This is a genomic window from Marinimicrobium sp. C6131 (assembly GCF_026153455.1).
In the GTDB taxonomy this organism is placed as follows: Bacteria; Pseudomonadota; Gammaproteobacteria; order Pseudomonadales; family Cellvibrionaceae; genus Marinimicrobium.
Genome location: NZ_CP110629.1, coordinates 3,054,922 through 3,170,264 on the forward strand (window position 1 = coordinate 3,054,922; position 115,343 = coordinate 3,170,264).

At 57.8% G+C, this 115,343-nt stretch carries 90 protein-coding genes (2 of these 90 only partly in view); 28 read left to right on the forward strand and 62 right to left on the reverse strand.

From position 1 onward, the window contains the following. Both OOT55_RS13145 and OOT55_RS13150 read right to left on the reverse strand, forming a co-directional pair. Positions 1 to 1,288, reverse strand: the 5' portion of a protein-coding gene (locus OOT55_RS13145) for an N-acyl-D-amino-acid deacylase family protein (protein ID WP_265366308.1). Its footprint begins 149 nt before the window's first position; the window shows 1,288 of its 1,437 coding nt (coding positions 1-1,288); it begins with the start codon at positions 1,286 to 1,288; the stop codon falls past the left edge of the window. 28 nt (positions 1,289 to 1,316) lie between these two features. Continuing rightward, on the reverse strand, positions 1,317 to 2,183 hold the full coding sequence (locus OOT55_RS13150; RefSeq protein ID WP_265366309.1) for a MurR/RpiR family transcriptional regulator: 867 nt from the start codon (positions 2,181 to 2,183) through the stop codon (positions 1,317 to 1,319). Between the two features lie 250 nt (positions 2,184 to 2,433). Between OOT55_RS13150 and OOT55_RS13155 the strand changes: the two genes are divergently transcribed. Next, a complete protein-coding gene (locus OOT55_RS13155) occupies positions 2,434 to 3,621 on the forward strand; it encodes an amino acid deaminase (protein ID WP_265366310.1) in 1,188 nt (395 codons plus the stop codon). 25 nt (positions 3,622 to 3,646) lie between these two features. After that, positions 3,647 to 7,492 carry a family 20 glycosylhydrolase gene (locus OOT55_RS13160; RefSeq protein WP_265366311.1) on the forward strand — a complete coding sequence of 1,282 codons (3,846 nt, stop codon included), beginning with the start codon at positions 3,647 to 3,649 and terminating at the stop codon, positions 7,490 to 7,492. On the opposite strand, the gene OOT55_RS13165 is transcribed toward OOT55_RS13160, so the two are convergent. From OOT55_RS13165 to OOT55_RS13180, 4 genes are all read right to left on the reverse strand, one after another. Then, positions 7,489 to 9,015, reverse strand: a complete 1,527-nt coding sequence (locus tag OOT55_RS13165) for a tryptophan halogenase family protein (RefSeq protein ID WP_265366312.1) — start codon at positions 9,013 to 9,015, stop codon at positions 7,489 to 7,491. The two genes, OOT55_RS13160 and OOT55_RS13165, sit on opposite strands and share 4 nt — an antisense overlap. 44 nt (positions 9,016 to 9,059) lie before the next feature. Further along, the gene (locus tag OOT55_RS13170) at positions 9,060 to 10,076 is read right to left on the reverse strand and encodes a cupin-like domain-containing protein (RefSeq protein ID WP_265366313.1); all 1,017 of its coding nucleotides are present in this window, start codon (positions 10,074 to 10,076) and stop codon (positions 9,060 to 9,062) included. A gap of 1 nt (position 10,077) precedes the next feature. Next, complete coding sequence (locus OOT55_RS13175) at positions 10,078 to 11,610, reverse strand: tryptophan halogenase family protein (protein ID WP_265368831.1); 1,533 nt, start codon at positions 11,608 to 11,610, stop codon at positions 10,078 to 10,080. Between the two features lie 66 nt (positions 11,611 to 11,676). Continuing rightward, positions 11,677 to 14,955: a TonB-dependent receptor gene (locus tag OOT55_RS13180; protein WP_265366314.1), complete on the reverse strand. Its 3,279-nt coding sequence runs from the start codon at positions 14,953 to 14,955 to the stop codon at positions 11,677 to 11,679. Between the two features lie 414 nt (positions 14,956 to 15,369). Here OOT55_RS13180 and napE point away from each other — a divergent pair, with 414 nt between their 5' ends. Genes napE through OOT55_RS13210 form a run of 6 tightly spaced genes read left to right on the forward strand, consistent with a single transcriptional unit; the run spans position 15,370 to position 19,837 of the window. Continuing rightward, the gene (gene napE / locus OOT55_RS13185) at positions 15,370 to 15,549 is read left to right on the forward strand and encodes a periplasmic nitrate reductase, NapE protein (RefSeq protein ID WP_265366315.1); all 180 of its coding nucleotides are present in this window, start codon (positions 15,370 to 15,372) and stop codon (positions 15,547 to 15,549) included. Positions 15,550 to 15,603: 54 nt separating this feature from the next. Beyond that, positions 15,604 to 15,942, forward strand: coding sequence for a chaperone NapD (locus OOT55_RS13190; RefSeq protein WP_265366316.1), 339 nt, complete (start codon positions 15,604 to 15,606; stop codon positions 15,940 to 15,942). Then, positions 15,939 to 18,443: a nitrate reductase catalytic subunit NapA gene (gene napA, locus OOT55_RS13195; RefSeq protein WP_265366317.1), complete on the forward strand. Its 2,505-nt coding sequence runs from the start codon at positions 15,939 to 15,941 to the stop codon at positions 18,441 to 18,443. Before OOT55_RS13190 ends, napA begins: the two co-directional genes overlap by 4 nt. A 13-nt stretch (positions 18,444 to 18,456) precedes the next feature. Beyond that, positions 18,457 to 18,936 carry a nitrate reductase cytochrome c-type subunit gene (locus OOT55_RS13200; RefSeq protein WP_265366318.1) on the forward strand — a complete coding sequence of 160 codons (480 nt, stop codon included), beginning with the start codon at positions 18,457 to 18,459 and terminating at the stop codon, positions 18,934 to 18,936. Positions 18,937 to 18,948: 12 nt separating this feature from the next. Beyond that, positions 18,949 to 19,608, forward strand: coding sequence for a cytochrome c3 family protein (locus tag OOT55_RS13205; RefSeq protein ID WP_265366319.1), 660 nt, complete (start codon positions 18,949 to 18,951; stop codon positions 19,606 to 19,608). Positions 19,609 to 19,648: 40 nt separating this feature from the next. Next, positions 19,649 to 19,837, forward strand: coding sequence for a hypothetical protein (locus OOT55_RS13210; protein ID WP_265366320.1), 189 nt, complete (start codon positions 19,649 to 19,651; stop codon positions 19,835 to 19,837). 2 nt (positions 19,838 to 19,839) lie between these two features. On the opposite strand, the gene OOT55_RS13215 is transcribed toward OOT55_RS13210, so the two are convergent. The 3 genes from OOT55_RS13215 to OOT55_RS13225 form a co-directional block, all read right to left on the reverse strand. Next, positions 19,840 to 20,550, reverse strand: coding sequence for a DUF6445 family protein (locus OOT55_RS13215; protein WP_265366321.1), 711 nt, complete (start codon positions 20,548 to 20,550; stop codon positions 19,840 to 19,842). Beyond that, positions 20,540 to 22,021, reverse strand: a complete 1,482-nt coding sequence (locus OOT55_RS13220; RefSeq protein WP_265366322.1) for a tryptophan halogenase family protein — start codon at positions 22,019 to 22,021, stop codon at positions 20,540 to 20,542. Before OOT55_RS13220 ends, OOT55_RS13215 begins: the two co-directional genes overlap by 11 nt. 149 nt (positions 22,022 to 22,170) lie before the next feature. Next, positions 22,171 to 25,170 (reverse strand): TonB-dependent receptor, encoded by a 3,000-nt coding sequence (locus OOT55_RS13225; RefSeq protein ID WP_265366323.1) that lies wholly within the window; start codon positions 25,168 to 25,170, stop codon positions 22,171 to 22,173. Positions 25,171 to 26,160: 990 nt separating this feature from the next. On the opposite strand from OOT55_RS13225, the gene OOT55_RS13230 reads away from it, so the two are divergent. The 4 genes from OOT55_RS13230 (at position 26,161) to OOT55_RS13245 (ending at position 30,747) form a co-directional block, all read left to right on the forward strand. Further along, positions 26,161 to 27,582 carry a CmpA/NrtA family ABC transporter substrate-binding protein gene (locus tag OOT55_RS13230; protein ID WP_265366324.1) on the forward strand — a complete coding sequence of 474 codons (1,422 nt, stop codon included), beginning with the start codon at positions 26,161 to 26,163 and terminating at the stop codon, positions 27,580 to 27,582. Positions 27,583 to 27,642: 60 nt separating this feature from the next. Then, a complete protein-coding gene (locus tag OOT55_RS13235; RefSeq protein ID WP_265366325.1) occupies positions 27,643 to 28,629 on the forward strand; it encodes an ABC transporter permease in 987 nt (328 codons plus the stop codon). Positions 28,630 to 28,643: 14 nt separating this feature from the next. After that, positions 28,644 to 29,495: an ABC transporter ATP-binding protein gene (locus OOT55_RS13240; RefSeq protein ID WP_265366326.1), complete on the forward strand. Its 852-nt coding sequence runs from the start codon at positions 28,644 to 28,646 to the stop codon at positions 29,493 to 29,495. A 67-nt stretch (positions 29,496 to 29,562) separates the two neighbouring features. Beyond that, the gene (locus OOT55_RS13245; protein WP_265366327.1) at positions 29,563 to 30,747 is read left to right on the forward strand and encodes an alginate export family protein; all 1,185 of its coding nucleotides are present in this window, start codon (positions 29,563 to 29,565) and stop codon (positions 30,745 to 30,747) included. Between the two features lie 12 nt (positions 30,748 to 30,759). On the opposite strand, the gene OOT55_RS13250 is transcribed toward OOT55_RS13245, so the two are convergent. Then, positions 30,760 to 30,975 carry a hypothetical protein gene (locus tag OOT55_RS13250; RefSeq protein ID WP_265366328.1) on the reverse strand — a complete coding sequence of 72 codons (216 nt, stop codon included), beginning with the start codon at positions 30,973 to 30,975 and terminating at the stop codon, positions 30,760 to 30,762. 158 nt (positions 30,976 to 31,133) lie between these two features. Here OOT55_RS13250 and gmk point away from each other — a divergent pair, with 158 nt between their 5' ends. The 3 genes from gmk (at position 31,134) to spoT (ending at position 34,315) form a co-directional block, all read left to right on the forward strand. Continuing rightward, positions 31,134 to 31,751 carry a guanylate kinase gene (gene gmk / locus OOT55_RS13255; protein ID WP_265366329.1) on the forward strand — a complete coding sequence of 206 codons (618 nt, stop codon included), beginning with the start codon at positions 31,134 to 31,136 and terminating at the stop codon, positions 31,749 to 31,751. A 122-nt stretch (positions 31,752 to 31,873) separates the two neighbouring features. Beyond that, positions 31,874 to 32,149, forward strand: a complete 276-nt coding sequence (rpoZ, locus tag OOT55_RS13260) for a DNA-directed RNA polymerase subunit omega (protein WP_265366330.1) — start codon at positions 31,874 to 31,876, stop codon at positions 32,147 to 32,149. 57 nt (positions 32,150 to 32,206) lie between these two features. After that, on the forward strand, positions 32,207 to 34,315 hold the full coding sequence (gene spoT / locus OOT55_RS13265) for a bifunctional GTP diphosphokinase/guanosine-3',5'-bis pyrophosphate 3'-pyrophosphohydrolase (protein ID WP_265366331.1): 2,109 nt from the start codon (positions 32,207 to 32,209) through the stop codon (positions 34,313 to 34,315). Positions 34,316 to 34,366: 51 nt separating this feature from the next. On the opposite strand, the gene OOT55_RS13270 is transcribed toward spoT, so the two are convergent. The 9 genes from OOT55_RS13270 to galE form a co-directional block, all read right to left on the reverse strand. Beyond that, positions 34,367 to 36,229, reverse strand: a complete 1,863-nt coding sequence (locus OOT55_RS13270; protein ID WP_265366332.1) for a glycoside hydrolase family 2 protein — start codon at positions 36,227 to 36,229, stop codon at positions 34,367 to 34,369. Positions 36,230 to 36,254: 25 nt separating this feature from the next. Then, positions 36,255 to 37,313: a glycoside hydrolase family 43 protein gene (locus OOT55_RS13275; RefSeq protein WP_265366333.1), complete on the reverse strand. Its 1,059-nt coding sequence runs from the start codon at positions 37,311 to 37,313 to the stop codon at positions 36,255 to 36,257. Between the two features lie 49 nt (positions 37,314 to 37,362). Beyond that, a complete protein-coding gene (locus tag OOT55_RS13280) occupies positions 37,363 to 39,360 on the reverse strand; it encodes a hypothetical protein (protein WP_265366334.1) in 1,998 nt (665 codons plus the stop codon). Positions 39,361 to 39,421: 61 nt separating this feature from the next. Continuing rightward, a complete protein-coding gene (locus tag OOT55_RS13285) occupies positions 39,422 to 42,061 on the reverse strand; it encodes a TonB-dependent receptor (RefSeq protein WP_265366335.1) in 2,640 nt (879 codons plus the stop codon). Between the two features lie 310 nt (positions 42,062 to 42,371). Next, positions 42,372 to 43,934 (reverse strand): sodium/sugar symporter, encoded by a 1,563-nt coding sequence (locus OOT55_RS13290; RefSeq protein WP_265366336.1) that lies wholly within the window; start codon positions 43,932 to 43,934, stop codon positions 42,372 to 42,374. Between the two features lie 45 nt (positions 43,935 to 43,979). Next, the gene (galK, locus tag OOT55_RS13295; protein WP_265366337.1) at positions 43,980 to 45,128 is read right to left on the reverse strand and encodes a galactokinase; all 1,149 of its coding nucleotides are present in this window, start codon (positions 45,126 to 45,128) and stop codon (positions 43,980 to 43,982) included. Next, entirely contained in the window at positions 45,121 to 46,173 is a 1,053-nt protein-coding gene (locus OOT55_RS13300) for a UDP-glucose--hexose-1-phosphate uridylyltransferase (protein ID WP_265366338.1), read from the reverse strand. The genes galK and OOT55_RS13300 overlap by 8 nt, the downstream gene beginning before the upstream one ends. 40 nt (positions 46,174 to 46,213) lie before the next feature. Then, the gene (locus OOT55_RS13305; protein ID WP_265366339.1) at positions 46,214 to 47,272 is read right to left on the reverse strand and encodes an aldose epimerase family protein; all 1,059 of its coding nucleotides are present in this window, start codon (positions 47,270 to 47,272) and stop codon (positions 46,214 to 46,216) included. A gap of 149 nt (positions 47,273 to 47,421) precedes the next feature. After that, entirely contained in the window at positions 47,422 to 48,432 is a 1,011-nt protein-coding gene (gene galE, locus OOT55_RS13310; protein ID WP_265366340.1) for a UDP-glucose 4-epimerase GalE, read from the reverse strand. 366 nt (positions 48,433 to 48,798) lie between these two features. Here galE and OOT55_RS13315 point away from each other — a divergent pair, with 366 nt between their 5' ends. Continuing rightward, positions 48,799 to 49,800, forward strand: a complete 1,002-nt coding sequence (locus tag OOT55_RS13315; RefSeq protein WP_265366341.1) for a LacI family DNA-binding transcriptional regulator — start codon at positions 48,799 to 48,801, stop codon at positions 49,798 to 49,800. Here OOT55_RS13315 and OOT55_RS13320 read toward each other — a convergent pair. Next, the gene (locus tag OOT55_RS13320; RefSeq protein WP_265366342.1) at positions 49,797 to 50,990 is read right to left on the reverse strand and encodes an MFS transporter; all 1,194 of its coding nucleotides are present in this window, start codon (positions 50,988 to 50,990) and stop codon (positions 49,797 to 49,799) included. The two genes, OOT55_RS13315 and OOT55_RS13320, sit on opposite strands and share 4 nt — an antisense overlap. Before the next feature lie 243 nt (positions 50,991 to 51,233). On the opposite strand from OOT55_RS13320, the gene OOT55_RS13325 reads away from it, so the two are divergent. Continuing rightward, on the forward strand, positions 51,234 to 51,617 hold the full coding sequence (locus OOT55_RS13325) for a RidA family protein (RefSeq protein ID WP_265366343.1): 384 nt from the start codon (positions 51,234 to 51,236) through the stop codon (positions 51,615 to 51,617). On the opposite strand, the gene OOT55_RS13330 is transcribed toward OOT55_RS13325, so the two are convergent. From OOT55_RS13330 to OOT55_RS13350, 5 genes are all read right to left on the reverse strand, one after another. Next, positions 51,614 to 52,507 carry a chemotaxis protein gene (locus OOT55_RS13330; RefSeq protein ID WP_265366344.1) on the reverse strand — a complete coding sequence of 298 codons (894 nt, stop codon included), beginning with the start codon at positions 52,505 to 52,507 and terminating at the stop codon, positions 51,614 to 51,616. The genes OOT55_RS13325 and OOT55_RS13330 overlap by 4 nt on opposite strands. A gap of 82 nt (positions 52,508 to 52,589) precedes the next feature. Beyond that, a complete protein-coding gene (locus OOT55_RS13335) occupies positions 52,590 to 53,582 on the reverse strand; it encodes an alpha-L-glutamate ligase-like protein (protein WP_265366345.1) in 993 nt (330 codons plus the stop codon). Next, complete coding sequence (locus tag OOT55_RS13340) at positions 53,579 to 55,153, reverse strand: inactive transglutaminase family protein (RefSeq protein ID WP_265366346.1); 1,575 nt, start codon at positions 55,151 to 55,153, stop codon at positions 53,579 to 53,581. Before OOT55_RS13340 ends, OOT55_RS13335 begins: the two co-directional genes overlap by 4 nt. After that, positions 55,150 to 55,941 carry an ATP-dependent zinc protease gene (locus tag OOT55_RS13345; protein ID WP_265366347.1) on the reverse strand — a complete coding sequence of 264 codons (792 nt, stop codon included), beginning with the start codon at positions 55,939 to 55,941 and terminating at the stop codon, positions 55,150 to 55,152. Before OOT55_RS13345 ends, OOT55_RS13340 begins: the two co-directional genes overlap by 4 nt. Positions 55,942 to 56,039: 98 nt before the next feature. After that, complete coding sequence (locus OOT55_RS13350; protein WP_265366348.1) at positions 56,040 to 56,915, reverse strand: lysophospholipid acyltransferase family protein; 876 nt, start codon at positions 56,913 to 56,915, stop codon at positions 56,040 to 56,042. Between the two features lie 193 nt (positions 56,916 to 57,108). Here OOT55_RS13350 and glyQ point away from each other — a divergent pair, with 193 nt between their 5' ends. The 4 genes from glyQ to OOT55_RS13370 are packed head-to-tail and all read left to right on the forward strand — an operon-like array spanning position 57,109 to position 61,543. Then, complete coding sequence (gene glyQ / locus OOT55_RS13355) at positions 57,109 to 58,080, forward strand: glycine--tRNA ligase subunit alpha (protein ID WP_024461667.1); 972 nt, start codon at positions 57,109 to 57,111, stop codon at positions 58,078 to 58,080. Next, entirely contained in the window at positions 58,077 to 60,155 is a 2,079-nt protein-coding gene (gene glyS, locus OOT55_RS13360) for a glycine--tRNA ligase subunit beta (RefSeq protein WP_265366349.1), read from the forward strand. Before glyQ ends, glyS begins: the two co-directional genes overlap by 4 nt. 3 nt (positions 60,156 to 60,158) lie before the next feature. Further along, positions 60,159 to 60,767, forward strand: a complete 609-nt coding sequence (gene gmhB, locus OOT55_RS13365; protein WP_265366350.1) for a D-glycero-beta-D-manno-heptose 1,7-bisphosphate 7-phosphatase — start codon at positions 60,159 to 60,161, stop codon at positions 60,765 to 60,767. A 2-nt stretch (positions 60,768 to 60,769) separates the two neighbouring features. Further along, positions 60,770 to 61,543, forward strand: coding sequence for a lysophospholipid acyltransferase family protein (locus tag OOT55_RS13370; protein WP_265366351.1), 774 nt, complete (start codon positions 60,770 to 60,772; stop codon positions 61,541 to 61,543). 402 nt (positions 61,544 to 61,945) lie between these two features. Here OOT55_RS13370 and ltrA read toward each other — a convergent pair whose 3' ends face one another. The 14 genes from ltrA to OOT55_RS13440 form a co-directional block, all read right to left on the reverse strand. Next, the gene (ltrA, locus tag OOT55_RS13375; RefSeq protein WP_265368832.1) at positions 61,946 to 63,307 is read right to left on the reverse strand and encodes a group II intron reverse transcriptase/maturase; all 1,362 of its coding nucleotides are present in this window, start codon (positions 63,305 to 63,307) and stop codon (positions 61,946 to 61,948) included. A gap of 453 nt (positions 63,308 to 63,760) precedes the next feature. Then, complete coding sequence (locus OOT55_RS13380; RefSeq protein WP_265366352.1) at positions 63,761 to 67,462, reverse strand: hypothetical protein; 3,702 nt, start codon at positions 67,460 to 67,462, stop codon at positions 63,761 to 63,763. A gap of 257 nt (positions 67,463 to 67,719) precedes the next feature. Then, the gene (locus OOT55_RS13385) at positions 67,720 to 69,678 is read right to left on the reverse strand and encodes a carbohydrate-binding protein (RefSeq protein WP_265366353.1); all 1,959 of its coding nucleotides are present in this window, start codon (positions 69,676 to 69,678) and stop codon (positions 67,720 to 67,722) included. Between the two features lie 258 nt (positions 69,679 to 69,936). Then, positions 69,937 to 70,974 carry a sensor domain-containing diguanylate cyclase gene (locus OOT55_RS13390; RefSeq protein WP_265366354.1) on the reverse strand — a complete coding sequence of 346 codons (1,038 nt, stop codon included), beginning with the start codon at positions 70,972 to 70,974 and terminating at the stop codon, positions 69,937 to 69,939. A gap of 455 nt (positions 70,975 to 71,429) precedes the next feature. After that, positions 71,430 to 72,695 carry an IS110 family transposase gene (locus OOT55_RS13395; protein WP_265365638.1) on the reverse strand — a complete coding sequence of 422 codons (1,266 nt, stop codon included), beginning with the start codon at positions 72,693 to 72,695 and terminating at the stop codon, positions 71,430 to 71,432. Between the two features lie 170 nt (positions 72,696 to 72,865). Beyond that, a complete protein-coding gene (locus tag OOT55_RS13400) occupies positions 72,866 to 74,173 on the reverse strand; it encodes a glycosyltransferase (protein ID WP_265366355.1) in 1,308 nt (435 codons plus the stop codon). Between the two features lie 8 nt (positions 74,174 to 74,181). Beyond that, complete coding sequence (locus OOT55_RS13405; RefSeq protein WP_265366356.1) at positions 74,182 to 75,165, reverse strand: lipid A deacylase LpxR family protein; 984 nt, start codon at positions 75,163 to 75,165, stop codon at positions 74,182 to 74,184. Positions 75,166 to 75,328: 163 nt separating this feature from the next. Then, positions 75,329 to 75,643: a DUF3144 domain-containing protein gene (locus OOT55_RS13410; RefSeq protein WP_265366357.1), complete on the reverse strand. Its 315-nt coding sequence runs from the start codon at positions 75,641 to 75,643 to the stop codon at positions 75,329 to 75,331. Beyond that, positions 75,624 to 78,776 (reverse strand): efflux RND transporter permease subunit, encoded by a 3,153-nt coding sequence (locus OOT55_RS13415; RefSeq protein WP_265366358.1) that lies wholly within the window; start codon positions 78,774 to 78,776, stop codon positions 75,624 to 75,626. Before OOT55_RS13415 ends, OOT55_RS13410 begins: the two co-directional genes overlap by 20 nt. Continuing rightward, the gene (locus OOT55_RS13420; protein WP_265366359.1) at positions 78,773 to 80,005 is read right to left on the reverse strand and encodes an efflux RND transporter periplasmic adaptor subunit; all 1,233 of its coding nucleotides are present in this window, start codon (positions 80,003 to 80,005) and stop codon (positions 78,773 to 78,775) included. Before OOT55_RS13420 ends, OOT55_RS13415 begins: the two co-directional genes overlap by 4 nt. Positions 80,006 to 80,083: 78 nt before the next feature. Further along, positions 80,084 to 80,302: a hypothetical protein gene (locus OOT55_RS13425; protein WP_265366360.1), complete on the reverse strand. Its 219-nt coding sequence runs from the start codon at positions 80,300 to 80,302 to the stop codon at positions 80,084 to 80,086. A gap of 59 nt (positions 80,303 to 80,361) precedes the next feature. After that, positions 80,362 to 81,306, reverse strand: coding sequence for a hypothetical protein (locus tag OOT55_RS13430; RefSeq protein ID WP_265366361.1), 945 nt, complete (start codon positions 81,304 to 81,306; stop codon positions 80,362 to 80,364). After that, positions 81,306 to 82,175 (reverse strand): ABC transporter ATP-binding protein, encoded by an 870-nt coding sequence (locus OOT55_RS13435; RefSeq protein ID WP_265366362.1) that lies wholly within the window; start codon positions 82,173 to 82,175, stop codon positions 81,306 to 81,308. Before OOT55_RS13435 ends, OOT55_RS13430 begins: the two co-directional genes overlap by 1 nt. Beyond that, positions 82,172 to 82,549 carry a GntR family transcriptional regulator gene (locus OOT55_RS13440; RefSeq protein ID WP_265366363.1) on the reverse strand — a complete coding sequence of 126 codons (378 nt, stop codon included), beginning with the start codon at positions 82,547 to 82,549 and terminating at the stop codon, positions 82,172 to 82,174. The genes OOT55_RS13435 and OOT55_RS13440 overlap by 4 nt, the downstream gene beginning before the upstream one ends. 509 nt (positions 82,550 to 83,058) lie before the next feature. Between OOT55_RS13440 and OOT55_RS13445 the strand changes: the two genes are divergently transcribed. Further along, positions 83,059 to 85,392, forward strand: a complete 2,334-nt coding sequence (locus OOT55_RS13445; RefSeq protein ID WP_265366364.1) for a Tex family protein — start codon at positions 83,059 to 83,061, stop codon at positions 85,390 to 85,392. 126 nt (positions 85,393 to 85,518) lie between these two features. On the opposite strand, the gene OOT55_RS13450 is transcribed toward OOT55_RS13445, so the two are convergent. The 11 genes from OOT55_RS13450 to OOT55_RS13500 form a co-directional block, all read right to left on the reverse strand. Beyond that, positions 85,519 to 85,863, reverse strand: coding sequence for an HlyD family efflux transporter periplasmic adaptor subunit (locus OOT55_RS13450; RefSeq protein ID WP_322113841.1), 345 nt, complete (start codon positions 85,861 to 85,863; stop codon positions 85,519 to 85,521). A 7-nt stretch (positions 85,864 to 85,870) separates the two neighbouring features. Next, a complete protein-coding gene (locus tag OOT55_RS13455; RefSeq protein WP_265366365.1) occupies positions 85,871 to 86,206 on the reverse strand; it encodes a hypothetical protein in 336 nt (111 codons plus the stop codon). Positions 86,207 to 86,218: 12 nt separating this feature from the next. Then, positions 86,219 to 87,037: a hypothetical protein gene (locus OOT55_RS13460; protein WP_265366366.1), complete on the reverse strand. Its 819-nt coding sequence runs from the start codon at positions 87,035 to 87,037 to the stop codon at positions 86,219 to 86,221. 68 nt (positions 87,038 to 87,105) lie between these two features. Further along, a complete protein-coding gene (locus tag OOT55_RS13465) occupies positions 87,106 to 88,266 on the reverse strand; it encodes a hypothetical protein (protein ID WP_265366367.1) in 1,161 nt (386 codons plus the stop codon). 4 nt (positions 88,267 to 88,270) lie between these two features. Continuing rightward, on the reverse strand, positions 88,271 to 89,062 hold the full coding sequence (locus OOT55_RS13470; RefSeq protein WP_265366368.1) for a hypothetical protein: 792 nt from the start codon (positions 89,060 to 89,062) through the stop codon (positions 88,271 to 88,273). Continuing rightward, positions 89,059 to 90,915 carry a peptidase domain-containing ABC transporter gene (locus tag OOT55_RS13475; protein ID WP_265366369.1) on the reverse strand — a complete coding sequence of 619 codons (1,857 nt, stop codon included), beginning with the start codon at positions 90,913 to 90,915 and terminating at the stop codon, positions 89,059 to 89,061. Before OOT55_RS13475 ends, OOT55_RS13470 begins: the two co-directional genes overlap by 4 nt. Positions 90,916 to 91,241: 326 nt before the next feature. Continuing rightward, entirely contained in the window at positions 91,242 to 93,530 is a 2,289-nt protein-coding gene (locus OOT55_RS13480) for a PQQ-dependent sugar dehydrogenase (protein WP_265366370.1), read from the reverse strand. A 254-nt stretch (positions 93,531 to 93,784) separates the two neighbouring features. Then, on the reverse strand, positions 93,785 to 94,762 hold the full coding sequence (locus OOT55_RS13485; protein ID WP_265366371.1) for a YheT family hydrolase: 978 nt from the start codon (positions 94,760 to 94,762) through the stop codon (positions 93,785 to 93,787). 11 nt (positions 94,763 to 94,773) lie between these two features. Beyond that, the gene (locus OOT55_RS13490; RefSeq protein ID WP_265366372.1) at positions 94,774 to 95,661 is read right to left on the reverse strand and encodes a fatty acid desaturase; all 888 of its coding nucleotides are present in this window, start codon (positions 95,659 to 95,661) and stop codon (positions 94,774 to 94,776) included. 204 nt (positions 95,662 to 95,865) lie between these two features. After that, positions 95,866 to 97,236, reverse strand: a complete 1,371-nt coding sequence (locus tag OOT55_RS13495) for an MATE family efflux transporter (RefSeq protein WP_265366373.1) — start codon at positions 97,234 to 97,236, stop codon at positions 95,866 to 95,868. After that, positions 97,237 to 97,698 (reverse strand): YaiI/YqxD family protein, encoded by a 462-nt coding sequence (locus OOT55_RS13500; protein ID WP_265366374.1) that lies wholly within the window; start codon positions 97,696 to 97,698, stop codon positions 97,237 to 97,239. It lies immediately after the preceding gene. Positions 97,699 to 97,873: 175 nt separating this feature from the next. Here OOT55_RS13500 and OOT55_RS13505 point away from each other — a divergent pair, with 175 nt between their 5' ends. Together OOT55_RS13505 and OOT55_RS13510 are read left to right on the forward strand one after the other, a co-directional pair. Further along, on the forward strand, positions 97,874 to 98,758 hold the full coding sequence (locus OOT55_RS13505) for a TraB/GumN family protein (RefSeq protein WP_265366375.1): 885 nt from the start codon (positions 97,874 to 97,876) through the stop codon (positions 98,756 to 98,758). Between the two features lie 212 nt (positions 98,759 to 98,970). Then, the gene (locus tag OOT55_RS13510) at positions 98,971 to 99,513 is read left to right on the forward strand and encodes a PEP-CTERM sorting domain-containing protein (RefSeq protein ID WP_265366376.1); all 543 of its coding nucleotides are present in this window, start codon (positions 98,971 to 98,973) and stop codon (positions 99,511 to 99,513) included. A gap of 115 nt (positions 99,514 to 99,628) precedes the next feature. Here OOT55_RS13510 and OOT55_RS13515 read toward each other — a convergent pair whose 3' ends face one another. The 3 genes from OOT55_RS13515 to OOT55_RS13525 form a co-directional block, all read right to left on the reverse strand. After that, positions 99,629 to 99,982, reverse strand: coding sequence for a DsrE family protein (locus tag OOT55_RS13515; protein WP_265366377.1), 354 nt, complete (start codon positions 99,980 to 99,982; stop codon positions 99,629 to 99,631). Between the two features lie 99 nt (positions 99,983 to 100,081). After that, positions 100,082 to 103,294: an efflux RND transporter permease subunit gene (locus OOT55_RS13520; protein ID WP_265366378.1), complete on the reverse strand. Its 3,213-nt coding sequence runs from the start codon at positions 103,292 to 103,294 to the stop codon at positions 100,082 to 100,084. Beyond that, positions 103,291 to 104,355 carry an efflux RND transporter periplasmic adaptor subunit gene (locus tag OOT55_RS13525; protein WP_265366379.1) on the reverse strand — a complete coding sequence of 355 codons (1,065 nt, stop codon included), beginning with the start codon at positions 104,353 to 104,355 and terminating at the stop codon, positions 103,291 to 103,293. Before OOT55_RS13525 ends, OOT55_RS13520 begins: the two co-directional genes overlap by 4 nt. A 221-nt stretch (positions 104,356 to 104,576) precedes the next feature. On the opposite strand from OOT55_RS13525, the gene OOT55_RS13530 reads away from it, so the two are divergent. From OOT55_RS13530 to OOT55_RS13545, 4 genes are all read left to right on the forward strand, one after another. Further along, positions 104,577 to 105,851, forward strand: coding sequence for an NAD(P)/FAD-dependent oxidoreductase (locus OOT55_RS13530; RefSeq protein ID WP_265366380.1), 1,275 nt, complete (start codon positions 104,577 to 104,579; stop codon positions 105,849 to 105,851). A 30-nt stretch (positions 105,852 to 105,881) separates the two neighbouring features. Then, a complete protein-coding gene (trxC, locus tag OOT55_RS13535; RefSeq protein ID WP_265366381.1) occupies positions 105,882 to 106,307 on the forward strand; it encodes a thioredoxin TrxC in 426 nt (141 codons plus the stop codon). Positions 106,308 to 106,392: 85 nt separating this feature from the next. Continuing rightward, entirely contained in the window at positions 106,393 to 106,992 is a 600-nt protein-coding gene (locus OOT55_RS13540) for an exopolysaccharide biosynthesis protein (protein WP_265366382.1), read from the forward strand. A 65-nt stretch (positions 106,993 to 107,057) separates the two neighbouring features. Then, positions 107,058 to 107,522, forward strand: a complete 465-nt coding sequence (locus OOT55_RS13545; RefSeq protein WP_265366383.1) for an NADAR family protein — start codon at positions 107,058 to 107,060, stop codon at positions 107,520 to 107,522. Positions 107,523 to 107,533: 11 nt separating this feature from the next. On the opposite strand, the gene OOT55_RS13550 is transcribed toward OOT55_RS13545, so the two are convergent. From OOT55_RS13550 to lysA, 9 genes are all read right to left on the reverse strand, one after another. After that, positions 107,534 to 107,686, reverse strand: coding sequence for a hypothetical protein (locus OOT55_RS13550; RefSeq protein WP_265366384.1), 153 nt, complete (start codon positions 107,684 to 107,686; stop codon positions 107,534 to 107,536). A 249-nt stretch (positions 107,687 to 107,935) separates the two neighbouring features. Next, positions 107,936 to 108,391, reverse strand: a complete 456-nt coding sequence (locus tag OOT55_RS13555; protein WP_265366385.1) for a hypothetical protein — start codon at positions 108,389 to 108,391, stop codon at positions 107,936 to 107,938. A 17-nt stretch (positions 108,392 to 108,408) separates the two neighbouring features. Next, positions 108,409 to 110,286 carry an RHS repeat domain-containing protein gene (locus OOT55_RS13560; protein ID WP_265366386.1) on the reverse strand — a complete coding sequence of 626 codons (1,878 nt, stop codon included), beginning with the start codon at positions 110,284 to 110,286 and terminating at the stop codon, positions 108,409 to 108,411. A gap of 348 nt (positions 110,287 to 110,634) precedes the next feature. Beyond that, complete coding sequence (locus OOT55_RS13565; protein WP_265366387.1) at positions 110,635 to 111,546, reverse strand: hypothetical protein; 912 nt, start codon at positions 111,544 to 111,546, stop codon at positions 110,635 to 110,637. Next, a complete protein-coding gene (locus OOT55_RS13570; RefSeq protein ID WP_265366388.1) occupies positions 111,543 to 112,268 on the reverse strand; it encodes a hypothetical protein in 726 nt (241 codons plus the stop codon). The genes OOT55_RS13565 and OOT55_RS13570 overlap by 4 nt, the downstream gene beginning before the upstream one ends. A gap of 306 nt (positions 112,269 to 112,574) precedes the next feature. Then, entirely contained in the window at positions 112,575 to 113,474 is a 900-nt protein-coding gene (xerC, locus tag OOT55_RS13575) for a tyrosine recombinase XerC (RefSeq protein ID WP_265366389.1), read from the reverse strand. 90 nt (positions 113,475 to 113,564) lie between these two features. Then, positions 113,565 to 114,254: a DUF484 family protein gene (locus OOT55_RS13580; RefSeq protein WP_265366390.1), complete on the reverse strand. Its 690-nt coding sequence runs from the start codon at positions 114,252 to 114,254 to the stop codon at positions 113,565 to 113,567. A 7-nt stretch (positions 114,255 to 114,261) separates the two neighbouring features. Then, positions 114,262 to 115,092, reverse strand: a complete 831-nt coding sequence (gene dapF, locus OOT55_RS13585) for a diaminopimelate epimerase (protein WP_265366391.1) — start codon at positions 115,090 to 115,092, stop codon at positions 114,262 to 114,264. A gap of 9 nt (positions 115,093 to 115,101) precedes the next feature. Then, positions 115,102 to 115,343 carry the end of a diaminopimelate decarboxylase gene (gene lysA, locus OOT55_RS13590; RefSeq protein ID WP_265366392.1) on the reverse strand. The gene runs 1,012 nt beyond the window's last position, so only the last 242 of its 1,254 coding nucleotides appear in the window; its start codon lies off the right edge, out of view; its stop codon occupies positions 115,102 to 115,104.

A 115,343-nucleotide genomic window follows, 5' to 3' on the forward strand; every position in this document is an offset into this window, starting at 1 on the left:
AATCAAACAGCACCAGATCCGCAAAGGCGCCTTCACGAATAAGACCGCGATCGCGCAGGCCAAACTCCGCCGCTGAACGGCCGGTCATTTTGTGAATCGCCGTTGGCAGGTCAAAGAGTTGTCGCTCGCGACAGTAGTGGGCCAGCACCCGGGGGAAGGCCCCCCACAGGCGCGGGTGCGGATGCGGATCTTTGGGCAGGCCATCGGAGCCGATCATGGTCAGCGGGTGACTCAGAATATTCTCGACATCCTCGACCGCCATACAGTGGTACACCGCACCGGCCGGTTGCAGTCGCTCGGCCGCTTCCATCAGTGAGAGCTTCCACTCTTCGGCAATGGCCGCCAGCGTGCGTCCGCCCTGCTCGGGAAACGCCCGGGACCAGGTAATGAATACGTCGCTATCCGGCGTGACCTGGGACAGATCCAGAGTGCTGGAACTGGCGGTATAGGGGTAGCAGTCGCAGGCGACTTTCTGGTGAGCGGCGGCGCTCTGAAGATGCGATAACACTTCGGTGCTGCGCCCCCAGTTGCCTTTGCCCGCGCACTTCAGGTGAGACACGATCAGCGGCACCCGCCCTTCCCGGGCCGTGTCCAGCGCTTCGTCCATGGCGTCGATAATCTGGTCAAACTCGGTCCGCAGATGGGTGGTGTAGATCGCTCCGAACGCGGTCAACTCTTTGACCAAGGCCAACACTTCCGTCGTGTCGGACTGCTTGGCATTGCGATAGGCCAGCCCGGAGCTCATGCCCAGAGCGCCTTGCTGCAGCGCCTCGCGCAACTCGATGCGCATCGACGCCAACTCCTGTTCGGTTGCGGTACGTTGCAATTCCGCCATGTGGCCAATCCGCAGCGCCGTGTGTCCGACCAGCGCTCCAACGTTGACCGCCGGACGGGCGGACTGCACCGCACGGGCGTAGTCTGCAAAGGTGGGGTATTGAAAGTCTGCCCGTTCGCCCAGCAGGTTCAGCGGGTCAGGCGGCTCGCGGTTGAGTTGTACCGGACTGGCGCTGATGCCACAGTTGCCGACAATCACACTGGTGACGCCCTGGCTGAGTTTGGGCGTCATCTCGGGCTGATGGATCACCGCCAGGTCGTCATGGGTATGCACATCGATAAAGCCCGGTGCCAACACCAGGCCATCAGCGTCGACCATGGTATCGGCGGCGGCGTCAATCTGCTCGGCAATACGCGCCACACGCTGGTTCTCAATCGCCACATCGGCCCGGTATGCGTCGGCGCCGCTGCCATCCACTACCAGCGCGCCGCGAATCAGCGTGTGATATCCCATAACTAGCCCACTGTGATCGTGCGCTGGTTCAGTCCCCCAGAGGCAGGCGATCCTGTCCGCGCTTGTGGGTGTCCAGCGTATGTTTTATCCGACGCAGGGCCTCGCGGCTTCTGCGCTTGTGTTTGGCGGCCAACTCCGTGGCCAGCACATCAATCGCCGCGAGCATCACATAGCGGGATGCACTCGGCTTGAAAATATAATCCGTCTCAAGTGGCTGCATCGGGATCAACTGATCCACGAGTTTTCCGAGCGGCGAATCCGCCACGGTAATGCCGATGGTGCGCGCGCCATACTCTTTGGCAATCTCTGCGGCCTCCTGCACATCGGGGCTGTAACCGCCCAGCGACAAGCACAACACCACATCGTTACTGTCGATGGCCGAGGCGGCCATACGCATCAACATCGGATCCGAGTAGGCCGTGGCCGCAAAACCCAATCGGAAAAACCGGTGCTGACACTCCTGGGCCATCACGGTGGAGCCTCCGCCGACCCCGAAAATCAGTATCTGGCGCGATTTGGACAGCCACTCCACTGCCGGGCGAATGACCGCCTCGGTCACCAACTGGGCGTTGTGGTCCAGCGTGGTCTTGATGGTTTCATAGACACTGTAAATGCCGCCGGGCTCGGGGCGCACATCGGTGTAAAACCGCTGCCCGACCGCTTCGGCTTGGGCCAGGCGCATTTTCAGGTCGCGCACATTTTTGCATTCAATGGCTTTGGCAAACCGGGTGATGGTGGCTTCACTCACCCCGGCGCGCTCGGCCAGCTCGCTGATGCTGGCCTGAGCGGCGAAGCTCATGTCGTCGAGCACCAGTCGGGCAATTTTCTGTTCCGCATCGCGCAGGTGGCTGTACAGTGTATTGATGCGCGAGATGATGTCTGGTTCGTGGCTCACGGCGGTGTCCTGTATCTGGTTATAAGACCGATCCGTCCCCGACCTCGGGCCAGGGAACCCCTGAGCCGATCATACGAAACTTGAGGCCAGTATAGATACCGTGTTTGTTATTTTCAATACTTGACTTTATGTTTTGGTAATTTCTATCATTGGCCTGATGATAGCGGCACTGCGTCGTTGAGTGCTGCGCCTGGGTGTACCCGTTACCGCCCGGACGCCACGCTGCCTGAACAATTCACAAAGGTGTTTTATGAACAGGCCGAACCTTCTGGAAGAAGACCTGCCGCTGCCGGCGGCGGTGGTGTACCAGTCCCGACTCGAGAACAACCTGCACTGGATGCAACGGTTTGCCGAACAGAACGGTGTTCTTCTCTGCCCTCACGGCAAAACCACCATGACCCCCGACTTTTTCCGTCGCCAACTGGACGCCGGTGCCTGGGGCATTACCCTGGCTACCGTTCCCCAGGTGCAGGCCGCGGCCGAGGCGGGGGTGCCCCGGGTGCTGATGGCCAACCAGCTCGTCGGCAAAGCCAACATGGTTTCGATCAGCCAGCTATTGAGCGGCGGCCTTGACTACTACTGCCTGGTGGACTCACCGGACAACGTACGCGCCCTCAATGATTTTTTTGCGCCGCAGGGGCAGACCCTCAAGGTATTACTGGAGATCGGCGTGGCCGGTGGGCGCTGTGGTTGTCGCACGGCCGAGCAGATCGATGCGGTATTGGACGAACTGGCAGAGGCGCCGGCATTGCAGTTGGCCGGAGTGGAAACCTATGAAGGCGTGATCCACGGTGGCGACCCGGACGCGCTGGTGCGAGAGCACCTATTGAAGGTGCGAGACATTTGTCTGTCGCTGTATCAGCAGGGGCGGTTTGCGACCAACACCGTGATTCTCACCGGCGCCGGATCGGCCTGGTACGATATGGTGATGGAAGTGTTCGGCCCGGTCCGCGAAACGGCGGGTAAACAACGCATTCTGCCAGTCCTGCGCCCGGGCTGTTACCTGATTCACGACATGGGCATTTACTGGGACGCCCAGAGCCGGATCATGGCGCGTCTGCCCCGTGACTGTCAGCCCGGAGGCGACCTGCAATCGAGTCTGGAGGTCTGGGCCTATGTGCAATCGGTGCCCGAGCCGGGCGTGGCCATCCTGACCCTCGGGAAACGGGAGGTGGCCTTCGATGCGGGGCTACCGCAACCGGTGCTGCATTATCGCCCCGGCGATGCGGCTCCTCGACGTGCCCCGGCGCTCTGGCAGGTCGACCACATCATGGACCACCACAGCCGGCTGAGGCTGCCCGAAGACGCCGATGTGCGCGTTGGGGATATCATTGCCCTGGCCACCTCTCACCCGTGTCTGACCTTTGACAAGTGGCGTCAGTTACTGGTCATTGACGATGATTATCAGCTACTTCGCCGAGTGGAGACCCGCTTTTGATTCGCCCACGTTCAACGAGCCCGCTATGTTCAAGAATAATAAATGCTCCATCGCTCTGACGGTTCTACTCTGTTTAAGCCCGCTAACGCTCGGCGCCGAGCCGGACGAGCTGCCCCTGATGCCCTACCCGGCTTCGGTGGAATATGCAGACGGTGCGCTTTCCCTGACGCCGCGCCTGACGCTTCGTCTGATGGGGGCCACCGAGTCGTTACCCGAAGGTACGCTCAAACGCTTCGCCCAGCGCCTGAAGCAGCAGACCGGCCGAACGCTGGACAACTCGGGGGAAACCGGCACTGCGCTGAAGATTCATATCGATCAGCCGGCCCATCGTCTGCGCTCCTCCGAGCAACTGGACCCGAACCTGGAAGGCTATCAACTGCACATCATGGACAGCGGCATTCATCTGCATGCCACCACCCATCTGGGTGTGCAACACGGGCTGGAAACCCTTCTGCAATTATTGGCCGACAACCCGGACCGCCTGCCGGCCATGTGCATCGATGATCAACCCCGATTTGGTTGGCGCGGGCTGATGTTGGACTCGGTGCGGCATTTCTTTTCGGTGGAAACCATCAAACGTCAGCTCGACGGCATGGCCGCGGCCAAGCTCAATATTTTTCACTGGCACCTGACCGACGATCAGGGCTGGCGACTGGAGTCCCGCGCTTACCCCAAGCTTCACCAGGAGGCCTCCAACGGACAGTATTACACTCGCGAACAGGTACAGGAAATCGTCGCCTACGCCGCCGAGCGGGGCATTCAGGTGATGCCGGAAATCGATATGCCCGGGCACAGCAGCGCCATCGCAGTCGCCTACCCGGAACTGATGTCCGCGCCCGGCCCCTATAAACCGGAAGATCGCTGGGGCGTGCACAAGCCCTTACTCAATCCCGCCAACGAGGCGGTGTACGAATTTGCCGAAACCATTCTGCGCGAAGTGGCCGAGCTGTTTCCGTTCGATTATATCCACGTCGGCGGCGATGAGGTCGATCCCGAGCACTGGTTGAACAACCCGGACATTCGTGCCTTTATGGACAATGAAGGTCTGGAGAATGCCGAGGCGCTGCACGCCCATTTCAATCAACGACTGTCCAACATTCTGACCCGACTGGATCGCAAAATGATGGGCTGGGATGAAGTGCTGCATCCGGATCTGCCTCAGCACACTGCCGTGCAATCCTGGCGCGGTGTCGACTCGCTGGGGCAGGCGGCACAGGCGGGGCATCCCGCGGTATTGTCCACCGGTTTCTATCTGGATCAACCTCAAACTGCCGGCTATCACTACCGGGTCCGCTTTGAACCCGAACCCCTGACGATAGAGACTCAACCCACTGAATCGGAAATTCACCAAAGCTGGGCCTTTGAAATGCCACGCAAACGCGGCTCCGCAATCACCGGGTATGTCACCGTCATTCAAAGACCGGGTAACCAACGCCGAGGCTATATCGACTTCACTGGGAAATCCCGAAAAACACTGCACAACCTGATCCTTGACGGCGACCAACTCCGATTCGATGTCGACACCTGGATGGGCCCGGTGCGCGCTCGGCTGGTAAGCCGGGGCGATGCGATCAAGGGCGATATGGTGGTAGGCAACGCCGCTTATGCGGTCTCTGGCCAGCGCGTCGAACAGTCCCCAGAGCCTCTGACCAAACCCGTATTATCCGACAGTGACAAAACTAACATTCTTGGTGGCGAAATTGCCCTCTGGGCTGAATTGATCGACGAGCAGAGCATCGACCTTCGCCTGTGGCCTCGCGCTTTCGTGGTTGCCGAGCGGCTATGGTCTCCCGCTCAAAGGCGGGATGAAACATCATTGTATCGCCGGCTGCCGCTGATCTCGGACTGGGCCGCCAAATCCGTGGCGCTGAAACACAAAGCGCAAGCCCGACAGGCGCTCGAGCGACTGGTGGGTTCTGACTCTATGGTCGACGCAGAAATGCTCATCGAAGCCTTGGAACCGGCCCAGTACTATCATCGACACCACGAAAAATCCCAACTTGAAAGCTACTCCCGACGCGATTCGCTGGACCGGTTTGTGGACAGTCTCCCCGCCGAGAGTCAGGCGGCACGTTCACTGAAACAAGACATTGAACAGCTCCTGGCAACCCCCGGTAATGACGCTTTAGCCAGCTCCATTGAATCCCGTCTGACCCGCTGGCAACAAAGCGCTCAAGCGTTGATCTCCAGGCTCGATGCCACTGGCGCCACGTCAGAAGTTTACCGGCAAGCAGAGCGCGTCGTAACCGTCACCCAATGGGGCCTCACACTGCTGCCCCTGTGGCGGGAACATACCGCGTTGTCGCCATCGGTTCGCGCATCGGCGCGGGACAGCTTGCGTCGCGCCCAGGGTATAGAGCATGAAATCGTGGTGGCCGCCGCCTACGCCATCGAAATGCTGCTTGATGCGATTCCGGAGCCACCGGCCACCGTCGACTGGATGCCCGACGACAGCTTTCCCACCGGCATAGAGGGTCCGGTCGTCGGACCGGAGGGTTCACTCTACGCCGTCAACTTCGAACGCCAGGGCAGTATCGGTAGAGTGAGGGAACAGAATCAGGGCGAGCGCTGGGTGGATCTACCCGAGGGCAGCATCGCCAACAGTCTTCGCTTTGATACCGCAGGCCAACTCTGGGCGGCGGATTACACCGGGCACAACCTGATTCGACTGAACCCGCGCACCAGCGACATCATTGCCACTTATCATGAACCGCGCATGCACCAGCCCAACGACATCGCCCTCACCCGTTGGGGCGCTATCTTTGCCACCGATCCTGACTGGGCCAACAACAGCGGCCAGCTCTGGCGCATGGACCCGGGTGGCGAGTTTACGTTGCTGGAAACCGGAATGGGCACGACCAACGGCATAGAGCTGAGCCCGGATGAACGTCGACTGTACGTGAATGAAAGTGTCCAGCGGCGGGTGTGGGTCTATCGGGTATCGGCCACGGGAGAGCTGAGTGACAAGCGTCTGTTCTATCAGTTCGATGACTACGGTCTGGACGGTATGGCCACGGACCCGGAAGGCAATCTGTATATCGCCCGCTATGGTGCGGGTACCGTTGCAGTTCTGTCACCCCACGGGGAGCTGATTGAAGAGATTTCGCTGAAAGGGCGGTATCCAACCAACATCGCCCTGGACCTGCGCCAACAACCCCGCGCCTTTGTCACCCTGCAGCAACGCGGGGCTATCGAAATGTTTGAGTTGGCTCCCCGTCTTCATCAGGAACACAGACCCGCGGCGGAACAGACGCCTGTCGCCGAACTATTATCCCGCAAGCAGTTCAACAGCCTGTTTCCCGAACGCAATCCTTTTTACGATTACGACGGCCTGCTCGCCGCCAGTCGACAATTCCCCGCTTTCGCCGGCGTGGGCGATCGGGATACCCGCCTACGGGAGCTGGCCGCCGCACTGGCCAACTTCGCCCACGAAACCGGCGATCTGGTCTATATCGAAGAAATCCACAAAGACGATTACTGCTCCAGCACCGACACCCTGTGTGGTGTCTGCGCCCCGGGGAAACGGTACTTCGGTCGGGGCCCGATTCAACTGAGCTGGAACGGTAACTACTGCGCCGCGGGGCTGGCGATGGGTGTCGATCTCTGGGCCGAACCGGAGCGGGTCGCGCTGGATTCCGCCATCGCCTGGCAATCCGCGCTCTGGTACTGGCTGACCCGGCTGGGCCCGGGCACCATGACCGCCCACCGGGCCATGGTGGACGGACACGGCTTTGGAGAAACCATTCGCACCATCAATGGCCGCCTGGAATGTAACGGCGGCCGGCCAGAACAGGTCCAGAGTCGTATAGAACGGTACCGGGTCTATACCCGGATTCTGGGGGTAACCCCGGGCGATAACCTGGACTGTTAAACCACCGCTTGTTCAGCGACAGCGGGCGCCAGCAGCTCGTTGTGAGGACGGAAGTTCAAGGCGCAGCGGCGAATGAAGTCCGCCAACTGATCCTGCTCCTGCGATGCCTCAGCCGTTGGGCTGCCGGTGGAAGAGCGCAGCGGGGGAAACACCCCATAGCCAGCCAGAAGGCAGGCCCAGGACTTGGGCTGGTAGCTGCCACCGAGGTGATTGGCCTGCATTTCCTGCGCGAAGTTCTCACTGTGTTGCCACAGATACAGAATCCGACTCAGATGCTCCGATAGTTTGGTGTTCGCCGCATTGTCCCGCCAGTAGGCGGTATCCCGGCGCTGATTGACTTTGTAATGACAGACGATGTAATCCCGAATGCCTTCAAATTTGGTATTGATCTCGCGATTGAAATCATCCGCACCCTGGTTGGTGAAACCGCCCCGCTCAAAGTGCAACATGAATCGCCGGACAGTCTCGAAGGATAGCGCAATGGCGGTTGCTTCGAGCGGCTCGATAAAACCCTGAGATAACCCGACCGCCAGACAGTTTTTGGTCCAGTGAGAGGCCACCCGGCCGACTTTCATGTTCAGATGCCTCGCCGGAGTATCGCTCTCGAGCAGCCCCAGGTTCTGTCGCAACTCGGTTTCTGCCCGATCCGCGTCGATATGACTGGAGCTGTACACATAGCCGTTTCCATACCGATTGGTTAACGGAATTTTCCATGCCCAGCCATTAGACAATGCCGTCGATCGGGTTTCCGGCGGGATGGTGGTTGAGATCTCACTGGGCAGCACCACCGCCGCATCATTGAACAGGTTATCTTCAAAACCCAAAAACCGCGTTTTCAGGGCACCCTGCATCAACAGCGATCGGAAGCCGGAACAGTCGACAAAGAAATCCGCCTCCAGGGTGTCATTGCCCGCAAGCCTGACGGAAGAAATTGCCCCATCGGTGCTCAGCAACACTTCCGTCACCGTACCGATAATGCGCTTTACCCCTCGCGCAACCGCTTTTTCTGACAGAAATTCCCCCAAAAGCTTTGAATCAAAGTGATAGCCATAGGCGGCGCCGAATGGAAAACATTCGTCGGCCAGGGGGCCCAGGTTATTCTGGGCAAGGTAGGTTTCCAGAAAATAGGAATCCGGATGCGCATGGGCATAGTCACCGCGCAGACGGGCCTGAACGTTACGCAAAAACAGGGGCACGGTCAGCAGGTCATCGGTCTGCGCGGGAAACGGATGAAAGTAGAATTCAAACCCCGGAATCGAGGACCAGCCGTGAAACGAGATACCGTTTTTATAGGTCGCGTTGCACTTGGGCATCCACTCGGATTCTTCGATACCGACGGCGTCGAAAAATACTTTCAGGTGCGGCGTGGACCCTTCCCCAACACCGACAATGCCAATATCGCGGGACTCGAGTACGCACACCTCAATATCCGGCCAGCGTGAGATCAGCAGGCAGGCGGTCATCCAGCCCGCCGTGCCGCCACCGACGATCAGAATTTTTTCGGGCTTTCCTGTTGTGGTCATTCTGGTCATTCCACCAATAGTTCTCTGATCCGATTCCGTACGCCTTACCGCTTCAACTTTTCGACAAAGTGATCCTTGATCGCTCGGGCATAATCGGGGGAAATCGGCCCCAACACATGCTGCTGATGCTCGGGAATATAGGACGCCGGATCAACGCCCTGCTTGAACAGATAGTGATCAAACAGATGACGCCAAGCGTTGCGCTGGGTCTGGGACAGGTCGCGCATGGCCAGCAGCGCAATATTCAGGCTGTCGATCGGGCTGGGAGGTGTGGCACCTTTCGCTGACGATCCGTTCCACCAATAATTCATCAGGGCATTCACCTTTTCCAGTGACTCCACATGGTGCCACCAGAGCATGGGAATAAAGATCGCATCGCCCGGCCCCAATTCCGCCGAATAGGCGTTGGCCAGGGCGGTTTCAAAGCGGGGGTAGCGCTCAAAATCCGGGTGGTTCAGGTCCACCAGGGAAGTAGGCGCTCCGGCTGGGGTGAAGTTGAGCGGGCCGGGGTAGAGGTTGCCGGTCTGCGCCGGAGGAAAGAGCACAAAGCGTCGGCGGCCGGCGACCACGCAGGCCATATTGTCCGCACCGTCGTAGTGGGCGCTGACAATACCCTCGTTACCGACCCAGAGCCTTGGTGTCACATCCGGGAAAAACGGCGTTGGATTATCCTCCACCAGACCGGGTAACAGATTTTCCGGCGCGCCATTCTGCAAAGAGATGGCGGGATAGACCGACCGGTCCATCAGTTCCAGTAACCGTCCCAGAAACAGGTCCACGCGCTCGTCACCGGCCAGATAGTTCACGCCGGTCATATCGCCGTTGTAGTAAAAGCGTTTGTTGGCCTCGGGTGGGGCCAGGAGAATTCTGGCTTTTTGCCCCTGGTAGAACTGCAGCAGATAACGCACCCAGTCTTCGGGGGACTGCTGGGCGGCCGTCACCAGCGGCCAGTGCCGAGCGAAACCCCGGATCACCACCGGCTTCTGTTCGGGCGCGATCTGATCAAAGAACTGGCCGACAGAGAGATCATTAAACTCCGGAATCTGCCGATAGTCCGCCATCTCAGGAAACCTCCCCCGAGGTCCGGACCCGGCTCTCAACGCCGCAGTGCTGCCGAATATAATCGCCATGACTGGGCATCTTCATTACGGTAGTGCGGATATGGTCCGCCTGTTGCCGCAACTGCGCCGCCAGACGCTGACTGTCAAAGGCGTCCATCAACGGGTGGTATTTTCTGGGCCGGATGTTCATGCCTTCAAAGATGGAACACCAACTGTCCCGGCTGAAGAAATCTCCGCTGTTCGATTCCAGTTCGCCGCGCTCTCGAAACCGACGGATTTTTTCCCGCAGAGAGTCCGGCACCGGAAGATTCTGGCAATTCTGCCAGAAAGGGGTATCCCGTCGCCCCGCGGTACAGTAATGCAGAATAATGAAATCGCGGACTTCGCGATAGTCGGTATTGATCTTACGGTTGAACGCCTGTTCGATACCAGGATCGAAATCCCGATCCGGAAAATGACGGATAAAATGGATCAGGGTTTTGTACACCAGGTGAATGGCTGTGGACTCCAGAGGCTCCAGAAAACCGGAGGCCAGCCCCAGCGCCAGGCAGTTGTGGTGCCAGATTTTCTCGCGCCGCCCGGTCACAAAGGGAATCACTCTCGGCTCGTTCAGCACTTCGCCTTTCACCGTCGTCAGCAACGTCTGTATTGCCTGATCATCGCAGCAGTGCCGACTGGAGAATACATAGCCATTCCCGGTGCGATGCTGCAAGGGAATCCGCCAGCTCCAGCCCGCGGCCCGCGCGGTCGCCTGGGTATAGGGCACCGGGCCTTCGGTGTTCCGGGTTTGCACCACCACCGCCCGGTCACAGGGCAAGTAATCCGACCAGTCCCGATAACCCACATTCAATGCCCGGTCGATCAACCGGCCCCGAAATCCAGTGCAGTCGATGTAAAAATCGCTGGTTACTCTGGTACCGTCATCCAGACTCACGGAGCGAATGAACTGCCTGTCATCAACGGCAACGTCGTTAACGGTGGCTTCAATTCTGGCCACACCTCGCGCAAGGCACAGGTCACGCAGATAGCGGGCAACCAGAACCGCGTCCAGATGCAGGGCGTAGCTGTAATTTCGAAGCGCCCAATCGTTCGATCTCGGCGGGCGCAGCATGAAGCGCGAGTGTTCCGCCATGATGGCGCCGGGTGACTGGTCCAGCCAACGGGTTGCCTGACCCTCACTAAGCGTTTTCAGCCAGGCCTGATAAAACTCAAAACCATTGATATCCTGCCCGACACGGCCAAAGGGGTGAAAGTAGTGCTCGCCAACTTCCCGCCAGTCATCAAAACGGATCCCCAGTTTGAAGCTGGCCGATGTGGCTCTGATAAAGGCGTTCAGGTCGATCCGGCAGGCCCGGAGAAAATCCAGGATGGAGGGCACGGTGGATTCGCCGACGCCCACGCTAGCAATATCCGGCGATTCGATCACGGTGATCTTGATACCGCTGCCCTGAAGCGCCGACGATAGCACACTGGCGGCCATCCAGCCGGCCGTGCCACCGCCCACGATACACAGTGAATTCAGGCTGTTCTGCATAAGCACGAAAAAGGCGCTCCGCACAGCGGCGACGCGCCTTCCCTATTACCTCCAGTCAGTCACCGGTCAGAATACCGCGCGTACGCTCAGTGCGTATCGGCGGTCGGTGGTGAAGCTCAACGCGTCAGTTCGGTCACCGGCCTGGTTCAGCTGATACTGGGTTTTGGTCTCTTCATCCAGCAGGTTGCTGGCTTCCAGACCGACACTCCAGATATCGCTGATGTCATAGTACAGGCTGGCATCCATCATGCCTTGCGCTTTGGCGTACGTCGGTACGAACTCCTCGGATTCCCGCATCGTCAACAGATACTCCGAGCGCCAGGTGTAGGCCAGGCGGAACCGGATATCCTCGTACTCATACATACCGACGATATTGGCATTCTGATCCGAGTAGCCCACCAGCGGCAGACCGGTGAACCGACGGAAGGAGTTGCGGTTGTCGGTAATCGGTGTGCCATCACCACTATAGCGTATTCCCTCGGATGGATTGCTGTTGGGGTCTTCCAGGCCATCCTGATCGATATAGGTGAAGTTCAACTGCATACCCAGGCCGCTCCAGGCTCCCGGTAACATATCGTAGAACTGGGAGTATGAAAATTCGACCCCGCGGATCGTGCCGGATCCGGTGTTGGCCGGACCGTCGGCGGACACCGGATAGGTATAACCCGCGTGCTCAACCTCGGTGTCAAACTGGCGGTTGCGGATGATGTTATCCAGGTCCTTGTGGAACAGACCAACCGTCAGAGAACCCACCGGGGCAAAGTACCACTCGGCACTCAAGTCCAGGTTAATGGACTCTTCCGGTTCCAGGTAGGGATTGCGCGCATTGGCGCTGATCTCGATATCCGTCAGATCGACTACCGGGTTGGTCTCTTCGTCTTTCCCCTCGCTCGGATCCTGCAGTACCTCGGTGTAATCCAGACTCACCACCATGCTGTTGCGGGCGTCGGTCAGGGTTGGGTAATACAGTCCCTTGGAGGCGCCAAAGCGCAATACCACATCTTCGGTGAGGCCGAAGCTCAGGTTCAGGCTGGGCAGAACGGTGTCGTAGTCGGTGCCCTGAACGGTACTGAGCATGGAGTCTCCGGAGGCGAGTGCGAAGATTTCCGGATAGTCGTCTCTCATCACCTGATACAGTGATTCATCTTCGCTGGTACCGCGCCGAGCGGTGGGCGGCAGAGTCACATTGCCCGTAGACGCCAGTTGATAGTTCACATAACGCAGACCGACATTACCGGTCAGAGGAACCGCCCAATCGTCAAACTCGAAGTTCCCGCGAACATAGAATTCACTGCGCTCTTCGTTGGTCGAGCTGATATGACGCGGCGCGAAGTGGCTGTACAGACGATCGTCCAGGTCTTCATAGGGTAGGGCACACTCGCCGCTGCCGTCCATGGCGTTACCCAGTGCACTCCAGGAGCCACAACCGTCGCGCAGGGTCTGAATATAATTTTCGGACAGATCCATTCGGGGAAACAGGAAGCTGTTGTTCGGCCCCTGCACTACTTTTCCGTCGTACTGATCGGCAAAGCTGACCCGCTCAAACAGCTCCGGCGCCACTTGCGGCGAAGCGTTGTAGGAGCCTTCAGCGGACCAGGGCGTACCCAGCGCCTGCCAACCCTCATACTCGGTATCGGCAATGGCCAGGTCTTTTTCCGAGTAGTAGGCACCCGCTTGGATGGAGGTGAAAGCGCCGTCGAAATCGTACTGGAAATCCACCTGGAAGCTGTCCGATTCGGCGCTGGCATCCACTTCCTGCTGCATGCCATTGCTCAGCCGCAGTATCGGGTTGGTGTAGGTGCCGTCCACCGGCCCATCAACTTCGGGCGGGTTGGAGGTGTTCGAGTTCAGATACTCAAAGGTCGGCGTATCGCCTCGCAAGTCCATAAAAAAGGGCGCGTGCTCAAAGGTCTGGTTGCCGTTGATGCGCGAGGTCAGGTTGTAGTTGTGGACCACCTGCGTCGACTCCACCCGCTGATAGTCCAGCGACAGGGTCATGCGATCAGAGGGGTTCAACTGCACATTGAGCGAGGTGTCTTCCACCGTATTTTCGTTGTAGTTGTAGCGCGAGCGGAATTGCAACGGCATTTCCGGATGGTTGGCACGGCCTACGCCCGAGGTCAGAAAGCCATCCCCATCGTAATCGGTCTGGTTATTGACGGTCAGCGGCCGGCCCTCATCGCGCTCATCAAACCACTGAATGGTATTGGGCACATACGGCAGGAAGCCGCGGTCCCCCGACGCAATCACTCGCTCGCGCCACTCCAGAGAGGCTTTGGAGTTGATGTGTTCCAGTGTAGCCACGATGGTTTCATCGGTATTGGCCCACTGCAATGAGGTGGTAAAGCCCGTGCGCTCACGGTCATTTTCCGCGGTGCTGATGTGGTAGTTGGCCGGCGCATACCAGGTGACCCCGTCGGGCTGACCTTCCAGCGCCTCGCCCTCGTAGGGCGGCACAAAGGCGGCGGCATCTTCGGCATCGTATTGGACGGTGTCTTCAAAACCCAGGGCATCACAGGCACGCCAATCAGAGGCGCCCGGAATACAGGGGTTGGAATACTGGCCTTCAATCACCCCGGGAGTAGCGGTGCCCCACTCGTCATAGGAGAAGGTGTCCAACACACCACGGCTGTGGTAATTCCCCAGGCCAACGCCATCGCCGCGGGTTTGGTATTCAGACTGGGAGCCCGCGATCAGAAAGCCGAACCGACCCGCACTGGTTTCCCAGTTGTCGGAGAACAGGGCCGAGAAGGACGGCGTCACCTCCTCCCGGTAGTCCCCATAGTGGCCCTTCGCATTCAGGGAGACGAGCCGTCCTTCAGAATCAAAGGGTTTGCGGGTGATCAGATTGACCGTCCCGGCAATGCCGCCGGAAATCAAATCGGCGGTCTGGTTCTTGACCACTTCCACGGATCCCAGCAGCTCCGCCGGGAAATCCTCATAACTCAAGCCACCCCAAGGGTTCGCGCTGAAGGCGTCACGGCCGTTGATTTCACTGCGCACCCGATCCAGGCCCCGCACCAGCACGCCCGTGCCTTCGTCGGCGTAGTGCTTGGGATCATCGGAGGAGGCAAAACGCTCAATGGTAACCCCCGGCACCCGCTGCAGCGCTTCGGTCACGCTACGATCCGGGAGCGCGCCAATGTCCGACGCGGTAATGACGTCCTTGAAGGTATCCGCATTGCGCTTGATGTCCTGGGAGGTTTCGATACTGGAGCGCATTCCGCGCACCACGATTTCCTCCAGTAGCGCCTCGTCCCCCTGCGCCACGGCGGGTTGGGTAGTCGCCACGGCGGCACTGCAGACCACCAGGCTGAGCAGCTTTTTATTGAACACGGTTGGCATGGTTGTGTATCCCCTATTGGCGTGTGTCATGCATTTTTTATGTTTGGCGGAGTATCACCTCCTGGATGTCCTTCCCCAGCAACGCCACCTGCGCTCCGTCCCGGAGCCGCCGGGCACTGGACCCATCCAGTGCCCGGCAGTGTGATGAACATAACAATCGTGAAATAAAATATCAATAACTATTTATTTTTATGAAAACAACTTTCACGGCCCTCGGCGCCAATTGCCCGGACAAACAAGCGAAGCCTCTGCTTTTTCCCGTATTTGCTCATAAAAACGTCAATTCGATATTGCCAATTCGTCTAAATCATCGTCGGAAATCCAGTGGTTGACCTGCATCAATGCACGCTCCGGAATATGTGCTACCCTTTTGGTAGTCAACCTTGAATAACGAGATCGAAGCACGGAGTCGCCATGTCAGTCGACACGCACCCATCCGAAGTAGACAACTCGCAGGAAAAACGTCGGGAATGGCGAATGTTCGCCTTCATCGTGGTTTTCCTGTTCCCGATACTCACCGTTGCCCTGGTCGGCGCCTACGGTTTCGCCATCTGGATGTACCAGCTCCTGGCCGGGCCTCCCGGAGCGGGTTGATTCCCGCAGCGCTCTCAACGCCACCCACTTTGAACCACCACCAGGAGGCTTCTCATGGCCGTCATGCACCATGAGCCCGACCATCAACAGATACCCGTCACGACGCTGCCGGTGGAGTGGCACGTTGCCAGTGTGATCGTGCACACCCAGCCCGCGGCACTGGCCGCTACCGAAAAGTGGCTGCGCGAGCTGCCCAAGCACTGGCCGGACGAGACCCTCAAATGCGCCGAAATACACGCCCAAAGTGATCAGGGAAAGCTGGTATTGGTGCTCGAGAGCACCGACGCACAAGCGATTCTGGATGTGATTGACCAGACCAGCGCGCACCCCGGCGTTGTCAACGCCGCACTGGTCTACCACGAAGTGATTCCGCCGGAGGAACAACCGCAATGAATCTGACCCGCCGCCAATTTGCCAAGGCCAACGCCGCTGCGGTAGCCGCCGCGGCCATCGGTATGCCGCTGCCCGCCAGCGCCAGCAACCTGGTCACCAACCGCGAGCTGACCAACCTGAAATGGAGTAAGGCCCCCTGCCGGTTCTGTGGCACCGGCTGTGGCGTTATGGTCGCCACCCGGGACAACCGGGTCGTGGCCACCCATGGCGACGTCAAAGCCGAGGTGAACCGGGGCTTGAACTGTGTGAAGGGCTACTTTCTGTCGAAAATCCTGTACGGGCCGGACCGGTTACACAAACCGCTGCTGCGGATGCGCAACGGCCAGTACGACAAGAACGGCGACTTCCAGGAAATCTCCTGGGACCAGGCCATGGACCTGCTCGCCGACAAGTTGAAGCAGTCGATTCGCGAACATGGCCCGGAAAGTGTCGGGCTGTTTGGTTCCGGGCAGTGGACCGTGTGGGAAGCCTACGCGGCCAGCAAGCTATTCAAGGGCGGGCTGCGCAGCAATAACCTCGACCCCAACGCACGCCACTGCATGGCCTCGGCGGTGGGCGGCTTCATGCGCACCTTCGGCATCGACGAGCCCATGGGCTGCTATGACGATATCGAGCACGCCGATGCGTTCGTGCTGTGGGGCTCGAACATGGCAGAAATGCACCCCGTACTGTGGAGCCGGGTCACCGACCGCAAGCTCTCCTACGAGCATGTTCAGGTGGTCGCCATGTCCCCCTACGAAACCCGCAGTTTCGATCTGGCGGATCTGCCCATAATTTTCAAGCCTCACACCGACCTGATCATTCTCAACTACATTGCCAATTACCTGATCGAGAACGACAAGGTCAATCACGAGTTCGTCAACAAATACACTCGCTTTGTGAAAGGCCAGGACGATATCGGGTACGGCCTGCGCGCCGAAGACCCGCGGCAACAACGGGCCAAGGGCGCCGACAAAGCCAACACCTGGAGCGATATCACCTTCGAGGAGTTTGCCGAATTCGTCAAACCCTACACCCTGGAACGGGCCGCCAAGGAAACCGGCGTCCCCAAGGCCCGCCTGGAGCGGCTGGCGAAGATCTATGCGGACCCGGACATCAAGGTCATGTCCTGCTGGACCATGGGCTTCAACCAGCACACCCGCGGGGTCTGGGCGAACAACATGATCTACAACATTCACCTCCTGACCGGCAAAATCAGCGAGCCGGGCAACAGCCCCTTCTCGCTCACCGGTCAGCCCTCGGCCTGTGGCTCGGCTCGGGAAGTGGGCACCTTTGCCCACCGCCTGCCCGCCGACATGGTGGTCACCAACCCCAAACACCGGGCCATGACCGAGAAAATCTGGAAGCTGCCCGAGGGCACCATTCCCGACAAGGTGGGCTTCTCCGCTGTGGAGCAGAGCCGAAAACTGAAAGACGGCGTGCTCAAGGTCTACTGGACCCAGGTGACCAACAACATCCAGGCCGGCCCCAATACCAGTCAGGAAACCCTGCCCGGATGGCGCAACCCGGATGCGTTTGTGGTGGTCTCCGATGTCTACCCCACCGTCTCGGCCCAGGCCGCCGACATGATTCTGCCCAGCGCAATGTGGGTGGAAAAAGAGGGCGCCTTCGGCAACGCCGAGCGACGCACCCAATTCTGGCACCAACTGGTACCACCGCCCGGCGAAGCCCGCTCTGACCTCTGGCAGTTGATGGAAGTCTCCCGGCGCATCAAAACCGATGACGTCTGGCCAGCGGAGCTGCTCAACAAAGCCGGCGACCTCAAAGGCAAAACACTGTTCGATGTGCTCTTTGCCAACGGCCAGGTCAACCAGTTCAGCAACGACGACCGGGCCGAGGGCTATGACAACTACGAATCCGAAGCTTTCGGCTTTTATGTGCAGAAGGGCCTGTTCGAAGAGTACGCCCGCTTTGGGCGCGGCAAGGCCCACGACCTGGCCAATTTCGATCGGTACCACCAGGAGCGGGGCCTGCGCTGGCCTGTGGTGGACGGCAAGGAGACCCGGTGGCGCTTCCGCGAGGGCCACGACCCCTACGTGGAAGCGGGCAGCGGCGTGCAGTTCTACGGCAAACCGGATAATCGGGCCCTGATTTTTGCCCTGCCTTACGAGCCCCCGGCGGAGTCGCCCGATGAAGAATACCCCTTCTGGCTCAGTACCGGGCGGGTACTGGAGCACTGGCACACCGGTTCCATGACCCAGCGGGTCGAGGAGCTGAACCTGGCCGTACCCCACGCGCTGGTGTACATGAACTACGAAGACGCCCGTAAGCAGGGCTTCCGCCGCGGCAGCGAAGTACGGGTGATCAGCCGGCGCGGCAACATCCGGGCACGGGTAGAAACCCGGGGCCGGATCAAGCCACCGGAGGGGCTGGTGTACATTCCCTTTTTTGACGCCAACCGGTTAGTCAACAAGCTGACACTCGATGCCACCGACCCGATTTCCCTGCAGACGGATTTCAAGAAGTGTGCCGTCCGCCTCGAACTGATCAGCCTTGCATAAGGGAGAGCCCATCATGATCAAACTGATTAGACGCAGCATTCTGATGGCAGGCCTGGTGATGCCGCTGATCGCCTCAGGTGAACCACCCCAGGAGGTCCCGGCACCGGATGGTGTGCGCCAGGGTGGCACGCTCAGCCAGACGGCCGAAGCGCCTCCGCTGGCCAATGTGCGCTCGAGCATGCGCCGGCCTACACGCAATTACCCCGAGCAGCCGCCGATGATTCCGCACACTATCCGCGGTTACCAGGTGGACACCAACTTCAACCAGTGCCTGAGTTGCCATAGCCGCAGCGCCACCGAAGTCAGCGGCGCCCCCATGGTCAGCATCACCCACTTTGTCGACCGGGACGGACAGACGCTGGCCTCGGTTTCACCGCGCCGCTATTTCTGCGTGCAGTGTCATGTGCCCCAGCACGACATCGATCCGGTGAAGGTCAGTACCTTCAAAGGGATTGACCAGGTGCTGGAAGATATCATCAAGCGCGGTGAGTAGCGGGGGACGGTTATGTGGAAAACACTGAAAGCGTATTGGAAAACGTTCAACCGACCCGCAACGCACATCAGCCTGGGGGTACTTACCCTCGGTGGTTTTATCGCCGGCATCATTTTCTGGGGCGGCTTCAACACGGCTTTGGAATTCACGAATACCGAAGAGTTCTGCATCAGTTGCCATGAAATGAAGGCCAACCCTTACGAGGAGTTGATCCCGACCATTCACTACACCAACCGATCCGGTGTTCGTGCCACCTGCTCAGACTGCCACGTTCCCCACGACTGGACCTACAAGATCGCCCGAAAAATGGAGGCCTCCAAAGAGGTGTGGGGCTGGATCTTCGGCACCATCGATACCCGGGAAAAGTTTCTGGACAAGCGCCGCATGCTCGCCGAGCGCGAGTGGCGCCGGCTGAAAGCCAACGACTCATTGGAGTGTCGCAACTGCCACAACTTCGAGTATATGGACTTTACCCAGCAATCACCCCGGGCCCGGGAAATGCACTCCACCCTGTTGGCCAGCGGCGAGAAAACCTGTATCGACTGTCACAAGGGCATCGCCCACAATCTGCCGGACATGCGCGGCGTGGAATCGGGCTTTCATGGTGACCTTAGTGAGGTCTACGCCCCCGGCAGCACGGCCGTGGCCCGGTTCCTGTTGACCGAGGAATAGCCTTCGCTCACAATTCCGGAACCGACCAGGAGACCGAACTGTGAGCGACAACGTCATAGCCTTCAAACGGCCCAGCGCCCAAGAAAAGCACAAGGGTAAAACCTTGTGCCGCAGTGGCTTTCATAAGTGGAAGGTGGTTACCGAACGGAAGTTTGATGTCAAGCAGGGGAAGTTGGTGACCCAGCTGAGGTGCACTCGGTGCGGTAAAGAGAAAGTGGAAGCGCTTTGATACTAACCGGCTACATCAATAAAGCTGTTAATTGATAAACGGCCGGTGAGCGGGTCGGGGTCCGGATGAAAGTCGGCTTCGATGCACCCCGAATGAAGGATATTTCTAGGATAGACCACCATCCGATTGAAAACACCTTCAACGCGACCGATTTCTTCGAACAATGGCGTAGATCCATTGATGTAGGCACGGCCGGGCATATTGGGACCATCATTCTCCGACTCCAATGACCGCAGGTAGGCCACTTTCCTCGCTTCGGTGAGACGCTCAAAACCAGTTTTTCGATGTCGATAGAACGCCGTGCCACCATATCCGGATCGAAACAGGTAGTGGATGGCCGCCAGACCTTCCGGTTCCAGAGAATCGAAATGGGGAATACGCTGCAACAGCGACAGCCGCTCCGGCGGTGTCGTGACCAATGAATACTGGCACATGGTAAACTTGAGGGTCCTGCCAGACAGGCCAAACGCATCCGCTATGGCCTCCTGAAGACTCTCCAGCACAAAGCGCTGGTAAGAAAGAGAGACAGGCGCTCGAATTCCGGGGAAGAAGCGCGACTGGGTCGTAAAGTTCAAATGACTCGCTTCTGCCCGCAGCCGCTCGGGTTGCTCCACCAGTTGGTCAATGATCATTACCGGTGTATGTTCTTCCCCGACATGTTCGATCCGAATCGACCGATCAGGCGAAGGAGCCCATACAGAATCAACGCTCACGACAGTACTCCTTAACAAATGCTCCATGCTGGGGAAGCTTCTCTACCCCAGATCTCACCTGTCGCCTGAAATCGTCCAACGTTTTTTGCAGTCGCTCATCGCCCATAGCACGGACAATCGGGTGGTAGCGTTCTGGGTGGATTCGTTGCCCCAACATGACCTGCACCCAGGAATCAAGGCGGAACAGTTCGTTCGGTGCCTGGTAGGCATGCCCTTGCTCCCGAAATAGGGCGATGCGCTCCTGCAGTGACTCCGGAATGCTCATGTTACTGCAGTGGCGCCAAAATGGGCTGTCAGACCGTTCCGTGGCGTGATAGTGAAGAATGATAAAGTCTCGGATCTTTTCCAGCTCGTCTTTTGCAATCCGGTTGTAATGGCTCACCAATGAAGGCGTAATACCGTCAAAAGGAAAAAGCTGAATCAACCGTGTCATGCTGATCATGATCAGGTGGATTGACGTCGACTCCAACGGCTCAACAAAACCGCTGGACAGCCCCACGGCCACACAGTTCTTGTTCCAGGTCTGACGTCGCCGTCCAGTACGAAACCGGATCAGGCGTGGTTCAGTCAGTGGCTTCCCCTCGATACTGGATAAGAGCCGATCCCGCGCGGCCTCATCGCTTGAATACCGGCTGCAGTACACCAGGCCATTCCCCACCCGATGCTGGAGTGGAATACGCCACCGCCAACCACTGTCGTGAGCACTGGACAGAGTGTAGGGTGGTGGTGGGCCGACGGACTCTGTCTGTACCGCCAAGGCGCTGTCGCAAGGCAACCAATGGCTCCAGTCCTCATACCCCGTGTGCAGAGCTTCCTCAATGAGTAACCCCCGAAACCCGGTACAGTCAATGAACAGATCTGCATCCACCGATTCTCCGGACGCCATTTCCAGCGACTCGATATAGCCTGAATCAGGGTTCAGGTGCACCTGCTGAATCTTGCCCTCGATTCGCGTAACACCCTCGCTTTCACTCTTGGTTCGCAAAAAGGCGGCGTATCGGGTCGCATCCAGGTGATAGGCGTAGTTCAGGCTGCCGTTTGACGAGGTGGCAAATTTTCCCTCCCGAGCCGCCTCATGTTCCACGCAGTACTCCCCGAATTCTCCCCCGAAACCCTGTTCCCTGGCACGTAGCCAGAAATGCTGGAAGTCAGCCATCCAGGTTTCTTTACCGGTCTTTCCGAAAGAGTGAATATAGCGGTCACCGTCCCGGGCCCAGTTCTCAAAGGCGATACCCAATTTGAATGTGGCTCCTGTGGCCGCCATAAACTGTTGCTCATCTACACCAATCAGTCGATGAAAGTTGCGCATGGGCGGGATACTGGCTTCACCGACACCAACGGTACCAATGTCCTCGGATTCGACCAGCACAATATTGAGCAAGTCGCCAAGCTGCGACGACAATGCCGCCGCGCAGACCCAGCCAGCAGTGCCACCACCTGCGATTACCACTTTGCGTACAGGCTTGTTCACGGTGTTCTCCTGTAAAACAGGTTCATTTTATAGAAACCATACCACGGTTTTTAGAGAAACTCATTGGCAAAAAAAAGGCCGCTGCAAGCAGCGACCTTCTTCTTACCAGGGACCAAGCCGGAAGGTTGGCCCAAGTTTTCACGCAACCTTTAGAAGGCGTAGCGAGCACCGATCTGGTAACGAGCGCCCTGATCTTGAAGATCCCAAAGCTGGTTCTCAGAGCGACCATGCTGACGGATGTTCTCTTCGGTCAAATTGATGCCCTCGAAGAACACACTCAGATCGTCCGTCACATTATATGCAACGTTCAGATCAAGCTGAGAGTATTCCTCAACGTAAACCGGGTTCCGCGAGTTACCACGGTTGGTTTCGTTGAGGAACTTGTCACGCCAGTTGTAGGCCAGACGCACGGTGAAACCGTAGTTCTCATAGATACCAACGAGGTTAGCGGTATCACTCAAGCCCAGTAGCGCGAACTGTGCTTCCGAAGGATCGCCCAGATCATTAAACGCTACGTCGCCCCGCACTATGGTGTAGTTGGCCTGAACACCGAAACCGGTATCGCCAAAGAAATGCTGTGCGGCGAGTTCGCTACCGTAGAGCTTGGCTTCACGATTGTTGACTGGCGTTGCGGTGTTGAAGATCATCAACGGATCTTCGGAGTTGGGGATCAGGTCGTACTCTGTCGCCACATCCACTGCGAAGTCTGCGTCGTCTGTATAATCCGCCGCCCCATTCGGGAAAGCATCCGGATTATCCAGCACGGCGGTCATGACAAACAGAGAGGTATCGTTGATGTCATAGCCACCATCAGAGAGCGCCTGTGCCGCTTCTTCTACGCGAGGACCGTTGGTGACATCACGCAGACCGAAGTGGCTTTCCGGAATCTGGTCAGTACCAATAAAGTTACTGACTCGCTTCTCAAAGAAACCCGCTGATACATAGCTGGAGTCGTCGTAGTACCATTCAACCGACAAATCCAGGTTGTCTGATTCCAGCGGTTTCAGAGCCGGGTTGGTCGCGTTGGCGGTCGGAGTCGAGCCAAGATAGGTAGAACCCACGTTGCCAAAGCCACCCACGGATGCTGCTAACTGGCCGTAACCGGCGCGAGCGATGGTTTTGCTATAAGAGAAGCGAGCTTTGACGTCCTCTGCCAGCAGAATATCGAAATCCAGGCTGGGCAGCAGGTTGTCGTAGTCAGACTTGACGGTAAACGCTTCAGTGGTATCGCTGTAGACAGTCTGGAAGTCGTTGTTGTCTTGCCACACCCGGTAGGCCGGAATCTGAGTGAAGGACGTGGAAGTCACATCGGTAGTTTCATAGCGGAAACCGGTCACCAAGTTGGTTTCCATGCCACCGAGCTCGCCCTGAATAGTAACCTGGGCGAAAAGTGCGTTAATGTCTTCTTCAATCAGATTGTTATTGGAGAAGTTCGGGTTATAAGCCACTGCATAACCGTTTTCAGCCGTACCGTATTCGCTAACAGCCCACTCAGCCAAGGCTACCGGGTTGCCGCGGGCACCGCCCTGGAAGCCACCGCTAGTGGGATAATCGTCGAACTGTCCCAACAGGCTGAACTCTTGCAGCAAGCCATCGGGAATTTCACCCGGGTTGGCTACACCCCAGTCACCCAATGCCATGTAGCGATCCGAGTTCTGCTGCTCCATTTCCACAGTGCGACTTTCGACACCGAAATCGAAACGGCCATCGTCAAACTCGAAGGCGCCATCCAGCTGCACTTGGGTCACATCAGTGGTCTGACCGGCGTACCAGATCCGAGCAACCTGGGAGCCGAAGTCATCCAGACTGAAGCCATTTTCATAAGTCGCCTGAGTCAACGGCAGATCGCGGTCCCAATCAGTCACCTGCGAGGTCTGGGTCGGGTTGGCTACACTCACGTCGATAGAGCCTGCATTACCCGGGCCATCCGGCAGGCTTTCCATGGTGGAGTCATGGACGTCGAAGTTGAAGCTCAAGCGGTCGTTGACCTGCCACTCGGCGTTGAAGCCAATAGAGGTCAGCTCGTCGCGCTGTTCACGCCATTGCTGCTCGTAGCCGTTATCCTTGTTGGCCAAGGTTTCAGAGTAAATCGCTGGCGTAGCAACCGCAGAGTCGTCAAACACCAGGCGATCAACGGTGTTGCCGTTGGCATACCAGAAGGTCTGCTCGCCACGATGCTCAGTAAGATAGTTCTCAGCATATACCAGATCACCGGTCAGGGTGAGGTTGTCCTGGGGCTGGAACTGCAGGGTCAACATGGCGTTGGTACGCTCACGATGACGATCGGATACAGAGTAACGAACGTCGTTGGGACGGCCGTAGAGTTGGCCCTCTTCAGGGGCATTTTCAATCACCGCATCATCGGTGAACGAATAGAGTTCGTCCTCGCCCCAGCGCCCAATATTCCAGTCGTTGGAGGTGGCTCCGGCGGCTCCGGAATCGCGTTCCTGAAAGCTGGCGGCCAGGCTCACACCAAAGGTGTCAGAATCATCGGTCCAGCTGAAAATACCGGAGACTTCCGGAGTCAGGTCATCACCGGTCAAGGTGGTAGTGTCATGAACGGCTTTAAAGCCGACGCTACCCTCGGTTCCGCGATCCAGAGGACGGGCGGTCTTGATGTTGATGGTACCGCCGATACCACCGGTCGCAATACTGGCACGGCCTGTCTTGTACACTTCCAGTCCGGAAACGCTTTCCGAAGCCAGGTTGGCAAAGTCAAATGCGCGGGTGCCACCACCACGGGTACCACTGGCACCACTACCACCACCGAAGGTGCTGGCTGCGGGAAGCTGACGACCATTCAGGGTCACCATGTTGTTGTCGCCACCGAAACCACGGATGGTAACCGAGGAACCCTCGCCGTTGCGACGGTCAATGGACACGCCGGTAATGCGCTGCAGGGATTCAGCCAGGTTAGTATCGGGGAATTTACCGATGTCTTCCGCAGAAATGGCATCAACGACACCAGTGGCATCGCGCTTGATGTCCATCGCCTGCTCCAGGGAGCCGCGGATACCGGTGACCACCACCTCTTCCAGCATGGGCTCGCCCTGCTGCGCTAATGCACCACCGCTGAAGCCAGCCAGGGCCGATGAGGCCACGACTGAGGCGATCAGGCGCTTTTGAAAACTCTTACGATTGGGATTCATGGAACTCTCCTTACTGAGACCAGGTTATTATTGTCGGCACACGAAGTACCGCAAATCATTTACCAGCAATCCGTAAATAGCTGTTGTACGGTTTTGGTTGATCACCACCGCTGAGCCAGGGGCAGAGTCCCTTACTGTTGTAGTCATTTCCTGCTTCGGCATCCAGACGCTCTCACTCTCCGAAAACCGATCACCGCAAACCCAATTCGGCGTCCGCTCACACGGCACGGATCTCTAATTACCATTTGGAACAAAAAGTGTACTCTTTATTCCTAAGCACGACTTGCCGCGTCCGATGGCGCTTAGATAATCTTCTATGTGCCGCCTAAAACCACACTAGAGTTATAGTGACCATAAATATTAGTCTTCTAGACTATTACACTCCCGCCCATACCTTGTCAACATCCAATTGCATAGACGAAACAGTCAGTTATGAGCTCTTGCTGAGTTCTTGTTCAGACTAGTCGGGCCATGACCAAAGCGCAAATAGAAAGAACCGAAAAGTGACCCGATGCGCAAACACCACTTGTACTACCATAATACTTTTTGAGCATCAGATTTAGGTCTGCCACCATCCGCAAACGCGCTCCCACACCGGACCAAAACTCCAGAGCCGCGCTTGCCTCATTCTCGCGCACCTCAAACCCTACCCGCCGTACCAACTTGGCGCACGCTTTGTGTCGCCATGCCCGCGCTTGAGGCAACTGCCCCAGGATTATGCTGATCCACAATGATGCACCCCTCTGTTTTTCGATCCACCGATGTGCAAATGAACCAATCCTCGCTTCATTTACGGGAAATTTCCTCAATCTATTCAAACTTCGCTTCCTTGGCACAGCTTTTGAATACACCAACACGTGCACCCGACATTCAGTTGTCCCCATAGTTTGCGATCGTGAGCCAAGCCTTCTGACTGTTCCTGTCGCCCATTCAGCGACCCGGAACGATCAGTTCCGTCATCCGTGTTGTTTCACTTCTCAGGAGTCAATAATGAACACATTTTCTGACGCGCTTCGCTCTTTGCGTCGCTCATTACGCCGCCCTCTATCTTATTTATTCTGTCCGATCTCAAAACGGTTAGGCGTTGCGTTTATTGCTTTAATAAGCCACTCCACACTGGCCGTAGGACCACCAGAGAAAGCAGACCTGCGGTTTGGCTTTATCAAGCTGACCGATATGGCTCCTTTGGCCATTGCACTGGAAAAAGGGTACTTCGAGGATGAAGGTCTTTTTGTCGAGTTGGAAGCCCAGGCGAACTGGAAGGTGTTATTGGACGGTGTCATCGACGGACAGTTGGACGGTGCTCATATGCTGGCCGGCCAGCCACTGGCCGCTACCATAGGCTACGGCACCAAAGCCGATATCATCACACCTTTTTCTATGGACCTGAACGGCAATGGTATTACCGTTTCCAACCAGGTTTGGGAGGCAATAAAGCCCCACCTACCAACCGACGCGGATGGAACAATACAACACCCGATCCACGCCGATGTCCTGAAACCGGTCATTGAATCCATGGCCAAAAATGGTGAAAGCTTCAAAATGGGAATGGTGTTTCCCGTGTCCACACACAACTATGAGCTGCGCTACTGGCTCGCCGCCGGCGGTATACACCCGGGCTTCTACGCTCCCCACAAAGGTGACACGTCAGGACAGAAACAGGCCCAAGCCTTCTTGAGTGTAACGCCGCCACCCCAGATGCCTTCGACGCTTGAAGCAGGCACTATCCACGGCTACTGCGTCGGTGAACCCTGGAATCAACAGGCGGTTTTCAAAGGCATCGGTGTACCCGTCATCACGGATTACGAAATCTGGAAAAACAATCCCGAAAAAGTATTTGGGATAACCCGGGAGTTCTCCGAAAAGTACCCCAACACCACCATCCGCCTGACCAAGGCGCTGATTCGGGCGGCCAGATGGTTGGACGCGGACGACAATGCCAACCGGGAGGAAGCGTCGAAAATTCTTTCTCAGCCCTACTACGTCGGTGCCGACTATGAAGTGATTGCCAATTCCATGACCGGCACGTTCGAGTATGAGAAAGGCGATACCCGAGAGGTGCCCGACTTCAATGTATTCTTCCGCCACAACGCGACCTACCCTTATTACTCGGACGCCATCTGGTACCTCACGCAGATGCGACGCTGGGGGCAGATCAGCGAATCCAAACCAGATCAGTGGTACTTCGACGTAGCCCGGCAGGTATATCGCCCGGACATTTACGCGCAGGCGGCCCAGGCGCTTATTGCAGAGGATTATGCCGACGCCACTGAGTTCCCTGACTTCGCCAGTGAGTCCGGCTTCAAGCCCCCGCAGGATGACTTCCTGGATGGCGTTACTTACGACGGGACAAAACCGACCGACTACATCGAATCACTGGAAATCGGTCTGAAACAGAACGACACCCTGTAGTTTGGCATTTATATCTGTTGGGCGTCGCAGAGCGCCCTACCTGACCCGGAGGACGTCACCATGACTTCCACAGCCTTTCAGAAACCCAGGTGGTTTCGCTGGCCCATCAGCGGCGACCGGCTGACGAACATCGTCAGCGCCATCACCTTGCCCTTGATTGGGTTGGCACTTTTTATCGGCGTCTGGCACATCGGCGCCCAGCAGGTGAACACCTCACTGGGCACCTTTCCCGGGCCCGCTGCCGTCTTTGAGCAGTGGCAGAACCTGATCGATGAACACCAGGCGGAGAATCTTCGGGCGCAAGCGTTCTACGAACGACAGGAAAAGCGTCACGATCGGCAACTGGACAAGAACCCGAATGCACAGCTCACCTTTCGGGACTACAACCGTCGTCCGACATTTTTCGATCAGATAGTTACCAGCCTGTTTACGGTGATGACCGGTTTTCTTCTGGCTACCGCGGTGGCTATTCCATTGGGGATAGCCATCGGCCTGAGCACTACTACCTATAGGGCAATCAATCCGATCATCCAGATATTCAAACCGGTATCGCCCTTGGCATGGCTACCCCTCGTTACCATGGTGGTGAGCGCGGTTTACGTCAGCGATGACCCGATGTTTGAAAAGTCTTTTATCACCTCGGTGATTACCGTAGCGCTGTGCAGCATCTGGCCAACCCTGATCAACACCGCCGTGGGCACCGCCAGCGTTAACAGCGACCTGCTCAATGTCAGTCGGGTGCTGAGCCTGAGCTGGTTTACTCATGTAAAAGCCATTGTGCTGCCTTCTGCCATTCCCATGATGTTTACCGGGCTTCGGCTGTCACTGGGTATTGCCTGGATGGTATTGATTGCTGCGGAAATGCTCGCCCAAAACCCGGGGCTGGGAAAATTTGTCTGGGACGAATTCCAGAACGGGTCCTCCAACTCCCTCGGACGCATTTGCGTCGCAGTATTGATGATCGGGTTCATCGGCTTTTTGCTGGACCGTTTTCTGCTGCTGATTCAGAGCCGCGTCAACTGGGATAAAACAGCGATCTCTCGCTAACCAAGGAGTTTGATATGAGTCAAGTTCACCTCGAATTAACCCAGGTCGGGATCGATTTCCCCACCCCCAAGGGTCCGTTCAACGCACTCAGGGATGTAAACTTGAAAATCGATCAGGGCGAGTTTGTTTCGCTGATCGGCCACTCAGGCTGTGGTAAATCCACGGTACTCAATATTGTCGCCGGTCTGTATCAAGCCACCAGTGGTGGCGTGGTGCTCAATGGCAGGGAAGTGAACTCTCCTGGACCCGAGCGTGCGGTGGTGTTTCAGAATCACTCGCTGCTTCCCTGGCTGACGGTTTACGACAATGTCGCTCTCGCGGTCAAGCAGGTCTTCAAGGGTCAGAAGTCCAGGGCGAAAATGCGTGACTGGATAGAACACAACCTGGCACTGGTTCAGATGACCCACGCCATGCACAAGCGCCCCGGAGAAATTTCCGGCGGCATGAAACAACGGGTCGGCATTGCCAGGGCGCTGGCCATGGAGCCGCAGGTACTGCTGATGGATGAACCTTTCGGCGCGCTCGATGCACTGACCCGCGCACACCTTCAGGACTCACTGATGGACATTCAGGCCACTCTGGGCAACACGGTCATCATGATCACCCACGATGTGGATGAGGCGGTTTTACTGTCCGACCGGATTGTGATGATGACCAACGGCCCATCAGCCACCATCGGAGAAGTTCTTCCTCTCTCCCTGGAACGCCCGCGGAGCCGACTCGAGCTGGTGGACAGCCCCGAGTACAACGAATGTCGCAGTGCCGTTCTGCGTTTTCTATACGAGAAACAGAAAAAGATTGAATCCATTGACGCCAAACGAAAGGCCAAAAAAAGTTGGGCGCAAAAATTGAGAATTACCGGCTAGCTCCTCTTTAGACAAAAACACCCTGTACACAACCCATTACCCGATTACAGAACTGGAGAAACCTGCAATGCACAGAATGACTTACCCCCTGAGCGCCTCGCTCGCCCTCTGCCTGAGCGCCCCGGCCGCCGTTGCACAAAACGGTATTGTCGAAGCCCTGCAAAGCGGCGATACCCAGCTGCATCTGCGCACCCGCTTCGAGGATGTGGACCAGGACGGCGTGGAAGGCGCCAGCGCCTTTACCCAGAAAACCCGCCTGACCTATGCCTCCGGCCGCTATGAAGGCTTCAGCCTGCTGCTGGAGATGGACGACACCACCGCAATCACCGACGTCGACTACAACGACGGCACCGGTATCAATCCGGGCACTGCCGTCATCGCCGACCCGGAAGGTACGGAGATCAATCAGTCCTACCTGGCTTATCAGGCTGGCGCCACCCAGGTTAAATATGGACGCCAGCGCATTCTGCTGGATAATCAGCGCTTTGTCGGTGGCGTCGGCTGGCGCCAGAACGAGCAGACCTACGATGGCTTTTCGGTCAGCAGCAAAGCGGTGGACCAGTTCGAGCTGTTCTACGCCTATGTGCACAACGTGAACCGCATTTTTGGTGAGAGCGTGGCCGGTGGCGATCACAAGCATCAGAGCCATCTGCTCAACGGCAAATACACGGGGCTGAATGCCGGCACCCTGGTGGCCTACGCCTACCTGCTGGACAACGAGACGGCGCCGGGGCTGGCCAGTGATACCCTGGGGTTGCGCTGGCAGGGCACCCTCAACGAGACCTTCAGCTACAACCTGGAGTACGCCACCCAAAGTGAGGCGGGCGACAACCCGACCGACTATTCCGCACGCTACCTGATGGCCGAAGGGCTGGCCAAGGTGGAGGGATTCAATCTCAAACTGGGCTACGAGGTGCTGGGCTCGGATGATGGCGCCGCGGCGTTCGCCACACCCCTGGCCACGCTGCACGCCTTCCAGGGCTGGACAGACAAGTTTTTGGCAACGCCCGCCACCGGGGTAGAGGATATGTACTTCAGTGTGGGGCGACCGGTCGGGCCCGTGAACCTGACGCTGGTGTATCACGACCTGAGCGCCAATGAGGGGGATGCCGATTATGGCTCGGAACTCGGGCTGGTGGCCGGCACCAAGGTGGGTCCGGTGGGGCTGACGCTGAAGTACGCGGACTACAGCGCCGATGAGTTCGCCACCGACACCCGCAAACTGTGGTTGATGGCGGCTGCCACTTTCTAATCGATCGATTCGTCAGGCGTTATCTTCCGGGCCCAGTTCCTCATCAATCAGCCCGATCACGGTGCCCACACCGTTTTCGCGCAACCGCTCCAGGAGCTGGGCCAGGTCGTCGACTCGCTGCGGGTCAAGCAGCCCCGCCTCGTCGGGCACCAAGCGGCCTTTGTCGATCATCCGCTGTACGAAGGCCTCGCTGGCATTCAACCGCTCGGCGGCGGCCGCTTTCGTCATACCTTGTGTCACATTCACCTCATTGGTCGTTTTTCACCGGAGCACGGTCGATGAACCCCGGTTAAAGCTGTGTCATAATGCCGTTTTTTAGCGCCAAAGTCGCCCTGCATTGCCGGCGTTACCCACTTAACCCAGACCGACCCGAGAAGAGCAGCTTCATGAGCAGCAAAGGCATTCTCTACACCGTTTCCGCCCCCTCCGGTGCGGGCAAAACCAGCCTGGTCAACGCCCTGGTGAAATCCAGCCCGGAAGTCTGTGTCTCGGTGTCCCACACCACCCGCCCCATGCGTCCCGGCGAGCAGGATGGCGTAAACTACCACTTTGTGGACCACGCCCGCTTTGAAGCCATGCTCGCCGAGGGTGCTTTTCTGGAGCATGCCCAGGTGTTCAGCAACCTCTACGGCACCTCCCGTCACTGGGTGGAAGATACCCTCAACCAGGGGCTGGACGTCATCCTGGAAATCGACTGGCAGGGCGCCCGGCAGGTTCGCGAGCAGCTGCAGGACACCGTCAGCCTGTTCATTCTGCCCCCGTCGCTGGCGGCCCTGCGCCAGCGCCTGACCGGCCGCGGTCAGGACCAGCCGGAGGTCATTGAAGCCCGTATGAACGAGGCCATCAACGAAATCTCCCACTACCGGGACGCGGACTATCTGATCATCAACGATGACTTCACCACCGCACTGGCCCAGTTCCAGGCCCTGATCACCAGCCAGCACCTTAGACGCGACCGGCAGGAACAGGTTCACAAAGCCATGCTGGACGAGTTATTGGGCTGACGCACAGCGCGCAAATTGTGTACAATATCCGGTCCGATTCCCGAATTTCCCGGCGCCGGCGCCCGGACCCCTTGAAGGTCCAGGATACCGACGCCATATCAATACTGTGAGTACGAGACACTATGGCACGTATTACCGTTGAAGATTGCTTGGATCACGTCGACAACCGTTTCGAACTGGTGATGGTCAGCGCCAAGCGCGCCCGCCAGCTCGCCGTGGGCGGCAAGGATCCGCATGTTCCCGAAGAGAACGACAAGCCGACCGTGATCGCGCTGCGCGAAATCGAGGAAGGTTTTATTGACGCCAGTATCCTGCTGGAAGCCGACGAGCCCATCCGCCAGGAGGCACCCAGCGCCGAACACATTCAGGAGACTGAGGCCCAACCCGGCAACGAGTAAGCGCCTCACCATTTAGTACCGGCCGGGTCCGAGCCCGGCCTCATTTGGAGTAAGGCCTTGCAGACGATCGAAGCCTTGAGTCACAGGCTTTCATCCTACCTCGAGTACAGCCAAATCAATTTGGTGAAGCGGGCCTACTTTTACGCGGAACAAGCCCACGACGGCCAACGGCGCCGAAGCGGCGAAGCCTACATTACCCACCCCCTGGCCGTCGCCGACATCCTGGCCAGCATGCACATGGACCATCAGAGCCTGATGGCCGCCATGCTGCACGATGTGATCGAAGACACCGGCATCAGCAAAAAAGCCATCGCCAAGCAGTTTGGCGATACCGTGGCCGAGCTGGTGGATGGGGTGAGCAAGCTGACCCAGATCGAGTTTGAATCCCACGCCGAAAAGCAGGCCGAGAACTTTCAGAAAATGGCCCTGGCCATGGCCAACGATTTGCGGGTCATTCTGGTGAAACTGGCGGACCGGCTGCACAATATGCGCACCCTGGGGGCCATGCCGCCTCACAAGAAACGTCGTATCGCCAAGGAAACCCTGGAGATTTACGCGCCTATCGCCCACCGTCTGGGTATGAACGACATCCGCCTGGAGTTCGAAGACCGCGGCTTCTACGCCATGTACCCCCTGCGGGCCAGCCGGCTGCAGGCGGCCCTGAAAACCGCCCGGGGCAACCGCAAGGAACTGGTCGAGCAGATTCAGACCGCCATCGAGAAGCGGCTGGAACGGGAAGGGCTGATCGCCATGGTGATCGGCCGGGAAAAGCATCTGTACAGCATCTACGAGAAGATGCGCCAGAAAAAAAAGTACTTCAAGGAAATCATGGATGTTTACGCCTTCCGCATCATCGTGGACAGCGTGGACACCTGTTATCGGGTCCTCGGCGTCATTCACAACCTGTACAAACCCATCGCCGGAGAGTTCAAGGACTATATCGCCATCCCCAAGGCCAATGGTTACCAGTCTTTGCACACGGTACTACTGGGTATGCACGGCGTACCGATAGAGGTGCAAATCCGCACCAAGGAAATGGACGAAATGGCCAACAACGGCATCGCCGCCCATTTCCTGTACAAGAATAGCGGTGACGAGAGCATCAGCCACAGTCGCGCCCGCCAATGGGTTCAGGGCCTGCTGGAGATGCAGCGTCGGGCGGGCGACTCGCTGGAGTTCATTGAGAACGTCAAAATCGACCTGTTCCCCGACGAAGTCTACGTGTTCACCCCGAAAGGACGCATTGTCGAATTGCCCCACGGGGCCACGCCGATTGACTTCGCCTACGCGGTACACACCGACATTGGCCACAACTGCGTCGCCTGCCGGATCAACGGCCGGCTCGCGCCCCTGTCTCAGCCGCTGCAGAGTGGCCAGAAGGTCAATATCATTACCTCGCAAGGGGCCCAGCCCAACCCCAACTGGCTCAATTTTGCCGTGTCCGGCAAGGCCCGTAGCGCCATCCGCCACTTCCTCAAGCACCAGCGCCACCACCAGTCGGTCGCCTTGGGCAAGCGGCTGCTCAGCCGCTCCCTGGGGGAAGTCGGCCTCAAACTGGACCAATTGAGCGAAGAGCAGGAAAAGCAGCTGCTCACCGCCACCCAGATGAAGTCCATGGAGGACCTGCTCGAGGATATTGGCCTGGGCAACCGGGTCGCCCAGGCCGTGGCCAAGCTGCTGCAGCCGGACGCCGAGGTCAATCCCCCCAGCGGCAGCATCTACTCACCGCTGACCATCGATTCCGCCGAAGGCATGATGATCACCTTCGCCCGCTGTTGTCGCCCCATCCCGGGGGATCCGATCATCGGTCACATCAGCTCGGGTAAGGGCCTGGTGGTCCACCAGGACACCTGCCGCAACATTACCGAGCTGCGCCACAAGCCGGAGAAAATCAGCTACGTGAACTGGGCGCCCACGGTCACCGGCGAGTTCCTGGTGGACGTGCGGGTGGAAGTGGAGTCCGAGCGCGGTATCATCGCCACCCTGGCCACCCGGGTGACCGAGCAGGGCGGCTCCATCGAGCACATCAAGGTCAACGAACGGGACGCCCACAACAGCGTCATCAACCTGTGTATTGGCGTACACAACCGCATCCATCTGGCCAATATCATGCGCCGGGTGCGCAATTTGAGCTTTGTGCTGCGGATCAATCGAGCGAAGAACTGAAGCCTAGGCCCCTTCTGGCAGGCGCCAAGGGCCTGTCGGAAGGGGTTTCCGCTATTGGGTTAACCCCGCCTCTTTATGAATCCGGACAAGCTCTTCTGGCGAGAGTTTTTGTACCTCACGGTCGTAGGTTAGAATGCCATTCAGCTCTGTCTCCACATCGGACGTTTGCGTGTACACGCCCGCCGCAATTCCTTTACGTTTCAGTTCACCCAGAGTGTTGATCGAGCGGCGGTAACGCTCCTTGAACTCTGCCAGCGAGTCGGGCATATCGCCGTATGCGAACCGCGCGCCGCGCGGGGCCCATTCATGACCCGGCACCGCCCATCCATGTCCGCCAAACTCTCCGATCACCTTGATGTAGGGATCGTAAAGCGACTCATCAAACCGAAAAACCGGTTCGGGATAATGATGGGCGTCGGCCACGTGCCCGATCGGGAAAAAGTTTCCGCCACTGGCAATGTTCAGATAACGGGTCGGATCGCGTTGTAGTACGAACTCGCCAACGTCCATGGTCCGGTGTTGACCCCAACGTTCATTAAACGTGGTCCACATGACCAGGCTGGGATGGCTGTATAATGTATCCACCATCATTCCCAGTTCCCGCATGAACTGTTCATGGGCCCAGTCCGGCCAGTCAGCCTCCACGTTATGCGCGTCCACCCGGTTCTCATACGACTTGCTCGCTTCATACCAGAATGGCCATTCCGCTTTGTCACCATGGCTGTCGACGCCGCCAGACACATGATCCTGCCAGACCAACATACCCAGGCGGTCGGTGTGGTAGTAATAACGACGGTTTTCGACTTTCTTGTGCTTGCGGATCATGTTAAAGCCAGCATCCTTCAGGAACCGGATGTCTGACACCATTGCGTCATCACTCGGCGGGGTCAACAGACCGTCGGGCCACCAGCCCTGATCGAGCGTTCCCCAATGAAAAATGACGTCGCCGTTCAACGTGAAGCGCAGATTACCGGCCTTATCCGTGGTGGTCCCGAGCGTCCGGAATCCGGTGTAGGACTTCACCGAATCCACCAGGGTATCCCCCTGATACAGGTTTACCGCGACATCGTAGAGCACTGGTGAATCGGGCGACCAGAGTTCGGGGGTCTTCAGCTGCAGTGTCAGATCGGACTGCATTGATGACTTTCTGGCCACCTCCTCTCCCCTCAGGGAGACCGCCACTTCCAGCCTCTGGTTCTGCTTCGGATGACGGATATCCGAAACAACCCGGAGCGTTCCATCACTTTCCGCGACCAGCTCCAGATTCGCCACATAACTTTGCGGAACCAATTCCAGCCAGACGGTTTGCCATATACCGGAAACCGGGGTGTACCAAATACCTTCGTTGTTTCTGGTCTGCTTGCCCCGTAGCTGATATCGGTCGGCGGCATCCGTGTCATCAATCACCCGAACGGTAACGGTATTGGTGCCATTCGTCGCCGCCTCAGTGACATCAAAGCTGAACGGCAGGTTGCCGCCCCGGTGACTCCCCACAAACTGATCGTTTACCCAGACTTTACAGGCGTAATCGACGGCTTCGAAGTGCAGCAACGCTCTCTTTCCCGACAGAGAGACATCAAAATCCCGCTGGTACCAGAGCGCCTGGCCGTTGGTGATCCGCTCACCAACGCCGGAAAGCTCACTTTCGATGGCGAAGGGAACACGTATTTCTCCATTCCATTCACCGGGTTCGCCGGACGATCTTGATACAACGGCGTACTGCCAAAAACCGTTCAGATTGATCCAGTGGTCACGTCTCAGTTGGGGCCGCGGGTATTCCTGCCAAGGCTGCGCCTCAGAGATCTGCTTTCCCCAGGCTGTGATCATTGGTTCGTCTTCCGACGCGAGAGCACCCGCACTGACGAACAACCCGAAAGCCAGAAAACCGGTCATCAAGCGATGTATTCGTTTCATACTATGCACTCCTGCTTTCGGGGGCTTATTGAGGCGCTGGAATGGGCTCACCCTTGTCAACCGGCGACCCGAAATCCGGTGTGCCATCCGTATTCCACTCAAAGGGCTGCATGCTCACATCGCGGTCCCAACCCGCTCCCTTGTACTTGGCACTGTGATACACAATCCAGTGTTCACTTCCGTCAGGCGATAGCGTAAAGGACGCGTGCCCGGGGCTGATCACGTTGTCTGTTCCGGAGAAAACGGGTTCATCATGCTTGTACCAGGAATCGATACGCAGGGGGTCGTCGCTCATCAATTCCAGCAAGCCCAGACTGTAGTGATCTGTCCAGCTTCCACTGGCGGAGTACACAACAAACACCCGACCCTCGTGTTTCAGCACTTGCGGGCCTTCATTCACGTAGGGAAAATCGGGATGATCACCGCCTATCCTTTCCCATTCAAACTCCGGCTCGGAGATCAGAACCCGGTCACCGCTGATCTGCGTGGGGCCACTCATCGGGGCGATGTAAAGATTCTGTTGTACGTTTTCGTCCCCCGGCCAGCCGGACCAGATGAAGTATCGCTGATCATCGAGCTCCAGAATCGTTCCATCAATCGCCCACCTGTCCGAAGGGTCCGATATCTGCCCCTCGAAACGGTATTCGCTTAACGGGTCGGCGTTATCACTGCTTAGGACATACATTCGATGGTTGGCATTATCGCCATCGTCGGCAGCGAAGTAGATGTACCATCGATCGTCGAGAAAAAACAGCTCGGGTGCCCAGATACTTTCGGAGTAAGACTCTCCTGGTGGTGGCGTCCACACCCGAGCTCCCTCAAATTGAACCACCTCTTCAAGCCGGTCGCTATCATTGATCCAGATACTTCCCTGATGCGAGTATATGTAATAGTAATGGTTCTGGTGTCGGACCACGAAAGGGTCGTGCCCTTCAGGAGCTACCGGATTGACGATCATCCCATCCGGTACCGAAGAGGACGAGGCGCTACTTGATCTGTCTTCGCCGCCGCCACCCGATCCGGAACAGCCCACCAAGGCAAGTCCGGTGACCAACAGAAGTATTCTTATACTGATAGTATTCATACATTATCCCCAGATATCGAAAAGGCTCGTCCCTGAGCAAACCTCCACGTCAGTTGTCAGACAGGAAGGCTCTCGCCCGGTCATCCGACAGCATCTCCCACAGAGAGGGAACAACCCAGCCGGGGGCGAAGAGGTCGTTATAGAATCCCTTGCCGAAGTGCCCGTAATCCCAGTTGGTGTGCTGAACCACCTCCGGGTGGTAGCCCACCTTGGCGATGTTCACCATATGACCTTCACGCGGCAGGAGTTGGCTCTTCATTGACGATTCAATCACCGCCGCGAAATCTCTCAAACGTGGGGAATCGCGAGTATCCGAAAGCCAACGCAGTACATCCAGGTAACCGAAAATGAACACGTCCACGTGATTGTTTTCCACCGACACATTACCCCAACCGCGGGTTTTAAAGCCCACATCGCCCAACATCTGTCCTTTCGCAAAGGGCACATCCCACGTGTAGTACCAGGACATCACAAAGTAGTTGGCCTTTTCAGCCAGATCGGTATAGCGCTCCCGCTGCTCCCCTTCCGATACCAGCGCGAGATAGTAAAACGCCGTAGCGGTATAAAAGCTCGCCTCTTTGTCGACGCTGTTCGCATCCAATGTCGAGGAGAAATAATCGGCATTCTCAACAATAACATCGGCGAGGTAACTCGCCGCCTGCTGCGCGGATGTCAAATAGCGGTCGTCGTCGAAGTAACGATAGGCCATCACCAGAGAAAGGACGGCTGACGCGCTGCTTCCGCCTGACTCATCAATGATGGTCTTGTCACTGCTGAATTTCCTCGGAAAGCTGCCATCATCGCGCTGCAAAGAGACAAAGTTATCCAGAAGGGCAGTCAACCGTTCCTCCCACTCTGGATAAAATCGGCCATGATTTTTTTCATACTGAAGATACAGCAAGGCGGCGTACACACCTTCGGACTGTCGGCGGATGGAACGTTCTTCCGAACTTTCACCGTGCTCATAGTCAACGTATTCGCGAATGAATCCATTGCCGTCAAAACCGTGCTCGAGATAGGAATCGAACACCGATCTCGCGATTTCCTCCAGCTCATCGTTATCAGTAGAAACGCCATACTCCAGGGCATTGAATGCGTTAAGTAACACTCGGCCGATAAAACCCACTTCAAAAATGGGCCGCTTCTCCGCCTTGTCAGTCAGGATGTGGATGCCCGAAAACCCTTTTAGCTCATGATCACCGATATAGCTTTGAGTGTAAAACCGGGAGAGAATCTGCTTGACCTCGTCGGTCGGCAGGGTAGATTTGAGCGGTTCAGGCTTCAGGCTATCGTAGCTGTATTCCCAGGTCGACCTGACAAAGTCCGAGAAGTTGTCAGCCCGATCTTCCTTGATTTCATAACCCAAACTCAGTTTCTGCCCCTTCTCCATGGTCAGAAAGGTCAGGGACGCGGGAGCCAGGGTCAGCTTCCTCAGGTAGGTTTTTGGTGTTTCCACATAAGGGTAGCCGAACTGCAGGTAGACGCCCTGAGCGTCCCGGCCAAACCCCAGACTGCCCAGGTCGGAATGTCCGGAAAGAATCATCTCGCCCTCTCCCGGCAACGCAATCGCATCCGTTCTATGACGATCGGTCCTCAGGATTGTCAGCGTCTTTCCCCCGGAGCGATCATATACGCCCGTCAGAGGGGTGCTCAAACGATCTTCCCGAAAACTCCAGCTATCGCCTTCTCCCAACTTGGGTGAATTGTCGGAGGAGCGAACGTTCTTTTTATACCAGAGCCCCGGCATCAAGAAATCGCTCTGCTCATAGTCCATTCCGGTTTTGAGGTAGTTCTGCAGATTGAAATGTATCTGTCGTTTCGCCGCGACACTGAACAGGTAGCGATCGTCGCGCTTTCGAACCGATATATCGACGCCATCAACCTCGTCCGACATGAGGCGCCAGCGGTTTTTCCCCGATTCTTTCCAGCTGAGCGAGTAAGATTCGGCGGGATTGCCCGGCGTTTTCAGATGCAATACCGATTCGATATCCGCCCCCCAGGCAGCCGTCCCGAACAGATAGATGAATAGTATGAGTAGTCGTTTCATAAGCTGACTCACTGTCTTGGAGCAAAAAGAACGGGCTGGCAATGCCAGCCCGAACAACCTTTTAGAATTGGTACGAGGCGCCGATCGAGATGGTTCTTCCCGGGTCACGACGATCCCGTGAGCGCTCCGGGTGCCCCCAGTAGTTGTAGAACTTCTCGTCATTCAGGTTGGTACCATCCACCGTTACGGTAAAGTTGTCAGTGATGTTGTAGCCGATGCTGGCATCAACCCGTCCGGCGGAACGAACATTGCTGGTCTTGGGTTCCTGTATACCCGGCGTCGTGAATGATTCGATGTAATCACCCCGGTAGTTGTACGCCACGCGCGCAAACAGATCTCCGGTCTCGTAAATCAGCACGGCGTTACCATTGTGCTCTGCCACCTGAGCCAACTCTGTGGTGAACTCGCCCCCCTGGCCATCCGGCAAGTTGACTTCGCCGTCAATGAAGGTGTAGTTCAGCTGAACACCCAGACCATCAAACGGCTCCGGTAGCTCGGTAAAGAACTTGGTATAGGCGATTTCCGCCCCTTCCAATGTGCCATCACCGGAGCTGAAGGGTCGACTGATGTTATAACGTTGGCCGTCGATGACCTCTTCCTGGGAGAAGATGGAGATGTAACCCTTCACATCCCGATAGAACAACGCAACGGAGGCGATACCACCATCTTCCATGTAGTACTCGAGGCTCAAGTCATAGCTGATGGACTCAATGGGATCCAGGTCGGGGTTACCGCCGCTGCCACTACCCACAGGCGTACCGGGGGCCGGAGGAAAGGTGAACAGGTTCGGGTTCAGATCCGAGAATGCCGGCAGACTGATGGTTTTGGACACGGAAGAACGCAGGATTGTCTGATCATTGAAATACATATTCAGGCTGGCGTTAGGCAGAACCTCGGTCGTGGAGGTATCGTCGACAAACTCGGTACGGACGCCATCCTGCTCCCCAAACGAACTCATTGTCCGGTCCAGATTCATGGCCCGCAAACCAAGCATACCGTCGATGTCGTAGCCGAAGAGCTGATTTTCGTAGTGCGCCTGTACATAGGCCGCCAGGGTTTCTTCCTGTGCATCGAAATTGCGCAGCGGGTCCGCTTCGGGACGATCCTCTGAAATGCCGTAGACTCGGCGGATGTCGGCTTTGTTGTCCAGCATGTACTCATAATCGGCAGCGACAAACCCCGGCAAGTCCAGATAGGTGGCTCCTCCCATATCAACCGGAATCAGGTAATTGTCACCGAAGGTATCGCCGGTCAGGCCTGCGCCGTCAAACGCCGCCATGTCGCCCGCGCGGAATTCCCCCTCCCGATCGGCAAAGCGAATACCGGACTGCAGGCGGGTGAAGGCGCCGGCATTCAACTCGTGCTCCACATCCAGAGTCCACGCCAGTTCACTGCCGACCGAATCATCCCAGGGTTGAAACAGACCGCCCGATACGAAGTTGTCCGGATCTGTGGTACCACCACCGACGACATCAAAGTTGGTGTGGTTATTGACGTTGGAAACGAAATTCAGGTTGATCCCGTAGTAATGCCAGTCCTGAATGAAATTTTCGTACTGGCGGTCCGTATCGGTGTAAACCAGTTCGGATTTGAGCTTCGTATCGTCACTCAAATCCCATTTGAAGCCAGCGGCGCTTTGCGAAATGTCGACGTTGGACGTGATCGCGTGGGTACCCGCCAGAAATTGAGTCCCATTGGCGGTACCCGAGGCGACGTAGCACACCGGCTCTGTCTGGCCGATGTCAGTGCACAACTCGGGGTTGCTGTTGAGTGTTACGTTGGTCAGATCATTGCCATCAATGAAACCAATGCCAAAGATGGTGTGTTGCTGATGATCGAGCCCTGAATACAGGCTGTCGAAGTACAGCTCAAGCTCGTCGTTGGGCCGCCACTGTAGGGACATGTTGGCCTGGGCCCGCTCGCGCAATCCCTTGTCACTGACAATACCCACCGACAGCGGAATACCGACCGTCTCACCGCTGGGAGTCCGGTCAGTGGGCAGGGTTTCAGCCGTAAAGGTATTCGATTGCTGGAAATAATCGTCAATCAGAGAGACATTGAATAGCGCGCCGAATTCACCGTCGCCAGCCTCCCACCGGTTGCTGACCAAGGCACTGGCCACCTTGTCGGTATCCTCGGCATACTCATCGTCGGTAATCCGGCCGCTAACCACACCCTTGAAGCCATCAAAATCAAAGGGACGGCGCAGGCGAAGGTTGACCAGACCGGCGATTCCGCCCTCGACCTGTTCTGCACTGCGGGATTTGTAGACTTCAACCCCGGCAAGCGCTTCGGCCGGCAAGTCCTGAAAAGCGAAGCCGCGGCTCGTCGTTGAGAACATGCTGCGGCCTTCAATGGTCGTTTTCACATTGGGCAGGCCGCGCACGACCACATTATTGGTTTCGCCTGCGCCCCGGGCAACCTGGACACCGGGCACACGCTGAAGCGCATCCGATGTGGTCAGATCGGGAAATTTACCGATGTCTTCAGCCAGCACCACATCCACCACATTGGGCGATGAGCGTTTTTGCTCAAGGGCATTGATCAGGTTTGCACTATAGGTGCCCGTAACCACAATGGTTTCGAATTCCGGCGGTGCCTCGGCTTCCCCTGCGCCATCCTGGGCCAGTGCCACAAAGGGGGATGCCCCCAACAGAACGGTTGCTACGGATTTGCTCAGAATATTCTTTTTGAAGTTCATGTTACCTCCACCTCACTCGTCTTGAGCCGCGGGTAATAGCTGGGCTGTCGCGGCGCCATGTTAGATTTATTAACTGCGTGAAACATATCGAGGAACGCTACCGCTACACCGTCATGGATTCGTATGATTTATCCAATAAATGTAAACGTTATACCCGAATATACACCTAGTGAAATCGTCTGTAAATACAATTTAATGTAAACGTTATACTTAAAATGAACGCACTACCTCCTGACTATCGTTTTTATGAAAGGCCGCTCTTTAACAGCTGGTTTTTAATAACTTTTAATCCGCGTTGGCATCCTGGCCGTCACCACCAGGCGCCATAAAACGCCACCAGAATGATGACAACCGCCAGGGCCGACAGGTTGAAACCCGGCCGGGTCGAAAAGTTGATGTCCTTCAGCTCGACCGATCGTTCTGTGGCTGGAGCCTGTCCCAACAGGGATACCAGAATGGCGACCATGACGCATAACACGAAAACCACACCGACCCGGTCGATGAAAGGCAGTTCGGGCCAGAGCAGCTTCAGAGCCACACTGAAGAGCGCGGATCCCAGCGCGGCCACCAAGCCGCCGGTGGCGGTGGTGCGACCCCAGAACATCCCCAGCACGAAAAGCGTGACAATCCCCGGCGTGAAGAAGCCGGTAAATTCCTGGATATACTGGAACGCCTGATCAAACTGCCCCAGTAACGGCTGAGCGACCAGCATGGCGACCGCCAGGGCCGAAAAGCTGGCGACTCGCCCGATCAACACATAGTGGTGCTGGCTCAGGCCCGGCCGGTACTTCGCGTACAGGTCCATGGTGAAAATCGTCGAAATACTGTTGGTCATCGACGCAAGAGAAGAGACAATCGCCGCAATCAACGCGGCTATGATCAACCCCTTGAGACCCGAGGGGGCGAAGCTCAGCAACGAGGGATAGGCTTGATCCGGCCGTTCCAGGTCTGGTATCAGTACAACAGCAGCAATACCGGGCAGCACCACGATCAGAGGCATCAGCAACTTCAGAAACGCCGCGAACGCAATGCCTTTCTGCGCTTCATGAATACTTTTTGCGGCCAGGGCGCGCTGAATGATGTACTGATTAAACCCCCAGTAGGACAGGTTCATGATCCACAAACCCCCAATGAGTACCGAAAGGCCCGGCAAATCCTTGTAATGCGGATTTGACGGCGCCAGAATCATGTCAAACTTTTCGGGCAACTCCCGGGTTAGCGTGACAAACCCGGATACCACGCCGCCACCGTCACCGATCAGGGTAAGAACGGTATAGGTAAGAAACACTCCGCCGACGACCAGTAATACCACCTGTATGATGTCGGTCATGGCAACGGCTTTCAGGCCGCCGTACAGGGAGTAGGTAATGGAGAACAGCGCCAGAAATATCATTCCGTAAAGGATATCCACACCGCTGATCGTATGAATTGCAAGTGCTCCCAACCAGAGCACCGCCGTGAGATTGACGAAGATATATACACCCAGCCAGAACACGGCCATCACCGAACGGACGCGATGGTCGTACCGCTGCTCCAGGAACTGGGGCATGGTATAGATCTGTCGTTTAAGGAAGATCGGTAGGAAAAATTTGCCCACGATAATCAGCGTGAGTGCGGCCATCCACTCATAGGACGCGATGGCCAACCCGATCTGGTAGCCCGATCCGGACATGCCAATGATCTGCTCCGCCGATATATTGGCCGCAATCAGAGAGGCACCAATCGCCCACCAGGGAAGACTGTTGCCTGCCAGAAAATAGTCATTGGTATTTTTTTCGTGCCCCGCCTTTTCACGGGAAACCCACCAGGCGATGCCGATGATGGTCAGGACATAAGCGACAAATATGCTGATATCAAGAACGCTGAGCTGCATAAGAAAACCTTTTTATTATTACCGTAACCACGCGTATAAATAGGGTCAGGCGCTTTCGCTGAATGCCCCTTGTTCCGCCGTGCAGATATACAGACTTTCCCGAATGCCGGTGCGCTTGTGGTACTTATCCGACACAGCCTGCTCCACCGCGCCCACCAGCTCTCGGGGAACCAGAGCCACCACACAGCCTCCGAAGCCGCCACCGGTCATGCGCACTCCGCCGCGCACGCCAATCACCTGGGCAATAATTTCCACCAGCATATCCACCGGTTCGACGGTGATTTCAAAGTCCTCACGCATGGAGCGGTGAGACTCCGCCATCAGTCGACTGACAGCTCCATAATCCGACTCCTCAAGAGCGCGAGCCATGGCAAGCGTACGCTCGTTCTCTGAAATGACATGCCGAGCGCGTCGAAATACAGGGTCCGAAAGGTGCTCCGCGCTCGATTCGAGCTGTTCCATAGTCGCTTCCCGCAACGACGTCACGCCCAGTCGGTGCGCCGCCTCTTCGCACTGTTTACGCCGCAGGTTGTACTCACTGTCCACCAACCCCCGTTTGACGTTGGAGTTCACAATCACAATCTGATAATTCGGGTTGATCGGGTGGTACTCATAAGCCAGCGATTGACAGTCAATCAGCAAGGCGTTACCGGCTTTTCCCACAGCGGAAATCAGCTGATCCATAATGCCGCAGGAACAGCCGACAAATTCGTTTTCCGCCCTCTGTCCCATCAGTGCGGCATCCACGCCACTTAGCGGCAGATCGTACAAGCTCGCTACGGCTTTGAGCACCGCGACTTCCAAAGACGCGGATGAGCTCAATCCGGCTCCCTGCGGTACATTTCCGGTGATCGCCATGTCCAGTCCTTGAAAGTCAAAGTGTTCAGCGAGAATTTTCAGCACGCCGCGCACATAATTGCTCCAGGGTTGCGCCTGATCGAACCGAATGTCATCCAGATTGAAATGGCAGGTGCTGCCCGAGTAATCCAGCGCTATGACCGAAACGGTACGATCGTTTCGTTTGGCAATCGCCACGTCTGTACCGAAATTAATGGCCGCCGGAAAGACGAACCCCTGATTGTAATCCGTATGCTCACCAATCAGATTGACGCGTCCGGGCGCGTGCACCATGACATCAGGCACACGCTGAAAGGTGTGCTCGAAGGCCTGGGCCAACTTGCGGGAATCAATCATGTTGTTGCTCGCTCTTGTAGTGAATCGCGGAAAGGGATCGCAAACGCTCTGCGGCCTGCTCGGGTGTCAGATCGCGCTGGGCCTCTGCCAGCATTTCGTACCCCACCATGAATTTCCTTACCGTCGCTGAGCGCAATAACGGTGGAAAAAAGTGGGCATGAACACGCCACTCCGGATGATCCTGATGATCAAACGGCGCACCGTGCCAGCCCATGGAGTAGGGGAAAGACACCCGGAAAAGATTGTCGTACAGAGTGGTCAGCCGCTGTATCGCCTCGGCCAACAGGTGGTACCGATTGACGTCCAGATCGGACAGACGGGTCAGCTCGAAACGTGGCAGCAGCAGTGTTTCAAATGGCCAGGCCGCCCAGTACGGGACAACCACCAGCCAATCCTGGTTCTTGAACACGACGCGCTCGTGCTGATCAATTTCGCGTTCGACATAATCGGCCAACATGGCCCGACCCTGTGCCTGATGATAGGCGGTGAAACGTTCCAGCTTACGTGCGGCAAGGGTTGGCAACTGTTGTTGCGCCCAGATCTGTCCGTGAGGATGGGGATTCGAACAGCCCATCATGGCACCCTTGTTTTCGAACACCTGCACCCAGCGATACTCACGGCCGAGCTCCTGTGTCTGATCCCGCCAACAATCGATGACCGACGCCAGCTCCGGGATGCTCAACTCGGGCAGCGTTTTTCCATGGTCCGGGGAGAAGCAGATGACCCGGCTGCACCCCTGCTCGGACGCCATGGTAAACAGCGGATCATCCGTACTGACTTGCGGCGTGTCGGGCTTGAGTGCGGCAAAGTCGTTATCAAACACGAAGGTCGATTCATAGGGCGGATTCTGCTCGCCATTGACGCGCCGGTTGCCAGGACACAGATAACAATCCGGATCGTGAGATGGCCGAGCCTCGATATCCGGCGTTTCGGACTGTCCTTGCCAGGGCCGACGAGCCCGGTGCGGAGAGACCAATACCCAGTCACCGGTCATGGGATTCAGACGACGGTGAGGATGCTCTGTCGGATCAAATATGCTATTCATGTCCTGCCCGCTGTGTTGTTCAGTTCAGTACACAGATGATTCAACGCGCCGCTGAAAAGCGGTAGATCACCTGCTGCGTATAGGTTTCGCCGGGACGCAAAATCGTATCGGGGAATGCCGGCTGATTGGGAGAGTCCGGAAAGTACTGAGGCTCGAGGCACAGCGCCGTTCGATGCTCATAAGTACGCCCCTCCTTACCCTGGGTCGAGCCGTCGAGAAAGTTGCCCGAATAAAACTGGAGACCCGGGCTGTCAGTCAGCAACGTCATCTCCCGACCGGATGCCGGATCACGAAGTACGGCGGCAACACTCACAGCGTCACCCGGATTTCTCGACAGCACCCAGTTATGGTCGTAGCCCATCCCATGCGCCAACTGCTCATTTTCGGCATCAATGTCTTCGCCGATTGGCTTCGAATGTGTGAAATCGAACGGAGTGCCGGATACCGCGCGGATTTCACCGGTGGGAATCAGGCCCTCATCCACTGGCGTGAAATGGTCAGCCTGAATGAGCAGCTCATGATCGCCAATGGGGCCCGAGCCTGCCAGATTGAAGTAGGCATGATTGGTCAGGCTGACGGGGGTTGCCTGGTCGGTTGTCGCTTCCAGTGTCAGGTGAAGCTCGTTATCGGTCGTCAATTCGTACACCGCCGTGGTGGCCAATGTACCGGGATAGCCACCTTGCCCGTCCGGACTCACCAACCGCAACCGAACGCCGGCGGTTTCTTCGGTCGTAAACAGTTCGGCCTGCCACACCTGTTTGTGGAAACCGGTGCTGCCGCTGTGCAGATGATGGCCGTTGTTATTGCGCTCAAGCTCATAGGTTTTCCCATCAAGCTCGAAACGTCCGTTCGCGATACGGTTGCCATAGCGACCGATCAACGCACCGAAATAGTTTTCATCACGCACATAATCATCAAGGGTGTCATACCCCAGCACGACGTCATCGAGATTGCCCCGAGCATCCGGGACCGTAATCGAACGAATGATGCCGCCGTAATTGAGAATGCGGACCGTCATTCCCTGATCGTTGCTGAGAACGAACTCGGATACCGCCTCGCCCCCGGGCGTCGTACCAAAATCAGAGACACTGACGGTCACCGCCGACCGACTATCTGAACACGCTGTTATCGAGAGAAGCCCGAAAGAAACCAGGAGTGGTTTCCACCAGAGATCCAGCCTGCACCCTAGGTTAATCATGATCCGACCTCACGTTTCGTGTATTTATTGAAGTGACCGCCAGCCAGGAACTACCGGAAGCCTTCCGGGTTGGCCGATTGCCAACGCCAGACATCCTCCGCCATGCGATCAATACCCAATTCCGCCCGCCATCCCAGGTCCCGCTGCGCTTTGGTGGGATCGGCCCAGCATTCGGCAATATCTCCGGGTCGTCTGGGTGCAAACTCATAGGGAATAGGGCGACCGGTCGCCCGCTCGAAAGCGCCCACGATGTCGAGAACGCTGTAACCACGTCCGGTGCCCAGGTTATAGATGTGGACACCAGCGTCCTTGTGGCAGAGTTCCAGTGCCGCCAGGTGGCCCCGCGCCAGGTCCACCACGTGGATGTAGTCACGCACCCCGGTGCCATCTTTTGTGGGGTAGTCATTACCAAATATCGACAGTGAAGGCCGTCGTCCCACCGCCACCTGAGCGATGTAGGGCATGAGATTGTTGGGAATGCCGTTGGGATCTTCCCCGATCAGACCGCTCTCATGGGCACCACCGGGGTTGAAATAGCGCAACAGAATGACACTCAGGTCGGGCTCAGCCCGTGCCACATCCTCGAGCATCTGTTCGACCACCCACTTGGTGCGGCCATAGGGATTGGTCGCCGACAAGGGGAAATCTTCCCGGATCGGCACCGATGCCGGATCACCGTAGACGGTGGCGGACGAGCTGAATACGATACAGGACACTTTGTGGGCCAGCATGACCGACACCAATTGCTGAGTACCGTGGACGTTCACGTCGTAATAGTCCAGAGGAATCCGGGTGGACTCACCGACGGCCTTTAATCCGGCAAAGTGCATCACCGCATCAAAGGTGTGTGTCCTGAATATGGCCTCAAGCGCGGCCCGATCACGGATATCGGCCTCATGAAAGGTCGGCCGGTGACCGGTAATCTGCTCCAGGCGATCCAGCGCCGAGCGCTTACTGTTCGCCAGATTGTCCAGAATCACTATCTGGTGGCCCTGGGAGAGCAACTCCACACAGGTGTGGAGGCCAATATAACCCAGGCCACCGGTGACCAGAATCTTCATGTCCCGCCCTCTTGTTATTCGGGAATTTTTCTTAGGTTATACGTTTTCCCTATGGATTTAAAGTCATTCTGCAAGCCTACAACCACCCACCCAACGCTATTAAACATCGGTAATTATCGAAAAATGAGCAGTTAATGCCATTTTTTATCGATTTTATGCCTAAAAACCCATTAAATATTATTTATATTAATTTTACGTTGCGATATCAGTTATCGGCCGCCGGGACAAGATTTTTTGCCAAAAACAGCCCGAAAGTGCATTATTATCAGCGGAAAGGTTAAACGATTACAGAAGCTCCACGGCTCAAGCTGCGACACCCCAGCGGATCTGGTATTGTTACCGCTTTTTCAGGAACAGGTTTACTCAATGGCCACTATCAAAGACATTGCCAATGCGGCGGGCGTATCGCTGGCCACGGTTTCCCGGGTCATCAACGACGGCCCCAAGGTTGGCAAGGCCACCCGTGAACGCATCAAGAAAATCATGGACGAAATGGGCTACCGGCCCAATGCCAACGCCCGAGCCCTGGTCAACAAACGCAGCGCCTCGTTGGGCGTCGTGCTTGCCGAACTGTCCGATCCATTCTTTGCGACCCTGGCCCATGGCATTGAGGCCACCACGCGCAAGCAAGGCGTCCAGATTCTGATGAGTTCCGGCTCCATCGAGCGAGAGACCGAGCGCCAGGCGATCGAAACCCTGCTGGAGCATCGCTGCGAAGCCATGGTGGTGCACAGCAAGGCGCTGGATGACGACACACTGATCGATCTGGCCGGACAGGTGCCCGGCTTTGTGTTGATCAACCGCTACATCCCCGAAATTGCCAATCGCTGCGTCTGGCTCGACAACGTCGCCGGTGGCCGAGCCATGGCGCAATATATGCTCAGTCAGGGCCATCGGGATCTTGCGGTGATCAGCAGCCGCTACCAGATTGAAGACCCGGTGCAGCGGATTCAGGGCATTCGGGAGGCGCTGGAGCAGGCGGGCATAGCACTGCCCGATGCCAATATCGAGTACAGCACGCCGGATCAGGAGGGCGGGGAAATCGCGGTCCAGAATCTGCTCGCCAAGGGTAAGCAGTTTACCGCCGTTCTCGCCTACAACGACGCCATGGCATCCGGCGCCATGACCATTCTGCAGGACCACGGCATTGACGTACCCAATGAAGTCTCGGTAATCGGCTACGACGATGTGTTGCTGGCGAAGTACTGTCGCCCCAAACTCACCACCCTACGCTATCCGGTGGAGGTCATGGCCATGCGCGCCGCTGAGCTGGCGTTGAGTTACGCCTCGGGCAACCGCCCCGAGCCCGGTGTCACCTTCAAATACACACCGACGATCGTGAAGCGCGAATCGGTGGTGAAGCGCTAGGCGACCACAGCACTTCGCCGCTCCATTCGCAAGGCCAGGGCAAAGAACACCAGCCCCGCCACGGCGGTTGTGGCGCCGACATATCCCGTGGAGCTCCAGCCAAAGCCCGCCGAAATGGCCAGGCCACCCAGCATGGGACCAATGGCATTCGCCGTGTTGAACGCCGCGTGATGGGAGGCGGCGGCCAGGGTCTGGGCACCCACCGCCACATCCATCAAGTGGGTCTGCAGCGGCGGTGACACCGCGGCCACCGTCCCCACCAGGAAGGTCATCATCAGAATGCTCCACAGCTCGCCCGTGGCCGACGGGAATACCAGATAGACCGCCAGACTCCAGAGCAGCGCCCCGCCCACGGCCTTGAACTGAAACTTGTCGAACAGCCAGCCGCCGAAAATATTGCCCAGGAAGCCGCCCGCGCCAAAGGTCGCCATGGCAATGGGTATCCAGCCTTTATCGACCTCGGTCACATAGAGCAGCGTAGGGGCCAGGTAGCTGAACACACAGAAAACGCCGGCAAAGCCGGTGGCGCCGATCATCAGCGCCAGCCACACCTGGGGCCGGTGAAAGGCTTTGAGCTCCGCTGCCGGGCGGTTGCGCGGCTGCTGCCGGTCCAGAGGCAAATAAATCACAATCAGAATCACCGTCAGCATGGACACCGCCGACACCAGCACAAAAGCATAGCGCCAGCTGATGGACTGGCCCAGCCAGGTCGCCAAGGGGTTGCCGATCAAGACCGCCAGGGTCAGGCCGATCATGACCCGGCTGACCGCCTTGCCCCGGTCACTGGGCGGCGCCAGGCTGGCCACCACCAGGGCGGCGACGCCGAAATAGGTACCGTGGGGCAGGCCGGCAATAAAACGGAACGCCAATAGGGACTCATAGGTGGGCGCCAGGGCACTGGCGATATTGGCCAGGGTGTAAAACCCCATCAGACCAATCAGCAAGTGGCGCCGGAACAGGCGCGCACCAAACACCGCCAGTAGAGGGGCGCCGACAACCACGCCCAGGGCGTAGCTGCTGATGACATGGCCGACCTGGGGCTCGGTCACCCCCAGCCCCTCGGCGATGCCCGGCATCAGGCCCATGGTGGCAAACTCCCCGGTGCCGATGCCAAAGCCGCCCACGGCCAGGGCAATTTCGATCAGCCACATCTGGGCTTTGGTCAGGGTCGGACTGGCAGAAGTGGTCATTGGCGTTCCGTAGTGCTGGGAACAACACAACCCCGCCGCGCCGCCGCTGGAGTGGCGCAGAGTAGGCAACCGTGTTGTTGTGATTGTCGTTGTGGGGAAGAGACTGAGGGTGGCCTGCCCCTCAAACGCGCGCATTGTACCGCATTTGACGAACCAGCGCGGCCCGGCTATTTCTGGCCCTCAGCCGTCCCAACCACTATACTGGTCGGTTTCCCGATCAGCGTAATACTGAAGGATTCTGTTATGACCAACCGCGCCGTGATTCATACCGATAAGGCCCCGGAGGCCATCGGCACTTACTCGCAAGCCGTCAAAGTCGACAACACTGTGTATCTGTCGGGCCAGATCCCGCTGAACCCCGAGACCATGGAATTGGTAGACGGAGACTTCGAAGCCCAGGCCGAGCAGGTTTTTAAAAACCTGGCGGCGGTCTGTGAAGCCGCCAATGGCAGCCTGAACCATATCGTCAAACTGAACCTGTACCTGACCGACCTGGCCAACTTTACCGTGGTCAATGAAGTCATGGCACGCCACTTCCGCCAACCCTTCCCGGCCCGTGCGGCGGTGGGCATCAACCAGTTGCCCAAAGGCGCGCTGTTTGAAGCCGAAGGGGTCATGGTGCTTTAATCAGCCATCAGCGTTTTGGCGCCGCGGAGCATGGCGTGGACCAGCTCCTCGGCGTCGAACTTGGTCAGCGCTTCGTTGGCACCGACCTGGTGGGCATAGCTGACACTCATTTCGCTGTTCAGTGACGTGTGCAGAATGATGTAAGCGTGACTCAGCGCCTTGTCGTCGCGCACACTGAAGGCCAACTCATAACCATCCAGCCCCGGCATTTCGATATCACTCACCAGAATATCAATGGCGTTGTTGTCCTTCGCCGCCTGGTGCATTCGCTGCAGGGCTTTTTCGCCATTGGTCAGCACCTGATAGGGAATATTCAGTCCGTCCAGGGCATCCTGCAGTTGCTTGCGAGCCACATGGGAGTCATCCACCAGCAGGATATTCAGCGGTTTGAGCTGCTCGCGCTGGACATCGGTCAGCACCGCCCGACGGCGGCCCGGCGGGTCGGGGTAAACCTGGGCAAATAACAGCTCCAGGTCGATCAACTGAACGGCCTGATCCTCGTGCATATACAGACCGGTGACAAAGGCCCGCTTGCCCAGCATCTGCGGTGGCGCCTTCACCTCTTTCCAGTTGGCATCCACAATCCGGTCGATACCGCGCACCAGAAAGCCAATGTCCTTGCGCTGGCAGTCGGTGATGATGATTGACCCCCGGCGCATTTCCTCGTCGGACAGGGGTTTGTAACCCACCGCCGCCGCCATATCGATGACCGGAATGGTCTTGCCCCGCACGGTGGTCGCGCCAAGAATCGCCGGATGCTCCTGAAGGATCCGGTTGAAGCGGGTATAGGGAATGATCTCACGCACTTTGAGCGTACCCATCGCAAAGCTCTGGGTGGGTGTCAGTCTGAAAAGCAGCAGCTTCTGGGCGTGTTGGGCCTTACCGTTCATGGGCAATCTCGGAGTCCGAAGTGCGTCTGATGTCAGTGGGGTACACTAGCGTATCGGCGGTTTGCGCGTAAACCGAAGGGAATCAGGCAATTTTTTGGGCCGGCCCGGCCGCCGGGTCTTCGGGAAGCGCCTCGGCAAAGGCTTTCATCACGTAATCCACCCGGGCCTCCGGCGTTTTATGCAGACCGGCCTTCAGGGACTCAATGTGGCGCAGCCGGGGCAGCAGCCCCAGGCCATTGGCCACCTGAATCGCCAGCCCCGGACGGGCATTGAGTTCCAGCAGTTGCGGTCCACGGCTTTTGTCGAGCACGATGTCGGTGCCGATGTAACCCAGCCCGGTCATTTCATAGCAGCGCGCGGCCAATACCAGCATGGAGCGCCAGTCGGGGACCTTGATTTCATTGAGGGGCTTTTTGGTGTCCGGGTGCACCGATACCCCCAGGCCGAACTGGACCGCTTTCAGGCAGCGTCCCGTGGCAATATCCAGCCCCACGCCCACGGCCCCCTGGTGCAGATTGGCTTTACCATCGGAGGCGTGGGTGGCCAGGCGCAGCATGGCCATCACCGGGTAGCCTTTGAAGACCACCACGCGGATGTCCGGAACGCCCTCGTAAGAATAACCTTCAAAAATATCGTCGAACTCAATCAGGTCCTCGACGATCACCACATCGGGCTTGCCCCCAAGAGAATAAAGGCCGGCCAGGGTATTGGACATGTGCCGGCGAATTTCCTCAATGTCGATTTCCGCCCCCGAGGCCTTCACAAATTTGTCACCTCGACGGCCGGTGATCACCAGAATCCCCTTGCCGCCGGAACCCTTGGCAGGTTTCACGGCGAAGCCGTCGAGCTCGTAAAGCTGTTTCTCGATGTGACTGATCGCATGCTGCTCCGACACCACGAAGCGCAGTGCCGGTGTTGCCAGGCCATATTCCTCGGTGAGCAGTTTCGTTTTCAGCTTGTCATCCACCAACGGGTAGCGCGAGCGGGAATTGTAGCGAGCAATAAAATCCCGATTGCGGGCATTCATACCGAGGATACCCAGCTTTTTCAGTCGCCAGGGGCTGATCCACTTCATGATTTACCCGACTCCGCTGCCGCTTCCTGCTCCAGCGCCATGGCCCGGAACCGGCGCAGCTCGGACAGTTTATAGCCGGTGTACTGCCCCATCAGCATGATCAACGCCAGAATCACGAGGTTCAACTCCGGAAAGTTGAAGCTCAAGTGATTGGCCAGCGGCAACTGCATCAGCAAGTACGCCATCACCGCCACCAGCAGGCTGCCCCCGCCCTGAATCACCACCTCGTGCGCGCCTTCCTCTTCCCAGAGAATCGACATGCGCTCAATGGTCCAGGCAATAATGATCATCGGGAAAAAGGTAATGGTCATACCCGTACTGAATCCCAACTGATAACCGAGCAGGCTCAACATGGAGATCAGAAAAATCACCAATACCACCAGTGTGGCGATCCGGGATACCAGCAGCAGGTTCAGGTGCGACAGATAACTGCGCAGCATCAGCCCCAGAGACACCACGACGACAAAGCTGATGAGGCCGGGCAGCAGGGAAGTCTGCAGAAAGGCCAGGGAGATCAGGACCGGCATAAAAGTACCGGAGGTTTTCAGGCCCACAATAATGCGCATAAAAACCACAACCAATGCCCCCAGCGGCAACAGGAAGAGCATCTTGAACATACTCTGCTCTTCGATCGGCAGTTGCTGGACCCCCAGCAAGGCGAAAGCGCTGTCACTGAACTGGGCAATGGCCAACTCCTCAGCGGGCACGGTCTGGCGGATCATGGAAAAGCTCACACCGGAATTGCGCCCCCCGGTGACGTCGATCAGCGACTCTCCGCCACGGTGCCACAGTACAAGGTTCTCGGGGACGCCCTGTTCACCTGACTGCGGGTTGAACAGTACCCACTCCTCACCGTTGTAGGCTTCCACCATCGGGGTCAGTGTCTGGCGACGGCGGGCATCTTCCAGAAACAGTCCCATCACCTGGCGGGCGGGAATATCTGCCTGATTCAACAGCCGCTCAAGCAACAGGGAGCGGCTGCCCACCTCTTCGATCAACAGCGAGGCATTCTGATCACCCGTCGGATTGTTCAGCCGCTTGATCAACTCGCGGGTCAGACTCTCGGGGGAGCTTGAGGTCTCCAGCGCCTGGGACAACAGCTGGCTGGCCGCCGTATCCTGCGGCTCCTCCCAATACAACGACTTCGGTTTTGGTGTCGGGCCCGGGTCTTGGCTCTGATTCTGTTCCGGCCCCGGCAACGACTCGGTCCCCGGCACACCACCAATCAGTTGCGCCTTGTAATACAGGGTCTGAGGACCACTGGCATCGCGCTTGGACCACTCCCCCCGCCGGTCACCACGTTCCTCAATGATCGAAAACCCGTACCCCGGTGAGGTGGCGTGTTCGGTGTGCAAACGGAAACCGGGGGGGTTGTCCGGAAGATCCAGACTCACCAACACCTGACCGCCCGTCGCCTGAAAGTCCACCCTGGCCTCGACCAACCAGACCGGACGTTGCTCACCGGGCCAGAACGGCAGCTCCATTTCCACATGTCGGGCCCAGGCGGTCGCCAGCCCGGCCACCACCAGACTCACCACAATCAGGTAGAAAGGAACGCGGGATTGGGTCATTCGTCGGTGCTCTTGTCAATATCCGAGGGCTTGGGCGGCTTGGGTTCGGTAATATTGTCCCGCGCGACATCCACCAACATGACATCCCGCAGAACATTTCGGCCAATCAGCAGGGGAAATTCCATATGGCTGCGGTCCGACAGGGTGAATTCCGCGGTCTGGGTCAGTGAGCCCATGGTAATGCGCATTTCCACCACGGGTCGCTTTTCGACGTCTTCACTGCTGGCCTGGATGATGCGAACTTTACGCGACCGCGGCCGCTCCAGTTCGACCAGCTGGTCCAGGTCCGGGTCGTGGATCTTGAAACGCACCCACTCCTCACCGTTGCGCTCGAAAATTTCGATATCCCGGGCATCCATCGAAGACGTGGTTGCCCCGGTATCCACCCGGGACTGCAGGACAATACCCAGATCCGTGAGCAGCACCCGTTCTTTGGCGCCCACGACTTTTTTGTCCATCGCATCACTGGGCACGGGTAACGCCAGACCCTGCGGACAATTATTGTTTGACCGCCCCTCCTCGCGTCCCTCGCGCACTTTGTCCATCAGGTCGCGCAGTGCTTCGTCATCGTGCTGCTGCAACTCAATACTCTGGCGCAACAGATCCAGCGTCTCGGCAATCTGTTGCTGCTGCTGTTCAAGGGTCAGATCACGCTGCTGCTGTGCCAATAGACACTGGTTGGCTGCTTCCATATCCGCCTTTTTGACCATCACATGATGGGAGCTGCAGGCCGACAGGGCGGCCAATAGCGGCACCAGGGCTATCCACTTCAGAGGATGGGGGTTCATGTTTCCTTTCCGGTTATTGATGGAGTTCATATAGTGTACCTTAGCGGAGCACCGGGCGATGCCACCGGGGCGCTTTACGAAGGTTAAGGCCTGTAAATTCAGTAACGGGGTGCATAATCCGCTGGCAATCGGCGAAACCGTTTGTATTCCCACTGGTATTGGGTGGGCGCTCTGAGCACACAGGCTTCCACGCTGCGATTCAGGCCGGCAACCGACTCCACCACATCCTCCGCGTAAATACGCTCATCCGCCGGCAGCACCACCATTTTGAAGCCGCTTGGCACACGCTGGGCAAACACACTCACCACCTTGCAGCCGGTGCGCTGAATCAGGCTGTGTACCAGCGTCATGGTCAGCGCGGGCTGCCCGAAGAACGGGGCCACTTGAGCGCCGTTGCCCGGCTCGGGCACCTGGTCCGGCAGAATGCCGACAATTTCGCCACGTTTGAGCGCCTTGAGCAACTGACTCACACCCCGACGATTGGTCGGTGCCATATCGATGTTGTCTTTGCTTCTGCCGCGCAGAATCATCTGGTCCAGAGCGGCCTGACGGGGCGGCTGGTACAACGCCGTCAGGCGCGCATAACTGGCCAGAAACGGGGCGACCACCTCCCAATTACCCAAATGGGGCGCCAGAACCAGCACCCCTTGCCCCTCGGCAAGCGCGGCGTTCAGCGCTTCATCATTTTCCACTGCCACAATACGGCGCTGCAACCACGACCAGGAGTGAGTCCAGACCGCTGCCGCCTCAGCCACCGTTTTGCCGGTTTCAGTCAGGCTCTGGCGCACCAGTCGCTCCCGGGCCCGATCTTTGATATGGGGCTGACACAGTGCCAGGTTCTGCCGGGTAATCCGCGCCGAGCGACCACTGCTGAGCCACATCAGCCAACCCGCGAAGCCGCCGAGCGCACGACCGACGGACAACGGCAGGCGCCCGAGAAGCTTCAACATCCATACGGCGAACCGTTCTTTCATGCCTAAACCACCGTTAAATCGCCAAAGTGCGCGCAGTTTACGGCAACCAGCCGTACCAATCACCCCCCAACTACCGCTATAATTCGCGGCTGTTTTCGCTCAGGGCCATGGTGTACCACCAGCGTCCTCGCGACTGGCGCGTTATATAACGCGACTTCAATTTCTCGACCTCATGCTCGGAGGCAGGTTACCCGTGTCAGACAGTCAAACCCCCGCCGGCGCCCACTCGCCCGATGTCAGTACCTTTCAGGGGCTGATTCTCGCCCTGCAATCCTACTGGGCACGCCAGGGCTGCGTGATCCTGCAACCGCTGGACCTGGAAGTGGGTGCGGGCACCTTTCACCCGGCCACCTTCCTGCGCTCAATCGGCCCGGAAACCTGGAACGCCGCCTACGTGCAGCCCTGTCGCCGGCCCACCGATGGCCGCTACGGCGAGAATCCCAACCGACTGCAGCACTATTACCAGTTTCAGGTGGTGATGAAGCCCTCCCCGGCCAATATTCAGGAGCTGTACCTGGGTTCACTGAAGGAGCTGGGCATTGATCCGGCCATCCACGACATCCGCTTTGTGGAAGACAACTGGGAATCGCCCACCCTCGGGGCCTGGGGACTGGGCTGGGAAGTCTGGCTGAACGGCATGGAAGTCACCCAGTTCACCTACTTCCAGCAAGTCGGCGGCCTGGAGTGCTACCCGGTCACCGGGGAGATCACCTATGGTCTGGAGCGTATTGCCATGTACCTTCAGGGCGTGGACTCCATTTACGATCTGGTCTGGACCGTCAATCCCGCCGGCGACAAGGTGACCTACGGCGATGTGTTCCATCAGAACGAAGTGGAAATGTCCAAATACAACTTCGAGCAGGCCGACACCGAGTCGCTGTTCAACAGTTTCGATGTCTACGAGCGCGAGAGCGAGCGCCTGATTGGCGAGGGGCTGCCCCTGCCGGCCTATGAAATGGTGATGAAGGCCTCCCACGCCTTTAACCTGCTGGATGCCCGCCACGCCATTTCCGTGACCGAGCGGCAGCGCTTTATTCTGCGGGTGCGCAGCCTGGCCCGGGCCGTGGCTCAGGCCTACTTCGACGCCCGCAAGGCCCTGGGCTTCCCCCTGGCCCCCGAAGCCCTGCGCAATGAACTTCTCGCGGCAGAGGGAGACGATCAATGAGTGCCGATTTTCTGTTTGAACTGGGCACCGAAGAGCTGCCCCCCAAAGCCCTGAAAACTCTGATGAACGCCCTGCGCGAGGGCATCGCCGGCGGCCTGGACGCCCAGGACCTGGACTACGATGTGATTCACGCCTACGCCAGCCCACGCCGCCTGGCGGTACTGGTGAAAGAGCTGGCCGAGCAGACGCCGGTGAAGGAAGTGGTCACCTACGGCCCGCCGGCGAAGATCGCCTTCGATCAGGACGGCAACCCCACCAAGGCCGCCGAGGCCTTTGCCAGCAAAAACGGTCTGAGCGTGAGCGAGCTGACCACCGAAAACGACGGCAAGGCGGACAAGCTGGTAGCCCGCTCCAAGGCCGGCGGCCAGGCCGTGGTCGAACTGCTCGGTGATATCGTCAATGACGCCCTGGCCAAACTGCCCATTGCCAAACGCATGCGCTGGGGCGCCAGCCGCACCGAATTTGTCCGCCCGGCCCACTGGCTGGTAATGCTCTACGGCGATGAAATCATCGACGCCGAGGTGCTGGGCCTGCGCGCCAACCGCTGTACCCGCGGCCACCGCTTCCACTACAACCACGAGCTGGACCTGTTCAACCCGAGCGACTACCTCGAAAAGCTGGCCTCCACCGGCTATGTACTGGCCGATATGGACGCCCGTCGGGACCTGATTCGCGAGCAGGTGGACGCGGAAGCCAAAAAAGTCGGCGGTACCGCGGTAATCGACGACGATCTGCTGGATGAAGTGACCGCTCTGGTGGAATGGCCGGTCGCGCTGCTGGGCAACTTCGAGAAGCGCTTCCTGAACGTGCCCGCCGAAGCGCTGATCGCCTCCATGAAAGAACACCAGAAGTACTTTCACCTGGTGGACGCTCAGGGCAGGCTGATGCCCCACTTCATCACCGTGGCCAATATCGAAAGCGACGATCCGGAACAGGTCATCGATGGCAACGAGCGGGTGATCCGTCCGCGTCTGTCCGATGCCGCCTTCTTCTTCGACACCGACCTCAAGCACACCCTGGAAAGTCGCCGCGAGCAGTTGAAGCCCATCGTGTTCCAGAAACAGCTTGGCAGCGTGTTTGAGAAAACCGAGCGTATCGCCGCCCTGGCCAAACAGATTGCCGCGCAACTGGGGGCCGATGAAACACTGGCCGAGCGCGCGGGCACTCTGTGCAAGTCGGATCTGGTCACCGAAATGGTGCTCGAGTTCGACAACATGCAGGGCATCGCCGGCTACTACTACGCCCGCAATGACGGCGAAAACGAAGAAGTCGCCCAGGCCATGCAGGAGCAGTACCTGCCCAAGTTTGCCGGCGACGCGCTACCGGAAACCACTACCGGTGCGATCATCGCCCTGGCGGATCGCCTGGATACCATTACCGGCATTTTCGGCATCGGCCAGGTGCCCACCGGCTCCAAGGATCCCTTCGCGCTTCGTCGTGCCAGTTTAGGTGTATTGCGGATTTTGGTGGAAAAACAACTTGATTTGGATCTAATGCAACTCTTAATTGCGGCCCACTCGCAACTCCCTTTGCGAGGGAATGACCCAGTTGCTGATGTTACAAAGGTCCTAGACTATATGCTCGAGCGCTTCCGCGCCTGGTACGAAGACGCCGGTATTCCGGTGGAAGTGTTCCTCGCGGTGAGCGCACGCAAAGTGAGCAATCCGCTGGATATCGACCAGCGGGTGAAGGCCGTGCACGAGTTCTACCAGTTGCCCCAGGCCCAGGCACTCGCCGCGGCCAACAAGCGGGTGGCCAATATTCTGGCCAAATCGGGCGCGCCCACCGGTGCCCTCGACCCCGCCCTGCTGCAGGAATCCGCCGAGAAGGCACTGACCGAGGCCGTGCAGACGAAAGCCAAAGTGGTCGAGCCACTGTTTGCCAAACGCGCTTACACCGAGGCGCTGACGCAACTGGCGGACCTGCAGGAGCCGGTGGATGCCTTCTTCGATCAGGTGATGGTCAACGCTGAAGATGAGCAACTGCGCAACAACCGCCTGGCGCTGCTGCAGCAACTGGGTGACCTGTTCCTGGCGGTCGCCGATATTTCCCTGCTCGCTCCGGCGAAAGGCTGAGCCATGAAACTGATCATTCTGGACCGGGACGGCGTGATCAACGAAGACGCCGGCGATTACATCAAGTCCGCCGAGGAGTGGCAGCCCATTCCCGGCAGTATTGAAGCCATCGCCCGGTTGAGCCGGGCGGGCTTCACGCCGGTGGTGGCCACCAACCAGTCCGGGCTCGCCCGGGGCCTGTTCGATCTGGACGACCTGGAGGCCATGCACGCCAAACTCACCGCGCTGGTGGAAGAAAACGGCGGCAAGCTGGAGGCGATTTTTTACTGCCCCCATCACCCGGACGACGACTGCAAATGCCGCACACCCAAAACCGGCATGCTCGATGCGATTGAGGCGGTATTCAACACCTCGGTACAGTCGGCCTGGTTTGTGGGCGACACCATCACAGATCTGCAGGCCGCACTGACCAAGGGCTGTCAGCCCTGTCTGGTGCGCACCGGCCGCGGGCGCGAGACGGAAGCCGAACTGGCTTCGTTTCTGGACACCGCCGAGCGGGAGCAGGTGCGCATTTTCGACCACCTGGAGGCCGCGGTGACAGCGCTGCTGTCAGAGCCCGAACAGGCCGACGCCGCCCCCTCCGATCCGCAAGACCACGAAGGACAGCGTTAACCGTGTTGTACAAAGCCTTTCTCTACGTCCGCACCACGATTTTCGATATTGGCTACTACGGATCGGGGATCCTGTTTGGTGCCTTGAGCACACTGATCTGGCCGTTTCTTCCCTACCAATGGCGCTACCGGCTGATCAATCAGTGGAACCGCTTTGTGATGTTCTGGCTCTGGTTCTGCTGCAATATCCGCATTGAGGTGCGGGGCGATATCCGCAAGGACCTGCAACCCTATGTGGTGATGTCCAAGCACCAGGGCGTGTGGGAAACCCTGTACCTGCAACTGTTCTTCCAGCCCATTTCCACCATTCTGAAAAAAGAACTGCTGCGCATCCCGTTTTTCGGTTGGGGCCTGGCCGCACTGAAACCCATCGCCATCGATCGGAGCAATAAAACCCAGGCGCTGCGCGATGTGAAGAAGAAGGGCGTTCAGGCGATCAAGGATGGCAACAACGTCCTGATTTTCCCGGAGGGTACCCGCACCCGTCCCGGTCAGGTGGTGCCCTACGCCCGCAGCGGCGCCGATATCGCCTGCACCGCCGGCTGCCCGGTCATCCCGGTGGCCCACAACGGCGCCGAGTGCTGGCCCCACAAGGACTACCTGAAGTACCCGGGCACCATCACGATGGTGATCGGCGAGCCGATTTACAGCGAGGGGAAAGACCGCAAGCAGTTGACCGAGGAAGTCCGGGACTGGATCGAGTCCACCGCCAAAACCCTCCCCGTCGGCCGCAAAGACGGCCGCCGCCCCTGGCTTGAATCATCACCAGACCAATAAATAACAGACTTATCGATTCGTAACGTCCGTCCCGCCATGGGTGGGGAGCACCGTTTGTAGACCCGCCGTGAATCCATCCATGGAGGCTTCTCATCGGCATCCATGCCTCAGAGAGTCTACAAACGGTGCTCCCCATGCCGGCCCTCAGTGCCATTAGCACGTATCGACACAACCGGCTATCTCCAAGCAAGGCTCCGCTCGCACCAGCGGAGGGTAGGTATGCCATTGCGAGACCGTCACCCGCCTGGACGGCGGGTGCGCGCTTTACGCTTACCACGCCCTACGCATGTAGCGAACTACCGTTGAGACGAACAATCGGGATAGGGGGGAACCATCAGGTTCCGCCCCTCCCACACCACCCGGCATGCGGGTCCGCACCGGGCGGTTCAAGAAGTTGAGGTTTCACGCGAGTCGCGGCACACCCAACCGATCGAAGTAGGCAACGGTTTGCACTGTGTGGATGGCGGATAGACTGTTGTGCCACCAGCGACGGCTCAGTGCCGCCACCGATTGCGCCACCTCGGGTTTCGCCCCAAGCCTTAGAAGCTCCCGATAGATCGTCTTGCCCCGACGCCACTGCCTCAGTTGCAGGGCTCTCAAGCGTCGGCGTATCCACTTATCCAGCGATCGCCAGATACGCGGTGTTTGCGCCAGCCTGAAGTAGCCCTTCCACCCCAACAAGTAACGACAGAGCGTTTCCACCACCTGCTCCATGCTGCGCCCCACTGACCCTCGGGTCAGTTGCCTGACCCTGAGCTTGAACGCCTGCACCGCCTTGGCCGATACCGCGCGCCGGACTTCTCCTTCTCTCGTTTGCCATAGGGCATAACCGAGGAACTTGCGACCGAACACACTGGTCACCGCGCTCTTGGTTTCATTAATCACCAGACGCAGCTTCTTGTAGCACCGGCGTAGCAGGCGCATGACCCGCTCGCCCGCTTTGTAACTGCGGACGTAGACGTTGCAGTCATCCGCATAGCGGGCGAAGCAGTGCCCCCGGCGTTCCAGCTCTTTGTCCACCTCGTCCAGCAGGACGTTGGCCAGTAGCGGCGACAGTGGCCCGCCCTGCGGCGTGCCTTCGTGCCGCTCCATCACCACACCACCGTCCATGATGCCCGCGTTCAGGTACGCACGAACCAGCCGGATGACACCGGGGTCGTTCACGCGTTTCTTCAGGCGGTCAATCAGGATGTCGTGGTTGACCCGGTCGAAGAACTTCGACAGGTCGACATCCACCACGATGTGGCGACCTTGCTGGGCGTAGCGTTGCGCCGCCAACACGGCGTCGTGGGCCCGGCGGCCCGGACGGAAGCCATGACTGTGCTCGCTGAAGGTGGGATCAATCAGCGGTTGCAGCACTTGCAACAGTGCCTGTTGAATCAGACGGTCGGTGACGGTGGGGATTCCCAACTCCCGTTCACTGCCATCCGGTTTCGGGAGGCCTACCCGACGAACGGGCTGTGGCCGATAGGTGCCCTCCAGCAGTTGCTGTTTGAGCGCCGGCCATGCCCATCGCAGGTGTTCAGCGCTCTGGGCAATGTCCAGACCGTCCACCCCGGCCGATCCTTTGTTGGCCTTCACGCGCTTCCATGCCCGCTGCATATTCTCGCGTGCGAGTGCCTGCACAAGCAGGTCTCGCCCTGCGCCCTCCGACTCTTGTCGCGGGAGTCCTGTTTCATCGCTGGTCGCCTTCGCCAAGGCTTCACCTTCGCGTTGTGCGACCCGCCCCGCTGGCGCGGGCATCTGATGCCGTACAGTATTCATCGACAAGGCGTTTGACGCTCCTTCTCGTTTGGCCCTTCGCCCTGTATTAGCAGCTACTATGGCCTCTGCTGACTTCTCGCTCCGTGTTGCCACGTCGCCCTTTCAGGCATAAGGCGAGATCTCCCCGGGTAAGAACACACTCCTTCACCGCACAACCGCCGGATATACACCCCCTCGCCTTGGCCACAAGAGCTTCGCGGCTTCTTGCCCGCTCGCCCTGCTTGGCGGTGCCTCGTATCCGATTCTTGTTCATCGGCTCACGGTTTACGATCCACGCTTCCTCCCCACGGTCGGTCGCCCTTCCGCAGTTGCGCTTCACTTCGTTCGCTGTGGCCAGCTCACGGGAGGACTTGCACCTCCAGGAGTGCGCCCGTGCCGGGCGCACAAAAAAAGGCCGACACAAAGGTCGGCCCGTCAAGCGAGGGGATTCGCCGTCGTTAAAAATCGACGGGTTTACTGACAGGGCACCTTGCCCAGACTCAGTACGTAGTAAACATCGCCCGCGAGTGGCGAATTGAACGGCAGCTCGCCATACTTGCCGGCGGTCGCGCTCACGTAATCAATCAGATCCTGTCCCGCATCCAGCCGGAAATCATTGATCGTATCGCGAGACGCCACGGTGTACTGCTGAGACAGGTCACCGACACTGCCCGACGCATCCGTCAGCGCACGCTGGGTTGAAGCGTTAATATCGCACGCGCTGTTACCGAACCAGAGGTAGACCCCGTCGGCACGGTAGTTGCCACCGCTGACATCCCGGGTCAGGTTGCCCTGCAGCTCGTCCAGCGCGCTGTTGATATCGTCTTTCTCCTGGAAGTCGCCATTGATGACCAGCGCATTGTCCTCCCACAGAAGGTCGGCGCCCACGCGGACACTGATGATGTCTTTGCGGTAGTTCATGAACAGGTTGTTCCACATATGGGACGTACCCCGGCGGATCAGCGGTACCCGGCGCGCCGTGTTGCCGAACTCGAAGTACAGATCATCCCGGGTCACAAAGGCATTGTGATGCATGGTGGTGGTGATGTTCTCGTTGATCTCACGACTGTCACTGGATCCGTGCAAAGCGGCACGTTTGACGTCCACCACCCGGTTGAACGACATGGTGATATCGTAGGCTCCGACTTTCACGTCAAACGCCGAGTCACCGGTCAGGTCAAAGGTGTTCTTGTGAATCCAGATATCGTGGGACGCACCGGTAGAGCGAATCATGTCCGGGTCCAGTCCATGGTCCTCGGTATGGCCGGCGCCGCGGAAATCCAGGTGGGTCAGAATCACACTATTGGCGGTCTGGGTCGGCTGACCGGAGCTGTCCTGCCCGATGGCAAAGCCACTGAAGCGGAAGTAGGCATTGCTCATCCGACCATCGATAGTGGTGTTGGAGCTGATCACCGGGTTGCGAATGGGAAGGTCCTTATCGTCCAGACGATTGTTAAAGAACTCTTCCAGACACTGATTGTGCTCGTTGTAGCCGCGATTCGAACACCACTGACGGTAATCGACACACTCCGCCTCGGTACCACCGATACGACTCAGGACATCCGAATTGCTGCAGTGCAGCCGATACATGCCAATTTCGGTTTCCACCGCGAAATCGTTCTTGTCGAACACAATCCAGTGATGATCTTCACTGCTCATGGCATCAAAGATCTGCTTCTCTACCGAATCACTGCTGCTTTTGGTGATTACGGTCAGTGTGCTGTTGCCATTGGGATCATAGCCGCCCAGAGCGTTTTCACCATAGCCCACGGCACGACCCAGGGTCTGCGCCAGGCACTCGACGATCTCCTGGTCCGTCTGCAGTGCGGTATCGCGCCAGTTGACGCTCGGGTTGGTGGCCAGTTCGACACAGTCGTTGCTCAGGGGGCCGGAGTAATCCGGGAAGCTGCTGCTCGATTGACTGCTTGAGCTGCTGGAATCACTGCTGGAGCTTTCCGATGATGAGGCATCACTGGACGAACTGTCGCCGTTGTCGGACGAGCTGGACGAACTCGAGTCACTACTTGAGGAACCGCCATCGGATACGTTCCCGGTGGCGTTGTAGATTTCAAACTCGGCGATCTGCGGCGCACTGCTGGCGCTGTCGATGATCAGATTGACTTTGTACAGGTCACGGTCACCGAAGCCAGTGATGATCCGTTCGCTGCCCAAAGTCGAGCCGTAGGCCAGCACTTCACCGGTGTCGTGATCTTCCAGCCGCCAACTTTCCGTGGCGTCGTTAAGTTCGCGGATGATCACGGTGTTGAAGATACCGCTGAAGTTTTTCACTCCGATGCGTACACCACTGGTGCTACTGGGCTGCCAGTAGCTGGCCAGATTGCCATCGTTGACGTTGCCATAGCTGGTACCGCCACCCTTGCTGGAACCGTCGGCGCCACCACTCAGAGCCAGATTACTGCCCAACTCAACCGGCTCGCCGCTATCACTGGAAGAATTATCGGACGACGAGCTCTCTGAAGAGGATTCACTGGAGCTGTTCTGACTGCTCGACGACGAGCTGGATGACTGATCGCCACCGCCGCTGACCGGCGCGTCCAGACAATCGGTCACGATGCCGGCGCCCGCATTGGCCAACACGTGGGCCTTGGTGTCCGCCGCAAACAGACGGCTGTAGCTGTACGGGGGGAGATAGCTGGTGGTGGACTGAACATCAGGTCCGGCAATCACCCCATCGCTGGGATACTCGACCCAGTTGACGTTATTGAAGGTATTGTCCTCAACGTCCCAGTAGCCCAGCTCGCTGCTGTAGAAAGAGACGATCGGGTTCTGAGCATCTTCGAACACATTGCCCTCAATGCGAAGCGTGGCTCCCATGCGCGAATTGATTCCGGTACTGATCACGCCATCATAGTAGTTGTTGACGATATGCCCCTCCCCGAACCGGAACAGCGGCAGGCGCGAATTGGCGTTTTCCCAGTGATTCCCCCAGAAGGTGATCCGGCGACCGTAATCGTCACCGTCGCTGCTACCCCACAGGGAGGTTTTCCAGCTATCACGCAGGATGTTGTAGCTGATGGTGATGTTGTCGATCTCGCCTTTACCACTGACCAGCTCATCGTAGTAGTCCTTGTCCACGTCCAGCGAGTTGTAGAAGGTATTGTGATCAATCCAGATATTGCTGGACGGACCGTCAATGGTAATGTGGTCTTTATCGCCAATGCGGACATAGCGCATGGTGATATTGCGCACAATCACATTGTTGGCGCGCCAGATCTTGATACCAATACCATCGAACAGGGCGTTGTTGCCCACACCGATGATGGACACGTCGTTCATGTCCTTGATATCAAATTTGGTCACATTGGAGTTGTCCGGGGTAATGGTGCCATCCACATAGATGGTCAGCGGAACGCTGCCTTTGTTGCCGAGCGCCGTTGCCAGTTCGGTGCCGGTGCTGACCGTCACCTCATCACCGCCCTGACCACCGGTAGTGCCAGCACCCAGCGACGCAAAGCCCTGAACGGTGTTGGCCCGTTCACAGGAAAGCACTTCACCGGGTGTGCCGGGTTGTGAACTCGACGAACTGCTGGACGAACTTTCAGACGAGCTACTGCTTCCCGGTGATGAGCTGCTTGAAGAGCTCTCAGAAGACGCGTCCGAACTGCTGCTTTCGGCGCTGGACGACTCCGAAGCGGAACTGCTTGATGAGCTGGACAAACTCGACGATGACGAGCTGGAGCTCGCCATGTCCGTTGCACTGTACACTTCGAACTCCGCAATCTGCGGTGCGGCACTGGCACTCTCGATTACCAGGTTGATTTTGTACAGGCTCTGGTCACCGAAACCGGCAATGATCCGTTCGGAACCGAGTGTCGAGCCACTGGCAAACACCTCTCCGGTATCGTGGTCTTCGAGACGCCAGCCGGTGGTGGCACCGTTCAGCTCGCGAATGATGACGGTATTGAAACTGGTACCGATGTTTTTCACACCGATCCGTTCATCACTACTGGAACCCGGCTGCCAGTAGCTCGCCGTGTCACCATCAATGGCATTGCCATAGCTGGTACCGCTGGCTTTGCTGGAGCCGTCGGCCCCGGCATCCAGCGCCAGGTTCGGCCCCAGATCGGCTTGAGCGATGCAGGCGAAAAATATTGAGGAATAAACGACCTTGGAGGCGTATCGGCCGATACGCCCGGACTGGTTGATGATTTTCATGTGCGTAACCTTGTTAAACGTTATGGTTTTTTGGTTTGCGTCCGTTCAGCACCACTCCTGTCTCTCACCGGGGATTCAATCACATTCTCCGCCAACCAAAGCGTGAACCACGTCACACTTCGCAGGCCGCCATGAAACCGGTTAGATAAGTTTGAAATAGTGAGAGGATCGCGATATCAGGAATTTGAATGAAACACCCGCGGAGCGAACTCCGCGGATGCCAGCCTAAACCCGTTTACGATCGAATGGGATATCGATCAGGGAGCTACGCAGTTGCTGATCACACCGGCACCGGCGTTGGCCAGAACGTGCCCTTTGGCATCCGATGCCGGGAGCGCGGCATAGCTGTAAGGCGGTGTGTAGCTCACCGTTGACTGGACGTTGGGACCGGCAATCACATCGTCACCGGAACCTTCCTCCCAGGTGATATTGGAGAAGATGTTGTCCTGGACATCCCAGTAGCCAATCTCGTCACTGTAGAAAGAGACAATCGGATTCTGGGAGTTTTCGAACACATTGCCTTCAATCCGGATGGTCGCGCCCATCCGCGAGTTGATGCCGGTGCTGAGTATGCCGTCGTAGTAATTGTTGATCACATGCCCTTCACCAAAACGGAACAGCGGCAGCCGCGAATTGGCATCCTCCCAGTGGTTGCCCCAGAAGGTCACCCGACGATGGGAGTCATCGCCATCGCTGCTGCCCCACAGGGAGGTCTTCCAGCTGTCGCGCAGGATGTTGTAGCTGACGGTAATATTATCGATATCGTTTTTACCACTGACCAGCTCGTCGTAGTAATCCTTGTCGACATCCAGCGAATTGTAGAAGGTATTGTGGTCAATCCAGATATTGCTGGACGGACCGTCGATGGTGATATGGTCCTTGTCCCCGATATTGACGTAGCGCATGGTGACATTGCGGACAATCACATTGTTGGCACGCCATATCTTGATGCCGATACCATCAAACAGGGCGTTGTTACCCACACCGATGATGGACACGTCGTTCATATCCTTGATATCGAACTTGCTCACGCTGGAGTTTCCGGGCGTGATGGTACCATCGACATAAATGGTCAGCGGGTTGCTGCCTTTATTGCTCAATGCCGCCTCCAGTTCCGTTCCGGAAGACACGGTCACAACATCGCCGCCCGCACCACCGGTGGTACCGCCACCGAGGGAAGCAAAACCGCGCACGGTATTGGCCTCCTGGCAGGACAGTACTTCACCGGGATCACTGGGTACCGAGCTGGACGATGAACTGGAAGACGAGCTCGAAGACGAACTGCTGGAGCTGGAGGAATCATCTCCGCCACTGACTTCAATGTAGTCGAAATTGGGCCCACCTTCGGATACGGTGGCATCAGCGCGAATCACATTGCTGCCCGCCGCCAGACTGACGGTCACGGTCTGGGTATCCCAGCTCGACCAACCCCCGGTGCCCTCGAAGTCAACGCTCGAGTGCGCGACCTGGCCATTGACGCTGACCGTCATCGGGCGGTTGGCGGTAGTGCCATTGGCGTAGCGGAACGTCAGGGTTGCGGAACCGCTGTCCGCCTGATTCACAATCCACTCAATATAGCTGTTGCCGTCGTTGAGCAGGTCGACAAAACCGCTGCCGCTGTAGCCCGAATGATTGGACGCGATGACACCGTCATAATCGAGCGCGTTTTCCGCTTCATAGCGAACCGTTTCGCCACCGGCATCCGAAGAGCTGGATGACGAGCTGCTGGAGCTGCTGGATGAGCTGCCCCCGCCATCGGAATCGTTGTAGATTTCGAACTCGGCAATCTGGGGCGCGCTGTTGGCACTTTCAATAATCAGGTTGACCTTGTACATCTGTCGGTCACCAAAGCCGCTGATCACCCGCTCGTTGCCCAAAGTAGAGCCTGACGCCAGCACTTCGTTGGTATCGTGATCTTCAAGGCGCCAGCCGGTGGTGGCGTCATTGAGTTCACGGATGATCACGGTATTGAACGTGGCATCAAAATTTTTCACGCCGATCCGCTCACCACTGGTGCCACTGGGCTGCCAGTAGCTGCTCAGGTCGCCGTCATTGACGTTGCCGTAGCTGCTGCCACCGCCTTTGCTCGAACCATCCGCGCCGCCGCTGAGGGCAAGATTGCTGCCGAGATCGGCGTGGGCGATGGTGGCCAGGGAGCTGCACAGAGCCACGGCGAAACACCGGCGCAAAAACCGGTTGGGGTTGATAGTTTCCATGATGCTTGAACCTTTTGATTAACGTTATGGTTTTCGGTTTAGGCTGTACGCATCCTTTCAGCACCGCTCCTCTCTCACGGGGCGATTCAAGCACGAACGGAAAATTCAAAAACGAGACCAAGATCACAGTTTCATGCAGTCAAGACCGGGGCGGAAACGGATTTCGTCAGAATCTTTTTTGCTTAGACAGATTTGAAATGCTGAAGATTTTTTCTATTAAAAATGTTTAGATCAATTATCAACACGCCACGCGGTTGATCAAGCAAAGGCCCGGAAGGTCACCCCGTTTCGACCGGCGGCTTTGGTTTCATAGAGTGCCTGATCGGCGGCATTGACCAACTTGGTCGTTAGCACGCCGGGACCGGCATTGGCGGCAGTCACCCCGATACTCAGGGTCAGGGGTATCTCCACGCCCTCGACGGTCATCGGTCGAGCACTGACCCGTTCGACCAACCGCCGTGCCAGAAACTGTCCCATTTCCGCCGGGCACTGAGTGGCAAACACCAGAAACTCGTCACCCCCATAGCGCGCCACGACATCCTGCGGGCGCACTACACTGCGCAGTCGCTGTGCCACTTCGCGCAGAATTTCATCGCCGACAACATGACCGTACTGGTCATTGACCTGTTTGTAGTGGTCCACATCCACCAGCATCACACACACATCGGAGCCCAACCGCTGCGCCACCGCCAACTCCCGTTGCAAGAGTACGTCCATCCCCTGACGGTTCCAGGCCTTGGTCAGTGGGTCGATCAGGGCGTTCCGCCGGGCTTCATCCAGCTCCTCGAGCAACTGGGTCTGCTCCGCACTGAGCGCTTCCACCCGCAGTTCGTTCTCCACCCAGCCCGCCAGGCTACGCAGAATGTCTTTCTGCTCTTCATCCAGAGAGGCCGGTTCATAATCGACCAGGCACAAGGTGCCCACCAGCTGCCCCTGATATTGAATCGGCTGGCCCGCGTAAAAACGGACATGGGGGTCGTCGGTAACCGCCGGGTGATCGCGGAAGTCCGGATGCTCTCTGGCGTCTTCCACCAGCAGCAGTTCATCGTGGTTGATGGCGTGAGCGCAGAAGGCGATGTCGCGCGGAGTCTCCGACACCCCGACTCCCTGCGCGGACTTGAACCACTGCTTGTCCCGGGAAATCAGGGTCACCAGTGAAATGGGCACGTCAAACAATCTGCACGCCAGGCGGGTAATCCGGTCGAAACGCTCTTCTGCGGGCGAGTAAACCATCGCCAGAGCGTCAACGGCGGCTGTACGCTCAGCCTCATTGGCGGGAATGGCTGGTTTTTTCATGGAGAGACTGCCTTTGGGTTTTTGTCGGGTTACGCTTTGCTAACCCGACCTCTCATAACTCAGTCAAGTCCCTTTATTTAATCATTTTACCTGCCTGTTGGGCACACGAGTCTGCTGGCATTGCCTGAGTCGTTGACGCACATGCCGGTGGTACTCGTGTGTTTAGCCTGTGTGCCAGCTCGAAGGCCTCCCGGATGAACGTCCATGGGGTCAACCGAACCTCTCGCATCGGATGTCCGCCTGGCGGCATCAACTCAGTTACCTTGGGTATCGCGTTCCATGGATCATCCCGCGGGCTGCCTCTTGACTACTTAGGAGCCTCAAGACTGGGCTAGAGGTCGGATCGAAGGTCAGCCCGAAGGAAGACTCGTTGCCAGCGTGTTACGGCTGGATTAACTCATTGCTCGCTCCTGTTGCTCGTCTCTGTTCGTCCTCATCGGTCGACTCGGTGGTGCTTATGCCACTTCGGCCCGGGGTGGCTCGGCAAAGAGCTTGGCCGGATCGAACCGCTTGCCTTGAGCCACATGCCACAGCGCCTTGGCCAGCTTGCGCATCAGCGCGATGATCAGTTTGCCCTTGGGGCCTCGGTGTCGGGCCAGCTTGGCGTCATACCAGGCTCTGGCCGGGCCTGATTGACGTATCAGGCGAAGGGCGGCGAAGTACAGGTAGTGGCGCACCACCCCGGGCCCTCGCTTGGTCAGCTTCAGCTGCCCTTTGTGTTTGCCGCTGGAGCGCTCTTTGAGGTTCAGCCCCGCCGCTTTCAGATAGCTGGCCGCACGCGGGTAGTCATTGGCCGAACCCAGGGCACAGTAAAGCACCACCGCGCTGTTATGGCCCAGTGCCTCGGCCATCCAGGCCAGCTCCCGGGTGTGCTCGACGTGCTCGGACAGCGCTCGCTCCAGCTCGCGGGACTGCGCCCGTGTGTCCAGCATCTCCTGGGCCAGGGCCCGGATGAGTTCGTGTTCGGTCTCGACCACCGGCACGCCCAAGGTCGTGGCGGCACTGCGCAGCAGGCCTTCGCGCTTGGACGTCTTAAGCATGTGCCCACCGACTCGGCGCAGCAGTCGGTCCGCCTGCTCCGGCTGTGCCGTCACCCGAACCGGGTCGCCGTACTCGGCCAGCAGGTGCAGCAAGCTGGCGCTCTGCAATGTCAGCCAGCACAGCGCCTCCGGCCAGTGCCGGGCCAACAACGCTTCGAGCCGATTCAGTGCCCGCTGGTGGCGCTCCTGTACCTGCTCCAGCCGATTCAGTAAGGCTCGCAGAGCTCGACGCGCTTCACTCGGCTCGCGCCAGCGCTGACTGATGCCATCCAGGTGCAGCCGGCCGATCAGGTAAGCCGCCTTGGCGTCGTGCAGGCTCGGGACCCCGTCATACACTTCAGCGGCGTCGTGCACCCGCTTGGGGCTGACCCGGTAGATTTCGGCACCCAGAGCTCTCAACTGGTAGCGCAAGGCGTCGCCATAGGTACCGGTCGGCTCCATGACCGCCTCCAGGCGCTGAGCCTTGAGGTTCGCCAGTTCCCGCAGCAGGGCCGGGCTCTGTTGCGGATGCTCCCAGCGGATGGTCTTCAGAACCGTCCGGTCCGGCTTCATCAGCGCCACGTAGAAGTCCTTCTTGGCCACATCAATCGCCAGAATCAACCGCTCGCCCGCCGTCTGCTCACGCAGTTGATCCCAGTTCACCTTCTGGAAATTTTGGGCACGATAGTTATACTTGCGCATAAGGGGACACCTCCAATGCTCTCGGTTCTTCGCACCTTGCTGTTACAGCAAGTTACCGAGTTATGAGGGTCCCCTTTCTTTTTTCTACCTTATAACTGACTACTCTGAATTTACGGGACGGTTTGAGACTACAGAGCCGTCAACCGTTCTTACATCGTTAGCTTAACGGGTTAATGGGTGTTGTGCGAATCGTCGCGGGGCGTGAGGCGGTTCTTGGCCTCGATCCACTGGCTCATATACTGGGTGCTGCGGTGCTGATGATGGCGCAGCATGGTGCCGACGATATTGGCGCGCCGGTGTGTGGGAAGCGTCGAACGAAGCTGTTGCACCTGCGCCAGTAAACGCCCCTGAAACGCAAGCGCAGAAAAACGCCGCGCCAGGACGTATCCGGCCTGTTCATGAGCCTCACGCCACTGCGGGACATTCTGATACAGCGACAGGGCGGCCCGAACCAGAGTCTGCGTATCATTGGCCACCGCCCCCGGCCAGTCGGCTTCATCGGCCATGGCTTCGGCGCCAATTGAAGTGGTCACGCTCGGGGTACCGCAGGCCATCGCGTCCAGCAATTTCCCTTTCAGCCCGGCTCCGAATCGCAGTGGCGCCAGACAGACCCGCGCCCGGGCCATGACCCCGCGCGCATCTTCCGTCCAACCGAGCACCCGAAAACCCTGACGGGGATTGTTGAGCGCCGTCGCTTTCGGCGGCGGGTAAGCGCCGTACAGATGCAATTCGGCATCGGGCCGGGCGGCTCGGATGCGCGGCCACAGATCGTGTTTCAGCCACAGCACCGCATCCCAATTGGGCGCGTGTCGAAAATTGCCGATACTGACAAAGTGTTGTCGCGCTTCAAAAGGAAGGGGGTTCGGCTCGGGCGAGGCCCAGAGAGGCAGGTACATCAGCAACGGGGCCGGAACCTTGAAGGTCCCCGTCAGCAGTTGCATTTCAAACTCGGAAATCATCAGGCTCAGATCACTGCGATAAATCGCGGCCAACTCGCGCTGCAGCAGATCACTGTCCGCCATTTCAGGAAACAGTTCGTCCGGGCCGGCCAGCTCCGGGGCCACGGACTGACGCTCGGCTTCCGGGCCGGCGAGGGCCTGGCGACGTTTCAGCAATGCCTGCCGGGTGGCACGCAAGCTGTGCAGGTCCTCGGTATCAAGAATCCTCAATGCGTTTGGGCAGGTTCGCTCGACCCGCCAGCCGAACTGCTCTTCGGTCATGAAGCGATCGAACAACACCGCATCAGGCGCCTGTCCGGCAAGCCAGTGATCAAAGCTGTCCGCGTTAAGCGCCACCGACGCCTCGGCGATACCCCGTGCCGGAAGGTCCAACCGGTGCGGGGAGGGCAGGGCGGCGCTGGCAAAGGTGATTCGCCAGTCGGCTCGCTGAAACTCCTCCAGCAACTGCACCATGCGGGTACCCGCCGCCGAGGAGTTGGGTTCGGGCCAGACGCTGCCGAGGACAATCAGGTGAGGCATAGCAACACTTACAGTTTCCAGCCCAGTTTCAAAGCGCCGAAACGCTGTCGGGCACTGGCGTTTTTGTCGAGCGTACTGTTATTCACGAAACTGAAGGTCAGACTGAAGCGCTCCCAGGCGTAAGAGGCGCCGATGTAGCCCGCGTACTGATCGTGACGCAGATCACCACTCTGGCCCGAGCGCAGGCCGCCGCCACTGACAAAGATCTGGTTGTACACATATTCCGCGCCGCCACCGATATACACACTCCAGCCACCGTCAATGGCCATCGGTGTGCTGACCCGTCCGACAATCTGGGCCGCGGTACCGAAGCTGCGATCCAGACGCGTTCCATAGCGCAGAATGATGGCCGCCCCGGCAGCGCTCTCCAGGTTACCCAGCGAACCCGAGCCCACCAACAGCAGATCCGCATGGGGCTCCTCGGTCGGTGCCGGACCAAAGCGCCAGACCCGGGTGCGCTCAACCTGCCCGACCGGTTCGTCTTTGACCTGGTAGTCCCAGCCGCGGGGCTTGGTCGCGCCCACCATCTTGTGCACGGCTCGCTGCACTTCGTCCGCCCCGGAGGAGGGACCGACAATGCCCACCGTGACGCCGAGCGTATCGGCCACATCGTCCCCGATCACGGTATAGGCCGCCCGCAGTTGCAGGAGGCCGGCGTAGGGCGCGTCATTGGGGTCTGGCACCGGCTTTTCGATTTCCTTCGGGGTCAACATGGCCTGGCCGATGGTGAACTCAGTGACCTGCAATTCACCGTAGGGATCGGGCAACAACCAGCCCTCGAACGGCCCAATCAAAAACGGAACGTCGTAGCGCTCCCGTGCCGTTTCAGCCAAATCAAACCAGGAGACATAGAGACCATTGGTGTAACCGCCGCCATCGGTGCCGGCAAACAGATCGTTGTGCCAGACGCCGGTAATCCAGTCCATGTCGGCGTGCGCAGGCAGGGTCAATAACGCTGAGACGGCGCCGGCCATCAGCTTGGGTACAGGCATGCTACCACTCCACAGAAGCCGATCTGAAAGCCGTCGGCGAGTTCATCGTTCACAGTGAGGTACGCAGGTTGCGGCGGGCTGGATGCGCCGCCAACACCGAAGCGCCAGGGAGGCTAGCACAGGCCGGGGTCACCTTACCGTTAAAAAGTGTTAACGGGTAGTCTCAGTGCAGAGGTTCATCCGGACGTTCATTGGCGATATAGACTTTATAATGTTCCCGATAGTCTTCCAGATCCGCGGCCAACTGCTCGCGGAACTGGCCGCTCAAAAACGACAGAGCCGAAGGAATTTCATCGGTGTACTCCTTGCGATCCAGTGATGAGGTCGCCACCACAAAGGCACTGAAACGGGAGCAGGCCTGGAGCAGGGCGGCGGATACCAGCGCCGGGTCGCCGGCCTGATCCACCGCCTGATTGGCGTTTTCAATAAATTCGTCCACCAGGTTCCAGAAGGTGTCTTCATCGTGAGGTTGGTTCATTCAAAGCTCCGTCGCGATCAATCTCTACACCCTGACGCCGCGCTCTCCAGGCCGACCAGCGCTCGCCAAAGCGATCCGCCGCCAGGTACAGGGTGGGCACCAGTATCAGGGTTACCGTGGTGGCAAAGAGTACCCCAAAGGCCAGGGAAATGACCATCGGAATCAGGAATCGGGCCTGTACGCTCTGTTCCGCCATGATCGGCATCAGGCCGATAAAGGTGGTGACCGAGGTGAGCACAATGGCCCGGAAACGGTCCCGCCCGGCCTGAAGCACCGCCTCCAGCACCGCCAGGCCCTGATGGCGCAGGCTGTTGATCCGGTCCAGCAGGACCAGGTTGTCATTCACCACCACCCCGGCACAGGCGATAAATCCGAGCATGGACAGCATGCTGATTTCCCGGTCCATCACCAGATGGCCGATGACCGCACCCATAAAGCCAAACGGAATGGCGGTCAGGATGATCACCGGTTGCCAATAAGAGCGGAAGTTGACCGCCATGATGCCGTAGATCAGGAGCACCGCCAGGACAAAGTTCTTGCTCATCGAGCTCATGAAGTCCGCCTGGTCCTGCATATTGCCATCGGGAGACAGAGTCAGCCCCGGGAATCGCTGCTGCCACTCGGGCAGGTGTTGGCGCAACAGCTCCGCGACAATGGCGTTGGCGTCTTCACCCTCTTCGACGCTGGCGCTGATACCGATGGTGCGTTTGCGATCACGGCGCTCAATGGTGGAGTAGCCGGGCACAAAGTCGATGCGGGCCACCTCGAGCAGGGGAATCTGGGTGCCATCGGCCAGACGGATGCGCATCCGGTCCAGTTGGGAAATATGCGCGCGCTCCTCCTGCGGGTAGCGCACCAGAACCCGCACATCCTCAATGCCCCGGGGGATGCGTTGCACTTCGGCGCCGTAAAACGCCTGACGCACCTGCTCGGCCACCTGACCGAGGGTCACACCCAGAGACTCCGCCGCCGGACGCAACTCGATATTGATTTCCTGGCGGGCCTTCTCGATGGTGTTTTCCACGTCATACACCCCCGGAAACTGGGCCAGTACCCGACTGACCGCTTCGGCGGCCTCGCGCTGGGCATCCAGATCGTTATCGGCGATGCTCAGGTTCAGGTTGATATCGTCCCCGGCGGCATTGATGGTGAAGTCCAACCGGAATTCCTTGGCCTCCGGAATCTCACCGATCAGCTCCCGCCAGCGGCGGCTCACCTCCGGGCTGCCGATGTCCCGCTCCTCGGCGCCGACCAGGCCCACCGACACATAGACGTTTTCGCCCCAGGCCCAGGTCTGGATGCCTTCAATGAGGTCTTCTTCACTCCCGCCGGTCAGTTCCTCATCCTGATCCAACCGCAGGGCCGCCGACTCGACCTGACGCATGATGCGGGTGGTTTCATGGAACGGCGTGCCCTCGGGCAGGGTCACCCGCGCTTCCAGATAATCCGAGGGCACCATGGGCATAAAACTCACGATCAACCAACCGCCGATAAACACCCCCAGGGACAGCAAAAACGCCACCGCAAACCCCGCCAGGGTGGCCAGCTTGTGCTCCAGCATCCGGGTGAGGTAACGCAGATACACCCGGTCGGCGAACCAGTCCAGACTGTCCGCCACTTTCTGGCGGGCGTGGGTCAGTTTGCGCAGCAACGGGTTGCGACTTTCCCGCTCCGGTTTCAGGTGGGAGAGGTGAGAGGGCAGAATCAGCAGGCTCTCAATCAGGGAGAACAGCAGGCACAGAATCACCACCACCGGGATGGCGAAAGTGACGGTGCCCATGGCGCCGGGGACGGCCATCATGGGGGCAAAAAAGATCATGGTACTGATCACCGCCAGAAACACCGGGGTAGCGACCATTTTTGCACCGCTGGCCGCGCTGGACGTGCCCTTGAGACCATGCTGATGGCGGGTGTAAATACTCTCACCTACAATAATGGCATCGTCCACTACAATCCCCAGAACCAGCAGAAAAGCGAATAGGGAGATCATATTCACGCTCACCCCGACGTAGGGCAGCAACCAGATCGCACCGGCAAACGCGGTGGCGATACCCACGCAGACCCAGGCCGCCAACACCGGGCGCAGGAACAGCATCAGCACCACAAACACCAGCAGCAGGCCGGTAATGGCGTTTTCCAGCAGCAGGTTCAACCGGCTCTCATACAGGGTCGACATATCCCGCCAGACTTCCAGGGTCATCCCCGCCGGCAGAATGTCCCGGGTCCGCTCAATATAGGCTTCCACCTCCCGAGCGGAGGCGACGATGTCCGGGTTCTCGGTAATCGACAGGTCCAGAAAGACCGCCGGTTTGCCGTTGAACTGAGCGAATACGCTCCAGTCATCAAAGCCGTCCCGAATCTCGGCCACATCCCTGAGCATCACCTGGGTGCCATCCGCGGCGGTGATCACCGGGATTTTGCCGAAATCCTCGGCGGTGTAGGCCTGGTTCCGAGTCTGAATCTGGATATCTCCGCCGTGGGCGCGAATCACCCCGGCGGGCACATTCAGGGACGAGCCGGCAATGGCATTAGACACATCCGAAAAGCTCAGGCCATAGCGACGCAGGCTGGCTTCGGACACCTCGATACCCATCTCATAGGGGCGGGTGCCGTTGAGCTCCACATGGCTGACCCCATCCAGCAGTGTCAACTCATTGCGCACCCGCCAGCCGGTTTCCTTCAGGGCCGCCTCACTGACGTCCCCGGACAGCGCCAGGCTCATCAGAAAACTGCGCCCGACAATCTGCCGGGTCACCGGGCGCTCGACGTCACCCGGGAAGGTACTGATGGCATCCACTTGGGTCTTGATGTCGTTCAGCACCCGCTGGGGGTCATAGCCTTCCACCACTTCGGCCCGCACCGAGCCCCAGCCCTGGTTGGAGGTGGAGGTGATTTCCTCGATGCCGTCGATATCGGCGATGGCCTCCTCGATCCGGATGGCCACCTGTTCTTCCACTTCCGAAGGCCCGGCCCCGGGGTAGTTCATGGAGACTTCAATGAAGTTGAGCGATACCGTCGGGAAGACTTCTTTATCCAGTTTGCTGGTGCTCACTAACGCGCCGATGAAGATCAACACCATCAGGAGGTTGGCGGCCACCCGGTTCTCGACAAACCACTGAATCAACCGGTTCATACGCCGCCCTCAGCCTCCGGCTCCGCCGGCGCGTCTTCGTCTTCCGCAGGTTCGGGGGTTGGCTCCTCCTCACCGGCAATCCGGACCGCCACGCCCGGGCTGACATAGCCCTGGCGGTCGATGATCACCGGCTCGCCGTCGCGCAGACTCCCCTTGACCCAGATTCGTTCCCCGTCAATGGTCAGTACCCGCACCTGCTTTTCCACCACCTCGCCGTCATCGCTGACACTGTACAGCCGGTCGCGCTGAAACACGGCGGTGATCGGTAAAGAAACGATATCGGTCAGCGGCTTGCCTTCAATCTCGGCGGTCACAAAGGAACCCATCAGCAGCGGCGCGCCATGGCGCTCAGTGTTGAAGGGCTCCGGCAGTTCCGCCACGGCGTAGAGCATGCGCGACTGCGGGTCCAGGCTGGCCTCGGTGCGCACCAGGCGGGCCGACCACTGGTGGTCTTCGCCCAAGGCTCGCCCGTGCAGGGTCACCGACGGCTGGGCCGCTTGGGTCAGTTCATCACCAAACGGCAGGTTGAGCAGTGCCGCCTGAGCATCGGTCAAGGGCAGGCGCACCTGGGCGAGGGTGTCTTCATAAACGTCCGCCACGGGCGTGCCCGGCCCGATAAACTGCCCCTGATCGGCCATGGTCTGTCGGATGCGACCATCGAAGGGCGCGCGTACCTCGGTGCGCTCCAGGTCTAACTGGGCCTGGTCCCGCGCCGCCCGGGCGGAGGCCACCGCCGCCTCGGCCGCGGCAATCTGGGGCTGGCGCAGAAACAGCGCATTGGCCTCGGCATTGCCCAGATCCCGCCACTCGCGTTCGGCCTGACGGGCCCGGCCGCGCTCTTCGGCCAGCACTCGCTCCGCCTCACGTAGCTGGGCCTCGGCCTGGGCAAGCGCATTCTGGTAATCACGCGAATCCAGCCGAACCAGCCAGTCGCCTCTCTTGAACCGCCCTCCGGCCACAAAGGATGGCGCCGATTTGACAATCTGGCCACCGACCTGGCTCACCAGTTGGATGTCCCGACGTGGCGTCACGGTACCCTGTGCCTCCACGGTCAGAGCCCGGCTCTGCAGTTGAACCCGCTCTACCTGCACCACGGGTTTGGGCGGTTCCGGTTCCGGGCGGGGCTCGGGGCGGGGTTTCAAATTGAGCAACGCCATAAAACCGGCCACGCCCAGTACCAGAATAATCAATGTCAGCGGCGTTCGCCGCAACCAACCTCGTTGTTCCAAACCGCTCTCCTTTATTCCGTATTGATCGCGCACCGGAGTGAGCGCCACCGGATGGGCGGCGCTCCTCTGTCACGGACATTAACGCCCTTTGGTACGCTCCGACTCAATCAGCCGTTCCCGCTGGCGCTGGTATTCTGACTCGTCCAACGCGCCCGCCTCAAAGGCCCGTTTCAGGTCCACCAGTTCCTGTCCCAGGGTCGGCGGGTGGATGGTTTCGTGTGTGCCACCGTGGATGGAACAGGCGCCCAGCGCCAGCGCCATGACCAATACGGCCGAGATACCCCATTTGCTGCTCATAGTGTCATTCCTCGTTAATGTTTTCATCACCAATGTGTCCTTGTTGAACACGGTACCGCTTACAACTCATACCGGTAATTACGCAGCCAGATAGCACCGACGGTAAAGCCCGCCGCCACTACCAGACCCGCCCAGAACGCCGGTTCGCTCAGCGTCTCGCCCCACTGGCTTAGCCAGGCTTCGGGTTGTGCCTGGGCCCGCACCAGCCCCTCGAATGACCGATGGGTGGGCACCCAGACCGCCTGCCACAGTTCCACACTGCGCAGTATCCACAGCTCCAGCACCATGGCCACCGCCGGTACCCCAAAGGCCACCAGAAACGGGGATTTTTTGGCGTAAGCGGACGCAAGCATCAACCAGGCCCACACGGGCAGGAACCAGAGGGAGAACTGCAACCATCCGGACACCAGCGCCAGGCTGTGGCCCAGAAAAGTCCCGATCAGGCTGCCCATATCCGGTAAGTCCACGCCCAGTTGCCAGCTGATATAACCCAGCAACATCAGCAGATGCAGCAGGCCCACCAGCAGCGAGGCGCCGATAAAGATTCCCGGCCCCACCAGCGCACCGAACGCCAGCTTGGTCAGCACCACCCGGGTTTCCGACACCGGCAGGGACTTCCAGAACAGAATGCTTTTATCCCGCCGGTCCGCATACAGGCTACCCAGCAGGTAGACCTGACTGACCAGAAGCAGCGTCAGAATAAAGGGGATGGCAATCGCCGCCAGCGCCGCCCGCAGCACCTGGGGATGGGTGCTGAACAGATCTCCGGACATCAGCGCGCCCACCAGATCCGCGCCGTCTTCAAACTTCTGCAGGTTTTCAGGCGCGCCGCGCAGCTCGTTAAGCGCCGCATTCAGTTCGATATTGCCGGTGATCATGCCCATGACCATCAGCGCGGCGATCACCGCCGCCACCCACAGGGGCGTGCGCAGGAAGGTACCCCGGGATTCCCAGAATTCGCGCTGGCATTGCATCCACACCGGACGCCATTGAGTCAGGTTCATCAGGCGGCCCTCCCCGGTTGTACCCGTTCCAGCTTGGCGACAAACAGATCCGCCAGCCCCGGGGCTTTCACCTCGCCCAAGGGTGCCAATCGCTCAGCGCTGACCCCCTCAAAAATCAGACACTCACCGCCCAACATGGAACGCTGGTGAATCGGACCCAACGCCTGGGCCTCCGCCAGCCGGTCGCCAGTGACCCGCAGCTCGACAAAGTCCTGCTCCAGTGCCTCCATGGAGGTATTCAGGCGCAACTCGCCATCGCCGATGAACACCACGTCGGTCAGCAGATGCTCGATCTCCTCCACCTGATGGGTGGTGACCAGAATGGTTTTCTGTTCGTCGAAGTAGTCGTTCAGCAGGCTGGTGTAGAACTGCTTGCGATAGAGGATATCCAGCCCGAGGGTGGGTTCATCCAGCACCAGCAACTGGCTGTCGATGGCCATGATCAGCGCCAGATGCAGCTGGGTGACCATGCCTTTGGACAGCTCTTTTACCAGTGAGCGACGCTCGATGCCGGTTTTCGCCAGAAAGCCCTCGGCCTTGGTCCGGTCGAACCGGGGATGCACCCCGGCCATGTAGTCCAGCGCCTCACTGACCTTGAGCCAGCCGGGCAGAATGGCGGTATCGGCAATAAACGACACCCGCTCCATCAGGGCGGTGCGCTGGCGCTGGGGGTCCAGCCCCAGCACCCGCAGATGCCCATCCACCCGGGCCAGACCGAGAATGCCCTTGAGCAGGGTGGTTTTACCCGCGCCATTGGGACCGATCAGGCCCATGATCCGGCCCGGCTCCAGGGTCAGGTCGATGCCTTTCAATACCGTTTTGGGCCCGTAGGCCTTGCGCACACCATGCGCTTCAATCACCGCTGTCATGCCTTATCCTCCCGTTGATAATCGGCCAGAGCGCGCTGCAGCGCCTCGCCCTCAATGCCCAGACGACGCGCCCGTGCCACCACCTCGGGCAGCTCCTGCTCCAGGAACTGCTTTCGCTCGCGCGCGAGTAAGTGCTCACGCGCACCGGCCAGAACAAACATCCCCAGGCCCCGCCGCTTCTCCACCAGCCCCTCATCCACCAGGGCCTGGTAGGCTTTGGCCACGGTGAGGTGGTTGATCTGATAGTCCGCCGAGAGCTGCCGCACCGAGGGCAGGGCATCCCCCTCGGCGATCTCCCCCTGCAATATCAACCGCACCACCCGCTCATAGAGCTGGCGGTAGATGGGTTGGTCGTCATTCCAGATATCGGCCACAATGGCCCCCTTGGTGAACTGGTGTTATACATAACTATAACACCAAATCGCAACTTCACAAGTACATTTGAGCATCACGACCGGGCCGGGAAGGGGTAGACCTTTTCAAGACACGCCGTAAACCCATCCCTGGGGGCTCGCCTCGCGGAGTCCCTCCGCTTACGGTCTTGAAAAGGTCTACCCCTCCCCGTCCCTCAGTGCCAACCGGAAAGTTGTTTGGTGCGGGTGCTAGTTCCCGAAACGTTATGTTGCCGCCGCGGAGGCTGGGTAACCCCTTGTGAGACCGTCGCCTGCCTGGACGGCAGGCGATCGAGCCTACAGGGACGTATTTACGGCGTGTCTCACAAGGGGTTACCCAGGCGGAGCACTCTCTTCGAAGTCCCTAAAATCAGAAACCCGATCTAGCCGCTCTCACAAAAATTTCCCAAAAACAAGACTGGTCTACTGGAGCCAATTGCGGATAATGAGCGGCCTTGGCAATTTGTTTAACCGAACCCTCAGGTCAGCGCATGAACAGCATCTCCCAACGCATCGCCGAAGAACTCAACTGCCGCGAACAACAAGTCGCCGCCGCCGTCGCCCTGCTCGACGAAGGCGCCACCGTGCCCTTCATCTCCCGCTACCGGAAAGAAGTCACCGGCGGGCTGGACGACACCCAGATGCGTAACCTCGAGGAGCGCCTGCGCTACCTGCGGGAACTCGAAGACCGCCGTGAAGCCATTCTCAAGAGCATCGCCGAGCAGGAAAAGCTGACTCCCGAGCTCGAGCGGGACATCAAAGCCTCGGACACCAAGACCCGACTGGAAGATCTCTACCTACCCTACAAGCCCAAGCGCCGCACCAAAGGCCAAATCGCCATCGAGGCGGGCCTGGAGCCGCTGGCCGAGACGCTGCTGGGGGACCCGAGCCTGGACCCCGAAGCGGAAGCCGCCAAGTACCTGAACCCCGAACACAAAATCGACGACCCCAAGGCCGCGCTGGATGGCGCCAAGTACATCCTGATGGAGCGCTTCAGCGAGGACGCCGAGCTGCTCGGCAAGCTGCGCCACTTCCTCAAAAATGAAGCTAACCTGAGCGCCCGGGTGGCGCCGGGTAAAGACGCCGATCAGTCTCAGGAAGTGCAGAAGTTTCGGGATTATTTTGAACACGATGAGCCGCTCAAGAGCGTGCCGTCCCACCGCGCGCTGGCCATGTTCCGGGGTCGCAACGAAGGCATTCTCAACCTGTCTCTGACCCTGGGCGATAAGGAACCCGAGCGCACCGAAGCCCACCCCTGCGAGGCCATGGTGGCCGATCACTGGCAGATTCGTGACCAGGGCCGGGCCGGGGACAAGTGGCTGGGCGAGGTGGTGCGCTGGACCTGGCGGGTCAAGCTGCTGACCCATCTGGAAACCGATCTGCTCAGCGAGCTGCGGGAAGTCGCCGAGGAGGCTGCGATCAAGGTGTTTGCCGCCAATATGAAGGACCTTCTGCTGGCGGCGCCCGCTGGGCAGAAAGCCACCATCGGCCTGGACCCGGGCCTGCGCACCGGGGTGAAAGTGGCGGTGGTCGACCCCACCGGCAAGGTGGTGGACCACGGCGCCATTTTTCCCACCGCACCGCAGTTCAAGGTGGCGGAAGCCGAAGCGGTGATCGTCGCCCTGTGCAAAAAACACGATGTGGAACTGATTGCGATCGGCAACGGCACCGCCTCCCGGGAAACCGAAAAATTCGTTCAGGAAGTGCTCAAGAAACACAAAGACCTGAAGGCCAAGAGCGTGATGGTGAACGAGTCCGGTGCCTCGGTGTACTCGGCCTCCGAGTTTGCCGCCAAGGAGTTCCCGGATCTGGACGTCACCATTCGCGGAGCCATTTCCATCGCCCGTCGTCTGCAGGACCCGCTGGCGGAATTGGTGAAAATCGACCCGAAATCCATTGGTGTCGGCCAGTACCAGCACGATGTATCCCAGACCCAGCTCGCCCGGGAGCTGGACGCCGTGGTGGAAGACTGTGTAAACGCCGTGGGCGTGGAAGTGAACACCGCCTCGGCGCCGCTGCTGGCCCGCGTGTCCGGTCTGAACCAGACCCTGGCCAACAATATCGTGGAATTCCGCAACGCCAATGGGGTGATCCGCTCGCGCAGCGAACTGAAAAAAGTGCCGCGTCTTGGGGAGAAAACCTTTGAGCAGGCGGCGGGCTTTTTGCGCATCGCCGGCAGCGACAACCCGCTGGACGCCTCCGGCGTGCACCCGGAAGCCTACAGCGTGGTGGAGAAGATCGCCCAGATCAACGCCCGCGAAGTGAAGGGCCTGATCGGCGACTCGGCGTTTCTGCGCAGCCTGAAAGCGGCGGAGTACACCGACGACAAATTCGGGGTGCCGACAGTCACCGATATCATCCGCGAGCTGGACAAACCCGGCCGCGACCCCCGTCCGGAATTCAAAACCGCCCAGTTCCAGGAAGGTGTGGACACCATCAAAGACCTGGAGCCGGGCATGATTCTGGAAGGCTCGGTGACCAACGTCACCAACTTCGGCGCCTTTATCGATATCGGCGTCCACCAAGACGGGCTGGTGCACATCTCCGCGCTGTCCAATACCTTCGTGAAGGACCCACGGGAAGTGGTCAAGGCCGGCGATGTGGTGAAAGTCAAAGTGATGGAAGTGGACGTGCCGCGCAAACGCATCGGCCTGTCCATGCGCCTGGACGATGAGCCGGGTGAGAAAACCGAAGGCCCCAAAGGCGGCCCACGTCGCGCCCAGAAAACAAACGGTGGCCAAAGCCGTCAGGGCAATCGCGGCGGTCAGGGTGCCGGCATGGGTAGTATGGGCGCCTTGTTGCAGGAAGCGTTGAAGAAAAAGTAACTAGGTTTCGTCCCTACCGGAACGGAACGACAGGCCTGCCGTTCCGGTAGGATGACAGGGGTTTCTTCCTCCAGAGCGAGTCCGCCTGCCCCGCACAACCGGGAAACTTTATGCCTAGACCGGGCATCAGCGCTCATGCGCTGCTTCGGATAGCATTTTCCTGACAGGTGACAGTAAGTATTCAACCACGGATCTAGAGCCTGTTCTTATCTCCGCTGACACTTGCATCCCTGGCCTTAAATCAAACTGTATACCTTGCTTTTCCAGCTTCTGACTTTCGAGTGTAAGAATTGCCTTGTATCCGAACTGACTGGGTGTTGATGTACCATCACGATTTTGGCCATTTATGGAATCTGCACTAATATTTTCAACAGTAGCGTTAATCATTCCATAACGCTGAAATGAATAGGTCGATAATTTAATCTTCACATTCTGCCCCGCCTCGACAAAACCAATATCCTTGTTGTCGATAAAAACTTCAGCTTTTAACGGCTCGTTTTAATGCGCTCTGAAGGAGGTCATTTTTCTCAGCCTGGGTATCACCTTCGTATCTTTGACTTAGTGCGGTTTCTATTTGTTGTAGATATTCTTGTTCATGCTCGTTTTCTGAGTTCACATCAAACCCAAAAGCCTTTAGCACTTCATCTCGTACAGATCCGACTGTCAAATCAAAGCCAACACCAATAGTCGGGATTCCTTGCGAGTCTACATAGGGCAGCTCCTTTGCATCCCCATTCTCTTCCACATCCACCAGGATATTAAACCGGCGATCACTGTATTCGGTTTCGCTTAACTCTGTAAAGTTACTGATCATTTTGTAATCTCCTTATCTAATATACTGGTAGGTGCATATGGGATGGTTGCTAAAACCGAACTTACCTCTTGGAGCGAAAGTTTTGTAGACATACAACTTTTCTTGTGATTCTTTCTTTTTTAAGCCCCTCCAGGACGAAAGATACGAATTTCCTTTATATAAAAATACATCAAAGGTGTATCTCGTTATCCTTTCAAAATCTTCGTTTATATCATCGGCACTCTCTGTTAGTACATATAAATGAGGGTCAGGAGCATTATAGTCATAGTATTTGTTTTCCCCACATTCAGAATCTTTCAGCATTAATAGAGTTTCTATACTCCCATCATTATCTATATCGACCTTTGAGGCCCACAAAATAGTTCTATTGTTTGCTAGATCTTCAAGCTCCTCTTTTCTTTGGATCCACTTTTCATAGCGTTTTTGTCCTTCATAAGACCCTCCCTCATTTCTAGAGAAAATTTTCTTTATTATATTCCACGGAATATCGTCTTTTTGATAGGGAATCCAGTTTGGCTCTTCCACACCGAACTGGGAATTGTACTGTCGACTACATACCATAGGTCCACTATCTTTGTAACTGTTTAAGCTCTTTAGAAGATCCTCACAAAGGTTGTCATAGACAACCCCATTAACGACCACGTCTCTCTTCCTAACTATTTCGTACCGTTGATCATTTCTATTTGATGATCGGTTCACGTCGGTAAAATTATCTTTTTCCGCGCTCAAAGCTCTACTATTTGGTTCAAACTCGCTTTGATCAGAAGAGTAACCGCAGGCACTAGCGGAAACTAGTATAAGTAGAAGAACGTTTCTGCTTAAAATATTCATATCTTACCCGCATTATTCAGCCGTATTGTGCGTTTCTACGCCACTCTAGGCCAGATTTATCCCCAGTTTTATGCTGCCGTCGGCGCTGGTGCTTCCTTTAAGGACATCCAAGCTCCCCCCGCCTGTGAAGCCATCTTTTTTTCTTCTCCCCAAAGAACGTCATTGCCTTTGACGCCTTTCAGGTCAGAGCCACTGTTACTTCTAACCAGAAGATCGTTCTCGTCACAGCCGGACATGGTCGGAACGCCGTCACCGGAGCCTTGGGAGTCTCCCTCGTTGTCCAGGCGGTCTACCCAAATGTTCTGAAAATCAATGGTCTCTGTCAGGCTTTCGTCCAGGCTGGTGACGTACTCTTCCATTAAATAGCCCGTGGCGGGAGACAGCGCCTCTTCCAACGTCGGGATATCGGTACCCGGAGAATAGTCTTCATTGGCTTCCGCAATCATATTCCGGTTGCCATTGCTCCCATCCGGGTTTACACCATAGCGGGATTCATAGTCGAGAATATCGTCTCGCCGCCGATTGAACATTCTATATACTTGGCGAGCTTGATCATTAGTGATTGTCTCAGCGTCCACACCTTCATCGTATAAACCAAAGATGTGACTTTCATGATATCGTCTTTTGGCTATACCAGCGTCATCTCCACCGTTGCTGGCATACCTAATCTCGTACCATGCTTCTGCCCGATTCCCCTCATCTAAAGCACTTGAAAGCCCGGGGCCTATCAGAGTATAGTTTGTGTAGACCAATGAGGTGAGTGCCACTAACTCATGAGTCTCCGATAAATTGGTAAATATTTCAGCGGCTCTTTCCGGATTCAGGTGTCGAGCCAATTGATCCTCAATAGCGTTTTCCGCTCTCTCCCTTTCAGCATCAAATAAACTGTTCGCTTCATCTTCATCAACAGTTAAATCAAATTCATAGTCATCCATTATCTCTTCGGCTGTAGTTTCTGTATCTCCATTTAAAGCCGACGCTATTTGGTCCAGAATCAACTGATCACCCAATGACAAAGTCACGCCCAGCGATTCGAGATCATCCTCCAATGTACTTTTAACAACCCAATTATCACCATTATCTATTATTAACGCGTAACCGTATCCAATAGTAGGGATATGGTTAACACCGTCGTCATATACCGTGCGCTCAAATCCTTCGCCCTCGGTAATCACTGACCTGACTTCATCTTCATAGTTCTGTATATCTCTATAGTTTATAGTCATCACAAATTCATCCTTCATTTATGTGTTGTGCAGAGCAGATATTCTTACCAATAGACATATTATGCAAATCAAAAAGCCTAATTAGGTACGTATTTTTCGAACCTATATTTGCTATCAAAAGTAGGTATTTTTCTCCCCTGTAATCAATAATACTGCTTTTTCTTATTGCGTCATCTTCACTAACTAATGGTGACGAACTTTCATTAACTGAATCCTTTTTTTTACAACTATCAACTTCCACTTCGTAGAACGTGCCCGAATAAACAAATACTTTCTTCAGGCCTTCCCTGCGACCCTCACTAACGTATCCAATTTGTCTCTCTGAAAGCCGATATTTAGGTCCGGTATAGAAAATTATCGAATTACTATTAGGACTATCCCAGACTGCATACTCATCCTTTGAGTAGAAAAATTTTCCCGAAGAAATTCGTGAAGAGTCGCCACCTCCGGTTTTAACGTTTTTGTGTTCCTCATTTACGGTGAAGTCATTTTTATCGCATTTCCCAATATACTTTTGGATATTCACGTTACCCCAATCATCTGCTTCAACAACTGGAGGGACAATACGGATTGACTTCTTACTATTAGTTAGATCGCTGATAAAGTCATTACATATATCGCCATGCCTCATATACGATGGAATCTTCCACTTTAAAGACGACAACAATTGAATCATTTCATCGACTTCATTGTCTTCGGAGTCAATACCGTGCGAATGCTTCAAACTTCTTGATTCATTCGCCGAACACCCAAAAGACGTGAGTGCCATAAAAATAAGTATCAATAAAGATTTCTTCATGATGGTTCGTGCTCCAAATTTGAACTGCGGGGTGTTTTAACTTGATCCTTTCTAGCCACGGCTAGATGGCACTCAGCCTGGCTTCCAAGCGTTACCACTTTATCCACCATTAGTCCTTTAGGCAGTTGGTGCGTAATAAACAGCAAAGTTACTTTTCCCCGTAGTTTATTAACGGTTTTTGCAAATTGTTCAGCCGTGACCTGATCAAGAGCGCTAGTGGCTTCATCAAATATCAAGACGCCCGGACGTTTAAGCAATGCGCGAGCAATGGCCAGTCGCTGTTTCTGGCCTCCCGATAGGCCAACACCACGCTCACCCAGTTCGGTTTGGTAGCCCTTTGGAAGCTGCTCGATAACCTCATGAATTTCCGCCATTCGACAAGCCTGAGTGATCTGTTCAAAAGTAGCGCCCGGGTTTGCGACTATGAGATTTTCATGTACCGTGCCAGAGAATAGCTGAGTCTCCTGAGGTACTACACCAAAGTATTGCCGCAGCTCGTTGGCTGCGAGGTGCCTGACATCCCGGCCGTCGATTTTTATCCGTCCATCAGACGGACGATAGAAACCCTGAAGTAATTTGGCCAATGTACTTTTACCAGAGCCCGAGGGCCCCATAATTGCAACGGCACTACCTGACTCTACAGTTAGATCCAGTTTCTGGTACAAGTAGGGAAGGTCTACACCGTACCGAAAGCTTAGGGATTGACACTCAATATGACCTTTGTCGGATTGGGTCCGGACCGGAGTAACTGCATAGGGCTCAGCCGGGGCGTCCATTACATCGCCCAGTCGTTTGACGGCGATGTTTGCCTGTTGGAATTGTTGCCAGAGGCCCACCATACGCAGCATTGGCTGAGAGAGGCGGCTGGCGAACATCTGGAAAGCGACGAGCATGCCTATCGTCAATGTATCGGTGGTCATTACCAGCCAGGCACCTACGCAAAGCACTGCGAGCGTCTGAAACTGTTCGAGCGTATTCGCGGCAACGTTGTAGGTATTGGACAAACTGCGTGACTTAAAGCTCGCCTGCAGGTAAGTAGATAAGAATCCACCAAACCGCTGGCGCAACTGAGGCTCCATTTGAAGTGACTTCACTGTCTCCATGCTGTTGATGTACTCGGTGAGGAACGCCTGATTTCGGGCGCCGTGTTGAAACTGTTTATTCAAGCGTTCGCGCAAGGTGGGAGTAATCGCCAGACTCAACACACTGATCGCAAGGATCACGGAAAGCACAATCAAGGTAAGCTGCCAACTGTAGTAAAACATTATGGCCAGGAATATAAAGAGGAAAGGCAGATCCAGAATAAGGGTAACCGCCGCACCCGTTATGAACTCCCGGATAGTTTCCATTCCCTGAATACGGGCTACCAAGGTCCCGGTCGGACGATGTTCGAAGTACTTAAGCGGTAGGTTGAATAAGTGACTGAATACATGGCTTCCCAGTATTGCGTCTATGCGGTTACCTGTGTGCAGCACCAAATATTGTCGCACCCAAGTCATCGCTGCGGTAAAAATCATAAACATACAGAGTGCAACACTAATAACAATCAAGGTATTGATGGTATGGTGGACGATTACTTTGTCGATGATCACCTGAGTAAATATGGGCGTGGCTAGGGCGATGATCTGGATCGCAAGTGACGCCAGCAACACGTCACGCCAGATGGGCTTGTACTTGACCAATTCCGGGATAAACCAGCGGTAGCCAAATTTCTTGGCCTGGCTGTCCAGTTCGTCTTGCTTTGGCTCCTCTTCCACAACAATGCAGGAGAATTTCCGGGTAGCTGCGCGGGGGGTTGGGTGCGGTGCGCGACTTTGGTAGCCATAGCGGGGCTTGCAGTAAATCGTACCCATAACGACCAATCGTCTTTTGGGCTCTCGATAGGTCTCTAAGTATGAAAATGACTTCGCAGTCCGATTTTCGTAGTGCATCCGCTAGCGGCAGGAGTCTGTTTATATGGCCCAGATCAGCTCCGAGCTCCCAGACAATTACGACCTTTTTCATTTTATCCCTTAATTTTTATTCATTCCTATTGTTCGATCCCGACCTTCTTCTGAGCAGGGGTTCTGCCGACTGAACAAAGCTTCAGGCTTATAAATAGGCTATCAGCAATTAGCTGGCTTGTCACCGGTACCCTAACCCAATGTTGGCCTTTAAAAGTCGACCGGGAAAATGCCAATCAGTCACAGTCTTCCGCCGAAAGACCGTTGATCCAATCGCGCAACAGCGCTTCGCCGTCTTCATCCACTCGATTGCTGCCGATCGGTGGCATCTGGTCGGCGTGGTCGCGCAGTGCCATGCGGCCGACCAGAACCGAGGCATCGGCATCGCCCGGGTCCAGGCGCAGCGCTTCCTCATCGCTGTTCTGAGCGGTGACGTTACAGAGATTCATGTCCGCCAGAACGGTGGTATGGCGCAAATCCATATCCAGGTTGGTGGGCCCGTCCGGTCGATGACACTGGGCACAGTTGGTGTGCAGGTAGGCTCGCGCCCGGTCTTCCAGATCCGCCGTTTCGTCATGGGGGTCCGCCAGTTCCGGACGCGCTGGCGCCTGTGCCAGCACGCCGATGGTATGCAGGGTGTCGAGCTGGTGGCCTTCGCGCCCCGTGCTCGGGTAGGTGAAGTCGCCGTTGAGCTGGGCACTTTCCAGCCCCAGGGTGCGGCCCGCCGCCCGGGTGTGGCACTCCAGGCACTGACTGCCGCTGGGATAGATCCAGTCCTGCCCCTGGCGCTCCACCACCTGACCGCCGTCGACCCTTTCGGCGTCGGTGCCATCCTCATTCCAGGCGTAGGTGTAACCCGCCCAGCGCTCGTCCGTGTGGTGCATAAACAGACGGGTTTCAATCAACGCGTCGGCCAGGTAGAAATTTTTCACCACCACGCTGCCCGGCGGCAGTTCCCAATCCTGCTCACTATCGATCTCAATGGTTTCTCCCTCCGGCAGGGCCAGCCAGCGCTGTTTGTCCGCGCCGTCGGACCAGAAGGGCGCCTTGACGGTGTAGGGGATCAGGCCCTCGGCGGGCTCCCGGGGATCGTCCGGATCGACGCAGCCGGTCTCGGACAGCCACTGCGGCATCGGCTCGCCTTCCTCGTCGCCGGAGGGCACCACCTGATACAGGCCGCCGCTGTAATCCGCCAGGTAGACTTCCCCCGCCCGGTCCTGGGCGAAGGAGGCGATATTGAGGCCGGTTTGCTCATCCAGGCGCTCGATCTCACGCAGGCCATCCTCGCCAGTCTCATCGGTGAGAGCGTAAAACCGGCCGGTGATATAGTCTCCGAACAGATAGCGCCCCCGCAGAGAGGGGACGGCGTCGCCCCGATACACCACCCCGCCGGTAATGGAGCGGAACTCCGGTTGGGGCACTTCCGCCACCGGGTCGATCAATCCGCCGGTCTCGCAGTCGTCGGCGTTGTAACAGTGAGCGCCCTCGCGGATATTCCAGCCGTAGTTGCCGCCCCGGCGGATGCGATTGACTTCCTCCCATTCGCCTTGGCCGACATCGGCCAGCCAGAGATCGCCGGTGGCCCGGTCGAAGGACCAGCGCCAGGGGTTGCGCAAGCCCCAGGCGTAAAGCTCCGGGCAATCACCACCGGTGGCCTGCTTGTCCTCCATTTGCGCCTCCGAGTCACAGAGAAAGCCCACCTGGTCGGCAAAGGGGTTGTCTTCCGGTATGGCGTAGGGCGCTTCGCCATCCACGTCGATACGGATGACACTGCCCCAGAGGTTGGCGGTGTTCTGAGCCCGATCCTGCGGATCGCCGGCGCTGCCGCCATCGCCAATGCTCAGGTACAGGTAGCCCGCCTGGTCAAACCCCAGGTGACCGCCGAAGTGGTTTTCATAGGGTGCCGGAAAAGACAGCAGCACCTCAGCGGAATCCGGATCCAGGGCCGTGCCCTCATCATTGACCCGATAGCGCACCAGTTGGTTGACGCAGCAGTCATCCTGGATCGGTTCCTCGGTATCCCGGGAGACCTGGTAGTAAAGAAAAACGTCGCCGTTATCCGCATAGTCGGGGTGGAAGGCCATGGAGAGCAATCCGGATTCACCGGAGCCTGCGCTGTTGTCCACCCGGTCGCGCAGGTCGGCAAATTCATCGGCGTCAGTCACCTCCGGGTCGTTATCGAACGCGACAATCCGCCCGGCCTGCTCCAACACAAACCATCGGCTATCGTCGTCCGGCGCCTGCAACAGGGCCACCGGCTGATTGAAAGACAGCTCGGGATAGACCCGCTCGAGTGCCACTCCGCCGCCGGCGGGCGATTCGCCGGCCAGGCATTGTTCGTTGACCGGACGTTCGTCCAGCCCGCTGCGCTCCGGGTCGGTGGAGGAGGCACTGGACTGACTGGAGGTGCTACTGGACTGGCTGGACGCGTTACTCGCACTGCTGCTGGCGCCGCCGGAGCCCCCGGAACCACCGCAGGCCGTCAGGAACAGGGTTGCCATGATCAACGATGCCGGGAAGCGCATGGGTGTCTCCTTCAGTCGGGAAGTCGCCCTCTGACTCTAGCACCGGACCGGACACCATGCCGTGCGACAATTCATAGTCCCTGAATTCCATCCCTGAAAGCCGTCAGGATACCTTATGAGGACCACCCTGGAAGCTGCAAAAAAATCAGCGTTCACGAGCCGCCGATTCTGAGGCGCCTGGTTTTAGTGTTTACAGTGGGCGCGTGTGGTGTGCGCCGGATTACGGCGGATGCGGGCTTCGCCCTTATGCCGCCCTACGCAACCGTCGACGTTTCCATAAACCACCGGAATCGGTGTTCGTACCAGTGGTGTGGATCCGTTTTGCGTTTAACGAAGCCGGTGTGACCACCGTTTTTGGCAAGCTCCAGATAAAGATGCGGACTGTCTTTGGCCAGATCAACAGGCAGCTGATCGTTATCGATAAACGGGTCGTCCTCGGCGGTGAGAATGTAGGTCGGAACGGTGATGTTTTTCAGGTGCGGCAGGGACGAGGCGTGTTGCCGATAGTGTTTTGAGCTTTCGAAGCCGTGCATGGGGGCGAACAGACGATCCTCAATCTGGTCTACCGTCTTACACTCACGCACCCACTCCAGATCCACTTCTCGTCCGAAATCGATGTAGTCGGTCTTACGTTCGAATTTATCCAACAATGAACGCACAAAATGGCGCTGGTACAACCAGTTGTTCAGAGGCTTGGTCATGGCCTCATGAAACGAGTCCAGTTCCAGCGGTGGCGATAATAAAAAGGCGCCTTTGACGACCGGGTTTACCTCCGGGCTGTCCTTCCCCAGATAATTCGCCGTGATGGTACCGCCCAGACTGACGCTGACCAGATAGATCTGGCGATAATGTTGGCTGTAGTGGTTTACCAGCGCCTTTAAATCCTGATAGTCATGGCCGAGGTAAAACCAGCGGGTGTGGTTGAGCCGTTTTCCGCAGGAGCGCATGCTCCAGTTCAAGGTATGACAACCCCAGCCGGACACTGTGTGGGCGAAACTCAGCAAAGGCCCATCTTTGGCATGACTTTCCAGTCCGTGGGTAAAGATCACCAGGGTGTCACTCTCGCCCGGCCGATACCAGAACAGTTCCAGCTCGTCTCCATCATCGGTGGTAAATTGATCCGGCTCAGGTCTTTGCGTCGGCCGGTGCCGGAACAGACGCAGGGACAGGGTCTGCAGATGACCATTGCGAAACAGCAGAGGAGAACGGTATTCAGATTCAATCACAGGCATAGCTCGGCGCCTCACTGAGTGGTATCGGTCGAGTGTTGGATTCGGGAGCGAAAGGCCGATCGACGACACAACGGTTGGCAAACGCGACGAAGCAATCGATCCAGATGATCGATCCAGTAATAGATAGGTACAGTGCGGGTGTAACAGTGTGCGGGAATCAACGGTTCCAGCGCTTTGTGTAACTGCGGCAACTTTGACCAATGAAGACCACACTTATGGTGATGTGCCGTGTGGTATCCGATATTACCGGTGAGGATGTTCAGCCACTTGGAGTCCACCACATTGCGGCTGGCCGCCATGGGGTCTTCCAGATCGAGCTCAAGGTGGTGGTAATAGGTGGCGCGCATGGTCACGATCAGCGACGCCAGCATCGGCAGCCAGAACACAAACAGGGCCGGCAGCGGCCGGTAGGTCGTCAGTGCCAACAAAATGGCGAGGCTGACCGACAATTCCAGAAGGTACTTCCGCAACAATTTGGGTCGCCGACGCCCAATGGCGATCGCCCGCGGATAGGTCAGAAAAATTCCCTCGGCAATATAACGCCAAACGCTGATGGTCTGACCATCGGCTTGCCAGCGCGAGGTGTCTTGCGCTTGATCAAGATAGTGCCGGTGATGACCGTGAATGTGATGCAGGGTCCAGGTGCTGGCAAGCATCCCGGTCTGAAAACCGTAGGCAATTTCCAGCAGGCGATTCAGCCAGGGGTTGTGAAAGGTTCGACAGTGATGGTGATTGTGATTCCATACGCAGACATTGGTTTTCGGAAAGATGCCCAACAAGAACCACACCGTCAGCCAACCGATGCTGTCCACGGTGGCATAGACCCAAAGGTCCAGCAGGAAATACAACAGAATGATACCGACCGGAAGGCGGTCCTGAGCGTAGCGGAACGCACTCATCGACACCCCCGGGGATCTGGGCGTTGTATCGAGGGCAGTGCGGGCAAAAGCGGGTTGGCTCGGGAAATAATCGGTATTGAAAAATACGTCACACATCACTCCTTGACGATCGTACGAAATGGGCTACTCCATTAGCGCCAATGGTAACGTGAATCGTGCGTCACTCACAAGGAAGTAGTTCACGGTTCACCGCGGGGTGCATTGTCACCCCTCATGCGTCAGATTTTTCATCCAAAGTCGCTTGCCGATCCGTTGCCACATCGGAAAAAATTTAAGTGCATCCTCCAAAAACATCAGTCCATAGACGATCAGAAAAGGCCAACCAAAACCGAAAATCGCCAGGGCACACAATGGCAAACCGACACCCCACATCACCGTAACATCGGTAATCAAAACGAAGCGGTTGTCGCCGCCGGCGCGCAGCACACCGATGATGCGTATCATGTTCAGCACTTTCATCCACACCAGGGCGCAGAAAATTGCCAGGGTCGCACGCAGCAATTCAGCGGTATCCGGCTCCACATTCCCAAACGCTTTGAGTATCCAGGGACTGGCCAGCCAGAGTGTGAGCGACAGACTCAGCACCAGAATGAGCGTCAGGCGATCAAACACCTTGTGCAACCGCCAGGCTTCCTCGGTGTTATCCGCCCCCAACGTGCGGCCCACCATCACCGCGCAGGCACTGGCCAGGCCGACAAACAGTGCGAAGAAGGCGCTTTCGATGGGCACAATCACCCCCATGACCGCCAGAGCGTGGGTGCCGGTGAAGCCGGTCATCACATGATAGGTGGCGTTGCCCAACCCCCAGAGCCCGTAGTTGACCACCAATGGTAAAGAGAACGCCAGAAAGCGCCGGGCTGGCTGCCAGGCAAGGGCCGGTTTGAATTGCGCCCAACGCAGAGCAAAACCGTGGCGGCGGCCGTAGACCCAGCCGAGGATAAACAGTAACTGGCACAGGCGGGCGATCAGGGTACCCCAGGCCGCCCCCGCCACACCCAGGGCCGGGAAACCAAGGTGGCCAAAAATCAGCACATAGTTGAGCGCCACATTGATCAGAATCGACAGGGTGCCGGCCACCAGCGGCATTCCGGTGTTGCCCAGCGCCCGCAGGGAGGCCTCGTAGATGACGATCCACTGGGTCAGCAGCAATGCCGGTGCGGTAATCACCAGATAGCGGGCGGCGAGGGCTACGACTTCCGCATCCGGATTGAGCCAACCAAGCCAGATAGCCGGGCGCACCCCAAACAGCAACAGAAACGGCACCATGGTCAGGCTGCCCACCATCAGGGTGACGCCGAGAGTGCGCTGGCAACTGGCAAACTTGCCCGCGCCACTGTACTGGGCCACCAGCACACTGCAGCCAGTCGCGAAGCCACTCATCAATACCAGCAACAGAAAGTGGAGTTTTGCCGCCAGCCCCACGGCGGCAATGGCTTCGGAGCCCAAGCGGCTGACCATGACCACATCGGCCATGCCCAGCAGCGACTGCAACAACATCTGCAGGGCAATGGGCAGGGCGAGCAGGATGACCGCCCACCAGAACTGGCGGTTGTTCGGGCGAAGCTCCGCGGTCATTCAGGCGTGCTTCCGGCGGGCATTTTTCTGTAACCAGCGGTCGAGCTGATCGGCGAATTGCTTGCGATCGGTCTGGGAAAATCCGGAAGGACCACCCGTGATTTCACCCGTGCTGCGCAGCTCTTCCATCAGGTTGCGCATGGCCAGGCGCTGACGAATGTTCTCCCGGGTAAAGGGTTGGCCCCGTGGACTCATGGCCACTGCGCCTTTTTCCACCACCTCGGCGGCCAGCGGGATATCCTGGGTGATCACCAGATCCCCGGGTTGCAACAGACGCACGATTTCATTGTCCGCCACGTCAAAGCCCGCCATCACCTGCCGGGTTTTGATAAAGGGCGAAGGGGGCACACGAATGCCCTGGTTCGCCACAAAAGTGGTGGTGATTTTCCAGCGGTCCGCGGCCCGACAGAGAATGTCTTTCACGACCACCGGACAGGCATCGGCATCGACCCAAATTGGCATAATGTCACTCAAAATAAATGATCAGCCGCCATTGTAGGCAGTGTCCTGCGCTTTCACCAGCGCGTGGGGTCAGAAAGCGTTGCGCCCTGCCCCGTGGCGGTTTAGGCTTTGCATTGATCGCCCCGTGCGACCGACGTTCAGGAATCCGATAAACCATCACAGGGAGCCTCCCGCCATGTTTTTTCGCCTCATCCACACCCTGCTGCTCAGCGCCGCGCTGGTGGCTGTCAGTGTCGCCCGGGCAGACACCACACTGTATACCGTCAGTAAAGGTGATCAGAGCTTCTTTCTCGGCGGCACTATCCACCTGTTGCACCCGGATGACTTCCCTCTGCCCGAGGAATTTGACGCCGCCTATGCCGAAGCGGATGCGCTGTACCTGGAAACCGATCTTGGCGTCATGCAGGACCCCGCCTTTGGCCAGAAGATGATGCAGGTCATGATGTACCCGCCCGGAAAAACCCTGAACACTGAGCTCAGCCCGGAGGTGTGGAAGGCGCTGCAGGAATATTCGCAGGCTCATCAATTCCCGGTGCAGCAGTTTATGGGTTTCGATCCCGCCTTTGTCAGCATGATAATGACTGTGATGCTCGCTCAGCAGAACGGCATTCAACAGGGCGTTGACGCCTATTTCTACCAGAAAGCACAACGCGATGGCCTGCCGCTGGGTGAACTGGAAACGGCAGAGCAGGTACTGGATTATATGAAAGTGATGGCTGGCCACGACGGCGACGCCATAATCCAGGCAACCCTGACCGACCTGAAGCGCTTTGACGAGCTGATGACCGAGATGGTGGATGCCTGGCGCACCGGGGATCTGGAAACACTGGACCGGGAAATGGGGCAACCCATGCGGGAGCAGGCACCCGGGATGTACCGGACACTGCTGACCGAGCGCAACCACGACTGGCTGCCGGTGCTGGAATCCCTGTTTGAGCAGGCGGGTACTGAACTGGTTCTGGTGGGCTCGCTGCACCTGGCCGGAGACGATGGTCTGCTGAATACGCTGGAACAGAAAGGTTACGAGGTGACGCCATACGCACTGAGCGCCAACCAGTAGTCCCTCGCGATGACGCCCGACGCCAATACGCGGTTTTATGCGTCGGGTCACTTTACAGAACCCGCTTGAATCAACAACACCCTATCTGACAACGTCAATGGTGGCGCGGGTTTACCCACCTTGGCACAGTCCCTGCTTCAGCACCTGCGATGCCGAATGCTCGAGCCTCGGCACGGACACAATATGCTGTTCGATTCAAGTAGGTACCTATCATGAACATTTTATCAAAAGGACTTCGTTTCGCTCTGGCCACGGTAATGGTGGCATTTGCAGGCCATGCACAGGCCCTTCTGTTGGGGCCGGGGGATGCAGACTGGACCAGTAACTCCACATCCAACCTGAACGGAACTCAGGTGGCAGACATTGTAGGAACCAGCTCGATATTGGAGCTGTATTACAAAAAAGATTACGACGATGGTGCTGAGAGTGGCGGCTTTACCGGCTCCTACGACACCACTTTTTCGGGCGACCCCAACAACGCGTTGATTACTTATGTTGGCGGACCGTCGATTGTGTGCCCGGAATGTTATTTGATCGTCAAGGATGGTAATCAACCCCAGTATCTGTTCAATCTCGCAGACTGGGACGGCCTGGAAGACCTCGACCTGCAAGGTTTCTACCCCAATAAAGGTGCCATTTCCAATGTCGCCATTTGGGGTAAAACCGGAGTCAGCGTACCGGAGCCCAGTGCTCTGATACTGATGGGATTGGGATTGATCGGCTTGGGAATGGCCCGGCGCCGGGTAGCCCGCTAAGGAGAGGCCAATCAGCAAGGAGGATTACCCAAATCAGGGACGATGCATTTTCTACGAAAAAGCCCGCAAGGAACCGCGGGCTTTTTTCTTTTTGGGGCCGGCTTTTGAAGCGTTTTCAGAACGCCATGGACTTGCAGTCGTCCCGTGTCACCTGCTGGTAGAAGTCGCCCATCCCCCCCATTCGGGTGCTGTCGAGAATTTGATCATCCCCGATACCCCGCGCTTCGGCGCAAGGCTTGCACACGATGATTTCGGCATTCTTGTGGGCGAACACCTCGGCAAACTTGGCCGGTGGGCCGCAGGGCACCACCTTCTCGTGACAGCCCGGCACCGCCAGGGTCACGGCATCGTGAAACAGAATCAGGGTGACGGTATCACCGGCTTCCAACGCCGTGTTGGCAAAAATAAAGGGAATCGCCGCCCGGGTGGTATCGCTCGGCCCCCAGGTGGTGGAAATGGCATAGTGCATGTTCAACTCCTGTTTCGATTACATTCAATATTGGCACCGAATGGGTGCCCTGGTATGTTTCGTTTTGGTTGCGGCGGATGCGCCTTCGGCTTATCCGCCCTACGTCGCCAAATCATTTTGGTAATGGTACGCGTAGTAGACCACCGGGATCACCAACAGTGTCAACAGCGTGGACACCGCAATACCAAAGATCAAGGACACCGCCAGACCGCTGAAAATCGGATCATCCAGAATAAAGAAGGCCCCCATGGTCGCCGCCACCGCCGTCAGTATGATCGGACGGGCACGCACCGCCGCTGCGTCAATTACCGCTTCGGCCAGGGGCTTACCCGCCCGCTGTTGATGCTGAACAAAGTCCACCAACAGAATCGAGTTGCGCACGATGATGCCCGCCAGGGCGATCATGCCGATCATCGAGGTGGCGGTGAACTGTTTGTCCAGCAATGCGTGGCCCGGCAGGATGCCGATCAGGGTCAGGGGAATGGGGGCCATGATGATCAGCGGCAGGCCGTAGGAGCGGAACTGCGCCACCACCAGCAGGTAAATCAGGATCAGCCCCACCGAGTAGGCGATGCCCATATCCCGGAAGGTTTCGTAGGTGATCTGCCATTCGCCGTCCCATTTCAGGCTCCAGGCGTAGGGGTTGTCCGGCTGGTCGGTCCAGAACTGGGCCAGGGGAGCGCCCTTGATCGGGGTTTCGTTCAGCGTTGAAACCACATCCAGCATGCCGTAGAGCGGGCTGTCGAGCGGGCCCGCCATATCGGCGTAGACGAAAGTCACCGGCAGCAGATCCTTGTGATAAATGGTCTGGTCCCGGGTGGTTTCCCGGAACTGCACCACTTCACTCAGGGGCACCCGGGTGCCGCTCTGACTGATCACCGAAAGCGAACCCAATAACGCCTGATTGGCCTTATCGGCTTCGTTCAATTCCAGTCGGATCGGAATCGGCGCCTTGCTGGCGGTGCCGTGCAGGTAGGTCACATCGGAGCCGGACAGCGCAGCGCTCAGGGTATCGGCAATGGCCTGCTGGCTTACGCCGAGGCGCGCCGCCCGCTGGCGGTCCACTTCCGCCACCAGTTTGCGCTGGGGCGCCTCGATATCATCGTCGATATCCACCAGATCTTCGGTGTTTTCAAACACCGCGCGGACCTCCTTGGCCACGTCCATCTGGCCGTGATAGTCCAACCCGTAAATCTCCGCCACGATCGGTGCCATCACCGGTGGGCCAGGGGGTACTTCGACAATCTTGACTGTCGCGTTGAGCTCGCGGCCGATGTCCTGCAGGGGCGCCCGTACGGCTCGGGCAATATCGTGGCTCTTGCGATCGCGCTCCTCTTTTGCCACCAGATTGACCTGAATGTCGCCCTGATGGGGTTCGCGGCGCAAGTAATACTGGCGCACCAGGCCGTTGAAATTGATTGGCGAGGCGGTGCCACTGTAGGTCTGGTAGTCCAACACCTCCGGCACAGTTTCCAGATGATCCCCCAGGGCATTGAGCACCCGGTTGGTCTGCTCCACCGGGGTGCCTTCGGGCATTTCCACCACTACCTGGAACTCGGATTTGTTATCAAAGGGCAGCATTTTCATCACCACCGCCTGAAAGCCCACTAACGCCATGGAGCCGCCAATCAGCACCAGTAGCACCACCAGCAGGCCCACCCGGGCACCGCGGCCCTCGCGGGCGCGCAGGAAAGGAGTCATCAGTCGTTCGGACAGCCGGTGGGCAAAACCGGAGCGATCGTCTTCTTCCGGCGCCTCGTGGTGGGTCACCCGGGCAAACAGCCGGCGGTAGAGCCAGGGGGTGAACATGAAGGCGACAATCAGAGAGATCAGCATGCCCATGCTGGCATTGATCGGAATCGGCGCCATGTAGGGGCCCATCAGGCCGCTGACAAAGGCCATGGGCAGCAGGGCGGCAATCACCGTAAACGTGGCAAGAATGGTCGGGCCGCCCACTTCTTCCACCGCGTAGGGAATACGCTCGGTCATGGTGTTCAGGCTGCCGGTGGCACGCCGGTGAATGTTTTCCACCACCACAATGGCATCGTCCACCAGAATCCCGATGGAGAAAATCAGCGCGAACAGGGATACCCGGTTGAGGGTGAAGCCATAGGCCCAGGAAGCAAACAGGGTGATGGCAAGAGTTACCACCACGGCAGCGCCCACCACCAGGGATTCGCGCCAGCCCAGGGTGACCAGCACCAGCAGCACCACCGAGGCGGTGGCAAACAGCAGTTTCTTGATCAGGGTCTGGGCCTTTTCGTTGGCGGTTGCACCATAGTCGCGGGTCACGGTGGCGTTGATGCCCTCGGGTACGAAGGTACCCTGCAGGTGCTCGAAACGCTCGATCACCTGCCGCGCCACGTCCACCGCATTCGAACCCGGCTGCTTGGCCACGGCGATGGTCACAGCGGGCTGGCGGGGCAGGGACAGGTCGTGGGCGGGGCCCATGCCGAAGCTGACGTACTGTTCGGGCTGGTCCGGCCCCAATTCGATTTCAGCCACGTCTTTCAGAAACACCGGGCCGCCCCGGTTCATGCCCACCACCAGTTCAGCCACCTCGGTGGCACTGCTGAGGAAGCTGCCCGCCTGTACCTGAATGACCCGATTGTCCGCCACCACATTGCCGGCTTCGCGGGAGACGTTGGAGGCCATCAGGGCCTGACTAAGCGATTGAATATCCAGGCCATAACCGGCCAGCTTCTGCGGGTCCAGGCGCACGTTGACCGCCCGGGTGGGGGCGCCAATGGTGTCGATATCCCGGGTGCCCGGCACCCGCTGCAGCTCGGTCTCGATGGTGTGGGCCACCCGCGTCAGTTCGTGGGCGCCCACGGCCGGATCGTCACTCCACAGGGTGCCGGCGACGATGGGCACATCATCAATGCCCATGGGTTTGATCAGGGGCTGGCCGATGCCCGCATTGGCGGGTACCCAGTCCTGGTTGGAGTAGAAAGCGTTGTACAGTCGGACGATGGTTTCTTGACGGGTTTCTCCCACCTCGAACTGAACCGTCAGTACCGCCATGCCGGGGCGGGAGGCGGAGTAGATATGCTCGACCCCGGCAATTTCCGACAGAATCTGCTCCGCCGGCGTGGCCACCAGTTGTTCCACCTCCCGGGCCGAGGCGCCATGGTAGGGAATGAACACATTGGCAAAGGTCACGTCGATCTGGGGTTCTTCCTCCCGGGGCGTGACCAGCACTGCAAACAGCCCGAGCAGCAGGCCCACCAGGGCCAGCAGGGGGGTGATTTCAGTGGTCAGAAACTGCCGGGCGATTCGGCCGGACAGGCCGAGACGGGGTTCCTCACTCATTGCGCCTGTCGCTCCTTCAGGGCGATGCCCGCCGCAATGGGATCCAGCGCCACCCGCTCACCGGCGGCCAGTCCCGACAGGATGACTCTCTGGCCCTCCGGGGTCAGCTCGCCGGCACGGACCTGACGCAACTCGATGCGATGATCCGGGTGCACCACATACAGGCCGGTGACCTCACTGCGCTGCACCACCGCCGGGGCGGGCACCCGCAATAGCTCCTGCTCACCGCGTTTGAACGCAACTTTGACCAGGGTACCGGGAAACACCTGATGATCGCCCTCGGGCAGGGTCACCCGGGTGCGAAAGGTATGGCTACCTTCGCTCGCCGCCGGCGAAATACGCACCTCGGTGGCGTCCAGGCTGGTGCCGTCGGGCAGAACCACCCGGGCCTCGCCGTGCTCCCGCAAGGGGCCCACCAGGGATTGAGGCACTTCCACCACCGCGCGCAAGTGCTCCAGAGACAGGCCGGTCATCAGGGGCTGGCCGGCACCGGCGGTTTCCCCCAATTCGATATGCCGCTCTTCCACAATGCCACTGTAGGGTGCCCGGACCACCGTGCGCTCCAGGTTTTCCTGGGCGGCGCGCACGCCGGCCTCGGCCGCCCCGGCCCGCGCCTGGGCCGATTCAAAGGTGGAGGTCAAGCGGTCGAACTCAGCCCGGGCAATCAGCTCCCGCTCGATCATCTCCTGCCCCCGCTCGTAGGCCTGACGCGCCTCGGTCAACTGGGCGCGGGCCTCCTGCAGGGTCGCCTGGGCGGTGGCCATCTGCGCCTGCTGGTCGGCATCGCGAAAGCGCACAATCACCTCGCCCTTTTCGACGTAATCGTCCACATCAAAGGGCAGCTCCATGACCCGGGCGCTGACCTCCGAGGAGACGGTGGAACGGTGCACCGCTTCGAGCACGCCATCCAGTCGGGTCTCTTCGGCTACCGTCACCGGTTCCGCCAGGTAGGTATCCAGATCCGGCGCCGACCGGTCGGTGGAATCAGCCACTGTCGGTTCCTTTTCCGAACAGGCGGACAGTAACAGTGACACAGCGGTCAGGGCGATCCATCGGTTCATGATGTGGCTCCGGGTTGTCAATTGTTCGCAGAGAGAAACCAGTCTCACAGTATGCTTAGCCTTATACCTTCAGTGCTTGATATGCATCAAGGTTTGCCAACCCTTGCACTCGCATACTGAAGTGGTCACGACGCCCGACAGGGACGCAGGGAATGGCCTAAGCATAGACCACATCTTCCCCGTTCACTGCCTGGCTCATTCCTGATTCAGAGGGTAAGGTTATGGCAACCATAGCGGTCATGGGAGCGGGGCTTGGCGGTATGCAGGCCGGCTACGATGCAAAGAAAATTCTCGGTGCCGGGCACCGGGTGGTACTGATCAACCCCAGCCCACACTTTCAGTTCACGCCCTCCAATCCCTGGGTGGCGGTGGGCTGGCGTAAGCCGGATTCGGTCACGGTGGACATAGGCCCGGCGGTCAGTGCCAAAGGGGTCGAGTTTATCGCCGCCAGCGTGACCCACATCGATCCCAAGGCCAACCGGCTGACCCTCTCCAACAACGACCAGGTCGAGTTCGACTACCTGATCATCACCACCGGCCCCAAGCTTGCCTTTGATGAAATTCCCGGTTTCGGCCCCGAGGGTTTTACCCAGTCGGTGTGCACTAACCCCCATGCCCAATCGGCCTTTGCCGCCTACGAGAAATTTCTGGAAAACCCCGGCCCGATCGTGGTCGGTGCCGTGCAGGGGGCCAGTTGTTTTGGCCCGGCCTACGAGTTCGCGTTTATCCTCGACGCGGACCTGCGCAAGCGCAAACTGCGCCACAAGGTGCCCATGACCTATGTCACCAGCGAACCCTATATTGGCCATATGGGCCTGGGCGGTGTGGGCGACTCCAAAGGCCTGCTCGAATCCGAGTTTCGCCAACGGGATATCCGCTGGATCACCAACGCCAAGGTGGATGAGGTCACCCGGGAACACGTCAAAGTGACCGAACACAATCTCAAGGGCGAACCGGAAAAAACCCATGAACTCAAGAGCCGCTTTACCATGTTGCTGCCCGCCTTCAAGGGCGTGGATGCGGTGGCCGCCGTGCCACAATTGTGCAACCCGCGCGGCTTCGTGCTGATTGACGACTACCAGCGCAACCCCACCTATCCGCATATTTACGCCGCCGGGGTGTGCGTGGCCATTGGGCCGCCCGAACCCACACCGATTCCCACCGGTGTACCCAAAACCGGCTATATGATTGAATCTATGGTTACGGCGGCGATTGAAAATATCAAAGCCGATATCGAGGGCAAGGAGTCCCGCGCCCAGGCCACCTGGAACGCCGTCTGCCTGGCGGACATGGGCGATACCGGCGCCGCCTTTGTCGCGCTGCCACAGATTCCGCCGCGCAACACCACCTGGGCGAAAAAAGGCAAATGGGTTCACCTGGCCAAGGTGGCCTTCGAGAAGTATTTCCTGCACAAAATGCGCAGTGGCAACACCGAACCCGTTTACGAAAAGTATGTCCTGAAGGCGCTCGGTATTGAGCGCCTGAAAGAGCAATAGCCGTTGATATCCGAGGAGCCTGTCAGCGCCATGATTCAGACCCTGTGCCCCCACTGCCTGACCCCCAATCGGGTCGATCCGACCCGGCTGGGCGACAAACCCAAATGCGGCAAGTGCCACCAGCCGCTGTTCGTCGGCGCACCCCTGGCCGCCGACGATACTCAGTTCCAGCGGCTGCTCAGCAAAGAGCAGCTCCCGTTGGTGGTGGACTTCTGGGCCGACTGGTGCGGCCCCTGCAAAGCCATGGCGCCGGTGTTTGCCAAAGTGGCGGCAGAACAGGAACCCCGAGCGCGATTTGTCAAAGTCGACACCGAACGGGCCCGTCAGGCCGCGAGCCAATTCAACATTCGCAGCATTCCGACGCTGATGATTTTCAAAAACGGCAAGCCGGTGGCCCAGCAGGCCGGGGCCTTACCCTATCCGAACCTGGTGCAGTGGTTAAACAGCGCCCTGTAATGAAAAAGTCTCGATTCGTTCATGGTGGAACGCCCTCGGACGCGCTACCCTATAGGCCTTTGCCTGCATCGGTAGAGGCCCGACTTTGGACACCAGACCCCACGTCGCATCTCTGGATGAAGTACTGGACCGGGTGGCAGACATCTGCGACCACCGGCCGAAAGTCTCCATCGACGCCATCATGGACGCCATTGGCCAACGCTCTTTTGGCCCGGTGCTGCTGCTGATTGGCCTGATCGTACTCGCCCCCATCATTGGCGATATTCCCGGCGTGCCCACCCTGTGCGCCCTGATGGTGCTGACCATCTCGGTACAGCTTCTGCTGCACAAGGAACACTTCTGGCTGCCTCGGTGGGTACTGGCCCGCTCGGTCACCACCGCGCACCTGCTCAAAGCCATCCGCGTGTCGCGCAAACCGGCCCGTTTTATCGACCGGCTGGTCAAGCCTCGGCTGATCTTCCTGATTCGCGGCTACATTCCCATGCGCTGTGTCGCACTGTCCAGTATGGCCGTGGCGCTGATGATGCCGTTGATGGAATTTATCCCGTTCAGCGCCAACCTGGCCGGGGCGGTGCTGACCTTTTTCGGACTGGCCATTATCGGCCGGGACGGGTTGTTGGCCCTGTTGGCGTTTGTGTTTACCGGGGCCAGTGGGGCGGTGATTGGGTGGGCGTTTTTGGCGTAATACTGCCAACAAATCCTATCTGCTACACTCGACCCCTTCCAATCACGCAACCTCAGTGCCTCACCATGACCCTGTTTCAAGCCTCCGAACTCGAGTGCGCCGTTCACGTGTCGCGCCTTCAACCCGAAGATCCCCTCGGGTGCACCATGCATCGTCCGTTCGAGCTGGATGGCTATGAATGGCCTACGGCTGAGCATTACTACCAGGCCATGAAGTACCCGGGACGAAAACGGTTTGATGAAATTCGTCAGGCCGAGACGCCCGAGCAGGCTAGACGCATCGGCCGCGGCTGGCTCAAGCGACCCCGCCCCGACTGGGACAAGGTGCGTACCGTGGTCATGACCCGCGCCATTTATACTCAATGCCAGATGTATCCGGAGTTCTCCGAAGCCTTGTTGGCGACGGGAGAACAGCAAATCGTTGATGTGAGCCAGTACGATTACTTTTGGGGACTCGGGAGGGATCTTCGGGGCGAGAATCAGTATGGGAAGGTGTTGATGGCGGTTCGGGAGAAAATTTCTTCTCCCTGAAAGCCGGTGTTTCAATCAACGAGTCTGACCCCTTTGGCTTCCGAGGAGTCACCCACCATCCTGCCGTTGGCGTCGTCCGAGTAGCTCTGGTCGTCGTTGGTTTTACACAGCGCGTGGGGGCCTGCGCCTTGCTGGCACTTGGAGCCATAGGTGTAGCTGCCCACATCAGACTTGTTTTTGATGTTGCCCAGAGCGTCGTAGTCGACATTGACCTTCTTACGGCCACTGACCTTGGACCACTTCAGGCGGTTGAGCTTGTCGTAACCAAAGTCCTCTTGTACCGGCTCTTCACCATGGTGGTCATAGCGGTACAGAAGAGTGCTCAGATCTTCCTAGCAGTGCTCCCGACGCTACATTGCACGAAAAAAACAGCGCGAATCAACGACTTTTTGTTCCACCTCCAATTTATCTTTCTATAATTCCAACCGGACATCCAATATCTGCTTGACATTTCTTTTCCACTTTTCTCCCATATTACCGCTACAATTAATATCAATTATTATGCTCGAGGAGTTAACCAGATCGTTTCTTAAAATTATCCCATCAACAGCATCAATACTTTTAAACGATACAAGGGCATTAGGCTCTCTGCCGCTAGGCTCCTTCCCTATGACGATGTCTAATCCACCCAGGCTACATTCATTCACTTCTCGCTGGGAAATTGTAATATCTGTCAAGGAGGGAGAATTTATGCTAGTAAGACTAATAATAACCCCAAAATCCTTTGCTTCAGCTACATCCGTGGAATAAGTTTCCGAGCACGGTTCTGGACCACAATCAGCAGTTTCTGCAAAAACACTGCAGTGGAAACCAGCCATAAGCAGTAAAGGGTACTTGCACATGAGCAAGAACTTCTGAACGAACTTCATTTTTCACCTCCAATCCACTACTGAGTGTTTCGATACCTTTCCAAAACTTTTTTACCGAAAAAATTCGCACTGATTTCAGATGGCTTTCTAATGTGCGCAACCTCATGACCAATGATAAAAACTCCAGCTTCAAGTCCTGAGCTTATAAAACCAAATTTGAAGTCATCAAACCCCCTTCTTGATAAATTAATTGCTCGAATATCGGCAGAAAAAGCGGTTCTATAAATAGTTACTCTCCCACCTCTTTCAACTCCTCCGAATATTCCATATCCAGACCTCCGAGCTTTAGCTGCTTGATTAAAGTCTTCGAAAAACTCCGCTTCTCCAGTCTCCGGATTGATCAGAGCATACCTGTTATCCAAATTAATTTTGGCTGGATCGACATGGGCCGCTTCCTCCACGGATAAAACAAACGCCTTTGCTTCCTGATACAATCTTTCAGCGTCCTCTTGTGAGATCTCATTGAGACTTCCAAAACGAACTGATTGCTCTGAAGCTCGATTTTCCTTAATCTTCTGTTCCCCCAGCGCCACCGCCCAAGAGAAAGCCGCATAGGCCGCCCCATTTGCAAACTTACCACCGGTCGCCTCCGATATCGATCCGGCGATTACGCTGGAGGCGATCAGCTCGGCAGCGGCGTTATCTAATCCTTGAACGAATCCGCCCGTTACAGCCCCCGTATACGCGCTGACAAAGCCATGGCCGAACTTGCCGCCCCGGAGCGAAGAGGTAATGCCTCCCGTGACGCCAAAGACAAACGCCTCGCCGCCACTAAAGCCGCCCCCACTCGCTGCGAATCCCTTCCCCATGCTGGCCATCACATAGGTACTGAACGCAGAAACAGCGACATCAAACGCATCGCCACCGTAGTAGGCCGTTGTCGCCGCCGCTAACGCGGTGCCACACGGAATACAGTGGAAGGTGACAATGGCCTGAATGACGGGCTTCAGGAAGTTGTCCCTGAAACGGGTCCAGGCTGAAAAGCCGCTGGGGTCGGTCGCGTTGAGCGGGTTGTTGTGTACATAACTATAGCGGTTATAGCCCTGTGTGTCCGTAACACCGTCGATCAGCGGATCCGCCTGCAAAAATCGGCCCAACCGCGGGTCATAAATCCGTCCGTTCATATGGATCAAACCCACCTCATCCAGCATCTCGTGCCCGGTGAAGCCTCGCTTGGTGATGCCGGTGATGTTCGTTTCGAGTTCGCTTAACGCCTTACCCACCAATGGGCCCCAGTCCAACGGATCACGGCGCTGGCCCCAAGGGTCGAAGCTCATCCGCGCGACCAATTGACCGATCTCGTTGCTGATGATGTCGATCGAGCCCAGGTGGTCCATATGCAGGTAGTGGGTGGTTTTGCCCGCAGGTTGACCGTCGGCACTGCGACTGTAGCTGATCAGCGCGCCACCGGGCAGGCGGCGCTTGATCTCCAATCGACCGTCCGGGTGGGTGATGCGCTCCACATTACCCAGGTAGCGGGTGAGGGTGGCGGCATCCTCCGCGCTCTCGTCCGTGCGCAGGTTGCGAGACCGGCTCGGACTGTAGGCAAAACGGGTGGTGTGGCCGCCTTTGCTGATTTTAGTGGGCTTGTCGAAGCTGCTGTACTCAATGGTCCGGCCCGAGGAGTCGCCCACCATACTGCCGTTGGCGTCGTACGAGTATGTTGTTCCGTCGCTGGTTTTACACAGCGCGTGGGGGCCGGCGCCTTGCTGGCACTTGGAGCCATAGGTGTATCTGCCCACATCGGACTTGTTTTTGATGTTGCCCAAGGCGTCGTAGTCGACGTTGACCTGCTCACGGCCACTGACCTTGGACCACTTCAGGCGGTTGAGCTCGTCGTAACCAAAGTCCTCTTGTACCGGCGGCGCTTCACCATGGACGTCGTCCTCCTGCACCGGCACTTCACCATGATAGTCGTAGCGGTGTATGAGGTTGCCCAGCTCGTCCCATTCGTACTCCTTATCCTGCAGATCCCCGAACAGGCCATTGAAGAGGTCGGCGCGCTGGGTCCGGAGTCGGCCGGTGGCCGAGTAATAATTCCGTTCAGTGGTAATGCCGTTGCCTTGAAGCGAGCGAAGTAGTGCTCCATGCGACTTCGAACATCTAAGCGCTCAATGCTTTCTCTGCCGGTTCGTGACTGAGAGACGGCTTCTATCGAGCAGTGGTGGCCTTCATTGTTACCAGAGCCGAGGTTGAATTACCCACTGGCCCCTTTCGCAGCGATAGTACGGCTTTTCGGAAAATTATCGATCGCCTCTGGAGCCGACTTCCTGCGCAAACGACTCCACACAGCTATCCGGCTTTTCAGTCTGCGGTAAACTGATAATCCAGCCTCTTAAATTACGTAACACCAGATCTGAGCAGCTCTCTTGGACAGTGACGCCTCGCTCCAGTCGCAGTACGCCGTTTACCTGATGCCGAAAGGTTTCAGGTTGCCGGCTATTTGTCTGCAATTGTCCCCGGATATCATCCAGCGCCAGTAATACCGATTTCTGATAAAGCGTCTTCACGGCGTCTTCCAATCCTGTTTCACCTGGGTGTGCTTCAGTGTAATCAGTGATTGGGGCATCAGACACTATTTCTACTACGTTTTGGTAGACAGGTTGCTCGGTCGCCCTGCCGGGCTGGCGAAGAACAACCACGTTTTTCAATGACAGGTTTTCAAGATTTTCTGTTACAAAGAAGATCGGGTGGGTCTCCAGATATAACTCTAACGGGTCCGATTCCTTCAATTCTGACTGAACGATAAAATGGCCCGGCATCGTCAGAGCACCGGGATCCAGGCTCTGCAGCGCCTCCACTTCCTCAGAAACAGGCTCCAGCGCCCGGTTTGCCCGCTCCCGTTCATTCTCCAGTTTTCGATCTTGCGCATCCTGGACCATCACGGCATGAGCGGCAATCTGGGCCGCGACACCGCCGGCCCCCGCTGCACCTGAATAAAGAACGTTAGCCGAGCCAACGCTGTCATCACTGGAGGAAACCCCCCGGAACTCAATGCCGAGGGGGTTAACAAACCGCACCGACACCGGGCCCTGAAGACCAGACGATGCGTTCACATCATGGTGGTACAGTGCATAATCGTCTTGCTCAACCGTCGCACAGCCTGCGGCCAGCAGTAACCAGACGGAGATAATTAACGGCAACCCACGAATCACGGATTGCCTCCAGCGACCTCAACCGGCGCCTCTCCAGTGATCGCATCACTGATCTGGATTTTCGCCCGCTCAAGCGCTTCGAAATAAGCCATCGTCAACCCCGGATACTCCGGTGGCTCATTCCACTCGCCTTCAACCGGTACCCGAATATGTATCGGGTCGAGCAGATAGTATTCATTTGTGCTCAGGTCAACCATATACAGCTCGCCCGTAACGGCACCCTGGGGCGAACTGGTGGGTACATAGTTCGCATAAAGCCGTTCTACACCGATATGGCTGAATTCGATGACCAACAGGTGATCGGCCTCTACCACTTGCTTCAAGGCTCGGTAATCTTTCTTCGGATAACCGGACTCTTCGGTTGATGTGAACTTTGGCAGGCGTGTCATAGGTTCTTCAATATCAACCCAATCGACGACCATGCCTTGCTCTTCAAGGGTTGTCTCTATCCTTTTTACAGCGCTTGACAGCTCTTCGGTACTCAAGGTTTTGGTATGACCAGAAACTGCGTCGTTGGCTACCGCCGCAGCAGCCAAGCACAAAAGGCATGAAGCCCCCGGCATGGTCATACGGGCGTTTTCAGGGAACGATTTCTGATAAATTGCCACTTTTGCCGGCTTTTCATAAAAATCCGTGGTCAGGGCAATAGGGTCCGGGGGCGTCATTGCGCAACCGGTCCCGATGAAGACAAACGCCAATAAAAGCATCAGTTTAGTTTTCATGAATTTTCCCCAAGTTATTATGTGTATGTGTTCCCGAGCGTACTGATGGCGCAGCGCAACTAGAAGGCGCCAGTCGCATCGGGCGAATCCCTATATAAGAATAAGAGCTACAGAAGGCCGCCACAGAGTGGCAGAACGGTTCGAAGGGGAGTGAGAGGAGTTTTTTGTGACACAGTTCACATCCCTGCGATCGCTGACTTCATGCTTATCTTATTTACGCATTTTTCCTCATTGACACCAAAAAATCAATAGTGCCAAGCGCCGCGGTTCAGCTGCGTGCGATGAGCGTGGGCGTTGGGCGCCTTTTTACTTTTTCTGCGCCCGCGGATGCGCTTTATCGTACACCTTCGCCAGATGCTGAAAATCCAGATGGGTATACACCTGGGTCGTTGAAATGTTGGCGTGGCCTAACAGCTCCTGCACCAGACGCAGATCGCCGCTGGATTCGAGCATATGGCTGGCGAAGGAGTGGCGGAGCATGTGGGGATGGACCGGCTCGTCCATGTTCTGTCGAATGCTGAGCTGCTGCATTCTCAGTTGCACGGCGCGGTGCGTGAGGCGCTTGCCGCGCTGGCCGATAAACAGTGCGGTTTCTTCCGGGGGCGCCACCAGGGCGCGCTCCGGTAGCCAGGCTGTTACGGCGTCGCGGGCCTGCTGGCCCACCGGCAACTGCCGGGTTTTATTGCCTTTACCGGTGACCGTGACGGCGCCTTCGCGCAGGTCGATGTCGTTCAGGTTGAGGCCCACCGCCTCCGCCAGGCGCAGGCCGGAGGAGTAGATCAGCTCCAGCAGGGCGCGGTCGCGTTTGCCCAGAAAACCTTCGCCCTTCACTTCCACAAATTGCCCGGCCTGATCCACGTCCAATACCTTGGGCAGCTTCTTTTCCACCTTGGGGGCCTGCAGTCCGTCAGCGGGGTTGGTTTTCAGCCAGCCGCGGCGGATGCCGAAACGGAAGAAGGCGCGCAGGGAGGAGAGCCACCGGCGCAGGCTTTTGCCGGTGAGGCCTTTGCGATGCAGCGATGCCAGGTTTTCCCGCAGGTGGTGGACGGTGATGGCGGACAGATCGGTGATCTGTCGGGTTTCGCAGTAGGCGAGGAATTTGTCCAGGTCCCGGGCGTAGGCGTCTTCGGTGCGCGGGGAGAGGTGTTTTTCCGTGCGCAGGTAGGTTAGGAAGGCGGTGCGTTCGTCGGTGAAAGGGTGGGGCATGAGTGTGGTCCGTTATGGGGGACGGCGGATGCGAAAGCAACGGCGGATGCGCCTTTGGCTTATCCGCCCTACGGAGACTTCTGTGCTAGGTTAGCGCGGGAGGTGTTCGGGGAGCAAGCGGTTGAGGACTTCGGCGATGTAGCCGAGGAACAGGGTACCCATGCTGGAGCGGTAGTAGTGGGGGTCGCGGTTGCCGATGGCGAGCAGGCCATAGGCATTGCCATGCACCAATGGAACGGTGGCGACGGAGCCAATCTGATGGGCGTTGTCGCCAAACAGAAACTGCAGCTCGCCTTCGCCCAGCGTGCCGCACATGGCGCGGTTGTTTTTCAGCAGGGGCGCAATGTGCTGGCGCGCCTCACCGATGGTGACCACCCGGGCCTGACTGCTGGGAATGCGATCTTCGTGACCGAACAGCAGGATGCTGGTGTAGTGAATATTGAAGTCCTGGTCGAAGCTGAAACACAGGGCGTCGATGATATCGCCCATGTCCCGACCTTCGAGCAGGGCCAGCACCAGACGCTTGGTTTTGTCGAACAGCTTGTCGTTTTCCCGGGCGTTATCCAGCAGCTTGCTCAGCCGGTGGCGCATGTCCATATTGCGCTCGCGCAGTACCGACACCTGACGCTCCACCAGAGAGACCGCCGGGCCACTTTCGTGGGGTAACTCCAGATCGGCGAGCAGTTTGCGATGCTGGACAAAAAAGTCCGGGTGCGCTTCCAGGTATTGGGCGACCTGTTCGTCGGTCAACGGGCGGGATTCGGTGCGTTGCTCGCTCATAATGGCCTTATATTTTTACCTGTCCGTGAAACACCGTGGTGGCGGGTCCGGTCATGATAACCGAGTGGCCGGGACCGGGCCAGGTGATGCTCAGGCTGCCGCCGGGCAAGTTGACCTTGACGGTTTCTTCCAGCAACTGACGCAGCCGGCCCGCCACCACCGCCGCGCAGGCGCCGGTGCCGCAGGCGAGGGTTTCCCCGGCGCCGCGCTCGTACACCCGCAGGTTGATCTCGTCGGGGGAGACCACCTGCATAAAGCCGGCATTGACCCGACGCGGGAAACGCTCGTGGCTTTCAATCAGCGGCCCCAGTGTTTCCACGGGGGCACTGTCGACCTTGTTGACCATCAACACGGCGTGGGGGTTACCCATGGACACCGCCGAAATGTCCAGCGTCTGCTCCGGCAGCACCAGGTCATAACGGATCGCTTCGGCATCGGCCTGAAAAGGAATCTCCTCCGGGTTCAGGCGGGGTACGCCCATATCGACCTGAACTTGGCCCTGCTCGGTGACGTTCAGAGTGATGTCGCCACCGGCGGTTTCCACTTTGATGGACCGCTTGCCGGTCAGCTTGCGCTCAAGCACAAAGCGGGCGAAGCAACGAGCACCGTTGCCGCAGTTTTCCACCTCGCCGCCGTCGGCGTTGAAGATGCGGTAACGAAAATCGATATCCGGTCGGGTTGGCGTTTCCACCAGCAATACCTGATCGCAACCGACACCGAAATGCCGATCCGCCAGGTAACGGATTTTCTCCGTGCTCAAACGCACCTTCTGGGTCACGCCGTCAATCACGACAAAGTCGTTGCCCAGGCCGTGCATTTTGGTAAAGCGCAAACGCATGAAACTTCCTTACTCCGAGTCGGGGAGCACCTGCTCACCGCGCAACTGGTCATCAATGGTTTCCCGGGCACGCACCAGGTGCGCGCGATCGCCGTCCACCAGCACTTCCGCCGGCCGGCCCCTGCTGTTGTAGTTGGAGCTCATCCCGAAGCCGTAGGCCCCGGCGGAGAGCATGGCCAGCACGTCACCGGCCTGCAGCGCGAGCGAGCGGTCTTTGCCCAGAAAGTCCCCAGTTTCGCACACCGGGCCGA

Coding starts and splice junctions, on each gene's coding strand:
- OOT55_RS13155 (WP_265366310.1), top strand. CDS start 2,434: ATGAACAGGCCGAACCTTCTGGAAGAAGACCTGCCGCTGCCGGCGGCG.
- OOT55_RS13160 (WP_265366311.1), top strand. CDS start 3,647: ATGTTCAAGAATAATAAATGCTCCATCGCTCTGACGGTTCTACTCTGT.
- OOT55_RS13165 (WP_265366312.1), bottom strand. CDS start 9,015: ATGACCACAACAGGAAAGCCCGAAAAAATTCTGATCGTCGGTGGCGGC.
- OOT55_RS13170 (WP_265366313.1), bottom strand. CDS start 10,076: ATGGCGGACTATCGGCAGATTCCGGAGTTTAATGATCTCTCTGTCGGC.
- OOT55_RS13175 (WP_265368831.1), bottom strand. CDS start 11,610: ATGCAGAACAGCCTGAATTCACTGTGTATCGTGGGCGGTGGCACGGCC.
- OOT55_RS13180 (WP_265366314.1), bottom strand. CDS start 14,955: ATGCCAACCGTGTTCAATAAAAAGCTGCTCAGCCTGGTGGTCTGCAGT.
- napE (WP_265366315.1), top strand. CDS start 15,370: ATGTCAGTCGACACGCACCCATCCGAAGTAGACAACTCGCAGGAAAAA.
- OOT55_RS13190 (WP_265366316.1), top strand. CDS start 15,604: ATGGCCGTCATGCACCATGAGCCCGACCATCAACAGATACCCGTCACG.
- napA (WP_265366317.1), top strand. CDS start 15,939: ATGAATCTGACCCGCCGCCAATTTGCCAAGGCCAACGCCGCTGCGGTA.
- OOT55_RS13200 (WP_265366318.1), top strand. CDS start 18,457: ATGATCAAACTGATTAGACGCAGCATTCTGATGGCAGGCCTGGTGATG.
- OOT55_RS13205 (WP_265366319.1), top strand. CDS start 18,949: ATGTGGAAAACACTGAAAGCGTATTGGAAAACGTTCAACCGACCCGCA.
- OOT55_RS13225 (WP_265366323.1), bottom strand. CDS start 25,170: ATGAATCCCAATCGTAAGAGTTTTCAAAAGCGCCTGATCGCCTCAGTC.
- OOT55_RS13230 (WP_265366324.1), top strand. CDS start 26,161: ATGAACACATTTTCTGACGCGCTTCGCTCTTTGCGTCGCTCATTACGC.
- OOT55_RS13235 (WP_265366325.1), top strand. CDS start 27,643: ATGACTTCCACAGCCTTTCAGAAACCCAGGTGGTTTCGCTGGCCCATC.
- OOT55_RS13240 (WP_265366326.1), top strand. CDS start 28,644: ATGAGTCAAGTTCACCTCGAATTAACCCAGGTCGGGATCGATTTCCCC.
- OOT55_RS13245 (WP_265366327.1), top strand. CDS start 29,563: ATGCACAGAATGACTTACCCCCTGAGCGCCTCGCTCGCCCTCTGCCTG.
- OOT55_RS13250 (WP_265366328.1), bottom strand. CDS start 30,975: ATGACGAAAGCGGCCGCCGCCGAGCGGTTGAATGCCAGCGAGGCCTTC.
- gmk (WP_265366329.1), top strand. CDS start 31,134: ATGAGCAGCAAAGGCATTCTCTACACCGTTTCCGCCCCCTCCGGTGCG.
- rpoZ (WP_265366330.1), top strand. CDS start 31,874: ATGGCACGTATTACCGTTGAAGATTGCTTGGATCACGTCGACAACCGT.
- OOT55_RS13270 (WP_265366332.1), bottom strand. CDS start 36,229: ATGAAACGAATACATCGCTTGATGACCGGTTTTCTGGCTTTCGGGTTG.
- OOT55_RS13275 (WP_265366333.1), bottom strand. CDS start 37,313: ATGAATACTATCAGTATAAGAATACTTCTGTTGGTCACCGGACTTGCC.
- OOT55_RS13280 (WP_265366334.1), bottom strand. CDS start 39,360: ATGAAACGACTACTCATACTATTCATCTATCTGTTCGGGACGGCTGCC.
- OOT55_RS13285 (WP_265366335.1), bottom strand. CDS start 42,061: ATGAACTTCAAAAAGAATATTCTGAGCAAATCCGTAGCAACCGTTCTG.
- OOT55_RS13290 (WP_265366336.1), bottom strand. CDS start 43,934: ATGCAGCTCAGCGTTCTTGATATCAGCATATTTGTCGCTTATGTCCTG.
- galK (WP_265366337.1), bottom strand. CDS start 45,128: ATGATTGATTCCCGCAAGTTGGCCCAGGCCTTCGAGCACACCTTTCAG.
- OOT55_RS13300 (WP_265366338.1), bottom strand. CDS start 46,173: ATGAATAGCATATTTGATCCGACAGAGCATCCTCACCGTCGTCTGAAT.
- galE (WP_265366340.1), bottom strand. CDS start 48,432: ATGAAGATTCTGGTCACCGGTGGCCTGGGTTATATTGGCCTCCACACC.
- OOT55_RS13315 (WP_265366341.1), top strand. CDS start 48,799: ATGGCCACTATCAAAGACATTGCCAATGCGGCGGGCGTATCGCTGGCC.
- OOT55_RS13320 (WP_265366342.1), bottom strand. CDS start 50,990: ATGACCACTTCTGCCAGTCCGACCCTGACCAAAGCCCAGATGTGGCTG.
- OOT55_RS13325 (WP_265366343.1), top strand. CDS start 51,234: ATGACCAACCGCGCCGTGATTCATACCGATAAGGCCCCGGAGGCCATC.
- OOT55_RS13330 (WP_265366344.1), bottom strand. CDS start 52,507: ATGAACGGTAAGGCCCAACACGCCCAGAAGCTGCTGCTTTTCAGACTG.
- OOT55_RS13335 (WP_265366345.1), bottom strand. CDS start 53,582: ATGAAGTGGATCAGCCCCTGGCGACTGAAAAAGCTGGGTATCCTCGGT.
- OOT55_RS13340 (WP_265366346.1), bottom strand. CDS start 55,153: ATGACCCAATCCCGCGTTCCTTTCTACCTGATTGTGGTGAGTCTGGTG.
- OOT55_RS13345 (WP_265366347.1), bottom strand. CDS start 55,941: ATGAACCCCCATCCTCTGAAGTGGATAGCCCTGGTGCCGCTATTGGCC.
- OOT55_RS13350 (WP_265366348.1), bottom strand. CDS start 56,915: ATGAAAGAACGGTTCGCCGTATGGATGTTGAAGCTTCTCGGGCGCCTG.
- glyS (WP_265366349.1), top strand. CDS start 58,077: ATGAGTGCCGATTTTCTGTTTGAACTGGGCACCGAAGAGCTGCCCCCC.
- gmhB (WP_265366350.1), top strand. CDS start 60,159: ATGAAACTGATCATTCTGGACCGGGACGGCGTGATCAACGAAGACGCC.
- ltrA (WP_265368832.1), bottom strand. CDS start 63,307: ATGAATACTGTACGGCATCAGATGCCCGCGCCAGCGGGGCGGGTCGCA.
- OOT55_RS13380 (WP_265366352.1), bottom strand. CDS start 67,462: ATGAAAATCATCAACCAGTCCGGGCGTATCGGCCGATACGCCTCCAAG.
- OOT55_RS13385 (WP_265366353.1), bottom strand. CDS start 69,678: ATGGAAACTATCAACCCCAACCGGTTTTTGCGCCGGTGTTTCGCCGTG.
- OOT55_RS13390 (WP_265366354.1), bottom strand. CDS start 70,974: ATGAAAAAACCAGCCATTCCCGCCAATGAGGCTGAGCGTACAGCCGCC.
- OOT55_RS13395 (WP_265365638.1), bottom strand. CDS start 72,695: ATGCGCAAGTATAACTATCGTGCCCAAAATTTCCAGAAGGTGAACTGG.
- OOT55_RS13400 (WP_265366355.1), bottom strand. CDS start 74,173: ATGCCTCACCTGATTGTCCTCGGCAGCGTCTGGCCCGAACCCAACTCC.
- OOT55_RS13405 (WP_265366356.1), bottom strand. CDS start 75,165: ATGCCTGTACCCAAGCTGATGGCCGGCGCCGTCTCAGCGTTATTGACC.
- OOT55_RS13410 (WP_265366357.1), bottom strand. CDS start 75,643: ATGAACCAACCTCACGATGAAGACACCTTCTGGAACCTGGTGGACGAA.
- OOT55_RS13415 (WP_265366358.1), bottom strand. CDS start 78,776: ATGAACCGGTTGATTCAGTGGTTTGTCGAGAACCGGGTGGCCGCCAAC.
- OOT55_RS13425 (WP_265366360.1), bottom strand. CDS start 80,302: ATGAGCAGCAAATGGGGTATCTCGGCCGTATTGGTCATGGCGCTGGCG.
- OOT55_RS13430 (WP_265366361.1), bottom strand. CDS start 81,306: ATGAACCTGACTCAATGGCGTCCGGTGTGGATGCAATGCCAGCGCGAA.
- OOT55_RS13435 (WP_265366362.1), bottom strand. CDS start 82,175: ATGACAGCGGTGATTGAAGCGCATGGTGTGCGCAAGGCCTACGGGCCC.
- OOT55_RS13445 (WP_265366364.1), top strand. CDS start 83,059: ATGAACAGCATCTCCCAACGCATCGCCGAAGAACTCAACTGCCGCGAA.
- OOT55_RS13455 (WP_265366365.1), bottom strand. CDS start 86,206: ATGATCAGTAACTTTACAGAGTTAAGCGAAACCGAATACAGTGATCGC.
- OOT55_RS13460 (WP_265366366.1), bottom strand. CDS start 87,037: ATGAATATTTTAAGCAGAAACGTTCTTCTACTTATACTAGTTTCCGCT.
- OOT55_RS13470 (WP_265366368.1), bottom strand. CDS start 89,062: ATGAAGAAATCTTTATTGATACTTATTTTTATGGCACTCACGTCTTTT.
- OOT55_RS13475 (WP_265366369.1), bottom strand. CDS start 90,915: ATGGGTACGATTTACTGCAAGCCCCGCTATGGCTACCAAAGTCGCGCA.
- OOT55_RS13480 (WP_265366370.1), bottom strand. CDS start 93,530: ATGCGCTTCCCGGCATCGTTGATCATGGCAACCCTGTTCCTGACGGCC.
- OOT55_RS13485 (WP_265366371.1), bottom strand. CDS start 94,762: ATGCCTGTGATTGAATCTGAATACCGTTCTCCTCTGCTGTTTCGCAAT.
- OOT55_RS13490 (WP_265366372.1), bottom strand. CDS start 95,661: ATGAGTGCGTTCCGCTACGCTCAGGACCGCCTTCCGGTCGGTATCATT.
- OOT55_RS13495 (WP_265366373.1), bottom strand. CDS start 97,236: ATGACCGCGGAGCTTCGCCCGAACAACCGCCAGTTCTGGTGGGCGGTC.
- OOT55_RS13500 (WP_265366374.1), bottom strand. CDS start 97,698: ATGCCAATTTGGGTCGATGCCGATGCCTGTCCGGTGGTCGTGAAAGAC.
- OOT55_RS13505 (WP_265366375.1), top strand. CDS start 97,874: ATGTTTTTTCGCCTCATCCACACCCTGCTGCTCAGCGCCGCGCTGGTG.
- OOT55_RS13510 (WP_265366376.1), top strand. CDS start 98,971: ATGAACATTTTATCAAAAGGACTTCGTTTCGCTCTGGCCACGGTAATG.
- OOT55_RS13515 (WP_265366377.1), bottom strand. CDS start 99,982: ATGCACTATGCCATTTCCACCACCTGGGGGCCGAGCGATACCACCCGG.
- OOT55_RS13520 (WP_265366378.1), bottom strand. CDS start 103,294: ATGAGTGAGGAACCCCGTCTCGGCCTGTCCGGCCGAATCGCCCGGCAG.
- OOT55_RS13525 (WP_265366379.1), bottom strand. CDS start 104,355: ATGAACCGATGGATCGCCCTGACCGCTGTGTCACTGTTACTGTCCGCC.
- OOT55_RS13530 (WP_265366380.1), top strand. CDS start 104,577: ATGGCAACCATAGCGGTCATGGGAGCGGGGCTTGGCGGTATGCAGGCC.
- trxC (WP_265366381.1), top strand. CDS start 105,882: ATGATTCAGACCCTGTGCCCCCACTGCCTGACCCCCAATCGGGTCGAT.
- OOT55_RS13545 (WP_265366383.1), top strand. CDS start 107,058: ATGACCCTGTTTCAAGCCTCCGAACTCGAGTGCGCCGTTCACGTGTCG.
- OOT55_RS13555 (WP_265366385.1), bottom strand. CDS start 108,391: ATGAAGTTCGTTCAGAAGTTCTTGCTCATGTGCAAGTACCCTTTACTG.
- OOT55_RS13570 (WP_265366388.1), bottom strand. CDS start 112,268: ATGAAAACTAAACTGATGCTTTTATTGGCGTTTGTCTTCATCGGGACC.
- xerC (WP_265366389.1), bottom strand. CDS start 113,474: ATGCCCCACCCTTTCACCGACGAACGCACCGCCTTCCTAACCTACCTG.
- OOT55_RS13580 (WP_265366390.1), bottom strand. CDS start 114,254: ATGAGCGAGCAACGCACCGAATCCCGCCCGTTGACCGACGAACAGGTC.
- dapF (WP_265366391.1), bottom strand. CDS start 115,092: ATGCGTTTGCGCTTTACCAAAATGCACGGCCTGGGCAACGACTTTGTC.